An 81,219-nucleotide genomic window follows, 5' to 3' on the forward strand; every position below is an offset into this window, starting at 1 on the left:
CTGGCCGGGCGCGGAGGCTCCGGGCCAGGCACCGGCGGCGGGGGCCGGGGCGGCGGCGGGCGGCGCCACCGGCTCGGGAACGGGAGCGACCGCGGCAGCGGCAGCGGGCTCCGGGGCTCGCACCGGCTCGGGGGCGGGCTCGGGAGCCCGTACGGCGGCACGCGCGGCGGCGACGCCCCCACCGGGCCCGACCGGCGCCATGGCGTGCGCCTCGGGCGCCGGTACGTATCCCATGGCGGGCGCCGCCGCGGCCTGCGGCCCGGCGGCGAAGGCCGCGGCCCCGCTGCGCTCCAGCCGGTCGAGCCGGGCCTGGAAGGACCGCTCGTCGTCGAAGGCGGCGGGCAGCAGCACGCGGGCGCAGATCAGCTCCAGCTGCAGCCGGGGCGAGGTCGCGCCCCGCATCTCGGTGAGCCCGGTGTTGACCAGATCGGCGGCGCGGGACAGCTCGGCGGCCCCGAAGACGGAGGCCTGGGCCTGCATCCGCTCCACGACGTCGGCGGGGGCGTCGATCAGCCCCTTCTCCCCGGCGTCGGGCACGGCGGCCAGGATCACGAGGTCGCGCAGCCGCTCCAGCAGGTCGGCGACGAAGCGCCGGGGATCGTTCCCGCCTTCCACCACCCGGTCCACGACCTCGAAGGCGGCGGCCCCGTCCCCGGCGGCGAAGGCGTCGATGACGGAGTCGAGCAGCGACCCCTCCGTGTACCCGAGCAGGGAGGTGGCCATGGCATACGTCACACCTTCCTCACCCGCACCGGCCAGCAGCTGGTCCATGACGGACATCGAGTCACGCACGGAGCCGGCGCCGGCGCGCACGACGAGCGGCAGCACTCCGTCCTCGACCCGGGCGCCCTCACGGCCGCAGACCTCGCCGAGGTAGTCGCGCAGGGTTCCGGGCGGCACCAGTCGGAAGGGGTAGTGGTGCGTCCTGGACCGGATGGTCCCGATCACCTTCTCCGGCTCCGTCGTGGCGAAGATGAACTTGAGGTGCTCCGGCGGCTCCTCGACCACCTTCAGCAGGGCGTTGAAGCCCGCCGAGGTGACCATGTGGGCCTCGTCGATGATGTAGATCTTGTACCGGCTGGACGCGGGCCCGAAGAAGGCCTTTTCCCGCAGGTCACGGGCATCGTCCACACCACCGTGCGAGGCGGCGTCGATCTCGATGACGTCGATGGACCCCGGCCCGTTCCGGGCGAGGTCGCGGCAGGACTGGCACTCGCCGCAGGGGGTCGGAGTGGGGCCCTGCTCACAGTTCAGACACCTGGCGAGGATGCGCGCGCTGGTCGTCTTTCCACACCCGCGCGGCCCGCTGAACAGGTACGCGTGATTGACCCGGTTGTTCCGCAGGGCCTGCATCAGCGGGGCAGTGACATGCTCCTGCCCGATGACCTCGGCGAACGACTCGGGGCGGTAGCGGCGGTACAGCGCAAGGGACGACACGTCTACGAGGTTATCCGGGCCCACCGACAACGGTGGCCTTCCGACTCCTCCGGGGCCCCCAGGAACGCAAAGCGCCCCCCACGCACCCGCCAGAGCCCACTTACCCTTGCTGCCTTCCGGCCCTGGGGGAGTTGGGTGAGATAGCGCCACGTGAGGGGCTGAGCCCACCCTAGCGGATGCACGCCCCCGGAATCGACCCCGGCCGGGACCCGGTCACCCGCCCGACGATCACGTTCGCGAGCACCCCTCAACGTCTTGTATTGTTTGCGGCGGAGGATTCGCCTAGTGGCCTAGGGCGCACGCTTGGAAAGCGTGTTGGGGGCAACCCCTCACGAGTTCGAATCTCGTATCCTCCGCCAGTGCCTCACCGGGCACTTGAAGGCCCCGACCGGGAAACCGGCCGGGGCCTTCTGCGTTCTCCCCGCCCGCCCGGGCCCGGCCGGCCCGCAGGACGGGCTCGGGCAGGCGGGCGGCGCAGGTCGGAGGGCATCAGGCGTCCAGGTCGGCGGGGGCGTGCCCGCCGCCGGCGCCCCCGCACGCGCCGCCGCCCTGCGTATCGCAGAGGCAGCCGTCGGACGAGGAGTCGCCCAGGAGGCCGGTGCGCGCCGTGAAGTAGGCGAGCTGGGCGCGACTGTTGCTGCCGAGCATGTCCGAGGCCTTCTTCAGGTGGGTCGCCACGGTGCGGGTGCTCATGCCGAGGCGGCTGGCGATCGCGGCGTCGGTGTAGCCGTCGACCATGAGCTGCAGCACCCGCAGCCGCGTCTTGTCGGTGAGCAGCCGGGGGCGCTGCTGGGCCGGTTTGAAGGCGACCGGCTCGGCGCGTTCCCAGGCGTGCTCGAAGACCGACGCGAGGAAGTGCACGATGGCGACGTCTCGGATGACCAGGGCGTGATTGCTCCGGTCGCCCGCCCCCTTGTCGGGGATGAACGCGACGGACCGGTCGAAGACGATCAGCCGGTCGAAGACCTCGTCGAGGGTGCGCACCGCGACTCCCGCCTCGGTGACGGTCCTGATGTAGTCGAGGGTCGGGCCGTGCGCCCGGACCGTGTGCTGGTAGAGGGTGCGCTGGACGACACCCCGCTCCTGGGCCTGCACGACCCGCCGCAGGGACTCGGCGAGGATCCCCTCGGGCCTACTGCCGCCGGGCTGCGCGGTCAGCAGTTCCTCGGTGGTCGCCTGGGTGGCCTCGTCCAGTGCCGCGGCGATCACGGCCGGTCCGACCAGCCGCTCCACGGCCGGGTCCCCGTGCTGCCGCGCCTCCTGGTAGATGCTCTCCACCTCGGACATCGACGCGCGCAGCGCGGCCAGACGCTGCTGCTGCGCGAGGATGGCCTGCTCAACGGGGTACGCCTGGGCCGAGGTCGCGACCGAGGGCGGCACCGGCACGAGGGTGCCCGGGTCCCCCGCCGAGGACGTCAGCAGCCCCAGCTCCGACAGACACGCGGGAGCCTCGGCCTTGTCCACCGACCCGTTTAACAGGGCGACGCGGTAGACCCGTCGCCCCTCCTCGCAGATCTCGGTGTGGTTCCCGGCCTCACGGTTTTCCGGTCTGGTGCACATGAGCTCCCCCTTCAGGTTTCCGCAATGCATGATCCTGATGCCTGTGGGTGCTTCCCGCAACCTCGCCCCCTGGGTCATTCTCTTCACAGAAAGGGCAGCACAGACCGGCTCGATCGAAATATCCCAGGGGGAACGAGAAATGGACCTCAGTCACTTTCTGCGCAAAGTTCTGGGCACTCTCGCAGTGGCCGCCGCAGTACTGATCGGAGTCACCGCCATTCCGGGCGGCGCCGATCAGGTGACCGCCGCCGCCAAGACGACCACGCCGGACCCGGGCTGGGGCTGAGCCCCGGCATCGCACGCGATGAACTGCGGATTCCGACAGTTCACCCCGGGCGGACGCCTCCGCCGACGGATCCGAAGGGTCCGACGGATCTGCTGGATCGCGGTCGTCGCTCTGACCCCGGAACGGTTGGGGTGATTTTCGGCCACGAATCTCGCCACACCCTCGGACCAAGCAGGCAAAGACTCATCGTCCGGATATTTCGGCATGCCAATTTACAGAAGGAGTTTTCGTAATGACCACCGCAATTGCGGCCCCGAAGTGCCTCGTATGCGACTCGGAATTCGAAATTCAGGAGGACTGGGAGAAGGGTGAAATCACCGAGTGCACGGCCTGCGGCCAGGAGCACGAGGTGGTCGAGAAGTCCGACGCCGCCGTGCGCCTGGACCTGGCCCCCGAGGTGGAAGAGGACTGGGGCGAGTGATGACAGACGCCCAGGTCCTGCTCTCGGTCACCATGCTGCGGCCCGACGAGAAACTCATTCTCGGAGCGCTGCGTGACGAGGGCCTGACGGCACAGCCGTTGCTCATGGAGGATCTGGCCGGGGTCGTGGCGGGCCACACGGGCCCGCCCGGTCTCGTCCTCGTCAGGAACCTCTCCCACCGTGAAGCGATCAGCGTCTCCCGCAGGCTGGAGCACGCCGCGATCCCCACCTTCAACCGCGCCGCGGCCATCGAGACGTGCAACGACAAGGGACTGCAGTCCCTGATCTTCGCCCGGCACCACATCCCCCACCCGGCCACGCGGCACGCCTTCAGCTACGACCAGGTCCGCTCGACCGTCACGGAGTTCGGCCTGCCCTCGGTCGTCAAGCCCGTCAGCGGGTCCTGGGGACGCGGGGTCACCAAGATGACCAACGTCGAGTGCGTCGAGGCCTGGGCCGGCGGCCGTGAGTCCGCCGACGCCGCGGGCAAGCTGTTCCCCGTCGTCGTCCAGGAGTACATCGACAAGCCGGGCCACGACCTGCGCGTGGTGGTCGTCGGGCGCACTCCCGTGGTCGCGATCCAGCGCGTCTCGGACAACTGGCGCACCAACACCCACCTCGGAGCCGAGGTCCAGCGCGTCGAGATCACCGCGGAGATCGAAAAGCTCTGCGGTCAGGTCGTCGACGCCCTCGGCGAGGGCTTCTACGGAGTGGACCTCGTCGAGAACCGCGCCACCGGCGAGCTCCTCGTGCTCGAAGTGAACGCCAACCCTGAATTCGCCCGCTCCTCCGCCGTGCACGGAGTGAACGTGGCCGGCCACCTCGCCGCCTACGTCGCGCAGCAGCTCGCGGCCGTGGCCGCGTGAGACGGAGACCAACCATGGAACTGTTCGATACCGCTACGGTGCTCACCCGCGTCCTCACCTCGGGCGTGGTCATGAGCATCGAGAAGAGCGACCGGGAACTGCCCGGTCTTGAACGGCTGCTCACGAAGCAGACCGGACGTGCCAAGGCCGTCCTGCTCAACAGCCGTACGGGTGCCGTCCACGCGGCCCTCGCCGGCCAGCGCATCGGCCACGGGGACACCATCTCCGTGGCCGGTGCGGACGCGGCCACCGTGGCGTTCCTGAACTGGCTGGGCGTCACCGTCGCCGTCGGCGACGGCCCGGCCGCGTACGACTACCTGGCGCTGGACTCCACCAACGCGGACCGGCTGGCCGAGCTGGCCGCCGGGTCCACCGCCCCCGCGCTGGTCGTGGACCTGACCGGGCTCGGCTTCGGGCCGGCCGCGGCCGTCCTGACCGACGACCCCGACGTCTGGAACCGCGCCGAGCGACTGAAGATCTTCGGCGCCTACGACCTGCGCACGATGTGGACGCAGGAAGAGGCGGACCCCGACCTGGTCCCCGGCGTCCAGTTCAACTACCGCCTGAGCCCCCTGGTGGCCGCCTGCGCGCGGATGGCCCTGACCCAAGCGGCGCGACCCGCCGCCACATCCGGAGCACGCTCATGATCACTGACTTCCCGGCAGCCCCGCTGCCCCTGCCCGCCGCCGCGGACATCGAGGAGGAGCTCGCCGCCCTCGGCGGCGGGGCGATGATCCCCAAGGCCCTGCGCCGCACCCTCTTCCCCGTCATCACGAAGGAAGACGTCTTCAACCTGATGCTCGCGCAGCGTCAGGCGCCCGAGAAGGTCGTCGCCGACTTCGCCGAGGCCTACCGCGGTTACGTAGGCGCCGAGTACGCCCTGCCGACCGCCAGCGGCACCTCCAGCCTGCACATGGCCCTGGTCGGCGCCGGCGTGCAGCCCGGCGACGAGGTGATCGTCCCCGCGTTCACCTTCATCGCCACCGCCCAGGCCGTCGTCGCGGCGCACGCCATCCCGGTGTTCGTCGACATCGACCCGCTCACCTACTGCATGGACCCGCAGGCCGCGGCCGCCGCGATCACCAGCCGGACCCGCGCGCTCATGCCGGTGCACGTCCACGGCCTGCCGGCCGACGTGACCGCGCTGCGCGCCCTGGCGGACCGGCACGGCCTCGCCCTCGTCGAGGACGCCTCGCACGCCCACTCCGCCAAGATCGACGGCCGGGTCGCCAGCTCCTTCGGCGACGCCGCCGGCCAGAGCCTGATGGCCGACAAGAACTTCCCGCTCGGCGGCGAGGGCGGCATCGCCTTCTTCTCCACGCAGGAGGCGTACGACCGGGCCGTCGGCTACCTGGAGCGGCACGGCATCGACTACGGCATGTCCTGGGTCGCCGCGGCGTTCGGCAGCAGCCAGCTCAAGCGCCTGCCGTACTACGACGAGATCCGCGCCCGCAACGCCACCCTGCTCGGCGAAGCCCTCGCGCAGACCGGCCTGTTCACCCCGCCGCACGTCCCGGACGGGCACGTGCACGCGTACAACATGTACCGGATCACCCTGCACCCCGAGGCCGTCGGCCTGGGCGACCTGCCCGTGCACGCGGTCAAGGAAGCGGTGCACGAGCTGCTCGTCGCCGAGGGCGTCCCCGCCCGCGAGTGGCAGAACACCCCCATCCCCTGCCACCTGCCCTTCCGGCACCGGGACGGCTTCGGCAACGGCTACCCCTTCTCGCTCAACCCGGGCGCCGTGCGCGACCACCGCCCGGAGGACTTCCCGGTCACCCTCGGGATGCTCGACAGCACCCTCGTCCTCTGCCGCGAGCTGCGCTCGCCGGTCGAGTGGGAGCGCGCCCGGCGCTACGCCGACGCCTTCACGAAGGTCGCGCGGCGCCCGGACGCCATCCGCAAGCTCGTCGAGGCCGGCGACTACCTCCGCCCGTACGAGAAGGCGGCCCGCCTTGGCTGACATCGGGAACCCCAAGATCCGCGTCGCCGTCATCGGCGGCAGCGGGTACACCGGCGGAGAAGTGATCCGCCTGCTGCTCGAACACCCAGACGTGGAGCTCGCCTTCCTCTCAGCGGAACGCAACGCCGGCGCCACCATCGGCAGCGTCCACCCCTGGATCCGCAACCACCCCAAGGCGGGCGGCCTCAAGTTCCGCCCGCTCTCGGAGCTCGCGGACACCGACGGCGTCGACATCGCCTTCGGGTGCCTGCCCACCGGCGCGCTGCCCGAGCGGCTGCCGCTGATCGCCGCGCACGCGAAGCGCGTCCTCAACCTGGGCGGCGACTTCCGGCTGCGGGACGCCCAGGACATCGGCACCCACTACCCGAAGACCTCGGCCCATCCCCCACTGGAGGACTTCGCGTACTTCGTGCCGGAGCTGAGCCCGGCCGTCCCCGAGAGCCGGTTCATCAGTCTCCCCGGCTGCATGGCCGTCACCAGCATCTACGCCCTCTACCCGCTCTTCGCCGAGTCCCTCGTGGAGGAGCACGTCATCGTCGACGCCAAGACCGGTTCCACCGGCGGCGGACGCGGCAGCGACGAACCGCCGGCCGAGCGCACCGGGAACTTCCGGGTGCACAAGCTGTACGGGCACCGGCACGCGCCGGAGATCCACCAGGCCATCGCGGAGTTCACCGGCGCGGCCCTGGACCTCCAGTTCTCCACCCACAGCCTCGACGTGGCGCGGGGGATCATGGTCACCGCGTACACGAGGCTGCGCCCCGGCGTCACGGCGCTGGACGTCAAGCGCGCCTACGCCAAGGCGTACGTCGGCAAGCCCTTCGTCCGGGTCCGCCCGGCGCCGAAGGCCCCGCAGGACTTCCCGATGCTCAAGGCCGTCGTCGGCTCGAACGTCGCCGAGGTGGCGATCGCGGTCCGCGACGGGCAGTGCATCGCCGTGGCCGCCCTCGACAACCTGATCAAGGGCGCGGCGGGCCAGGCCATCCAGGCGATGAACCTGCTCTGCGGCTTCGACGAGAAGGCCGGGCTGCCCACCACGGCGGTGTCGCCGTGACCAGGCCCCTGTACGTGATCAAGGCGGGCAGCGCGACCCTCGACCGGGGGACCATCCACCAGGAGGTCGCGGCCCTCGTGGCCCGCGGCGCCCGGGTGCTGCTGGTCACCGGCGGCGCGACCGGCATCGAGCGCCACTACCGGGCGATCGGCCGCCCGATGCCGCAGCTGCGGCTGGCCAACGGCGACACGGTGCGCTACTGCCCGCCCGAGGAGATGGCGCACCTGGTCGACGCCTACGAGCGGGTCACCCTGCCCGCCGCCGAGGCGGAACTGCGGGCCCTCGGCCTGAGCGTGTTCACCGCCGTCGCCGCACGCGGCGGCCTGGTGACCGGCCGGGCGAACCGGCCGCTCAAGGCGCTGTCGGCCGAGGACCGGCCGCTGGTGGTCCGCGACCACCGCGTCGGGGTCCCCACCGAGGTCGACACCGTGCGGCTGAACGCCCTGCTGGACGCGTACGACGTGGTCTGCGTGTCCCCGCCGGTCGCCGACGAGGGCGGCGGCTCGCCGCTGAACGTCGACGCCGACGTGCTGGCCGCCGTCCTCAGCAACGCGCTGGACGCCGACCACCTGCGCCTGGTCACCGGCACGGCCGGGCTGCTGACCGACCCTTCCGACGCCGGCTCCACCCTGGAGAACGCCTACCCCGGCGACGGCGCCCGGTACGCCGGCGGCCGCATGCGCCAGAAGGTGCGCGCGGCCGAAATGGCCCTGGAGGGCAGCGCGGACGTGGCGGTCACCGGACCGCACACCATGTCCGACCCCTCGGGCTGGACCCGGTTCTGGCGCACCCGGGAGCCCTCCGCCGACCTCGCCCTGCTCACCAAACTGGTCTCCGTTCCCTCGGTCTCGGGTGACGAGGCGGAACTCGCCACGTTCCTCGCCGACTGGTGCCGCGAGCGCGGCATGAGCGCCGAGGTCGACAAGGCGGGCAATCTCGTCGCCACCCGCGGCACCGGGCCCCGGCGCCTGCTCCTCCTCGGCCACCTCGACACGGTCCCCCACCACTGGCCCGTCGAATGGCGCGAGGACGAGCTGTGGGGCCGCGGCAGCGTCGACGCCAAGGGCAGCCTGGCCAACTTCCTGGAGGTGCTCGCCCACGCGGACATCCCCGAGGACGGCCAGCTGCGCGTGGTCGGCGCGGTCGAGGAGGAGATCTCCTCCTCCAAGGGCGCCTTCCACGTCCGTGACCACTACCCCGCCGACGCCGTCGTCATCGGGGAGCCCAGCGGCTCGCAGAAGCTGACCCTCGGCTACTTCGGGCTCTTCAAGCTCAAGGTGACCGCGTCGGTGGCCAGCGGCCACTCGGCCGGCATGGACGCGGTGTCCGCCCCGGACCAGCTGATCCGGTCCCTCGACGCGATCCGCGAGGCGGTCCTCGCGAAGGCGCCGGACGCGTTGAGCGCGGTCATCGACATCACCTGCGACACCGGCCGCGAGGAGCACCTGGCCACCGGAATCCTCAACTTCCGCGTGCCGCCCACGGCGGACCTCCCGGCCCTGCGCGGAGCCGCGCTCGGCCTCGCCCGCGAGGGCGTGACCATCGAGGTGCTGCGGGCGACCCCGGGCTACTCCGGGAGCCGTGCGAGCTCGCTGGTCAAGGTCTTCACCCGGGCCTTCGCCGACGCCGGCATCCGGCCGCGCTTCGTGGTCAAGAAGGGCACCTCCGACATGAACACCCTGGCCACCACGTGGAGCGACGTGCCGATGGTGGCGTACGGGCCGGGCGACTCGGCCCTCGACCACACCGACGAGGAGCGGATCGGCGGCATGGAGTACCGCACGGCGCGCTCGCTGCTGGCCGACGCGGTGAACCGCTGGTTCGCACTGCCCGAGGGGAGCCGCTGATGACCGTCCTGCTCGACGCACCGGCCGACGTACCGGCCCAGGTGGTCCCGACCGAAGACGACGCGCAGGCCGCGCTGTTCGCCACCCTGTCCGAACGCGCGGCGGCGGCCCGGCGGCTCATCGTCGACATGGCGGCCAGTACGCGCGGCTGCCACCTCGGCGGCAGCCTCTCCGTGCTCGACATCCTGATCGCGGCCCTGCACCGGGCCTCGGCGGGGGACGGTACCGAAGTCGTCCTGAGCAAGGGACACGCGGCGGCGGGCCTGTACGCGGCCCTGCACGTCAGCGGTGTCCTGCCGGAGAACCCCGCCCCGCTGTACGGGCTGGCCGGCCACCCCTACACCGGGCACCCGGGCCCCAAGGTGCCGGGCGTGCGGTTCCCCACCGGGAGCCTCGGCCACGGCGTCCCGTACGCCGCCGGGTGGGCGCTGGCCCGCCGCATCGGCGGGCAGGGCGGCCTCGGCATCGCCGTGGCCGGTGACGGCGAGCTCCAGGAGGGGCTCGTCTGGGAGACCTGCCAGGTCGCGGCGGCCCAGCGGCTGGGCAACTTCGTCCTCGTGGTGGACCGCAACGGCGGCCAGAACGACGGGTACGTCGAGGACATCTCGCCGCTGCACCGGCTCTCCGAGCGGTTCGCCGCCTTCGGGTTCGAGGTGGCCGAGACCGACGGGCACGACCTGCGGGCGCTCACCGCGATCCTGTCCGCCGACCGCTCGGAGGCCCACCGGCCGCTCGCGGTCATCGCCGACACCGTCAAGGGCAAGGGCGTGGCCGCCGTACAGGGCAAGGCCGGCTCCCACTACGTATCCATCGACGCCACCCGCGCCGCCAAGTGGAAGCGAGCGATCCGATGAGCCTTTCGGGACGTGACGCCTATCGGGACGAACTCACGAGGATCGCCGCCGAAGACGCCTCCGTGGTCTGCCTGGAGGCCGACCTGGGTGGCAAGGGCCACCCGTTCGAGGCGGCCCACCCGGACCGCTTCTTCAACCTCGGCATCGCCGAGGGCGCCATGGTCGACATGGCGACGGGGCTGGCCGTGGCCGGCTACAAGCCCTTCGTCAGCACCTTCGCGCCGTTCGCGGCGCTGCGGGCGGCGGAGAGCCTGAAGCTGACCCTCGGCTACCTCGCCGCCGGCGTGACCGTGGTCGCGCCGTACGCGGGGGTCTCCGGGGCCTGGTTCGGCACCACCCACCACTGCCTGGAGGACCTCGCGATCCTGCGGAGCATTCCGGGCGTGACCATCGCCGCCCCGTACGGCGAGGCCGAGATGCGGGCGGTGGTCAGGGAGGCCGCGCGAACCGGCCGGCCGCACTACATCCGTACGGGCCGCAACGCCGCGTACACCTCGCTCGACCGGGACGGCGACGTCCCCCCGCCGGTCAACTGGGAGTCCCGGGACGACTCCGACGAGGTGTGCCTGGTCTCGGTGGGCGAGGAGGGCACCCGCCTCGCCCTCGAAGCCCGCCAGGCCTCCCCGGGCACGTCCCACGCGCACCTGGTCTACCTGGACCACGAGCACCTGACCTCGGCCGCCGCCGAACTGGCCCGCCACCACCGGCGGTTCGTGGTCGTCGAGGAGCACCGCGGGCAGGGCGGAGTCGCCGAGGCCCTGGCCCTGCTGATGCCCGAGTGCGAGGTCACCTCGGTGGCCGCCGGGCAGAACTGGCCCACGCAGGGCGGTGACCACCAAGAGGTCATGGCCGCCCTCGGCCTCGACCTGCCCGCCGTGCTCTCGGCCGTGTCCCGGGCCCGGGGCGGCCACCGCCCGACCCACGACGCCGCCTGATCCCGGCCGCCGCCTGATCCCGCCGCACCGTCGGCAGGCCCGGTCACCGGGCCCAACCAACAGAATTCAGGAGACCCCCGTGCACATCCTCATGATCGAATGCAACCCGAACGGCATCGCCGGCATCGCCAACGCCCTGGAGCTGGGGCACGACGTCACCCTCGTGTCGGTCGACCCCGACTTCTACCTCGGCGCCTCCCCGCTGGCCGAGGCGGCCTACGCCCACCCGAACTGCCGTGTCGTCAAGAGCGAGCAGGCGTTCTCCATCGACGAGCTCATCGCGCTGGCGACGGAGCTGCACGCCGAGCGGCCCATCCACGGCGTCACCACCTACAGCGAGTACCACACCGTCCACACCGCCTCGGTGGCGAAGGCGCTCGGCCTCCCGGGCATGAGCGTCGAGGGCGCCCGCAACGCCCGGCACAAGCACCTGACCCGCCTCACCCTGGACGGCACCGGCATCCGCCAGCCGCGCTTCGCCCACGTCGCCGACGTGAACGACGTCGAGGCCGCCGTACGGGAGGTCGGGTTCCCCTGCGTCGTCAAGCCCTCGGACGGCACGGCCAGCCTCCACGTCCTGCACCTCAAGGACGAGGACGACCTGACCGCCTACCTGGCCGAGCTCGCGGACGTCGTCGACTACGGCCGCGGCGTCGTGCGCATCCCGGACATCCTGATCGAGGAGTTCGTCACCGGCGAGCTGATCTCGGTGGAGTCCTGCGTGCTGGGCAAGGGCGAGGTCGTCAACCTCGGCCTGACCGACCGCCCGCTCAGCGGCTTCCCGCACTTCATCGAGATGGGCGCCACCTACTTCACCGGCCACCCCCTCCAGGACGAGCTGTTCGCCATGACCACCGGCATCCTGGACGAGCTGGGCGTGGACTTCGGCTTCATCCACACCGAGTTCCTGCTCGGTCCGGACGGTCCGGTGCTGTGCGAGGTCAACGGCCGTCTGATCGGCGGGATCGTGCCGACGCTGATGGAGATCTCCTCCGGTGTCGACGCCTACCTGCAGGTCATCCGCCAGGCCCTGGGCGAGACCCCCGAGCTGCCGTTCCCGGGTGAAACCACCGCGGGCGGCCACTGGTTCGGCGCCCCGATCGCCGGCACCGTGGACTCCATCGGCTTCGACGGTCTGGCGGAACTGCCCGGTTTCCACGGCGCCCAGGCGTACAAGAAGCCCGGCAACGAGGTCAGCCGGCTCTCCAAGAGCAACTTCGACTGGATCGGCCACATCATCTTCACCGGCGAGGGCCGCGACGAGGTCAACAAGCGTTGCGAGGAGGGCCTGGACCGCATCGACCTGCGGATGCGGGTCGAGGTCGCCCGATGAGCGGGGCCTCCGCCGAGCAGCCCGGCCCGCTCGTCCTGCGGGGCGTCGCCATCCCGGCCATCGACGCCGAGGCCCTGTTCGACGTGACCGTAGCGGACGGCGTCTTCACCGCCATCGAGCGCACCGGTCGGCCGCGCCGCGGCGACGAGAACGAGCTGTGGCCCGGCTACACCGAGACCCACGCCCATGTCTCCCTGCCCCCCAACTGGGACGACTCGGTCGACGACCCGCGGATCACCGCCCTGCAGTACCTCTACCACGGGGTCACCCACGTGGTGGACATGTTCGGGTTCCCGCTGCTGGCCGAAGCCTGGGAGGCCGGCAAGGCCTCCTCGCCGTGGCCCTACCCGGAGCTCGTGCACTGCGGTTACGCGGTCACCGCGATGACCAACGGCGCCGGACTCACCGGTCACGGCGTGGAGTTCCCGGCCCCGGTCCACATGCTCGCCGTGGAGGCCGACCTGGAGCACGCGCTGCGGACCAACCTGGAACGCGGCGGCACCTTCCTGAAGGTCATGTTCACGGACGGCACCGAGCAGCCGGGCAGTCCGGTGAAGTTCTCCCGGCTCTCCGAGCACGTGATGCGCTTCACCGCCCGGATGGCCGCCGAGCGCGGCGTCACGGCGGTCATCGACTGCAACACCCTCGAGGAGACGCTCTTCGCGTACGAGTGCGGCTTCCGCCTCTTCGCCCACTCCGTCCGCGACCGGACCCTCACCGAGTCGGAGTGGAAGGGGCTCGCCGGCGCCCGGTTCGTCTCCACCCTCGCCGGGCTGCGCTCGATGATCATGACCCGGGAGGAGTTCCTGACCGAGTACGGCCGGGAGGGCTTCCGCGAGACGCAGGACGGCTACAACCTGGAGTTCGTCCACGGCATCGAGAAGCCCTTCGGGATCGAGTACGGCTGCCAGGAGACCCGCACCGCCGCGCTGGCCGACATGCGCCGCAACGCCCTCACCGCGCTGCGCGACGGGAACCTGCTGGTCGGAACGGACTCCGGCAACCTCGGCGCGTACCACGGCTACTCCTTCCTCGGAGAGCTCGACGCCCTGCGCGGGGACGACCCCGCCCTGGAGACCCCCCTGCGCCACCAGGCCACCGTCGGCGGCCGGCGCTACTTCGACGAGCTGCGCGGGGAGCCCGCCGTCCCGCACCACCTCACCGTCGGGGAGAGCGCGACCTACAACCTGCACGCTCCCGGCCGGCCCCTGTCCGCCCTCCCGCTGGCCACCGTCGTGCGGGGGGTCCCCGTCAACCGGCCCGCCCTGGCGCGCGCCATCGCCGAGATCCGCTCCAACGAGACGAAAGGCAAGGCCGCACTGTGACCACCGAACGCAGGCGCGCCCTCATCGGCGTCAACGCCGGGATCCTGCTCGCCAACACCGGCAGCTTCATCTGGTTCCCCGTCCTCGTCGCCGCGCTCGGCGGCACCGGCAGCGGCTTCTGGGCCGGCGTGGTCATGTGCATGACCTACATCGGCCGGCTGCTCGCGACCTTCGTCTACGAAGGGCTCGCGGCCCGCCTCCGGGTCCGCGGGGCGGTGTTCCTCGGCACCTCCGTGGAAGCGGTGGCGCTGGGCCTGATGGGATTCACCGACGGGCTGCTGCTCTACGGCGTCCTGGCGTTCTTCATCGGGTTCGGTTCCGGGGCCTCGTTCCCCGGCCTGAAGAACATCCTGGTGTCCTTCCCGGACGATGAGCGCCCCAAGGCCTTCTCGACCTTCCAGATGTGCGGCCAGGTCGGCCTGTTCGGTGGCGCGCTGCTCGGCGGCCTGATGGCCGGAGTGGACCTGCGCACCCTCTTCTCCCTGGTCTTCGCGATCTTCCTCGTCTACTGCCTGGTCGCCTCGGCGCTCATCCCCCGGGACGGCTTCACCGACCCGGCCCGCACCGAAGGGCCCGGGAAGCCGGCCGGGCGGAGCCGGGCGCCACTGTTCAGCACCGCGGTGCTGAAGGGGATCGACGTGCGGGGCGCCACCCGCTACTTCCTCCTGTCGGCCGTGTTCTGGTTCCTGTCCATCAGCTTCGTGGTGGGCATCCCGCTCCACATGCAGGAGTTCGCGGCCCAGTGGGCCCCGTCCGCCCCGTTCTGGATCACCGGACTGAGCGTGCTGGTCCTGCAGTACCCGGTGTTCAAGTTCCTGATCAGGCACCTGCGCCCCGGCGCCGTCATGGCCGTCGGACTGACCGGCATGACCGCGGCGTTCCTCGCCTTCGGCGCCGGCCGCACCGCCCCGTGGGTCGTCGTGGGCTGCCTCGTCGTGGTGCTCGGGGAGATCCTCTTCGTGCCGTCCTTCGACATCTGGGTGGCGCGCAAGGTGCCCGAGGACCGGCTAGCCAAGGCCATGGGCGCCATGCACTTCTTCCGCAGCGCCGGAAACATGATCGGGTCGCTGATGGCCGGAGCCCTGTTCGACCTGTCGCGGAACGCGGGCGTGCCGGGAGGGAACTGGTACGTCACGGCGGCGGTGGCCGCGGTGTGCGCCGTCATCTGCCTGCTCAGCCGCGACGAGGACGGCACGGCCGGCGCCACTGCGGACGCCGCTTCCGCCGCCGCTCCCGCCGCTTCTCCCGACGCCGCCGGGGAGCCCGTGCCTCAGCCGGCGACCGCGGCCTCCGCCTAGTCACGGAAACACGAACGGATTCAGGAAAGATTGAGGAGGACGACAGATGGCCGACATCTGCGTTGTGGGTGGAACCCGGTTCTTCGGCAAGATCCTCGTGCGGGAACTGCTCGACCGGGGGCACCGCGTCACCGTGATCACCCGCGGCCGGACGGCGGACCCGTTCGGGGACTCGGTACGACGGCTGCGCGCCGACGTCAACGAGCCGGGGCAGCTGGCCGAAGCCGTGGCCGGAGAGCGGTTCGACGCCGTGATCCACCAGATGTGCTACACCCCGAACGCCGCCCTGGAGGCCTCCCGGGCCTTCGGCGACCGGGCCGGGAGGATCATCCTCACCAGCACCGTCGAGGTGTACAACACCGACACCTTCCGGTGGCGGATCCCGGCGCCGGCCATCAGCGCCTTCGCCCACGAGGACGAACTCGACCCGGCGAAGTACGAGTACGACACCGACCTCCCGTGGGGCGACCTCTCCTACCTGGAGGCCAACTACGGCGAGGGCAAGCGCCAGGCCGAGGCCGCGATGGTGCACAGCGCCCAGGTGCCCGTGCTGATCGCCCGGGTCGCCCACGTGCTGGCCGCCGAGGGCGACTTCACCGGCCGGTTCCGGTTCCACCACGACCGGATCGTGGCCGGGGAGCCCGTGGTGGTGCACGCCCGGCACGGCCGGACCTCCCTGGTCCACGCCCCGGACGCCGCCCGGTTCCTCGCCTGGGCGGCCACCGCCGAGGTCACGGGCACGGTCAACGTGGCCTCGCCCGACAGCGCCGGCCCCCTCGACATGTGCGCCGCCGTCGAGCGGGCCACGGGGCTCGAGGCGACCGTGGTGGAGAAGGACGATCCGGCCGGCGACCCCGCGCTGTCCCCGTTCTCCTTCCCCGTCGACTTCGGGGTCACGACCACCAGGCTGGCCTCGCTCGGCCACGCGTTCGCCCCCGTGGCCGAATGGCTCCCCGAACTCGCCCGTACGACAGCCCAGGAGCAGTGAATGTTCGACCTCATCGTCATCGTCCGCGTACCGAAGCCGGACGACATCGCCCCGGTCGCCGACGCGCTGGCCCGGATGCGCCCGGTCTGCCTCGCCGAGGACGGCTGCGTGAGCTGGGAGGCGTACCACTCACAGGAGGACGCCGGCCGGTTCGTGCTCGTCGAACGCTGGGCGAGCCGTGCCCACTGGGAGGCGCACGGCGACCAGTCCGCCATCCAGGACATCTACCTCCCCGACATCCTCCCGCGCGTCGAGCGCGAAGTTCACCCGAGCGTCCCCGTGGGGACCACGTCCGAAGGAGCCACCGCATGACCAGCCCGCACCGCATCGCCGTAATCGGTGGCCGTCCCGCCCCCGTTCACGGAGCCAGGGAACTCGGCATCGACGTCACCCTGATCCACACGGAAGGCCAGTTCGACCGGGCCGAGGCCGAGCCGCACTGCTCCACGATCCTCACCGGCGACATCACGGACGCCGGCGAGCTGCTCGCCCTGCTCCAGCCTCTGCACGAGGCGAACCCGTTCGAGTTCATCCTGACGACCACCGAGCTCGCGGCGGTGTCGGTGGGCGAGGTCAACGCCAAGCTCGGCCTGCCCGGCACCAGCCCGGAGGTCTCCCTGACCATCCAGGACAAGGCGCTGACCCGGCAGGCACTGGACCGGCACGGGCTGAGCCCGGTGCTCTACCGGCAGATCGACAGTGAGGCCGAGGCGGTCGAGTTCCTGGCGGAGGTGGGCGGTCCCATCGTCCTGAAGCCGGGCAAGGGCGCGGGAAGCCTGCACATCCACAAGGTGGACAACGCCGAGGACGCCGTCCGCGCGGTACGGGAAGTGGCCGCCTTCGGCTACGGCGGCGTACTGGCCGAGGAGTTCCTGGAGGGGCCGGTCATCAGCGTCGAGGCGTTCTCCCACCGGGGACACCACGTGGTGCTGGGGATCTGCGAGTACCGGGTCAACGAGCACTTCGTCGAGTGGGAGTGCAGCGTCTCCAGCGACCAGGCGGCGCCGCACCTGGCGACCCTCCACGAGCTCACCGCCGGCGTCCTCGACGCCGTCGGCCTGACGGACGGCCCCTCGCACAGCGAATTCGTCCTCACCCCCAAGGGGCCGCGCCTGCTGGAGACGCACAACCGGCTGTCCGGCTCCGGCATCCCCGAGATGGTCAACCGGTCGACCGGCTGGGACCCGGCACGGCTCTTCATGACCGTCCCCCTGGGCATCGACCGCCTCCCGGACGTCGCGCCGCGGCCCGAGCGCGGCGCCGCCATCCGCTTCCTGGACGCGGAGGCGGGGCGGATCACCGCCATCACCGGGGTGGACGACCTCCCCGTGCCGGTCCGCTGGGTCCCCGCGGGGACCACGCCTCCGCACATGATCCCCTTCCTCAAGAGCTTCACCGGCTCCGAGGCGGGGGCAGTGATCAGCAAGCACGTCGGCGACCGGGTGGCGGCCATGGACTCGCTCCTGGCCTGCGACAAGGGCTACGTGTTCGCCACCGCGCCCACCCGCGCCGAAGCCGTCCGCCGTTGCGAGGAACTCGCGGCGCGCATCCGCTTCCACGTCTCCGCCGAGGAAGATGGTCGGTAACGAGGCAGGGAGAGCGGCGATGGGGACTTACGTTCAGCTCGGTGCGGTGAAGACCTGGTACGACGAGCACGGCGCGGGCGAGCCGCTGGTGCTGATGCACGGCGGGCTGGTGGACGCGCGGTTCTTCGAGCCGAACCTTCCGGCGCTGGCCGAGCACTTCCGCGTGTACACGCCGGAGCGCCGCGGGCACGGACACACGCCGGACGTGGAAGGGCCGATCGGCTACGAGCTGATGGCGCAGGACACGATCGCCTTCCTGGAGGCGGTGGTCGGCGAGCCGGCCGACCTGGTCGGGCACAGCGACGGCGCGTTCACCGCGATGCTGGTCGCGATGAAACGGCCGGATCTGGTGAAGCGGCTGGTGCTGATCAGCGGCGGCTTCAACAAGTCCGGTGAGGCCGCGCCGGACATGGAGTGGGACGTGGACGCCATCGCGCGGTTCCTCGGCCCGGCCTACGGCGAGGTCTCACCGGACGGCGAGGAGCACTTCCGGGTGATCGCCACCAAGATCGGCGAGATGGCGGCCAAGGAACCCGACCTGCGGGCCGAGCAGTTGGGTGCGGTCACCGCCCACACCCTGGTGATGTTCGCGGACGACGACCTGATGACGCTGAGCCACGCGGTCGAGATGTTCGAGGCGTTGCCGAGTGCGGAGCTGGCCGTCGTGCCGGGCACCTCGCACTTCCTCACGCAGGAGAAGCCGGAGCTGGTCAACCGGCTGGTCCTCGACTTCCTCACCAAGGAGCCGGTGCCCACCATCGCCGCCGTCAGGCGGGCACCGGCTGCCTGAAGCGGCCGACGCGTACGCGCCGGCCGCTTCACCGGCCTCGGAGGAGGTCGGTGAAGAGCCGGTGGCCAGTGCGGTCACCGGGCATCTGCCAGTGAACCGGCGGGACGCTTCCACCCTCCGGCAGGGGGTCGTGCGCCGGTGGCGGCGTCCGGCCGATGGGTCCATGGACCGGTTCTATGACCCGCCGGGGACGCGTCGCGGCAGGTCAGGCCGCTGCGGGAGCGTCCCCGCGAGCAGTGCGCGCAGCGTGCACCAGGCCGTCACCGCCCAGGCCGCGAGGAGGAGGGCGTACAGGGCCACGGCCAGCCATTCGTAGAAGTGCAGTCCCGTGTGCCGGGCGAGACCCGCGGCTCCGGTCACGCAGGTGCCGACGGGGAAGGTGAAGGCCCACCAGGTCATCGAGAAGCCCATCCCCTCCCGCCGGGCGCGTACGACCGCCGCGGTGGCGAGTGCGAGCCACAGCAGGGCGAATCCCATGACCGGCACCCCGTAGAGCACCGCGAGCATCCCAAAGCCCTGCGCGTACTGCTCCTGCACCACGTGCGGCGCGACGTCGGCGAACTGGTTGGCCGCGGTAACGGACTGGCCGAGCGGGCCGAGCACGAGGAAGAGCGTCGGCGTCAGGAACAGCGGGAGGCGCGGCCCGGTCAACAGCCGGGCGAAGACGACGGGGAGCATCACGAGGGTGGCCATCATGCTCAGCCCGAACATCCCGTAGCAGCCGAGCAGCAGCAGCTCCCGCCACTGGCCGGTCGGCAGGTGCGGCAGGAGCACCGGGCCGAGCGCGGCGGAGACCAGCGGTGCGACGACGGGAAGCAGCCAAACGGGTGAGGCGCTGCCGGGTTTGAGGCCGTGCCGGGCGGCCATCAGGTACGGGATGGCCACGGCGGACACCAGGGCGACGGCCGTGCCGGTGGTGTACAGGACGGTGTCGACGGCCACGGCCGCGCGGGTGCCGAGCCAGTCCTCGCCGACCAGCATGGTGCCCCCGCCGACGGCGAGCAGCGCCATGGCGAGGCAGCCGTAGAAGGGGGCCATCGCCGGGTCGAGGAGGTGGGCGCGCGCCCGGTCGCGGTGGTGTCGCCAGTGCAGCGCCCGGGCGGTGAGCAGTACGGCGAGCATGACGACGGCCAGCGCCCAGAAGACCCGACTGAACACGCGCAGGCCCGGGATGCCGAGCGGCAGGGCGACGCCCGCGTTGGCGATGATGGCGGTGCCCATGACCGAGGCGTACCAGTTCGGCCCGAGCTCGCGCACCGCGCCGGCCCGCCGCTGGATGACCGTGACCCTGACCGTGACCATGCCTCCAAGCTCGCGCGGATCTTGGAGGCACGCCACCGCTCGGTCAGCGCCGGCGGAGCGCTTCCTGCGAGGCGACGTACTTCAGCATGAGGCGGGCGAGGTCGAGGCGATCCCGCTCCGACCAGTCCGCGGTGATGTAGTCGTAGGCCGCGCGCTGGTGGCGGCGGAAGCGTGCCATCAGCTCCTTGCCCTCGGGGCTGAGGTGGAGGACCGTGCGGCGGCCGTCCTGCTGGGAGGCGGCGCGGATCAGGTAGCCGGCGGAGATGCAGTCGGAGACCATGCGGCTGGCGACGGAGGGGTCCGTGCCCAGGTGCTCGGCCACCGCGCCGACGGTGACCTCGCGGGCGTCGTCGCCGGCTTCGGCCTCCAGGATCACGTTGAGGACCAGGGTGCGGCTGAGGTCCTTCTGGGAGATCGGGTTCTCGACCTCCAGGAGTGAGGAGCGCCGCAGCTTCCCGAACGCCGGGCCGACGGCGTCCAGCAGCTCTTCTGCCGTTTCCGGCTCGTGCTTCGTCATGCCCCTCAGATTACCTATGTGACCCCACGAAGACATGTGTTGACATGAAAACGTGTGCATGTCAGCATGCATATGTACGCAGACAGCGAAACGCACGCGACGAACATCCCGAAAGACGAAGGAGATTCCCGTGACCATCCTCATCACCGGCGCCCGCGGCAAGGTCGGCCAGGCCGTCATCGCCCGCCTGCACTCCGCCGGCCTCACCGTCCGCGCCGCCAGCGCCGACCCCGCCGAGCTGACCGTCCCGGACGGCGTCGAGGCCGTCGAACTCGTCCTCGACCGCCCGGAGACCTTCAAAGCCGCCCTGCGCGGTGTCCGCCAGCTCTTCCTCTACCCGCAGCCCGCCGGCATCCACGAGCTGGTCAAGGCCGCCGAAGCCGCAGGCGTCGAGCACGTCGTCCTGCTCTCCTCGTCCTCCGTGAACGGCCCCGACGCCGAGAACGACCCGCTCGCGAGCCACAGCCTCAAGGTCGAGCGCGCCCTCGCCGACTCCGACCTCACCTGCACCTTCCTGCGCCCGGACGCCTTCGCCAGCAACTCCCTCGGCTGGGCCTGGTTCATCGGCCAGGACCAGCCGGTCCAGCTCGCCTACCCCGACGCGCACATCGCGCCCATCCACCCCGAGGACATCGCCGACATCGCCGTCGAAGCGCTGACCGGCGACTCCCTCACCGGCCGCACCGTCACCCTCACCGGCGCCGAGTCGCTCACCTTCCGCGAGCAGCTCGCCGTCCTCTCCGAGGCGATCGGCCGCGAAATCCCCGTCGAGCACATCACCCGCGCCGAGGCCGAGCAGCAGATGGGCGGCCACATGCCCGCGCACATGGTCGCCTCGCTCCTCGACCTGTGGGAGGCCGCGAACCACGGCCCCGCCGCCATCGGCGACACCACCTCCAGCCTCCTCGGCCGCCCCGCGCGCACCTTCCGCCAGTGGGCCGGCGAGAACTCCGCCGCCTTCACCGGGCACTGACCCCAAGGGATCCCATGTCCAGGGCCTCAGCCCCTGCCACCTCCACCGCGACCGCGACCGCCACGACCAACACGACCGACCGCCGCCGCCGCTGGGCCGTCCTCGCCGTCGTCCTCTTCGCCGCGGTCCTCGATCTCCTCGACGCGACGATCACCAACATCGCCGCCCCGACCATCGCCGCCGACCTGAACGGCGGCGAGGCCCTCGTCCAGTGGCTCGGCGCCGCCTACGCCCTGGCCATGGGCGTCCTGCTGGTGGTCGGCGGCCGGCTCGGCGACAAATACGGACGCCGCCGACTCTTCCTGACCGGCCTCACCGGTTTCACCCTCGCCTCCGTCGCCTGCGGCCTGGCCACCGGCCCCGCCTCCCTCATCTGCTTCCGGCTCCTCCAAGGGGCCTTCGGCGCCCTGGTGATCCCGCAGGGCTTCGGCATCCTCGGCGCCGTCTTCCCCCGCGAGGAGATCGGCAAGGCCTTCGGGGTATTCGCCCCCTGCCTCGGCCTGTCGGCCATCAGCGGCCCGGTCCTCGCCGGGTTCCTGGTCGACAACTTCGGCTGGCGCTCGATGTTCCTGATCAACATCGCGCTCGGCGGCCTCGCGATCGTCCTCGCCCTGCGCCTGCTGCCCGCGACACCGGCGACCGCACGGTCACCGTCGACGGCCCCGGCTCCGCGCTGCTCGCCGCGACGATGCTCGGACTGGTCCACGGGCTGATCGACGGCTCCGCCCACGGCTGGACGGCGCTCCCCCTCCTCTGCCTCGCCGCCGGAGCCGCGTTCTTCGCCCTGTTCTGCCTGCGCCAGCGCAGCGCCGCCGCCCCGCTCGTCGAACCGTCGCTGCTGCGCAGCCGTGCCTTCACCTCCGGCCTGCTCCTCGGCCTCGTCTTCTACGCGGCGGTCGCGGGGCTGCTCTTCGTCCTGTCCCTCTTCCTCCAGGACGGGCTGCGCCGCACCCCGACCGGGGCCTCCCTCGCCCTCGCCCCGATCGCCGCCGGCATCATCGTCGCCTCGATCGCCGCGCACCGCTTCAAGGAACGTCTCGGCCGCACCCTCGTCCTCGTCGGCCTGCTGCTCACCCTGGCCGGCGCCCTCGCGCTGATCGCGCTGATCCACGCCGGCACCCCGACCGCGTGGACGCTCGCCCTCCCGGTCCTCGTCACCGGCCTCGGCCTCGGCACCTGCTTCGGCACCGTCTACGAGGTCACCCTCGGCGGCATCGACCCGAAGGAGTCGGGCAGCGCGAGCGGTTCGCTGTCCGCCGTCACCCAACTCGCCAACAGCATCGGCGCCGCCGCCATCACCACGGTGTACTTCCACACCTCCGGCGGCAGCGGTTCCGCGGCCGTCCACAGCCTGGCCGTCGTGGCCGCGGCCCTGCTCGTCTGCTGCACCCTCGTCCGCCTGCTGCCCGCCGACTCCCTGAACAGGAGCAACCCGTGAAGCCCATCGGTTACTGGCTCAACCGCACCGACAAGGCCCTCACCGACCACATGAACTCGATGCTGGCCGAGTTCGGCCTCACCCGGCTCGCCTGGCAGGTCCTCAACGTCGTCGAGGACGACCCGGGGGTCACCGACCGCGCGGTGCTGGACCACCTCGCCGCCAACGCCGACGCCGACGCCCTGACCGCCGCCATCGAGGCGGTCGTGGCCGACGGCTGGGCGGCCCGCCCCGAGCCGGGCCGGCTCACCCTCACCGACGACGGCCACGCCCGCCTCGCGGAGGTCGGCGAACGGGTCGACGCCTTCCGTGCCCTGTCGACGGCCGGGATCCCCGACGAGGACTACCGCACCGCCGTCACCGTCCTGGAGCGGATGACCCGCAACCTGGAGACCGGTCAGACCGCTTCGGACCCCGGCAGCGCGTCGGCGATCAGCTGAGCGAGATGCGTGCCGCCGCGGCCCGTTCCCTGCCGGATCTGGGTCCGGCAACTGAACCCGTCGGCGAGAACCCGGGTTTCGACCGAGGCCGCGCGCACGGCGGGCAGCAGCACCTCTTCGCCGGCCGCCACGGACACCTCGTAATGCGCCCGCTCGAAGCCGAAGTTGCCCGCCAGTCCGCAACATCCGGACTTCAGCACCGTGTTGTCGATCCCCATCCGCGCCAGCAGCTCCGCGTCGGCCCCGAATCCGGAGCTCGCGTGCTGGTGGCAGTGGGTCTGGCTGATCGACGTCCCCCCGATCCGCGGCGGCCGCCAGTCGGCCGCCCGGCCGCCGAGGAGCTCCGCGAGGGTGACCGTGGCCGCGGCCACCGCCCTCACCTCCGCGTCCCCGCCGAGGAGTTCGGGCAGGTCCGTGCGGAGCGCCGCCGTGCAGCTGGGCTCCAGTCCGACGACGGGCACCCCCGCCCGGACCGCCGGTGCCAGCGCCGCGACGCCGCGCCGGGCGACGCGTCGGGCGGTGCCGAGCTGCCCGGTGGTGATCCAGGTCAGCCCGCAGCACTGCGTGCCGTCCGGGACCCGCACCGCGAATCCGGCGGCCTCCAGGACGGCCACCCCGGCCTTGAGCACCTCGGGCGTGAAGTGGTTGTTGAACGAGTCCACCCACAGCATCACCGGCCCGCGGTGCCCATCGCCCCCGGGCTCCCGCTCCCGGAACCACGCGAGGAAGGTCTGCTCCGCGAACCGCGGCAGCTCCCGCTGCTCCGCGATCCCGCCGACCCGTTTGACCAGCGGCGCCAGCCGCGAGGAGGTCACCGCGTTGACCACCCCCCGAAGGCGCAGCCGGGCCGTCCACCGCGACAGCGCCGGCAGCCAACCCATCGTGTAGTGGGAGACGGGCCGCAGCCTCCCCTTGTAGTGGTGGTGCAGGAACTCCGACTTGTACGTGGCCACGTCCACCCCCACCGGGCAGTCCACGCTGCACCCCTTGCACGACAGGCACAGGTCGAGGACGTCCCGGACCTCCTTCGAGCGCCACCCGTCGGCGATCACCTCGCCCTGCGTCATCTCGTACAGCAGCCGCGCCCGCCCCCGGGTGGAGTCCTTCTCGTCCCGCGTGACCCGGTAGCTGGGACACATGACCGCCCCGCCGGGCTCGGCGTCGCGGCACTTGCCCACGCCCACGCAGCGGCGGGTGGCCTTGGCGAAGTCGCCGCCGTCCGCGGCGTAGGCGAAGACCGTCGACAGCGGCAGCTCCTTGCGCAGCGGGCTCACCCGCAGGTTCCCGTCGACGGGCACCGGCCGCACGATGATCCCCGGGTTCAGCCCGTTGTCCGGGTCCCACGCGTCCTTGTACGCGGCGAACAGGGCCATCACCTCGGGCCCGTACATGAGCGGCAGCAGCTCGGAGCGGGCCCGCCCGTCACCGTGCTCGCCCGACAGGGAGCCGCCGTGCTCGGCGACCAGCCGGGCCGCGTCGGTCGTGAAGGCCCGGAAGACCGCGGTGCCCTCGGCCGTCGCGAAGTCGAAGTCGATCCGTACGTGCAGGCAGCCCTCCCCGAAGTGCCCGTACAGGGCCCCCGTCAGCCCGTGCCGCTCCATCAGCGGCCCCAGCTCGCGCAGGTACGAACCCAGGCGCGCGGGCGGGACCGCCGAGTCCTCCCATCCCGGCCAGGCCTCCGACCCGTCGGGCCGCCGGGTCGCCAGCCCCGCCCCGTCCTCCCGGATCCGCCACAGCCGGCGGGCCCGCCCCGGGTCGCCGACGACCTGGCTGCCCGTGAACCCCGCCGCCCCGGCCGCGGCCCCGGCCAGCGCCCGGGCCCGCTCGGGCAGACCCTCGGGGTCGCCACCGAGCTCGGCGAAGAGCCAGGCCCGCCCGGCGGGCAGGCTGTCGACGGCTTCCCGCGTCTCGGGCCGGGTGATCACGTCGGTCAGCGCCTGGTCGAGCCCCTCCAGCGCCAGCGGCCGGTGCTCCAGCAGCGGCACCACCGCGTCGGCGGCGGCGTACGCGTCCTCGAAGCCGAGGACGACCAGGGCCCGTGCGGGCGGCGGGGTGACCAGGCGGACGGTCGCCGAGAGCACCACGGCCAGGGTGCCCTCGCTGCCGACGAAGGCCTTCGCGAGGTCGAAGCGGTGCTCGGGCAGCAGGTGCTCCAGCCCGTAGCCCGACACCTGCCGCGGGAAACGCCCCAGTTCGGTGCGGAGCGTCTCCAGGTTGGCCCGCGCGAGCCGGTGCAGCGCCCCGATCAGCCGGCCGCGGTCGTCGTCCGCGAGGACGGCCGCCTCGACCTCCTCCGGGGTCATCGCGCCGAGGCGGACGACGGTGCCCCGGTAGGTGACCACTTCGAGCTCGACCACGTTGTCGGCGGTACGGCCCCACGCGAGGGAATGCGTACCGCACGCGTTGTTGCCGATCATCCCGCCGAGCGTGCAGCGGCTGTGCGTGGACGGGTCCGCGCCGAAGAGCAGGCCGTGCCCGGCGGCGGCCCGCTGGAGGTCGTCGAGGACGATGCCCGGCTCCACGGTGGCGGTCCGCGCGGCCGGGTCCAGCGCGACCAGCCGGTTGAAGTGGCGGGAGAAGTCGAGCACCACCCCGGCGCCGACCGCCTGCCCCGACGTGCTGGTGCCCGCGCCGCGCGCGGTGATCGGCACCTTCAGCCGACGGCACACGGCGATGGCGTTGAGGACGTGCCGCCGCTCGCGCGGGAAGACCACGCACAGCGGGACCTGCCGGTAATTGGACGCGTCGGCCGAGTACTGGGCCCGGCGGCCCGCGTCCCCGGCGACCTCCCCGCAGTCCCCTTCGGCCAGGGCCCGGGTCACGGCTGCCGCGTCATGGCCCGCGGGGGCCTGGAACCTCGTCGTCACGGTGCTCTTCGCTCCTGTGCGCGCTGTCGATCGGGGGGTGCGCCCCCATGGTCGCCAATCCCGTCCCCCGACATGCGCCCCACCTCCACCGCGCCAGGCGTGTCTTGGCACGGCGGTGATCGCCGGCGGGCCACTCGTCCGGGTGATCACGCTCCGCCGGTCTCGATCCACGCTGCGACATGTCGCTATAAAAGGGCCCGTCACGTTGATCAACTGATGGGCACTCACCATGCTGAAGGCCGCTCTGCAGGTCCTCGCCGCCGCCTCGCTCGCCTCCGCCGCCGCCATCGCCCCCGCCTCGGCCGCGTCCGCGCGGCCGGCGCCCGCCCCCGACACCGGCCCCTGCGGCCCCGTCGCCGAGTTCGACGCGTGGGACTGGTTCAGCACCACCACCAACCCGTTCATCGCCTACGCCGTCGAGGCCGCCGCGAAGTCCGAGAACTGGCACTGGCGCGCGGACGACAACACCCTGTGGCGCGGCGACACCCGGGAGAACGTCGAGGAGCTCTTCCAGACCGGATTCACGCCGCGCGGCGACCAGTTGACCCCGCTCGCCGAGTACATCGTCAAGGGCGGCGGCCAGACCAGCGCGCACCTCAGCACCAGCTGCGAGAAGTGGGTGGCCGAGAAGTTCGCCACCTACGGCAGCGCCAAGACGGGCTGGGTCTACGAGATCGAGGCCCCGGGCGGCATCGACGTGAACTCCACCGCCTGGGCCAACCACTACGAGTCGCCGTACCTGTGGAACAAGGAGATCGACTTCCCCGGCGGGGTCGAGGGCCGCTTCATCAAGCAGGCCTGCAAGATCCACCTGATCGGCACCGACCCGGTCACCAAGGTCAACACGTACGAAAACCTCGGCTGCAAGGACAACCGAGGTTTCGCACCCTTCCGCGACGAGGACGAACCGGCGGCGCTCAGCCGCTGAACCCGAGCGCCAGGGCGACGACCGCGGGGGCCGCGTACACGATCGGGAAGACGGCGTGCGCGTACGCCTTCGCCCGGAAGGTCGTGATCACGGCCCCCGCGAAGTAGAGGGCGATCCCGATGGCCGCGGCGACGCCGATGACCGGCACGAACAGCCCGACCACGAGGCCCACCGCCCCGGCCGCCTTGGCGACCCCCAGCCAGGTCCACCACGCGCGCGGGACCCCGTACTCGGCCAGCGGCCCGACGACGAACTCGGCCTTGGCGAACACCGAGTAGGCCGAGAAACCGACCATCAGCGCGCCGACCAGAGCGAAAACAACGGCGGTGGTGGACATCTGAGCTCCCCTGGAGACGGGCGCCGGCGCGATGCTCGCTCCGGTCAGGTTTCCCGCCTGCTTCACTCCTCTGACCCGCCGCACGACGCGTGTGTGACAGGCCGCCGAAATTTCTTTTCGGGACCTCGAACGCGGCCGGGATCCGACCTACATCCCGCCTACGGTCCGCGTATGACGATTCTGGTGACGGGTGCGACGGGAACGCTGGGGCGCCACGTGGTCGACCGACTCCTGCGGGACGGCCGGCAGGTCCGCGCACTGACCCGTACCCCGGCCGCGGCGGCCGCGATGCCCGCCGGTGTCGAGCCGGCCGTCGGGGACCTGACCGAGCCGCGGACCCTGGCGGCGGCCCTGGCCGGCGTCCACGCCGTGCACCTGATCGGTGCGACCGGGCAGGACCACGCCCCGCTGCGGACCGGGCCGGAGATCACCGCCATGGCCGAGGCGGCGGGGGTACGTCGGATCACGGTCCTCGCGGAAGGCGACGAAGGCTCCGATGACGGCCTGGGCCGAGCGGTCCGCGACAGCGCCCTGGAATGGACCTTCATCTGGCCGATCGACTACATGGCCAACACCCTCGGTTGGGCCGACGCCATCCGTGCCACGGCCGAGGTCCGCGAGCCGTACGCGAGCCGTCGGACGGCTTCGACCGACGAGCGCGACGTCGCCGACGTCATCGCGACCGTACTGACCAGGGGCGGCCATGCCGGCCGGCGCCACGTCGTCACGGGCCCGGAGGCGCTCACCCCGGCGGACAAGGTCGCGGCCATCGCGCGGGCCACCGGCCGGGACCTCCGCTTCACCGCGCTGACCGACGATCAGGCGCGCAGCCAGTGGCGGGCCGACGGTTGGCCGGAGGAGGGCATCGCCTTCATGTTGGACATGTGGGCGACGGTCCCCGCCACGGTGGCCGAGGTGACCCCGACCGTCGAGCGCGTCCTCGGCCGCCCGCCGCGCACCTTCGCCCAGTGGGCCGCCGCGCACGCCGACCTCTTCTTCACCGACTCACAACAGAAGATGCCAGGCGAGAACACACAATAGAACGCGATCTGCAACCCATACCATTGCACAAACCTTGCAGATGAGGTTCTGATCCAACCCGTTCCGGGCATGACGGACCCATGGCCAAACTGATCCTGCACGGAGACCTGGACCACCCGGCGACCCTCGGCGTCGCGGACCTGCACGCATGGGAGCAGCACCGCTCGGCGGTCACGTTCGACTGCGCGACGAACGGGCCGCAACACCACGTGTTCGAGGGCGCGTTGCTCCGCGACGTGATCCTGGACGCGGGCCCGGCGTTCGACGTCGGGAGACGCAAGGACCGCAGCCGCTTCATGCTCGCCATCAGCGGCGGCGACGGCCACCACACCGTCCTGTCCTGGGCGGAACTCGACGGCGACTTCGCGGGCAACCCGGTCCTGCTGGCCACCCGACTCGACGGGGCGGACCTCGACGAGTCGGGCTCCCAACTGGTGGTCCCCACGGACCGCTGCGGGGCGCGGTACGTCAGCGCGGTCACCCACGTGTGGTTCGGCGCCCTGTCCCCGCCGAGCCTGGGCTCGTAGGGGCGGACTCAGGCAGTGGCGAGCGAGATCTCGGTCGACTTGATCAGCGCGACCACGGAGGACCCGGCGGCCAGGCCGAGCGCCTCGACGGCGTCGGCGGTGATCGCGGCGGTCAGCCCGCCACCGTTCACGTCGACCTTGACGGAGGCCATCGCGGGGCCGACGGCCACGTCGGCGACGGTGCCGGCGATCTGGTTGCGAATGGAGATGCCGTCCACCGGCCCGGTGGCCAGGGCGACCTCGGTGGCCTTGACGAGCGCCTTGACGGCGACCCCCTCGGCCAGGCCCAGGTCCTTGACGGCGTCGGCGGTGATGGCGGCGGTGATGTCCTGGCCGCCATCCAGCCGGACCTTGACCGTCGCCATGGCCTCACCTGCGGTGACGGCGGTGACGGTGCCGGCGATCTGGTTGCGGATGCTCAGGCTCATGAGAAGTTCGACCTCTTACCTATCGGCTTCGTGCGGGACCGGTGGGAACCGCACGTGATGGACCGTAATGACCCCCGAGTTGACTTGCGTTCAACCCGTCGCATCCGCCAACAGGAACCACCCGCTCGGCTGGTAACCGCCGTTTATTAACCTCGCAGGCATGAAACGGGCTTGGGTACTGGTCGCAGCGCTGGCATTGCCGCTGGCTTGGCTGTCCTGGAAGGCCGTCACCGATCTGGGGAACAGCGCCGACCCCCTCTCGACCCGGAAGCCCGCCTCCTGCACGGAGGCCATGCGCTACGCGGACCAGAGCGGGCTGCCGCCCGGCGCGCGTGACGCGACGTGCGAGGTCATGACCTGGCTGGACACGAGCTACGACGTCGAATTCCGCATCGCCCGCCCCGACCTCGACGCCTGGCTGGCCACCGCCTACCCCGGCACCACCCTCGGGTCGGACTTCTGCCACCCCGACACCGTCGACGCCTGCGCCCACATCGAGTTGGAGCCGTCGGCGGCCGGCGGCGCGGAGGCGATCGACATCGACGTGCGGTACGAGGAGGACGGGAACACCGCCCTGGTGAACTTTCGACCTTTCGACGTATGACAGGAGCCTTCCCGTGATCCCACCCCGCCTTGCCCCCCTGCTGGCACAGTTCGACTTCGCCCACCGGCGCCTCGCCGACCGTATGACCGGACCCGTCATGGACAGCGGCGACGGCTCGGACACCGAGGTCGGCCCCATGACGGACGAGGAGTACTTCTGGGAGCCGGTCGCCGACTGCTGGTCCGTACGACGGCGCGCGGACGGCCCCGGCCCCCGGGCCACCCTCCTCGCCGGCGCGGGCGACTGGGGGCGCGACGCGGCGACGTACCCGCACCCCTGGCCGCCGCCGTTCACCACCATCGCGTGGCGCCTGAGCCACCTCACCGAGATGATGACCCTGCGCGCCAACCACACGGCCGGCACGCGCACCCGAACCCGGAACGACTACCGGGTCGAGGGCGACGTCGCGGGCGCGGTAACCGGCTTCGACACCGCCGCGAAGGCCTGGCGCGAGGCGCTGCTGAGCGTCGACGAGGCCGCGCTGGACACCGTCGGGTACTGCACGTACCCGCACGGCAGCGACGCGGAGGAGCCCTTCATCGACATCGCCTGGTGGGTCAACCAGGAACTGCTGCACCACGGTTCGGAGATCGCCCTCCTGCGCGACCTGCACCGCTCCGGCGCGGGACGGCACTGAGCCCCGGCCTCCGCGCGTGTGCGGAGGCCGGGGCTCGGACGGACATCAGCCCTGGGTGAAGTAACCGAGCAGGTCGGTGATCACGTGGTTGGGGCCGTTCACGCTGTTGAAGATGCTGAGCTTGCCCTGCCCGACCGGAGTCATGACGTGGTTGGGCACGTTCAGCCCCGGGTGGGTGTTGAGGCTGGACGCCCACGGGCGCTCGCCCCCGTACCCGTAGACGGTGAGGAAACCGGGGCTGGTGCTCTCGGTCGCCGTCACGTTCAGCACGGCGCCCACCGCGCCCGCCGGCACCCCGGCCACGGTCGACGTCGCACCGGGCGCGAGCTTGACCGTGTTCCGCGTGTCGGCGAGGCGCTTCGGGACGACCGGCGTGAAGAGGGCCTTGCCCTCCTTGCCGTAGAAGCCCACGGCATCCACCACCAGGTCCGTGGAACCCCAGTGGTTGTACAGGGTGATCGTGCCGTTCGGGCCGACCGGGACGATGACCTGGTTGGCCTTGTTCTTGCCGGGCTCGGGGTTCAGGTTCGAGGCCAGGGGCCGCTTCGCCGGGTCCGGGTAGGCGACGACGTAGGTGTCGGACGTCGTCCCGGTGCTGGTCAGGTTCAGCGCGACGGCGCTCGCGTCGGCCGGGATCCCGGCCACCCCCGCGACCTTGACCGTACGGGTCTGCCCGCCGCCGAGGGCACCGCCGGCCTCACGGGTGTCGGCGAGCCGGCTCGGGTTGATCGGGCTGAACTTCTGCCCGACGTTGGGCTGGTAGTAGCCGACGAAGTCGACGATGAGCGAAGCCTGGCCGGCGTTCAGTTGGGCGTTGACCCTGCCGTCGGGGCCTACGGGGACGGTGATCGTGTTGGACGAGGTGCCGCCCGCACGGATGTTGAGGTTCGAGGTGGCCGGTCGCGGCTGCCCGGAGGGCCAGACGTTGAGGTAGGCGTCCTGAGTGGCGTCGGTGACGGTCACGTTGAGGACGACCGAGGCCATACCGCCCGAGAGTTCGTGACCCCGAATGCGGGTGCCGACCGGCAGGTCCACGGACCGGGCGTAGTTGCCCTGGACAGGGGTGTTGTTGGTGCGGGTGTCCAGCAGGCGGAAGGGCTCACTGGCGATGTATCCGGACGGCGCGTAGTCCACGCGCACGGTTCGGGTGGCCGTGGACGTCGCTCCCTTCACGTCCTTGAGGGTGAGGGTCACCTTGTACTCGCCGGGCAGGCTGTAGACGTGGGCGAAGTAGCCCATGCCACCCTCGTGCGACGCGGACTTGCCGTCACCGAAGTCCACGGCCGAGCTCGCCAGGGGCCACGGCGCCGCAGTACTTGCGGCGTCGATGTCCACGGTCAGCGGAGAGGGGCCTCCTATGGGGCTCGTGGAGGTCGGCAGCGCCAGCGTGGCGGTGAAGCTCGCCGTCAGCGGACCGGGTGCGGTGACCTTGGTCGACCGGCTGTCGGAGACCGTCTCCCCGATCCCGTTGACCGCCGTCACCGTGACCGCGCAGTCGCACGGCGCGCTGTAGACGTGCTCGGCGGTGAGCGCCTTGGTGACGACCGGGGCCGTCCCGTCGCCGAAGTCGAACCGGTAGGTGAGCGCGGCCGGCCAGAGGTCGTCCGGAGTCGCCTTCGCCTTCACCGGCGTACCGACCGGCGCCCAGGCCTGGTCGAGATCCAGCCGGACGGACTTCAGCACATCCTGGGTTTCCCAGGCACCTCGGTCGACGTAACCGCCGTCCTTGCCGGTGTTGGGAACCCGCGGGTCATCTGCGGTCGGCTTGCCGCGCTTGTCGGTGGGCAACACTCCGGGCGCCGTCGGGTCGCCGGAGTCGATGGTCGGGGAACCGTCCTTCGGTCCGACGTCATCGAACGCGGCCAGGATGTCGTGTGCGCCCTGGCCCGTGGCGGCCTTGAATGCCGCCGGCGTCTGGTAATCGGCGCCGGCCCACGAGTACAGCGTCAGCTCGGTCTCGGGGCCGGTGATCAGGTTGTAGTCGGCGCGGGTGCCCTCCGTCGCGCTCGCCGACACCGCGATTCCCTGGCGGGGTGCGGCCGGCTCGCAGCGGTTGTTGGGCCAGGTGGAGAGCACATTGTTGAACAGTGCGGAGCCGGACGAGCCACCGCTGACCGAGATGGCCGCCGCACAGCTGCTGGTGAAGGTGTTGTTGGTAATGACGGTGCCAGGGGCGTCCAGCACCTTGGAGGCCGACCCGGATCCGTTGTTGATCTCATTCCGGCTCAGCACGGTGCCTTGGGCACCGCCCTCGATCCGGGCACCGATCAAGCCGCTCCGGGTGACTCGCACGTTCGCGCTTCCGTCACCGACCACGAGGCCGTCGAAGCCGGGATTCGAGGCGTGGATCCGATCCAGTTCGACACCGTTCGAGCGGTTGACCTTGATGCCGCCGTGGCTCTGCAGCCCGCGGACCACCACGTGGGAGGCTCCGCTGATGGTCAGGCCCTTGCCGCGCCCCAGGTACGCCGCGGAGGAGAAGTCCTCCGTGTCGGCAGTGAGGGTGATCGGCTTGCCCGGCTCCCCGGAGCGGTCGATGGTGACGTTCTCGTCATACGTCGCCCATGTCTTGATCCGCACGGTCTGGCCGGGTTTGACGACCTTCGCCGCCGCCGAGATCGTGCAGAACGGCACCGCAGGTGAACCGGATCCGCCGTCGGAGCAGTTGGAATCTTCGGCGTTGTTCACGTAGAGGTTGGCCGGGGTCTCGGCGGCGGCCGCGGCACCGGCCGGCACACCGAGAAGGGCGACGAGACCTGCGGTCAGCAGGACCGTCGCGCGTGTGGGACGCACCAGAAGGGTTTCCTTCACGAAGAGGCGGAGTGGAGTCCCACGAGGTGCGGCGCCGCACGACTGGTAAACGTCTTGTTCCCCCAGCGACAGTCGGGCGCACGCGAAACCCGCAGAAACGTTCACTCATCATCCACCGCCCCCGTACACCGGGTCAACGGACGGGGAGATTCACAGTCGTGCATTCGCCGGCGATTTCGAGCACGCCGACACAGATCGGACATTCGACATTCTCGAAAAAGGAGCGCAATTCCCGGGAACCCATCGAGACGGTCGCCGGGGCCCGCGAAATGGGGCCCCGGCATACGGGAACGGAAGGCGGCCCGGTCAGCCGAACTGGCCCGGCTGGTACTCGCCGGCCGGCATCTGGAGCATGACGTTCAGCCGGTTGAAGGTGTTCATGAGGGCTATCAGGGTCATCAGCGCGACCAGCTGATCCTCGTCGAAGTGCTTGGCGGCATTCGCCCACACCTCGTCCGGGACACCTCCGGCGCCGTCCGCGATGCGGGTGCCCTGCTCCGCCAGCTCCAGCGCGGCCCGCTCGGCCTCGGTGAACACCGTGGCCTCGCGCCATGCCGCGACCATGTGGAGGCGTACGGAGGTCTCACCGCGGGCGATCGCGTCCTTGCTGTGCATGTCCACACAGAATCCACAGCCGTTGACCTGGCTCACGCGCAGCGCCACCAGTTCCTGCGTCGCGATCGGAAGCGGCGACTCCTTGATGTCCTTGCCCGCCGCGGCGAAGTGCTTCATCAGCTTGCCCGCGGTCTCGTTACCGAAGACGTTCAGTCGGGGTCCCATGGTCTTCTCCTCTGCCGTTGATCGGTGGCTACAACATCCAAGACACCGCAGCTTCCCAGGATGTGACAGGACGGAATGTGATGGCAGCCACCGGATCGCGGTTCGTCACGTTGCGGCGATCCACGATCTTTCTTTTTGCTCCGCAGTACGGATGAGAAAGAACCCAGCCCTACCCCTCCAGCGTCTCTGATCAACTTAGTGATCCCATGTCAGACACAGGCCCTGGCAGGGGAGCTTCCCATCGTGGAGGGGTGGCGTGGGCGTGGCGGTGGAATCCCGCGCCCAGTGCTGCTCCTCGTGGCCGGTGTCGGCCGCTGCTGGGTGTGCTGATCGCCGTCACGTCCTGGTGCCGGTGGGCTGCGCGGGGCAGCCGTCTCCGGTCCGTGTGAGCGTGTCCCTCCGGACGCTGTCCCGCCAGTCCTTGCGGACTGGTGGGGGAGGGTGCCCTACGTCGCCTGGGCGCGGGGCGTGCTGTCTGTCGCCGTGTCGAGCCGGTCTTGGACCGATCCGTCTGGCTGGTCTTCGGCGGAATCGGTGTGATTACCGCGCCTGCTTCAAGGGTGTCGACGATCGTGCGGATGGTCATGACTCCGCTGGTGCGGTCGCACCCCGTTTTGCCCTGGTGGGTCAGGCCGCGTGCTGCGATGCGCTGCCAGGCACCCTGGTCACGGTCTCCCTGCCAGGAGCAGTTCGGGCAGATGGCCCATTTCCAGCCGGGGACAGTGGGCCGGTCGGGGGCTTTGCGGTGCCGTAGCGGTGTGAGGCAGCGGGGGCAATGCTTGGAGGTGTTGCGCGCCGGGACGGTGACCACGGCGATACCCGTCTCTGCGGCCAGATGCCGCATTCGGTCGACGATCCGCCCACGTACCTGCTGGGAGAGTCGCGTGTTCATGGTGCGGCCCATGCCGCATGCTTCCATCGAACGGAGGTCCTCGACGTAGATGACGCTCGCCCCGGCCTCGATGGCTTGATCCACTGCCCACCTGGCGGCGGCCCACGCCAAAGCATCATTCAGATTCGACCGGCGCGCGGACACGTACGCGCATTCGTCACTCAGCACGGCGAGCTTGCCGGCCAGCGCGTGCTGCTCGTCACCACCGACAAGCAGTTGGTAGTGGTGGGCCTTGGCATGCAGGTGCTCGCCCTGGCGGCGCAGCCGGTGCTGCTTGGCGAGGACTCCGGCCGTCCGGAACATGGCCCCGGCCCCGAGGGTGCTGATCCGCCCGTCGTCGTGCAGCCGGGCCGCACCCGCGCTGAGCAGGGTGTTCAGCCCCCAGTCCACACCCAAAGCGACCGTGTGCCCGGTGCGGGCAGTCTTCGGCCCTGTGTGGGTGTAGGCGAGCTCGGCACGGACGCGGCCTTGGTGCGTGCGGAGGGTGGGCAGGTGCAGCACGGCGCCTGCGGGGATGGTGGGCGGGAGATTGATGGGGCAGGACACCCACGTCCAGTCCCGGTAGGACCGCGGGTCGGACCGGGTGGGGAGCTGCAAGCGCAAGAGCGCACGGCCCGGCTCATCAGTCCGTTCGATGGTGGCCTGCTGCGCGTCGCAGGCCGACAGCAGCAGCATCCGCGCTACCGTCGGCGCGCTCTCCAACTCGAACACACCGACGGGCATCCGGTCGTGCTTCTTGATGAACGCGGCGATCTGGCGGGTACGGGAGTTGACGACGCTGGACGGCAGATGCTGCCCGCTCGGCACCGCCGCCCGAACTGCGTCCCACTCCAGGCCCGTACGTCTGGCCGGCTCGGCCGGCAAGGCTGCGAGTACTCCGACGGTCACGTCATGACGCCACTTCGCCGACCGCAGCAAACGCCCGGCCTGCTCCTGCGCCATGCGGACGATCCGGTCATTGATGCGAACACCCTCCGGCGGCGCAACACTCCAGCCCAGACGGCGCAGCGCCATCCACGCGTTCGACGGCAGCTTCCGCCTGGTCGCGTCCTCCCCGGATGCCAGCCTTTCCACATCGGCGGCGTTCCAGTGCGCGGTCAGCAAGTCGGCAGCCATGGCAGACGCCAAGTCGGCTGCCCAGCCGACTCGCTCCGCCAGCAGGGAGACAGTGAGCAATTCACCGGTCTTCTCATCCACGCCCGTCCGAAGCAGGCCACGGGCGCAAGCGGTTCGTGTGGTCTGCCCCTCAGTGAGGAGCAGCTTCCGACTCAAGACTCGCCCTCCCTGTCGCCGGTGCTGTCATCCGATCAACGACACCCTGCCTGAAAGGTCACTCATTCGATCCACGAACCCATGCCCGGCACCCACGCTGGACGATTCACGACCGCTTCTGCTCCCGCCGACACCGCCCCCGCAATCCGGCCGGGCTGATCGCCCACCGCCTCGCCGTCCAACTCCCGCCGGCGCTCGGGCCGGCCTACCGCGGGCAGGCCCACGTGCCGCCGGACCCGTTCCAGACCTGCGACACGTGCGACCGCGCCTTCCGCAGCCCGACCCGGGGCAGATGCGGGAACTGCGGGGACCACGGGGAGGACGATCGCGCCGATGCCGCTTGACCCCGCGACGTCGCCCGTCGAAGTAGGGTGCGGCGTGATCAACTCATATGCGGATCTTGACGATGCCGGGGTCGCGATAGCGGCGGCCCGGGCCGGAGCGGACGTCGTGCGCGGCATGTACGGCGAGCGGCTCGACCGTATCGAGAAGGGCGCCGGGGACTTCGCCACCGCCGCCGACGTCGAGGCCGAGAAGGCGATCCTCGGCGTCATCCGGGCCGCGCGCCCCGATGACGCGGTGCTCGGCGAGGAGGGCGGGCAGCAGGGCGCCGCCGAGGCTGCGCGGCAGTGGTTGGTGGATCCCCTGTGCGGCACGCTGAACTACGCCGTCGGCAACATGCTGGTGGCCGTCAACGTGGCGCTGCGCGACGGGGCGGCGGCCGTGGCCGACCCGTTCAGCGGCGAGGTCTTCTTCACCGACGGCGAGAGCACCTGGGTACGGCACGAGGGGGCCGCCGATGCGCGGACGGCGCCCACCTCCGCCACGCGGCTGGTGGACGTCAACCTGGATCCGCCGTTCCCCGGCGCCCCCGGTTTCCGGGCCGTCGACCTGCTGGCCCACCCCGTGTTCGTCGAGCGCTTCCGGCCGCGCGTCGTGTCCACGACGCTGGCGTTGGCGTGGGTCGCCGCAGGCAAGCGGGCCGCGTACGTCACCGACGGCGGCGACCTCTCCGGGAGCGTGCACTTCGCCGCGGGCATCGCGCTGTGCCGGGCCGCCGGCTGCGTGGTCACCGGGATCGACGGCGTGCCCGTCGGGGAGGCCGGGCCAGCCGGCCGCGGACTCGTCGCGGCCGCCGACGCCGAGACCCACGAGCTGCTGATGTCGATGGTCCGCGGCTGAAGCTTCGTTTCTGCGGTGAAACGGCTCCTGCATACGGGTGAAGACGGGCTCAGAAACCTGTTCGGCGCAGCCCCCCGGCCGATATTCCTCCACCCGTGATCAAGAACATCGCCGCCGCCGCGGCACTCGCCTTCAGCTCCGCCCTCATCACCTGCGCCCCCGCGCAGGCCGCAGCTCCGCAGAGCAGCTCCTATCCGCTGCCCCCGTACGGGTACGTCCTGCTCGCCCCGTCCCCGTTCTGGCCGGCTCCGCTGCTGGTCCATCCCGCGCACCCTGCGGCCTGGTTCGCCTACGGGCCGGCCGTCGCGCGCCCCGTCGACCGCTGACGCAGGCCCCCCACACCCCCGTGCCCCTGGCGTGTATCACCGGCAGGGGCACGGGCACTCGTCTGCACGGGCACTCGTCTGCACGGGCACTTGTCCGCACGGGCACTTGTCCGCACGGGCACTCGTCCGTGCGGGCACCTTGGCGGTCAGTCGAACTTCGGCATCTCACCGACCGTCGTCGCCGTGTCGATCACCGCGAAGGCCGCCCCCTGCGGGTCACCCACGGCCGCGAACCGCCCGAAGGGGCTGTCCATCGGGCCGAAGTGCAGCTTCCCGCCGAGCGCCTGGACCTTCGCGACCGCGTCGTCGCAGTTCGGGACGGAGAAGTAGATCTGGATGTAGGACGGGATCTCCGGCGGGAACTCGTCGCCCATCGGCATCCGGCCCAGTACCGGGTTCTCGGGGCCGCCGACGCTGAAGACCTTGTAGTCCATGCCCTCGTCGCCCGGTTCCATCTGCTGGGAGCCGTACGGGAAGACCTTCGGCAGGAACGCGTCCGACTTGGCCGCGTCCCGGGTGAAGACCTCCGCCCAGGCGTACGAGCCGTTCTCGCCCTGCTTCTCGAAGCCCTTGTGGTCACCCGGCTGCCAGACCCCGAAGACCGCCCCGCTCGGCTCCTTCGCGATCAGCATGGTGCCGAACGTGCCGACCTGCATCGGGCCCATCAGCACCTCGCCGCCGGCCGACGTGACCTTCTGGGCGGTGGCCGCCGCGTCGGGCGAGGCGAAGTACAGACACCACTGCGAGGGCGCTTCGACCCCCGGCATCGGCGGGACGACGGCGGCGACGGCCTTGCCGTCGGAGTAGGCCTGCGTGTAATTGCCGTACTCGCTGCTGGCCTCGCCGAAGGTCCAGCCCAGTACATCGCCGTAGAAGGACTTGGCGCCCTCCACATCGGCGAACATCGCGTCCACCCAGCACGGTGCGCCTTCGGTGAACTCAACCATGATCGATCGACTCCTTGGCTCTACGACTGCACGACTGCACGACTGTTCTGTTGCTCTGTTCTGTTGCTCTGCGACTGGTTCGACTGCACGAACCACGCTAGGCGCGAGGTCTGACAACCGCGCGGGAAGCGCCTCCGCGCGGGACCCTGGAGCCATGGACAACCACATCACCATCCGGCTCGCCCAGCAGCCGGAGGCCGACGCGCTGCTCGGCCGGAGCCCGCTCGCCGCGCTCGTCGGGATGCTGCTGGACCAGCAGGTGCCGATGGAGTGGGCGTTCTCGGGGCCCTGGACGATCGCCCAGCGGCTCGGCGCCGACGATCTGGACGCGCACGCGATCGCCGCGTACGACCCCGAGGCGTTCGCCGCGCTGCTCTCCGAGAAGCCGGCCGTGCACCGCTACCCGGGGTCGATGGCGAAGCGCATCCAGCAGCTGTGCGCGTACCTGGTCGAGCACTACGAGGGGGACGCGGCGGCCGTCTGGGCCGACGCGGGGACGGGCGTGGAGCTGCTGAAGCGGCTCAAGGCGCTGCCGGGTTTCGGGGAGCAGAAGGCGCAGATCTTCCTCGCCCTGCTCGGCAAGCGGCTGGGGGTGCGGCCGAAGGGCTGGCGGGAGGCCGCGGGCGGGTACGGGCAGGCGAACGTCTACCGCTCGGCGGCGGACATCACCGGCCCGGAGTCGCTCGCCAAGGTGCGGGCGCACAAGCAGGAGATGAAGGCCGCGGCCAAGGCCGCCAAGGCCTCCCCCTAAGGTCCGGGGGCCCGGCGAATTGACCGGTCTGACACGCCCTCGATTGACCCCTGATATCGGTCTATCCCGGCCGTAGATTGGGGGACATGACAGAGATCCCGACCCGCGCCGCCACCGCCGAAGCCGTCCAGGACGCCCCCGGCAGCCTCATCACGCTGCTCACGGACACCGCCGAGCTCACCTGCAACACCGCCACCTTCGACGAGGGCGCCGCCGGGGCCCCTGTGCACTTCCACACCAAGGCCACCGAGTTCTTCCACGTCACCGCGGGCCGGCTCGACCTGCTCGTCGGCGATGAGGTCCACACCCTCGCCGCCGGCGACTTCATCGCGGTCCCGCCGGGCGTCAAGCACGCCTTCGCCCCCGCCCCCGGCCACACGGCGAGCGTCTTCGTCGGCTTCACCCCCGGCATGGGCCGCTTCGACTACTACCGGCTCCTCGGCCGGGTCCACGCGGGCGAGGCCACCGTCCAGGACATCAAGGACAGCTCGTCGACCTACGACAACCACTACGCGGAGAGCGCCGCCTGGAGCGGCCGCCGCCGCAGCGCGGAGCCGTAGACCACGTCGGCGTCGAGGCGGCGCAGCTCCTCCGAGATGAGCTCGGCGTTGCTGCGGATCTTCAGGGCCACCTTGCGGTCGACGCTCCCCGGCAGGACCAGGGTGGCCAGCGCGCCCGCGGGGCGGTCCACCCGGATCTCGCCGCCCGTGGTCCGCAGGCTGACCCGGGTGATCACCGGGCCGGGGCTCTCCACCCGGTCCACCGGGACCCCGAGCCGGTCCTCCAGCCAGCGCGCCAGCAGCTCGGCGCTCACGTTGTCGGCCTCGCTCTCCACCGTCGCGCCCGTCACCGGCAGCGGCTTCTGGTCGAGGGCGGCGGCCAGCAGCGCCCGCCACTGGGTCAGTCGGGTCCAGGCCAGGTCGGTGTCGCCGGGGTGGTAGCCGGCGGCCCGCTCGTCGAGCACGGCCACCGGGTCCGTGGCGGCCGCCGCGTCGGTGATCCGGCGCTGCGCGAGCGCGCCCAGCGGGTCCGCGGCCAGGTCGGCGGGGGCGTCGGCCGGCCACCACGCCACCACGGGCGCGTCCGGCACGAGCAGCGGCAGCACGACCGAAGCGGTGTGCTCGGTGAGCGCGCCGAGCAGGCGCAGCAGCACGATCTCCCCGGTCCCGGCGTCGGTGCCGACGCGCAGCTCGGCGTCCATCCTGGTCGCCCGGAGCGTGAGCGGGCCGCGCGAGACCCGCTTGATCACCGCGATGATTCGGCACGGGTGCTCCCGGGAGGCCTCCGAGGCCGCGCGCACGGCGTCGTACGCGTTCTCCTCGTCGGTGACGACCACGAGGGTCAGCACCAACCCCATGGTGGGGCTGCCTATGGCCCGGCGGGCTTCGAGCAGGGCCCGGTTGACCTTGCTGGAGGTGGTGTCGATCAGTTCGGTCCGCATACGACGAGTCTGTCAGCGCGGACCGGGGGAGCGGCAATCGGTTCGCTCGACTCCGCCTCGAAGATGTCACTCCGACGGTCACCGCCGCCGGCGGGCCGTCCCGAAGATCGAGCGGGAGATCTCCCGGCCGAGTTGGGTCCCGATCGACCGGGCCAGCGAGCGGAACAGCCCGCTGCCCACCACCTGTTCGGCCAGCGAGGGGTCCGGCTTCGGGGCGCTGCGCGCGGCCCGCGCCGCCTCCTTCTCGGCGTCCTTGGCCTGCTTCTCCGCCGCGGCGGCCGCCGCGGCCGCCTCCGCTTCCGCCTCGGCGGCGGCCTGCTCGGCGCTGATCTTCTCGTACGCCGACTCGCGGTCGACCGGCTCCGCGTAGCGCGAGTACAGCAGTGAGGACTTCACGGCCTGCTCCAGCGCGCCTGCTTCGATCGGCCCCATCAGCGACTGCGGGGCGCGCAGCCGGGTCGCGGCGACCGGGGTGGGGGCGCCCTTCTCGCTGAGCACGGTGATGACGGCCTCGCCGGTGCCCAGCCCGGTGAGCAGCTCCTCCAGGTCGTACTGGGAGTGGGGGAAGGTCTTCACGGTCGCCTTCAGCGCCTTCGCGTCGTCGGGGGTGAAGGCGCGCAGCGCGTGCTGCACCCGGTTGCCGAGCTGGGCGAGCACGTCGGCCGGTACGTCCTTGGGGGTCTGGGTCACGAAGAAGACGCCGACGCCCTTGGAGCGGATGAGGCGGACCGTCTGGGTGATGGATTCGAGGAAGGCCTTGGAGGCACCGTTGAAGAGCAGGTGGGCCTCGTCGAGGAAGAAGACGAGCTTGGGCTTCTCCAGGTCGCCGACCTCCGGCAGGTCGTTGTAGAGGTCGGCGAGCAGCCACATCAGGAAGGTGGAGAAGAGCTGCGGCTTGTCCTGGACGGCCGCAAGCTCCAGTACGGAGACCGTTCCGCGCCCGTCGGCGGCCGTGCGGAGGAATTCGCCGGTGTCGAACTCGGGCTCGCCGAAGAACTCCGACGCGCCCTGCTGCTCGAAGGCCGTCAATGCCCGCAGGATCACTCCGGCGGTCACGGTGGACAGTCCGCCGATGCCCTTGAGTTCGGCTTTTCCCTTGTCGGAGACGAGGAAGGCGACGACCGCGCGCAGGTCCTTGAGGTCGATCAGCTCCAGGCCCTTGGCGTCGGCGTAGTGGAAGATCAGGCCGAGCGACTGCTCCTGCGTCTGGTTGAGCTGGAGCACCTTCGACATCAGGACCGGGCCGAAGCTGGTGACGGTGGAGCGGATCGGGATTCCGGGGCCGATGCCGCCGAGCGAGTAGAACTCGCTCGGGTATCCGGTGGGCTCCCACCGCTGGGCCACGTCCCGGGCCCGTTCCGCGACCTTCTCGCCCGGCGTGCCCGGCGCGGAGATCCCCGAAACGTCTCCCTTGATGTCCGCGAGGAAGACGGGGACACCGGCCGCCGACAGCTGTTCGGCGATCAGCTGGAGCGTCTTGGTCTTGCCGGTGCCGGTGGCGCCCGCGACGAGGCCGTGCCGGCCCAGCATCGACAGGGGGATGCGGACCTGCCGTTCGGGCAGGCAGGCGCCGTCCCAGAGGAGTGCCCCCAGGTCGAGCGCGGGGCCCCAGAAGGCGTACCCGGCGGCGATCTCTGCGGCCGGGCCCGCCTGCTCGGCCCGGTCCGTCGAGACGGCGGCGTCGGTGCTCTCGCTCATGCATCACTCCAGAAATAGGCCTGTTTGCCACTTTTGCACCAACGCAGCGAGGCTGCGCCCGCAGGCACCGGCCCGGTAGGCTTTCCGTGTGATCTTCAAGCGCATCGGAAGCGGACGGCCGTACCCCGACCACGGCAGGGAAACCACCCGGCAGTGGGCGGACGTCGCGCCGCGCCCGGTCCGGCTCGACCAGCTGGTGACGACCAAGGGCCAGCTGGACCTGGAAACCCTGCTCGCCGAGGACTCCACCTTCTACGGCGACCTCTTCGCCCACGTCGTGAAGTGGCGGGGCGACCTCTACCTGGAGGACGGACTGCACCGCGCCGTGCGCGCGGCCCTCCAGCAGCGCCAGGTACTGCACGCGCGCGTCCTCGAAATGGACTGACGCCGGTCCTGAAACGGATCGGCGCCGCCTGACACGCTTCGGGCGGATTGCGCCTTTCGGGTCTCGATTGACCTATCAGCAGATCATTTAGTGGGCATCGCCCCCGGGCGGCACTACGCTGCGCCCATGAGCATGCTCACTCCCCCCGGCATGGGCGGAAAGTACCGCGTCACGGGAGCCGCTTACCCTCGCATGAGCCGTAAGCGGAGCCCTCGTCGGATCGTCCTCGCCGTGCTCGGCTCGGTCCTCGCGCTCGCCCTGCTCGGCTACGGGGCCCTGCAGCTCATCGACGTGTTCCAGGGCGACGGCCCCAAACGGAATACGGCTGCGGGCGCCAAGGACTGTCCGACGAAGGGCGCCGACGCCGCGGCCAAGGGCGCCCCCGCCGCCGCCTCCCCGAGCCCCGCGGTCGTCCTCCCGCTGCCGGGCGACATCACCGTCAACGTCTACAACGCGACCCCGCGGGCCGGCCTCGCCAAGGCCGTCGGCGACGAACTGCAAAAACGCGGCTTCGTCATCGGCAAGGTCGGCAACGCCCCGGCGGACTTCGACAAGAAGGTGCCCGGCACCGGGATACTGCTGAGCTCCCCGGCCACCGACAAGGCCGCCGTCTCCGTACTCGGCACCCAGCTCGCCGGCACCACCCAGCAGACCGACGCCCGCGAGACCGCGGACATCGACCTGATCCTGGGCGACGCCTTCAAGGAGCTGAACACGAAGGAGGACGCGGACAAGGCGCTGGCCCTGCTGGCCAACCCCGCGCCCGCGCCCGCCAAGTGCTGAACTGAACCCGGTCCGGGGGGGCCGGGGCGGAGCCCCGGCAACCGGGTCACCGGGCGCTGCCGCCGAAACCGCCGGACGGCTACTCCGCGGAGCCGTACATGCGGTCGCCCGCGTCGCCCAGCCCCGGCACGATGTAGCCGTGCTCGTTGAGCCGCTCGTCCACCGCGGCCGTCACCACCGTCACCGGCGTGCCCGCCAGCTCGCGCTCCATGATCTCCACGCCCTCCGGCGCGGCCAGCAGCACCACGGCCGTCACGTCGTCGGCGCCGCGCTTGATCAGCTCCTGGATCGCCGCGACCAGCGTGCCGCCGGTGGCGAGCATCGGGTCGACCACGTAGACCTGGCGGCCCGAGAGGTCCTCCGGCATGCGCGTCGCGTACGTGGAGGCCTCCAGGGTCTCCTCGTTGCGGACCATGCCCAGGAAGCCCACCTCGGCCGTCGGCAGCAGCCGCACCATGCCGTCGAGCATGCCGAGACCGGCGCGCAGGATCGGCACGACCAGCGGACGCGGGTGGGAGAGCTTCACGCCGGTGGTCGGACCCACCGGGGTCTCGATGTCGGCCTGCTCGGTCCGCACGTCGCGCGTGGCCTCGTACGCCAGCAGGGTCACCAGCTCGTCGGCGAGCCGACGGAACGTGGCGGAGTCGGTGCGCTTGTCGCGCAGGGTCGTGAGCTTGTGCGCCACCAAGGGGTGATCGACTACCTGCAAACGCACAACATCCTCCAAAACTCGGCCTGCGACCAGCAAAAACGGCCGCGAGACGCGACCTGCACCCAAAAGGCTACGCGCTGACACGGCCCCTTCGCGCCCTCGCGCCCCCGCCGCCGGCCGCGCCCCGACCGGCCCCCGGATGCGGACCGCCCGCAGGCCCAGCACGCTGGACTGATGACCAACGCACCGGTGATCGCAGCCGTCGACGGATCCGAACACAGCCTGCGGGCCCTGGAGTGGGCACGGGCCGCGGCCATCCGGCACGGGACGGGGCTGCTGATCGCACATGTCCTGCCCGACCACGCCCAGTTGTATGCGGGTCGGCGTTCCGCACTTCACTCCGCCTCGGAGCCGGAGGAGTACACCGACCTCGTGACCGAGCGGATACGCACCCTGCTGGACAGCGGCGGCGCCGAGCTCCCGCGGGAAGTCCGGTACGAGTCCCTGGAGGGCTCCGTCCCCGAGGCGCTGCGGGTGATCGGCGCGGAGGGCCTGATGCTGGTCATGGGCTCCCGGGGGCGCGGCGGCTTCGCCAGCCTGCTGCTCGGCTCGAACAGCCGCGCCGTGGCGACGACGGCCCCCTGCCCGGTCGTGGTGGTCCCGCACGCGGAGCGCTCCGCCGAGGCCGACTCGGAGGCCTCGGCCGGGCGGGTGGTGCTCGGGCTGCACGCCGCCGAGACCCCCGACGACGTACCGGCCTTCGCCTTCGCCGAGGCCGCCGCGCGGGGGACCGCCGTACAGGTGGTCTCCGCGTACGTCGTCCCGCCCGCGCCGACCATGGTGGTGGACAGCCCGTTCCTGGTGATCCCGCCCGAGGGCCTGGCCGACGACGGGGACGCCGTACCGGCCGAGCGGGAGATGCTGCGGTCCCAGACGGAGCGGCTGGCACCCTTCCGGGCCCGGTACCCGGACGTCCCGGTCGAGCAGGCAGCCGTCCCCGGCGACGCGGCGGGCCGCCTGGTCACGGCCTCCCGGTCGGCGGCCCTTGTCGTGGTCGGCCGCCACCACCCGCGGCGCACCGCCATGTCCCTGCTGATCGGCTCGGTGGCGAACGCCGTCCTGCAGCACGCGCACGGCCCGGTGGCGATCGTCCCGGCCCTGTCGGACGACGCCTGACCTGCGCTTGACCTGCGCAGGGGTGGCATCAAACGGGCTGTTCGGGGGAAAGTGGGTGCGAGGGGGACGACCGACCAGCCCGGGGTGGTGGCCGATGCCCGACACGCAGCCGATCGACGAGATGCCGGAACCGCCGGAGACCGCCGCGCAGCGCCGCGCGCGCCGCGCGCAGTTCCTGCGCGACCTGATGGAGGCCCGCGCCCTCCGCGACCGCGTCCAACCCCGCCGCGCCCGCGCCGCCCGCATGCGCCAACAGATGCGCATGCGCACTTTCCGCTGGTAGAAGCACCTGCTCAGCCTCGCAGCGGCACATCCGGCCTCGCCGGCGTTCGAGGCGCGGGGTCCGGGGCGGAGCCCCGGCAGCGGCGCCGCACCGGAAAGCCCGACACGCCCCGGCACGGAACCCCGTACCACCCCAGCCGGGAGGCGCCACGGCACGACGCAAGCGCCGAAGACCTCTCGCAAAGCCGCCGTTTCTGCCACGATGCCGATTGGGCGGGGTACGAACGGCAAAGCAGCACCGCACGCACACGGCCGTTCCGCCCCAACCTCCGGCCGGGGGGACCTCCAACCGGCACGCCTAAGACCAGTGGGAGAGTCACGGTGTACTTCGCCGCACTGCTCGCGCGCACCGAAGACGGGTGGGAAGCGAGCGACATGGAACTCGACGACGTCGAGTCCCTCAGTGATCTGATCGATCTCGCCCGTTCCGCCGCTGTCGACGACGACACGGTGGTCGCCCTCATCGAGCAGGAGGACGCCTGGTTCGGCGTCGTCCGCGTGGACGGCGAGGAGGACCCGCGGTACTTCGTATCGAACGCCGCTGCGGCCGCCCGCAGCTCCTACGGCTCGATGCTGACCAAAGAGCTGCTGGGCAACGACGAGGAGGACGACGAACTCGACGAGCTCGACCTGGACGGCACCGAGGACGGCGAGGAGGACGCCGTGGCCGCCTACACGGACGAGGACGCCGACGAGGACGAGGCGGGCGGGAGCGGCGCGGAGCCGGTTCCGGCCGGTCCGCTCGGTGATCCCCGGCTGCTGGACGACCTCGGGGTGACCAACAAGCAACTGATGACCCTCGACGGGGACGCCCTCTCGGAGATCGCCGAATCCCTCGGCGCCACCGAGGTCCTGGAGGCCGTCCGCTAGTGATCCACACGCAAGACGCGCACGCTCCCGATCCCGTACGGGATCCCTGGCGGGACTCCATGCGCCTCGCGCTCCAGGAGGCCGCCCGGGCGGTGCCGGCCGGCGACGTGCCGGTCGGCGCCGTCGTGCTCGGCCCGGCCGGCGAACTGCTCGCCACCGGTCACAACGAGCGGGAGGCGACCGGCGACCCGACCGCGCACGCCGAGGTGCTGGCGCTGCGCCGGGCCTCGGCCGCGGTCGGGGAATGGCGGCTTCCGGGGTGCACCCTCGTGGTGACCCTGGAGCCGTGCGTGATGTGCGCGGGCGCGCTCGTGCAGTCGCGCGTCGCCCGGGTCGTCTACGGCGCGGACGACGACAAGGCGGGCGCCGCGGGGTCGCTCTGGGACCTCGTACGGGACCGCAGGCTCAACCACCGGCCGGAAGTGGTCCGGGGCGTCCTCGCAGACGAGTGCGCCCGGCAGCTGACGGACTTCTTCCGCGACCTCTGAAGCGGGCTTCCGCGCGGTCGGGCGATACCGATTTCAGAGGATGCCGCTCCGTAGGCTAGGATCCATCTCGGTAGTGTGTCCGAGTGGCCGAAGGAGCTCGCCTCGAAAGCGAGTATGGGGCAACCCATCGGGGGTTCAAATCCCTCCACTACCGCTCCGATCGAGAGCCCCACCCGCAAGGGTGGGGCTCTCGGCGTATACCCGAGAGCCGAGTCCACCCCAGCCGGGGAACAGTCCCCCGCCGGGGAACAATCCAGCCCCGCCGGCGTTTGAGGCGCGGGGTCCGGGGCGGAGCCCCGGAAGCCCGGGCGCAGCCCGGGGCCGCTCGCGCAACGGCGCCGCACCCGCCCACGGCCCGCACCCCCGGAGGAACCCGCCCCCCCGGGAGGGAGCCGGCGTCTGTCCGGAGGACACCGCCGTGACCGCCCGCCCCCTCGGCCGTTGTCACGGCATGACCAAGACCCAGCGCATGCTCGCCGCCATCGCCCTCGCGGGGGCCGCCGCGGGCCTCGCCGCTCCCGCCGCCTCCGCCGCCGGCTCCCCGCTCTCGCCCCTCACCCTCCCCGACCTGCCGACGGCGGCCCCGGGGATGCCGGCCGGCACCCAGCCCGCCTCGGTCCAGGAGATCGGCGGGAAGCTCAGCGAGGGCGCGAACCAGCTCAACCAGCTGATGGAGCTGCCGAACCAGCTGGCGCCCGTCATCGCCCCCGTACAGCCCATCACGGACCTGGCCGGCGCCGTCCAATAGGGGCACACGCGAAGAAGGCCCCGACCGGGTGGGTCGGGACCTTCGACGTATGGGACGGGGGAAGTGGCATCGGGGGGACAAGCCACTTCCCCCGTTGAGGACGGAACCCGCCAGCCCGAGCCGCAGTCAGGGGGGAAGCTTGCGGCTCGGACCCCGCAGTGAGGTCCTGTCCCTCACCCACCGATTTCCTGCCAGAACCGGTGGGCTCACAACAAGCATGCGCCCGGCGCGGTGGCCGACCCAGCGGCAAAGGACCCGTCCCACCGGGTCATTGGTCCTTAAAGGACAGGTGAGTGCCCAATCCTGACCGGTTAGACTCACCCGACTCACAAGGACCGGTTGGGGAGGCCGCGCGCCCGTGGACACCAAGAAGCTCATCACGAGCGCCCTGACCGTGTTCGTCCTCTTCGTCATCATCACCCAGCCGAAGAGGGCGGCCGAGATCGTGGAAATCGGCTTCCAAGGGATATCGGACGCCGCCTCCGGTATCGGCGAGTTCATGACCGAACTGGTGCGCTGAACCCGTACGCTGAAGCGGTTCCCGGACTTCCGGCCCCCCACTCCGACGGGTGGGGGGTTTTTTGTGTACCCACCGCCGGATGGAATATGCCGATATGCCCAACTTGCCCTCAACACGGCTATATACGGTGCTTGCACACAGTGCACATCTCTTGTGATGCTATGACCGCTTTTGACGGATGAGTTGACTGAAGTTGACTGAAGGGGTGGCGTGACCGTGCCGGCCAGTACAGCGCCTCAGGTGCCACCCCAGCAGGACCCCCAGCAGGAGGCCCCGCAGCCCGCCCCACACACCGCCCCGCAGGACCCCCAGGTCCCTCCACAGCACGACGAGCCCCCGGCGGCCGCCACGGCGGCAGGAAACCCGCCCACGGCCCCGCCCGGCACCCCGCCTTCGCCCGCCCCCGGGGCCCAGCGGACGCAGAGCACCCGGGGCGCGGACACCCGGGCCCTCACCCAGGTCCTCTTCGGGCAGCTGAAGGGCCTGGAACCGGGCACCAGCGAGCACAACCGGGTGCGGGGGGCCCTCATCGAGGCCAACCTCCCCCTCGTCCGGTACGCGGCCGCCCGCTTCCGCAGCCGCAACGAGCCGATGGAGGACGTCGTCCAGGTCGGCACCATCGGGCTGATCAACGCCATCGACCGCTTCGACCCGGACCGCGGCGTGCAGTTCCCGACCTTCGCGATGCCGACCGTCGTCGGCGAGATCAAGCGGTACTTCCGCGACAACGTCCGCACCGTGCACGTGCCGCGGCGCCTCCACGAGCTGTGGGTGCAGGTCAACGCCGCCACCGAGGACCTCACCACGCTCCACGGCCGCACCCCGACCACCCCCGAGATCGCCGAACGGCTGCGCATCACCGAGGACGAGGTGCTGTCCTGCATCGAGGCCGGGCGGAGCTACCACGCGACCTCCCTGGAGGCCGCCCAGGAGGGCGACGGGATGCCGGGGTTGCTGGACCGCCTCGGGTACGAGGACCCCGAGCTGGCCGGCGTCGAGCACCGTGACCTCGTACGCCATCTCCTCGTACAACTGCCCGAGCGGGAGCAGCGGATCCTGCTCCTGCGGTACTACAACAATCTGACGCAGTCCCAGATCAGCGCCGAGCTGGGCGTTTCCCAGATGCACGTCTCCCGGCTGCTCGCCCGCAGCTTCGCCCGACTGCGATCCGCAAACAGGATCGAGGCGTAACCGGAACGAGTGGAGATCATCCACCCGTTTTCCCGACAGAACGGGCCGATCCCCTTCTGACCTGTTCTGTCGCTGGAGACATATGTCGATATGGCGCTACAGCGCGTTGCCGACATGTGACATTCTGCTGGAACCGCGTTTGCCGCAGCCCCGCCTCCGGTATTCAGGTGGAGGCTGCGTTCCTCCGACGGGCGCGCAGTACGCGACCGTCCGCGACCTCAAGGGGGTGGCATGTCCGTAGACCAGGGCAGCTCCAAGGTGCTCACGCTCGTCAAGAGCGTGACGCCGCCGGCAGTGTCCAACCGCTCGGAAGCCATCGACACCCGCACTCTCTCCCGCTCCCTCTTCCAGCGACTTGCCACCCTGGACGCGGACAGCCCCGACCGGGCGTACGTACGTGACACCCTGATCGAGCTGAACCTGCCGCTCGTGCGCTACGCGGCCGCCCGCTTCCGCAGCCGCAACGAGCCGATGGAGGACATCGTCCAGGTCGGCACCATCGGCCTGATCAAGGCGATCGACCGCTTCGACTGCGAACGCGGCGTGGAGTTCCCGACGTTCGCCATGCCGACCGTCGTCGGCGAGATCAAACGATTCTTTAGGGACACCTCCTGGTCCGTCCGCGTCCCGCGCCGGCTCCAGGAGCTGCGCCTCGCGCTGACCAAGGCCAGCGACGAACTCGCGCAGAAGCTGGACCGGTCGCCGACCGTGCCGGAACTCGCCGCCGTGCTCGGGGTCTCGGAGGAGGACGTCGTCGACGGCCTCGCCGTCGGCAACGCGTACACCGCCTCCTCGCTCGACTCGCCCTCACCCGAGGACGAAGGCGGCGAGGGCTCGCTCGCGGACCGCCTCGGGTACGAGGACACCGCGCTCGAAGGCGTCGAGTACCGCGAGTCGCTGAAGCCGCTGCTCGCCAAACTCCCGCCCCGGGAACGGCAGATCATCATGCTGAGGTTCTTCGCGAACATGACGCAGTCGCAGATCGGCGAGGAGGTCGGCATCTCCCAGATGCACGTCTCCCGGCTGCTGACCCGCACGCTCGCGCAGCTGCGCGTGGGCCTCATCGGGGAGTGACCCCCCGTACGGGGTTCCCATTTGACGGAGCGTCAGGAAAACTGGCGCGATGCGAACGGGATCCCGTACGGCCGCCCCGGCCGTCTTCCTCGCCCTGTGCTGCACGGCCGTCGCCGCCCTCACCGGCTGCGGGGGCCCGGCGCGGGACGGCTACGTCGCCGTGGGCGCCGCCGCCCCGGGCCCCGAACGGGGGGCCGGGGAAAACGTGGCGCCGCAGGGCGGTGTGGAGTTCCAGCAGCTCGGCGGCCCGTCCGCTGCGGGCGGCTCCTCGGTTTCAGCCAGCACGTCGGCCAGCACGTCGGCCAGTACGTCGACCAGTCCTCCGGGGGACCGACCCCCCGGCGGCTCCGCACCGGGCGGAGCGACGTCCACCGCCCCCGGCGGCTCCGGGAACACCCCCGGCGGCACGCCCGGGCCGGGTTCGGCCACCACCGCCCCCGGTACTCCGTCCGCGCCGGCCGCCCCCTCGGGCACGCCGTCGAAGCCCGGCACGACGACGCCGCCGCCACCCACGACTCCCGCGAAGCTGACGCTGTCGACGCCGACACGGTCGGCCGCGGGCGACCGCTGGTGCGAGCGGGTCACCGTCACCTTCACCAACACCGGTACCACCGCGGCCCGTTCGGGCACGGTCAGCTTCGCGACCCACATCATCGGCGCCCTCGGCATCGACTGGGCCACGATCACCACGACCCAGGCGCTGCCCGCACCCATCGCGGGCGGCAGCTCGAAGACGCAGGGCTACACGGTGTGCGTGGAGGCCTGGCGGGTGCCGCTCGGCATGCACGTGGAGACCCGGAAGGTCACGGCCACCTGGAACTGAGCCGCCTGGAGCCGAGCCGCCGCCCCGGGCACCCCGTCAGTGCAGTACGACCCACGCCGCCGCGCCGATCACCAGCACGAGCGCGATGATCAGCGCCAGCTTGGCGGTCGGGTTCGAGGATCCGGCCTGCGCCTGCTCGGCGCGGCGCTGCTGACGGGAGCCCGCCCCCGCCTGGCGGGCCGGAGCGGCCTCCTCGACGAACGCGCGGAACATCTGGGTGCTGCCCGCGGGGTCGTAGGCGCCCTCGGGGGGCATCGAGTTGTGGTTCGAGTGCTGGTTCGAGTCCTGGTTCGCAGCCATGGGTCAGGACCCTAGCGGGTTTTCCGATTCCTTTACCGCCCCACCCCGTCCATTCATTTGCCTGTAGCAACCATCCGCTTCTATGGTTGCTTGAAGCAACAAGATGGGGAGGGTGTCCGGTGACCGCCACCACTCGGTACGAGGAGCTGGCCCGCGGGCTCACCGGGATCGGCGCGGTCAAGCGCGACCTCGCCCGCGTACTGCCCCCGGACTGCCCGCCGGGCGCCGCCACCGTCCTCACCGTGCTCGACCGGCACGGCGAGATGCGGCTGAGCCGGCTGTCCGAGCTCATGGCCATCGACATCTCGGTGACCAGCCGGCACGTCGCGCACGTCGCCGAGCGTGGCTGGATCGAGCGCGAGACCGACCCGGGGGACGGGCGCTGCCGGATCCTGCGGCTCACCCCTGCCGGGCACGCGCTCCTCACCGAGCTCGGAGCCCGGTACACGGCCGCGCTGGAAAGAGCCCTGGCCGACTGGTCCGCCGAGGACATCGACGTACTCAACACCCTGCTGGCCCGACTCCGATCGAGCTTCTAGACCAAAGGAAAGACATGGCCACGACGGAGACGCCGACAGACGGCACGTCCACCTCCGCGCCCACCAACCCGTCCACCGCCCCGTCCATGACCCACCCGCAGATCATGAAGGCGCTGTCCGGGCTGATGCTCGGCATGTTCGTGGCGATCCTGTCCTCGACGATCGTCTCCAACGCCCTTCCCCAGATCATCAGCGACCTCGGCGGCACCCAGTCCTCGTACACCTGGGTGGTCACCGCGGCCCTGCTGTCGATGACGGCGGCCACTCCGCTGTGGGGCAAGCTGTCGGACCTCTTCAGCAAGAAGCTGCTGGTCCAGATCTCCCTGGTGATCTACGTGCTGGGCTCCGTGGTCGCCGGCCTGTCCCAGAACACCGGCATGCTCATCGCCTGCCGCGTGGTCCAGGGCATCGGCGTCGGCGGCCTGTCCGCGCTCGCCCAGATCGTCATGGCCGCGATGATCTCCCCGCGCGAGCGCGGCCGGTACAGCGGCTACCTCGGCGCGGTCTTCGCCGTCGCCACCGTCGGCGGCCCGCTGCTGGGCGGGGTGATCACCGACACCGAGTGGCTGGGCTGGCGCTGGTGCTTCTACGTCGGCGTGCCGTTCGCGGTCATCGCGCTGATCGTGCTCCAGCGGACGCTGCACCTCCCGGTGGTCCGCCGCGACGTCAAGGTCGACTGGCTGGGCGCCTTCCTGATCAGCGGCGCCGTCTCGCTGCTGCTGATCTGGGTCACTCAGGCCGGTGACTCGTACGCGTGGATCTCCTGGACGACCCTGGCGATGACGGGCGGGGCGGTGGCGTTGGGCCTGCTCTTCGTCCTCGTCGAATCCCGTGCGAGCGACCCGATCATCCCGCTGCGGCTGTTCCGCAACAAGACCATCAGCCTCGCCTCGGCGGCCTCCCTCTTCGTGGGCATCGCGATGTTCTCGGGGACCGTGTTTTTCAGCCAGTTCTTCCAGTTGGCCCGCGGCGAGTCCCCCACGATGTCCGGAATCCTCACCATTCCGATGATCGGCGGGCTCTTCGTCTCCTCCACTCTTTCCGGTCAGGTGATCACCAAGACCGGCAAGTGGAAGGCCTGGCTCGTTTCCGGCGGTGTGCTGCTGACGGCCGGACTGGGCCTGCTCGGGACCCTGCGGTACGACACCCCGTACTGGCACATCGCGATCTACATGGCGCTGACCGGCCTCGGCCTCGGCATGATGATGCAGAACCTGGTCCTCGCCACCCAGAACCAGGTGGCTCCCGAGGACCTGGGCGCGGCCAGCTCGGTCGTGACCTTCTTCCGCTCGCTCGGCGGCGCGATGGGCGTCTCGGCGCTGGGGGCGGTCATGGCCAACCGGGTCACGCACTACGTCCAGGACGGGCTCGCCGCGCTGGGGCCGAAGGCGGCGGCCATGGGCCACGGCGGCACCGCCGGGGGCGGGATCCCCGACCTCGACAAGCTGCCCGCGCCGATCCGCGAGGTCGTCGAGTCCGCGTACGGGCACGGCGTCGGTGACGTCTTCCTCTACGCCGCCCCGTTCGCGCTGCTCTCGCTGGTGCTGGTGGTGTTCATCAAGGAAGTCGCGCTGAAGTCGAAGCCCGCGGCCCACGCCCCGGCGGCGGCTTCGGAGGACCCGGCGGCGAGCGGGGCAACTCCGGCCGAGGCTCCCGCACTGCGGGCCTGACCCGGTCTCCTAGTCGGCGACCTCGTCCGTGGCCTTCGCCTTGATGCCCGCGATCAGGACGTCGAGCGCGAGGCAGAAGTCGCCTTCGGGCGCCCGCCGGACCGTGCACCCGCAGCCGTGCAGGAACTGCGAGACGGCCAGGTGGGCGCCGGTCCGGGCGGCGTCCACCAGGCCGGTGGCGTCCAGCAGGCGCTGGAGGTCGGCGTCGAAGGCCCGGGCGTGCGGGCCGATGTTCGGGTAGGCGGCGGTGAGCGGAGTCACCCAGGGGTGGTCCGCCAGGACCCGCCGGTAGCCGCGGGCCAGCTCCCGCAGCCGCCCCGGCCAGCCGTCGGGCTCGCCGGGGCCGGCCGGGGGCGCGAGTTCGCCCAGCGCACTGTCCAGGGCGAGTTCGAGCAGGTCGTGCTTGGTGTCCACGTACCAGTACAGGGACATCGCGGTGACCCCGAGCCCGGCGGCGAGCCGCCGCATCGAGAACCGGGCCAGCCCCTCGGCGTCGAGCAGCCGCACGGTGGCGGCGGTGATCCGCTCCCGGTCGAGCCCGGAGGGTGCCTCGCTGCGGCGTCTCGCGGGTGTGGCCGGCCTGGCGGCCAGCCACACACTGGCCCGGATCTCACCGGAATCAGCCGCGGTCACCATGGAGGCACCCTCCTCATGACAGGTGGATCAGCCCGGAATGCCCGGTCCGCCCTCTTGATGCTAGGGGGTGTCCTTCGGATGAGGCCGGATCAGGAGGTTCCGGACATCGGCTCGGTCAGGTCGTAGAAGGTGGCACCGCCGACCGTGGAGGTCTTGAAGGTGGCCTGGACCCAGCTCTCGATCTCGCTGCTCGTACCGCCGCCCGGGCCGCCGCGACGGACGCCGTCCTCGGCCGTTCCGCCATTTCCGCTGCTCTGCCCGATGAAGTAGTGGATCTTGCCTTCCGCCACGTACTTCTTGAACTGCTCCAGGGTCGGCGAGGGGTCGCTGCCGTTGAAGCCGCCGAGCGCCATCACGGGCTCGCCCGAGGCCAGCTGGTAGCTCGCCGCGTTCTGCGAGCCGACCGCTGCCGCCGCCCAGGTGTACTTGTCGGCGTCGGCCTGCAGGGCCGCCTTCGCCTCGGCTCCGACCCGAGCGCCGTTCAGCAGGCCGCCGACACCGCCCTGCCCACCGACGCCTCGCTCGAAGCCGCGTCCGTCCATCCCGCCCTGGCCCTGGCCCTGGGGCGTGCCGCCCTGGCCGCCCTGGCCCTGCGGCATTCCGCCCTGGCCCTGCGGCATTCCGCCCTGGCCACCCTGCGGCATTCCACCCGGCGGGGTCCCGCCCGGCTGGCCGCCCTGGCCGCCCGGACCGCCCTGGAGCAGCTCACCGGCACCCATCGGACCGCCCATCATCCCGCCCGGCCCACCCCGGCCGCCCGCCACCGCCGGTCCGGCGGTCACGATCGACCCGGTGTGCCCGGTGCTCACGGTCGTCATGCAGTACGCGAACGGCCCGGCCAGCGCCGCGCCCAGGCCCACCGCGGCCACCACCTGCAAGCCCCTGCGCCCCAGCAACGCGGCGAACGGCAGCGCGGCCGCCACGAGCACACCGGCCACCAGTACCGCCCAGCGCAGCCACGGCAGGTATCCGGTGGCCCGGCCCAACAGCACCCACGACCAGACCACGGTCAGCACCAGCACCCCGGACAGGGTGAACACGGCGGCCCGGCTGCCCCGTTCCTCCCACAGCACTGCCACGCCCATGCCGACCAGCGCGGCCACGAACGGTGCCAGCGCCACGGTGTAGTACTCGTGGAAGATGCCCTGCATGAAGCTGAACACCACCGCGGTGATCAGCAGCGCGCCGCCCCAGGCCAGGAACGCCGCCCGGGCCATGCCCTCCAGGGAATCGGTGGCCCTGCGGGCCCGCCAGGTCACCCCGAGCCCGACCACCAGCAGCACGAGCGCGGCCGGCAGCAGCCAGGAGATCTGACCGCCGATGTTGCCCGCGAACAGCCGGTCGATGCCGGTCTCTCCCCAGCCTCCGCCACCTCCGGCCCGCATGCCGGGCCCGCCCTCGGGCAGGCCGTACGCTCCGACACCACCGGCCCCGCCCGTCCGCGTACCACCGCCGACGCTGCCGGTCTCGTTGCCGTTGATCCGGCCCAGGCCGTTGTAGCCGAGGGTCAGTTCCAGGAAGGAGTTGGTCTGCGAACCGCCGATGTACGGGCGGGAGGAAGCGGGCCACAGCTCCACGATGGCCACCCACCAGCCGCCGGCCGCCACCATCGCGAGCCCGGAAAGCAGCAACTGGCCCAGCCGCTTGCGCAGCCGCGTCGGCGCGCAGACCGCGTACAGCAGGGCGAGCGGCGGCAGGATGACGAAGGCCTGCAGGGTCTTGGTGAGGAACGCGAAGCCGACGGCGACGCCCGCCCAGACCAGCCACTTGGTGCGGGCTCCGTCGAGGGCGCGCAGCACGCAGTAGACGGTGACGGTCAGCAGCAGGGTCAGCAGCGCGTCGGGGTTGTTGAAGCGGAACATCAGCGCCGCGACGGGCGTCAGCGCGAAGGCGGCGCCACTGATCAGGGCCGCCCCGGGCCCGAACTGGCGGCGTACGGCGGCGTACAGCACGGCCGTCGTACCTACGCCCATCAGGGCCTGCGGGACCAGGATCTGCCAGGCGCCCAGCCCGAAGAGCCGGACCGACAGCATCATCGGCCACAGCGCGGCCGGGGGCTTGTCGACGGTGATGGAGTTGCCTGCGTCGGAGGAGCCGAAGAAGAAGGCCTTCCAGCTCTCGCTGCCGGCCTGCACGGCGGCGGAGTAGAAGGAGTTGGCGTAGCCGGAGGAGCCCAGGTCCCACAGCAGCAGCGCGGCGGTGGCGATCAGGAGCCCGGCAAGGGCGGGCCGCTCCCAACGGGGGCGGTCGACCGCGTGCCTGCCGGCACGCGACCGGGCCTCGGGGACGGGGAAGAGCGGAGGTGCGGCCGTGGTCATCGGTTGTCGTCCTTCGAGGAGGTGTCGCGCCGCTCGGGGAAGACCCAGGCGCGGAAGAGCAGGAACCGCAGCACGGTGGCGGCGAGGTTGGCGGTGATCAGCACGGCCAGTTCGGTGCTGTGCGCGGGATCGGCAGTGGCCGCTCCGAGGGCGGCGAGGGAGCCGCTGGTCAGCGCGAGCCCGATGGCGAACACCACCAGGCCTTGTGCCTGGTGGCGCACGGCCCGGTCGCGGCCGCGCACTCCGAAGGTGAGCCGCCGGTTGGCGGCGGTGTTCGCGACGGCGGAGAGCAGCAGCGCGGCACCGTTGGCGAGCTGCGGGCCGGTACCGGCGCGGAAGGCGGAGTACAGCACCAGGTAGAGCAGGGTGGACAGGGCCCCGACGGCGCAGAAGCCGAGGAGCTGGCGGGCCAGCCCGCCGTCCACCCCGGGCAGGGCCGCGCGGTCGCGCGGGTCGTCGCCGAAGGGCCGGGCGAGCCGGTCCAGCGGGAGCGCGCCGACGGCCAGTGCCCTGCCGACCCGCCAGACGCCCTTGAGGTCCTCGGTGGCGGTCTTGACGATGTGGACGGTGGAGTCGGGGTCGTCGACCCAGTCCACCGGCACCTCGTGGATCCGCAGCCCGGCCCGCTCGGCGAGTACCAGCATCTCGGTGTCGAAGAACCAGCCCGAGTCCTCCACCAGCGGCAGCAGCCGCTCGGCGACCTCCCGCCGGATGGCCTTGAAGCCGCACTGGGCGTCGCTGAAGCGGGCGGCGAGGGAGGAGCGCAGGAGGAGGTTGTAGGCACGGGAGACGAACTCCCGCTTCGCGCCCCGCACCACCCGCGAGGAGCGGGCGAGGCGGGTGCCGATCGCGAGGTCGGAGTGGCCGGAGATCAGCGGGGCGACCAGCGGAAGCAGCGCGTTGAGGTCGGTTGAGAGGTCCACGTCCATGTACGCGAGCACGGGCGCGTCGGAGCCGGACCAGACGGTGCGCAGGGCCCTGCCCCGGCCCTTCTCCTCCAGCCGGGTGCTCCGCACGCCGTCCAGGCTTCCTGCCAGCGCCGCCGCGACCTCGGGGGTGCGGTCGGTGCTCGCGTTGTCGGCGACCGTGATCCGGAACGGGTAGGGGAAGGTTCGGCTGAGGTGCTCGTGCAGCCTGCGCACGCAGGGGCCGAGGTCGTTCTCCTCGTTGAAGACCGGGATCACCACGTCGAGGACGGGCTGGCCGGGCACGGGCGCGAGGGGCGCCCGTGCCGGGAGGGCTCCGAGAGAGGTGTCGGTTCGCATGGTCCGACACTCGCCGGACGCCCTGTCACCGCAGTGTGCTGAGCCTGTGCCCCGACTGTGAGTCCTCGACCGCCCCGTCACAGGGGTGCGGCAGCAGGACCTCGAAGCAGGTCCGCCCGGGCTCGCTCCGTACGTCGACCCGCCCGCCGTGCGCGCTGACGACGGCCTGGACGATGGCAAGGCCGAGTCCGGTGGAGCCCGCCGCGCGGGAACGCGAGGCGTCGCCGCGGGCGAAGCGCTCGAAGACGTGGGGGAGCAGCGCGGGCGCGATACCGGGCCCGTCGTCCTCGATCCGCAGCCGGACGGCGGATGTTTCACGTGAAACATGCGCCGTGACGGTGGTGCCGGGTGGGGTGTGCGTACGGGCATTGGCGAGCAGATTGACCAGCACCTGCTGGATCCGCGCCGGGTCGCCGCGCACGGGCGCCGGCTCCTCGGGCAGCCTCAGGCGCCAGTGGTGCTCGGGACCCGCCGCGCGGGCGTCGCTGACGGCGTCGACCACGAGCGGGGCCAGGTCGGTGGCGGTGTCCCCGGTGTCGAGCGGGCGGCCGGCGTCGAGCCGGGCCAGCAACAGCAGGTCCTCGACCAGGCCGGTCATCCGGGTGGCCTCGGACTCGATCCGGCCCAGGGCGTGCCGGGTGTCGGGGCCCGGCTCCTCCCGTCCCCGACGGGTCAGTTCGGCGTAGCCGCGGATGGAGGCGAGCGGTGTGCGCAGCTCGTGGCTGGCGTCGGCGACGAACTGCCGGACCCGCATCTCGCTCTGCTGGCGGGCCGTGAGCGCGGAGGAGACGTGCCCCAGCATCCGGTTGAGGGCCGCGCCGACCTGGCCCACCTCCGTACGGGGATCGGCGTCGGGCACCCGCTCGTCCAGGGCGGGTTCGCCGCTGTGCAGGGGAAGTTCGGAGACCCGGGTGGCGGTGGCGGCGACCCGCCGCAGCGGACGCAGGGCCACCCCGACCAGGACCTGCCCGGCGAGGGACGCGGCGATCAGCCCCGCGAGCGTGACGCAGACCTCCACCGCGATCAGCGTCCGCACGGTGCGGTCGGTGTCGGCGAGCGGTACCCCGACGGCGAGGCTCCCGTCGGGAGCGGTCAGCACCCGGTAGTCGCCGAGTCCGGGCAGCTCCACCTCCACCGGCTCGGCCACGCCCTTCCCTCCCTGGGCGCCCTGCACGGCCTTGCGTGCGATTTTGGCGAGGGCCGCGCCCTGCGCCTCGGTCAAGGGCTGGGGACGGTCGTACGAAGGGCCCTCGCCGGGGGTGTTGCGGTCGCTCATCGAGACCTTGCCGTCGGAGTCGATGAGGATCCCGGCAGCCCCCAGCGGGGTACCGGGCGCCCAGGGGAAGAGGACCTGATTGTCACGGACCTTCCGGAAAGGCCCCCGCAGGGTCATCTCCACGGAGGTCCTCAGCTGCTTGTCGACCTGGTCGACCAGGTGCGAGCGCAGGGCGAGGGTGGTGACGGTCCCGATGGCCGCGCCCACCACGGCGATCAGCGCGACCGCCGAGACGACGAGCCGGGTCCGCAGCGACCAGGGACGGCGGCGCGGCCGCTTCGGACGGACCGCCACTACTCGGCCGGCTTGATCAGGTAACCGGCCCCGCGCCGGGTGTGGATCATCGGCGCGAGCCCCGGGCCGCTCTCCAGCTTCCGGCGCAGGTAGGAGATGTACAGCTCGACCACGTTGGCCTGGCCGCCGAAGTCGTACGACCACACACGGTCCAGTATCTGCGCCTTGCTCAGCACCCGGCGCGGGTTGCGCATCAGGTAGCGCAGCAGCTCGAACTCGGTCGCGGTCAGGTGGATGTCCCGCCCGTCCCGCACCACCTCGTGGCTGTCCTCGTCGAGCCGCAGATCACCGACGGCCAGTACCGAACCGCCGCGCGCCGCCTGCGCCGCGCCCGAGCGCCGGACGAGGCCGCGCAGCCTGGCCACGACCTCCTCCAGGCTGAAGGGCTTGGTGACGTAGTCGTCGCCGCCCGCCGTGAGACCGGCGATGCGGTCCTCGACGGAGTCCTTGGCGGTCAGGAACAGCACGGGGACCTGCGGGATCTCCCGGCGCAGCCGGCCGAGGACGGCGAGCCCGTCCATGTCGGGGAGCATGATGTCGAGGACCACCACGTCCGGCCGGAACTCCTTCGCCGCCCGCACCGCTCCCGCCCCGTCGCCCGCGCTGCGGACCTCGCAGCCCTCGTAGCGCAGGGCCATGGACAGCAGCTCGGAGAGCGAGGCCTCGTCGTCGACGACGAGCACCCGGCAGGGCCCGCCGTCGGGCCGCACCAGGGCCGTGGGGCTGCCGGCGGACATGGACGCGTGGGAGGTGGTCGTCGCAGTCATGTGCCCACACTGTCCCGGGCCTCTGAGAGCGTTCTTGCCCCTTCCTGTGAATCTCCTGAGAATCGGATCAGCGGTCGAGTCCGAACAGCCCGGCGGCGTTGTCATGACAAACGGCCCGCAGCCAGTCGTCGCCCAGGCCGAGCCGTTCCAGCGCGAAGAGCTGGTGCTCATAGGGGTAGGGGATGTTCGGGAAGTCGGTGCCGAGCAGAATCCGGTCGCCGAGGTCCGCCAGCCGCCCGAGGTCACCGGCCGGGAAGCCGTTGAACTGCTCCGAGAAGTCCGTGAAGGCCATGGTGGTGTCCAGGCGCACCTCGGCGTAGCGGTCGGCGAGGTCGAGGAAGTCGACGTACTCGGGCATGCCCATGTGCGCCACGATCAGCGGCAGCCGCGGGTGGCGGGCCAGCAACCGGGCGATCGGCACGGGTCCGGTGTGCTTGCCCGGGACGGGCCCTGAACCGCAGTGGATCACGGTCGGGATCCCGGCCTCGCCCAGCAGCCCCCACACCGGCTCCAGCCGGTCGTCGTTCGGGTCGTACCCGCCGACCTGCAGGTGTGCCTTGAAGATCCGCGCCCCGGCCTCGACGGCCTGCCGGACGTACGAGGCCACGCCCTCCTCGGGGAAGAACGTCGCGGTGTGCAGGCACTCGGGGGTCCGGGCGGCGAAATCGGCGGACCAGGAGTTGAGCCAGGCGGCCATCGCCGGCTTGTGCGGGTACAGCATGGCGGTGAAGGCCCGGACCCCGAACTCCCGTAGCAGCGCGACCCGCTGCTCCTCCTCGTGCCGGTAGGTGATGGGCCACTCGACGCCGGTCAGCGGGCCGACCGCGTCGAAGTAGTCCCACACCTTGTCCAGGACCCGCTCGGGCATGAAGTGCGTGTGGACGTCGACCAGTCCGGGCAGCCCGAGGCGTTCCCGGAAGGCGCGGACCGTCTCAGGCGTGGCGGTCAAAGCCGTGGCTCCGCTCGACGGTCGCGACGTGCAGGGTGTAGCTCTCGTACCAGTCGGCGCGGCCCTGCTTCATGGCCGCCTGGTGCTCCAGGTCCTGCCGCCAGACGCCCAGCGACTCGTGGTCGCGGAAGTACGCCACGGTGATCCCGACTCCTCCCGGGGTACGCGCGGACTCGTATCCGAGGAAGCCGGGATTCGTCCGGACGATCTCGTTCATCCGGGCAAGGGTCTCGGGGTATCCGCTGTCGTCGTCCGTGCGGACATTGCTGAAAACGGCCATGACGTAGGGCGGTTCAAAGGCCGGTACCGGCTGAATGGTCATGTCCACCACCCTCGGCGGAGCCCCCCTGGCATGTCCACCGGAAACGGCCCCGGAAGCCCGAAGGGATCCAAGTTTTGACCATCGCGCCCGCGCCCCGGACACCGCGGCAGCGCCTCTCAGAACAACCCGTCCTGCCCTGCGGTCGGATCAACGGCAGCCGGAATCTCCGCCACCGGCACCACCACCGCCCGATCCTCCGCTTCCGCCTCCGGGACAGCGAGCTCCCAGCCGGCCAGCAGCCGGGTGTCCACCACGAGCCCGTCCGCGAGGTGCAGATCGGGCCCGGCCGCGCCCACCAGCCTCCCCACGACGGCCCCGCCGGGCACCATCTCCGTGACCACCCGAGCCGGAGCGGGCAACCCGGTCCACCCGTCCAGCCCGAACACCCCGGCGTGATCCGCGACTTCACACGCCAACCGCTCCAGTGAATCCGGCCACCCCGCCAGCGCCGCAGCCCTGGCGTGCAACTCCGCTACCTCCAGGGCCCGCTCGGACGCCGGAGGCAGGTGCGCCCGAACGCCCCGCTTGCGCGCGTACGCGATCCGGTCTGGCACCCCGAGAGCCGCCCTCAGCAGCTCCTCGGTGCGCCGGGCAGCCATCAGCGGACCCCGCCCCAGCCAGGCCCAGGCCACCGCCCCCTGCTCCAGCAGCCGGGCCGAGCCCCGCTCCTCGGCGGTGATGCCGACCTTGACCAGCCCGGGCCCGAACCAGGCCAGGTAGACCCGGTAGGCGCGCGGATCGGCCGCATTGGTGTCGGCCGCCACCGAGAACGACCGGTCGAGGCGCGCGCACTCGGGGCACTGCGCGTTCCCCGCGCGCCCCGGCACGGTGGCGGCGGTCGGGCACGCCGTCCGCTTCCCGGCCCTCCGTACACCGAGACAATGCCGTTCCCCGCGTGCGACGAAGGCCAACCGCTGCCCGTAGACGAGCCCGCTCACCCGCTCACCGCGCCCGGCCCCGTACCACCCGATGGCCGGCCGGCCATCGCTCCACCGGATCCCGGTGCACCACCAGGTCACAGCGGGAGAGGCCGCTCGAAGAAGGTCTCCAGAACGACGGTGGCCTGCGTTCCGCTGACCCCCGCGATGCCGTAGAGACGTCGCAGGACGTCCTGCAGCCCCTCGGTCGAGGCCGTGCGCACCTTGACCATCACCGATGCGCTACCCGCGATGATGTGCGCCTCCTGAATCTCGGGGATCGCGGCGAAGTCCGGGCCGGACTCACCCATCCACGCGTTGGAGTCGACCATCACGTAGGCGAGCACCCCGCTGCCCACCGCGGCCGGGTCGACGTCGATGGTGGTCCGCCGGATCACGCCGCGCTCGCGCAGCTTGCGGACCCGCTCGTGCGTCGCCCCCGCCGAGAGCCCGACCGCCGTGCCGAGAGCGGCGTACGACTGCCCCGCGTCCTGCTGGAGGCGCAGGACGAGCGCCCGGTCGATGTCGTCCACGCGATCTTCCTCTCATGGGCCCGTCGGCCCTTGCGAAGACGGTACCTGATCCTGCAATCTCAACATCGCGCCGAACACGATTCGGCAACACCGCCTCAGGGGGAATGATGTCTGCCATAGCCGACCTCGCCTTGTACGAAATCCTGGACGACCGCTTCCGGACCGGTCGCTGCGCCAACGGCGACATGCGACTGGAGCGGCTCTACGACGACTGCCGCTGGGCCGAGGGCCCTCTCTACCTGCCGGCCTGGCGACAGCTGGTGTGGAGCGACATCCCGAACGACCGGATGCTGCGCTGGGACGAGGCCACCGGCGCGGTCTCCGTCTTCCGCTCCCCGGCCGGCCACCCCAACGGCAACACCCTCGACCGCGAAGGCCGCCTGATCACCTGTGAGCAGGGCAACCGGCGCGTCACCCGCACCGAACCGGACGGCAGCCTCACCGTCATCGCCGACCGCTACGACGGCAAGCGGCTCAACAGCCCCAACGACTCGGTCGTCCGCTCCGACGGCTCCATCTGGTTCTCCGACCCGGACTTCGGCATCACCAACGACTACGAGGGCCACCGGGCACCGAGCGAGATCGGCGCCTGCAACCTCTACCGCGCGGACCCCGTGACCGGCTCCGTCAACATGGTGGCCGACGGCTTCCTCGGCCCCAACGGCCTCGTCTTCTCCCCGGACGAGAGCGAGCTGTACGCCGCCGACACCCGCGCGGGCCACATCCGCGCGTTCAAGGTCACCGAGGACGGCACCCTCACCGACGACCGCGTCTTCACCACCTGCCCGCGCCCCGACAACATCCGCTTCGACGACGAGGGCCGGCTGTGGGCAGCCGCGATGGAAGACGGTGTCCACTGCTACGCCCCGGACGGCACCCTGATCGGCCGCGTCCGCGTCCCCGAGCCGGTCTCGAACCTCACCTTCGGCGGTCCCAAGAACAACCGCGTCTTCATCACGGCCACCACCTCGCTCTACTCGATGGTGATGTCCGTGACCGGCCTCCCCCGAGTCCGGTGAGGGCTACCGGGCGACGAACTGCGTGAGGATCGCCTGCACCTCGTAGATGTCGACGCCCTTGGTGAAGGTCTTCTCGATCGGCGTCGAGCTGCCGGATATCCATATCTTCAGCTCGGCGTCGAGATCGAAGTGCCCCGCGGTCTCCACGGCGAAATGCGTGATGCTCCGGTAGGGGATGGAGTGGTACTCCACCTTCTTCCCCGTGAGCCCCTGCTTGTCGATGAGCACCAGCCGCCGGTCGGTGAACAGGATGGTGTCCCGAATCAGCAGGTAGGCGGCATGCACCTGCTCCCCATGCCCCAGCAGCCGCGCGTAGTCCCGCTGCGCCGACACGGGGTCGACCGTGTGCGCGTTCCCGAACAGTCCCATGAGAGCCCCCCACTTCCAGCTTCGAACGATCTCCAAAACCGTATCGAGCCCGGGGCGTAGCCCGCGTCACCCTTCAGAGCCATCCCGCCCCTGACTACCTCCGGGGGACCCGTCCCCACCAAGGAGGAGACCGCCGGCCGGCGCGCACCGTTCAGGGCTGCTTCTTCAGCACACACACCCTGCCGTCGTCCGGGTCCCCGATCTGTGCCCACAGCACCTGCGCTGCGACGCTCCCCCGAGCCTCGTACCGCGCCGTCGCCCCGCCGTCACCGAACCCGACGCGCACCACGGTCACCCGCCCGTCGTCTTCCTGCGAGTCGGAGGCGTCCCACGTCCCGGTTCCCGTCCTGGCCGGCCACGGACGCCGCCCTGCCGGCCTACCCACGCCCTTGCCCTCGCCCGAGAAGTCACCACAGACATCCGTCGCGGTGAACGTGCCGTCGGCCGCCAGCACCAGCGTGCCGCCCCCCTCCTGGTCCCAGTTGCCCACCAGGGCTTCCTTGGCCAGCACGAGCGGCTCCCCCTCCGGTGCCCCCGGAGCCATGGCGCGGCCGCCCAGAAGCATGGCGACCAATGCCGGCGGCGCCAGAACCATGCCGAGAACGCCGATCGCGCAGCCGATCCCACGCTTCGTTGAGCGCGACATCGGCGGCTTCTGCCACTCCCGCTCATCCAGCGGCCACGGCTCCGGCTGCCACCTGGGCCCCTCACCGACCTCGTTCACCCTCGACTCCCCCTGGAGGTGGGTACAACGACGGAGGCCCCGGACTTTCGTCCGGGGCCTCCGTCTTGCTGTGCACTCGGCAGGATTCGAACCTGCAACCTTCTGATCCGTAGTCAGATGCTCTATCCGTTAAGCTACGAGTGCTTGGGCTTCCCGGGGTTTTTCGCCCCGTTGGCCTTGCGAGAACAACAATACATGGACCTCGCCGGGACGCGAAATCCATTACCCAAACCCCACCTGACCTGCGGAAACGAGCCGGATGAAGATCGTCCGGATGGTTGACGCAGGAGGTCGAGCGGAACGGGATTGACCCGGAACGCATCGAGGCCCCGGTCCGTCAGGACCGGGGCTTCGATGAGGTGCGGAGGCGGAGGGATTTGAACCCTCGATGGACCGTAAAGCCCAAACCGCATTAGCAGTGCGGCGCCATAGACCGGACTAGGCGACGCCTCCAGCACACCCCCGCGTAGGAGGGTGCGTGCAGATGATGACACAGGCGCGGGGCCCCTCACCAATCCGCTCCCACGGTACTAGGACGGGCGGCCGAAGGGCAAAGGCTTAAGACAGCGCGGCACACCTCTGTCGGCAGGGGCATCGGCACGCAACGTAGGAGCGCCCCGGTCGTTGGTCAGGCGTACGACGTACGGACGACCTGGAGTGCCCCATGCTGCGTCTCGCCGCCTTCGCCGTCACCTCCGCCTTCGCCGCCGCTGCCGCCGGACCGCTGCCGCCGCTGCCCCTCGGGCGGCTGCTGACCGGCCCCGACCACCTCACGATCGCCATGGCCGACACCGGCAACCGCCGGCTGGACCGGGAGTACCTGCTCGAATGCGACCCCGTGGGCGGCGACCACCCCTGGCGGGAGCAGGCCTGCGCGAAGCTGCACAAGCTCGCCGCCGAGGGCAGGAACCCCTTCGCCCCCGTCTCCAAGCGACAGATCTGCAGCATGAAGTACGGGGGCCCGGCCACCGCCCGGATCACCGGGACCTGGCAGGGGCACAAAGTGGACGCGACGTTCCGGCGGACGGACGGCTGCGAAATCAGCCGTTGGGCCGAGTTGGAACCTCTGCTTCCGAGTGGGCGTTCCTGACCTGGGAGGATGCGCGGGCCGGGAGGTATGCACCACACTTCGTCCATCCCGCCGCGGGGCTGTGGCCTTAGACTCCTCCCGTGACATGCCGGTAGTTGTGGTCAGGGAGGAAGCTCGTCGTGAGCAGCAGGCCATCCCGAGGCGCTGCTCGCCTCGCAGCAATACTCGACGCTCTTCCGGACGCGCTGTTGCTCGTCAACGCCAACGGCACGGTCGTCAACGCCAATTCGATCGCCCTTGAGGTCATGGAGAGCCCCGGAACCGGGCTCGTCGGCCGGGGCGTGCTCGACCTCCTGCCCGAGTTCGACTCCAAGCTGATCCCCGGCTCCATGCGCCGGCCCGGCGAGGACGACGGCGGCCGCGCCACACCCAAGCGGATGATCGCGCGCCGTACCGACGGCTCCGAGTTCCCCGTCGAGGTCACCAGCGCCCACCTCGACGGACGTGACGCCTACCGCGAGCCGCAACCCGGCTACACGGGCGACGAGCTGCTGATGCTCGTCGTACGGGACCTCTCGCAGACCGTGGACACCGAGGCCGAGCTGGCCCGCTCCCAGCGGCAGACCGAGATGATCCTGCGCGCGGCCGCCGAGGGCGTCGTCGGAACCGACACCGACGGACGGGTGGTGCTGGTCAATCCCGCCGCCGCCCAGATCCTCGGTTACCGGGCCACCGACCTCGGCAACCGCGAACTGCACGGCCTGGTCCAGCACTCGCGCGCCGACGGCTCGCCCTTCCCCTTCGACGAGTCCCCGCTCGCCGACACGCTGCGCAGCGGCCGAAAGCACCGCGTGCGCGGGCAGGTGCTGTGGAACAAGGCCGGCCAGCCGGTTGCCGTCGACCTGACCACCTCGCCCGTTCGGGACGGGGAGCAGCTCGTCGGCGCCGTCATGACCTTCACCGACCGCCGTCCCTACGACGCCCTCGCCGCGCGGCACGCGCAGCTGCTGGCCGTCCTCGGCGAATCGCTGCGCGGGCCGCTGGACGAGCTCCGCGGGGAGCTGGCCACGCTGGCCGCCGACGACGCGGGACAGCTCTGGCCCGAGGCCAACCAGCTGCTGCACCACCTGGCCGCCGGATACTCGCGGATGACCACGCTCGTGGACAACGTGCTCGGCTTCCAGCGCCTGGACTCCGGCAACGACAAGCTCAACAAGAAGAAGGTCCTGATCAACGGCGTCGTCACGGCCGGCGTCGACGGCGCTGTCGAGCTGATCGGACCGGGCCGCGCGCAGTTCGCCGTCCACGCGCCGACGATCGAGGCCGAAGTGGACGCGGAGCGGGTCGCGACCGCGCTCGCCCACCTGGTCGCGGACGTCGCCGGGGTGGACGCCACCGGCAAGACCCGCCAGGGCAGCGGGTACAGCGACTCGACGATCGTGGTGGCCGCCGCGCAACGCGGTGACGTCGTACGGATCGAGGTGCGCGGGCCGTACGAGGGCGGGAACCCCGTCCACGAGCCGATCGTGCGGGGCATCGTGGCCGCACACGGCGGCGTGCTGCAGACCGTGGAGGTGCCGGGCGCGCCCGGCGGGGCGTACGTGCTGGAGCTGCCGCTGGGCGCGGGAGCCGGAACGGTGACGCTGCCGGAGCCCGCCGAGGAGCCCGCGGCCGGTCCGGCCGGGGACGGCTCCGCGGCGGCCGGGGATGCGGCCCCCGGCAAGGTCTCCGGCGGGCGCCGGGGCCGACGCGGAGTGGACGCCTTCCTGGAAGACGAGTCAGCCGGCCCCGAAGCCGCGCAGGCCGAGCGGGGCGGGGGCGCGCTGGCGCTGCCGTCCGGGCGGCGCCGCGCGGGCGAGGCCGCCGTCCCCGGAGCGGGGCCGGAGCTCGCGCAGTCCCCGGTGAACCCGGCGGGACTGGGCACGGGACGCAGGCGAGGCCGGGCCGGCGACGGCAGTGGTGAGATCGGCAGCGGTCCGGCCGGCCTCGGAGGACCCGACGGTTTCGGGGGCCAGAACGGCCCCGGCGCCATCGCAGGCCCCGGCGGCATCGGCGTTCAAGGCGGCATCGATGGCCCCGGGGGACCCGGGCAGCCTGTGCCGCCGCAGGGCACCGGCGGTATGCCCGCGCTGCCCGCCGTGCCCGCCGTGCCCCCGGTCCCGGTGACCGAGCACCCCGCGGGGCGGCGCCGCGCGCTGGGTCCGGCCGGGCCGCCGCAGCCCGGCGGTCCGGTGCCCGCGACCGGGCTCGGCCCGACGCCCGCACCCGCGCGTCCCATCGCCCCCGAGGGCGGCTTCGCACTGCCCGCCGGACCGACTCCGGCCCCCTCCGCCCCGCAGACCCCCGTGATGGCCGGCCCGGCCCCCGCTCCCGCCGAGGCCGACGCCGAGGCCCCGGGCGGGCGGCGTGGACGCCGGGTGCTGGGCGCGCCCTCCGCCGACCCCGAAGCCGCTGCCGCGCAGGCCCCCACGGGCGCGGGGGAACCCGTACCCCCGACCGGGCGGCGGCGTGCGCTGTCCGGCACCCCGGCATGGCCGGTTCCGGCGGCACGCACCGCCCCCGAGGACGACGAGTCGGGCCAGGTCGCGCTCCCCGGGGCCCGGCAGCCGCAGGACACCCCCGGGGACGGCCAGTCCGGGCAGCCGATCAACGTGCGCGCCCTCGGCACCCTCGGCCAGGGCATCTCCGTCGACCCCACCGCCACCGGCACCGGCTCGGGTTCCGGCCGCCGGCGCCGGCTCGCCGAGCCCGCGCCGCAGGGACGGGCCTTCGCCATAGGTGCACCCGAGGCGGGCGCCGCCGAAGGTCCCGAGCCCCTGGACGGCCCGGGCGGAGCAGTCGAGGTGGTCAACCGTCCCGTGCCCGTGCCGGTGGACGACGAGCTTCCGCCGGAGCCCCTGGACAACCCGCGCCGCCTCCTGGTGTGGCCCGCCCCCGACGTGCAGACGCAGCAGGCGCTCAGCGACCGCGGCTACCGCCCGGTGATCGTGCACTCCCGCGAGGAGGTGGACGCGCAGATCGCCGCGTTCCCCGCCGCGCTCTTCGTGGACCCGCTGACCGGGCCGATCACCCGTACCGCCCTGCAGTCCCTGCGGCAGGCCGCGGTGGCCGCCGAGGTGCCCGTACTGGTCACGGCCGGGCTGGGGCACGCCACGCGCGAGGCGGCGTACGGCGCCGATCCGGCCGTCCTGCTCAAGGCGCTGGCGCCGCGGGACAGCGAGCAGCACCCTTCCCGGGTGTTGCTGATCGAGGAGCGCGACGAGATCGCGGCGGCGCTCACCACCGCTCTGGAGCGGCGGGGCCTCCAGGTCGCCCGGGCGGGCGCCGACACCGACGCGGTGGACCTGGCGACCCGGATGCGTCCCAACCTGGTCGTCATGGACCTGATGCAGGTACGCCGCCGCCGGGCCGGGATCGTGGACTGGCTGCGCGCCAACGGGCAGTTGAACCGCACCCCGCTGGTGGTCTACACGGCGACCGGCATCGATCCGGCGGAGCTGCCGAAGCTGGCCTCCGGGGAGAGCGTGCTCTTCCTCGCCGAGCGGGCCACCACGACGGACGTGCAGGGTCGCATCGTGGACCTACTGGCGAAGATCGGCACCAACTAGTCATCCTGGCCCGATGGCCATCATCGACACGACCGAGCACAGCGTCCCCGCCGACAACGGTGAGGTGAACCTGCTCATCGCGAGGCAGGTGGAGCCGGGCTACGAGGAGACCTTCGAGGCCTGGGCCCACGGGATCCTCGAGACGGCCGCGGGCTTCCCTGACCACCTCGGGTACGGGCTCTTCCGCCCGGCGACCGAGGGCGGCCCGTGGTTCCTGGTCCACCGCTTCCGCAACCAGGCGGCGTTCCAGCGCTGGCAGGACTCGCCCGAGCGGGCCCAGTGGTTCTCCAACTGCCTCGGACACCACCACACGGAAATAGCCCGCCGGGAACTGCACGGCATGGAGACCTGGTTCGCCAAGCCGGGTACGACCCGGCCCGCGCCGCCGCGGTGGAAGATGGCGATCAGCTCGGGGCTGGCCATCTTCCCGATCTCGCTCGTCGGCAACGCGGTGCTCGGGCCGTACCTGGTGGATCTGCATTTCGTGCTGCGCACGGCCGCCTTCGCGGTCGTCTTCAGCACCCTGATGACCTACGTCGCCATGCCCACCGTCAGCAAGCTGCTGCGGCCGTGGCTCACCAAGGGATGACGGCGGTCAGTCGAGCTTGGTGACCTCCAGCTCGCCGTCCGCGTACTGCTTGCGGATCACCTTCTTGTCGAACTTGCCGACGCTGGTCTTGGGGACCTCCGCGATGACCGTCCAGCGCTCCGGCAGCTGCCACTTGGCGATCGACCGGCCGAGGAACTCGCGCAGACCCGCGTAGTCCACGGCCGCGCCCGCCTTGAGCACGACGGTGGCCAGTGGGCGCTCGCCCCACTTGTCGTCGGGGACGGCGACCACGGCGGCCTCGGCGACCTCGGGGTGCGCCATCAGCGCGTTCTCCAGCTCCACGCTGGAGATCCACTCGCCGCCGGACTTGATGACGTCCTTGGCGCGGTCGGTGAGGGTGAGGAAGCCGTCGGGACTGATGACGCCGACGTCCCCGGTCTTGAGCCAGCCGTCCGCGCTGAACTTGTCCTCGGGGCGGAAGGGTTCACCGGCGGCGCCGCCGTAGTAGGCTCCCGCGATCCAGTTTCCGCGCACCTCCAGCTCGCCCGCCGACTCGCCGTCCCAGGGCAGGTGGTCACCGCCGGGGCCGACCAGGCGGGCCTCGACGCCCGCCGGGAAACGGCCCTGGGTGATCCGGTACGGCCACTCCTCCTCGGCGCTCAGACCGGCCGGCGGGTGCGCCATCGTGCCGAGCGGGGAGGTCTCGGTCATGCCCCACGCGTGGCAGAGGCGGACGCCGAGCTTGTCGTAGGCCTCCATCAGGGCGGGCGGACAGGCCGCGCCGCCGATGGTGACCTGCTTCATCGAGGAGAGGTCGCGCGGGTTGGCGGTGACCTCGGCGAGCAGTCCCTGCCAGATGGTGGGGACGGCCGCCGCGTGCGTGGGCTTCTCCCGCTCGATCATCTCGGCGAGCGGGGCGGGCTGGAGGAAGCGGTCCGGCATCAGCATGTTGATGCCGGTCATGAAGGTGGCGTGCGGCAGGCCCCACGCGTTCACGTGGAACTGCGGGACGACGACGAGGGTGGTGTCCCGGTCGTTGAGCCCCATCGACTCGGCCATGTTGACCTGCATGGAGTGCAGGTAGATCGAGCGGTGCGAGTACACGACCCCCTTGGGGTCCCCGGTGGTGCCGGAGGTGTAGCACATCGCCGCCGCCTGGCGCTCGTCCAGCTCGGGCCAGTCGTAGCTGTCCGGGCGGCCCGCGATGAGCTCCTCGTACTCGTGCACCCGGACGTCCAGGCCGTCGAGCGCGGAGCGGTCGCCGACGCCGGCGACCACGACGTGCTCGACGGTCGGCAGGTGCGGCAGCAGCGGCGCGAGAAGGGGCAGCAGGGTGCCGTTGACCAGCACGACCCGGTCCACCGCGTGGTTGACGATGAAGACCAGCTGCTCGGGAGGGAGCCTCAGGTTGAGGGTGTGCAGGACCGCGCCCATGGAAGGGATCGCGAAGTACGCCTCGAGGTGCTCGGCGTTGTTCCACATGAGGGTGGCGACCCGGTCGTCCTGCTGTACGCCGAGCTCGTCGCGCAGGGCGTTGGCGAGGCGGGTGGCGCGGGCACCGATCTCGGCGAAGCTGCGGCGATGCGGCTCGGCCTCCCCGGTCCAGGTGGTGACCTGGGACTTCCCGTGGATCGTCATCCCGTGTCGGAGTATGCGGGTGACGAGGAGCGGTACGTCCTGCATGGTGCTCAGCAAAGCGTCCTCCCGGTGAGCGCTGCGGCGCTGGGGCGGCTACGGATGCTGCGATTCTGCGCACGTACCGGTCGGCATGTCACTACCCGGGAGTAGAAACAGGGCCGTGTTTCACGTGAAACATCCTCCGCGTGCCCTTCGTCCCCAGTGCCCTCTGGTTTCACGTGAAACATCGGCGGGGCCGGGGGCGCCTTCGACGGTCAGCGGACCGGCGTGAGCTCCGGGTCCTCGCGGAGCTTGACCAGCGCGCGGGAGACGGCACTCTTCACGGTGCCGACCGAGACCCCCAGCAGCTCGGCGGTCTGCGCCTCGCTCAGATCCTCGTAGTAGCGCAGCACGACCATGGCTCGCTGCCGGTCGGGCAGCCGCGTCACCGCACGCCACATCGCGTCGCGCAGGGCCTGCGCCTCCGCGGGGTCGGCGGCCGGGGCCTCCTCGGTCTCCGGCAGCTCGTCGCAGCAGAACTCGTCCACCTTGCGCTTGCGCCACTGGGACGTACGCGTGTTGACCAAGGCCCGCCGGACATAGCCGTCCAGGGCGCGGTGGTCCTCGATGCGGTCCCAGGCCATGTAGGTCTTGGCCAGGGCCGTCTGGAGCAGGTCCTCGGCGTCGCACGGGTTGGCGGTGAGGGAGCGCGCCGTGCGCATCAGGACCGTGCCGCGGGTCCGGACGTACGCCGAGAACGACGGGTACGGCGTCGGGTTCGAGGCGAGCGTGCACACAGGCGTGGTCATGTGTCCACGCTAGGAGCGCACGCTCCTCATGGGATCGGCCGCAAGTGCCGAAGGCGGGTCCGTCTCAGGTTGTAGGAGTGGGGAAAGCCCCACCTCCTGAAGGTGGAGGAGGTGGGGCCCAATCGGCACGAATCCCTCAGCCGTCGGTTCCGAGGATCAACCCGGAGGTCGGCACCCCGGTACCGGCCGTGACGAGTACGTGCTCGGCTCCCTCGACCTGGTTGACGGAGGTGCCGCGCAGCTGGCGGACGGCCTCGGCGATGCCGTTCATGCCGTGCAGGTACGCCTCACCGAGCTGGCCGCCGTGGGTGTTGATCGGCAGCGCGTCGCCGGCCACGAAGTCGGCGGCCTCGCCCGGCTTGCAGAAGCCGAACTCCTCCAGCTGCATCAGCACGAAGGGGGTGAAGTGGTCGTAGAGGATGCCGACGTCGATGTCCGAGGGCCGCAGCCCGCTGGTGCGCCACAGCTGGCGCGCGACCACGTCCATCTCGGGCAGCCCCGTGAGGTCGTCCCGGTAGAAGGAGGTCATGCCCTCCTGGCGGCGTCCGGCGCCCTGCGCCGCCGCGGTGATCACGGCGGGCGCATGCCTCAGGTCGCGGGCCCGCTCGGGTGTGGTCACGACGATGGCCTGGCCGCCGTCGGTCTCCTGGCAGCAGTCCAGCAGCCGTAGCGGCTCCACGATCCAGCGCGATGCGGCGTGGTCGGCGAGGGTGATGGGCTTGCCGTGGAAGTAGGCGGCGGGGTTGTTCGCGGCGTGCCGCCGGTCGGTGACGGCGACGTGCCCGAACGCCTCGGGAGTGAGATTGTAGGTGTGCAGGTACCGCTGGGCGGTCACGGCCACCCAGGAGGCGGGGGTCAGCAACCCCCAGGGCAGCGACCAGCCGAGCGCCGCGCCCTCGGCCGAGGGTTCACGCTGCTGGACGCCGGAGCCAAAGCGACGCCCGGAGCGCTCGTTGAAGGCCCGGTAGCAGACCACGACCTCCGCGACCCCGGTGGCGACGGCGAGGGCGGCCTGCTGGATGGTGGCGCAGGCCGCACCGCCGCCGTAGTGGATGCGGGAGAAGAAGGACAGCTCCCCGATACCGGCCGCCTGCGCGACGGTGATCTCGGGGTTGGTGTCCATCGTGAAGGTGACCATGCCGTCGACGTCGGCGGGGGTGAGCCCGGCGTCGTCGAGGGCGGCGTGCACGGCCTCGACGGCGAGCTTGAGCTCACTGCGCCCGGAGTCCTTGGAGAACTCGGTCGCTCCGATGCCGGCGATGGCGGCCCGGCCGCCGAGCTCGTCGCGGGTGCGGACGCTCATGCCGGCACCTCCGCGGTGACCGTCCCCGAGACGTGGTGGCCGATGCCGTTGGCTCCGATCACGCGGATCTCGACGGTGCTCCCCGAAACGGCGGTGACCGTGCCGGTGAGGGTCATCGTGTCGCCCGGGTAGTTGGGGGCGCCGAGGCGGATGGCCACTTTGCGCAGGACGGCGCGCGGCCCGAGCTGGTCGGTGACGTATCGGCCGACCAGGCCGTTGGTGGTCAGGATGTTCATGAAGATGTCCGGGGAGCCCTTCTCCCGGGCGAGCGCCGCATCGTGGTGCACGTCCTGGTAGTCACGGGAGGCGATCGCCCCCGCGACGATCAGGGTGCGGGTGACCGGGATCTCCAGCGGCGGCAGTTCCTCGCCGACTCTCATGGCTCAGCCTTCCTGCGCCAGCGTGGCGCCCAGTTCGGCCAGCAGCTCGCTGCCGCAGCCCAGGTACGCGTCCAGTTGGCGCCCCCACAGGAAGTGCCGGTGGACGGGGTGGTCCAGGTCGGCGCCCATGCCGCCGTGCAGGTGCTGGCCCGCGTGCACGACCCGCTTGCCGGCCTCCGAGGCCCACCAGGCGGCCGTCAGGGCGTGTTCGCGCGCCGGAAGGCCCTGGTCGATGCGCCAGGCCGCCTCGTACGTGGTGACCCGGATCGCCTCGGTGTCCATGTAGGCGTCGGCGGCGCGCAGCAGGACGGCCTGGTTGGTGGAGAGCGGCCGGCCGAACTGCTCACGGGTGGAGGTGTATTCCACCGCCCGGGCGAGCGAGCCCGCGCAGACGCCCGCCTGGAGCCCGGCGAAGGCGGTCCGGGCCGCGGCCAGAGTGGCTTCGTAGGCACTGTCACCCCCGAGGCGTTCGCCCTCGGCTCCGGTCAGGGTCAGTCGGCCTGCCGACCAGGGTGCGGTGGTCTCCACCGGGCAGGTGCTCACGCCGGGCGCGTCGGTCCGTACGAGCCACAGGGCCCGGTCCGAGTCCGGGACCAGTACGTGAGTGGCGTCGCGCAGCCAGGGCACGGCGGGTGCGGTCCCGGTGAGCCGGCCGTCCTCGGCGGTGATCCGACCGCGCACCGGGAAGGCGCCCGTGGCCACCGCCTCGCCCGTACCCAGGGCGGGCAGCAGGCGGTGGCGCTGCTCGGCGCTGCCGTGCGCGGCCACCGGGAGGATCCCGTACGCGCAGGTGGCGGCGTACGGGACCTGTGCGGTGGTGCGGCCCTGTTCCTCGAGGAGCAGGACCAGGCCGAGCAGGCCGATTTCCTCGACGGCGGCGGTCATTCCGGCCGTGGTGAGGGCCTTCCAGAGCTCGGCGTCACTGCCGGTGCCTGCGGCCCCGAGGCGTTCGTGGGTGGCGAGGTCGCCGAATATCCGGGCGGCGAGGCCCGCCGCGGCGGCCTGCTCCTCGGTGGGGTGGAAGTCCATCAGCCTTCACTCCCGCGGAAGACGGGGAGTTCGAGGCCGTCGTCGACGCGCAGGAACTCCAGCTGGACGGGCATGCCGATGCGCACCTTGTCGTACGGGACGCCGGTGATGTTGCTGATCATCCGGACCCCCTCGGCGAGCTCGACGAGCGCGACCGCGTAGGGACCCCCCGCGGCAGCGGGATCTTCGTGCGCCGTGAAGGCCGGGAAGGGCGGGTGGTGCATGACGACGTACGAGAAGACCGTGCCGGAGCCGGAGGCCTCGACCGTGTCCCAGTCCGGGCTCGCGCAGGCGTTGCAGCCGGGCAGCCACGGGAAGCGGAGGGTGGCGCAGGAGGCGCAGCGCTGGATGAGGAGCTTGTGTTCCCGGACCCCGTCCCAGAATCCCTGGTTGTCGCGGTTGATCACCGGGCGGGGGCGCTGGGCCTGGGGCTTCTTCTGTGGCCTGGCTGCGGGCGCGTACTTGAGGATGCGGAAGCGGTGGGTGCCCGCGAGCTCGCCGTCCGCGTGGACGTCCATGCGGGTGGTGACGAAGTGGCCGGTGCCCAGCTTGGTCGTCTTGCGCGGGGACACGGACTCGATGACGGCGTCGAAGGTGATCGTGTCCCCGGGGCGGAGCGGACGCAGGTACTCCTGCTCGCAGTCGGTGGCGACCACCGAGGTGAAGCCGGCGCCGTCGAGGAGAGCGAAGAGATCGTCGTAAGGGGCCGAGCGGTCCGAGTGGCCGGACAGCCCGCCCATGGTCCAGGCCTGGAGCATGGTGGGCGGCGCGATGGCGTCCGGGCCGGTGTAGGCCGGGTTGACGTCGCCCATCGCCTCGCACCAGTGGCGGATCATCGGCTCGTTGACCGGGTCCTTGCCCCGGCCCGCGGTGGCGGCCGGCTGCCCCTCGAAGGCAGCCAGCAGCGCGTGGAACCGGGCCGCCTCCTCGGCCGTGTCGGCCGCCTGCGCCGTCATCGCTTCCTCCCCTTCATGCCGAGCCGCATCATGGCGACGATCTCCCGCTGGACCTCGCTGACCCCGCCGCCGAAGGTGTTGATCTGCGCGGCGCGGTTCATCCGCTCCAGCTCGCCGCCCGCGAAGGCCTCGGGTCCCCGTACGAGCGCCTCCTCGCCCACCACTTCCTGGCACATCCGGTACACCTCGACGGTGGACTCGGTGCCGAGGAACTTCACGCCACTGGCGTCGCCGGGGGCCAGGGTGCCCGCGCCCACGTCCTGGACGAGCCGCCAGTTCAGCAGGCGTACGGCGGCCAGTCGCGCATGTGCCTCGGCGAGCCGGGACTGCAACCAGGGCTGGTCGGCGGGCCTTTCGCCGGTGACCGGATCGGGAGTGCGGGCGTGGTCGAGCGCGCTCTCGTAGAAGTCCTCGGCCTGCATGCCGATGGCGGCGAGGGCCACGCGCTCGTGGTTGAGCTGGTTGGTGATCAGGCCCCAGCCTCCGTGCTCGGGGCCGACGAGGTTGCCGGCGGGCACGCGGATCGAGTCGTAGTACGTCGAGGTGGTGGTGAGCCCGCCGACGGTGTCGATGGGGGTCCAGGAGAAACCGGGGTCGTCGGTGGGCACCAGGATGATCGAGATGCCCTTGTGTTTGGGCGCCTCGGGGTCGGTGCGGCAGGCGAGCCAGATCCAGTCCGCGTTCTGGGCGTTGGAGGTGAAGATCTTCTGCCCGTCGATCACCCAGTCGTCCCCCTCGCGGACGGCCCGGGTGCGCAGCGAGGCGAGGTCGGTGCCGGCTTCCGGTTCGGAGTAGCCGATGGCGAAGACGATCTCGCCCTTGAGGATCCGGGGCAGGAAGTAGTCCTTCTGCTCCTGGGTCCCGTACTTCATCAGGGTCGGGCCGACGGTGTTGAGCGTGACCATGGACACGGGCGCGCCGGCCCGGTAGGCCTCGTCGAAGAAGACGAACTGCTCGTCGGGGCCTCGGCCCTGGCCTCCGTACTCGACGGGCCAGCCGAGGCCGAGCAGGTCGTCGGCGCCGATGCGGCGCAGCAGTTCGCGCTGGCGGGCCGGGTCGTCCGGGACCCCCTCCGGCAGCAGGTCCTGGAAGTACTCCCGCAGTTCGGCGCGGAGCCGCAACTGGCCTTCGGTCGGGGCGAGGTGCACGGCGCTGGCCTCCCGGCATCACAACATCGAGTGGACCTGACTGTCCGTCAGATTCACCTCCGGTGTCAAGGTCGCGAGGGGAGCCCGCGAGGAGACGCACACGCGAGGGCGCCCGCGCTACCGGACCCCAGCCGGTCCGGTCGCACGGGCGCCCTCAAGAGTCGGAGCGGCTCAGGCCGCGGCTACCACCAGGGGTAGAAGTTGACCGCCACATTCGAGTTGGACTGGTGGATCGCGGTGAAGGCGGAGCCGTTGACCTGCGCGGTGTTGTTCTGGTTCGACGCTCCGGAGCCGGTGGCCACCTGCTGCGAGGTGGAGGAGTTGCCGTTGTTGTCGCCACCCACGCCGCTGCCGATGATGCCGGCGACGCTCGCATTCGATCCGTCGTTCGCGAAGGAGCCGTTGTCGGCCGAGGCCACCCCACCGAAGAGGGCGACGGCGAGGGGGAGAGCGGCGACGGCGGCGATGACGCGGGCGGTACGGATGCTTGCCATGTGTGAATCCTCCAGAAAACCGAAGTGGGATTTACTCCAAGGCAGTTGGCCGACCGCCTCGGTCGTTCCGTGTGGTGACGACGTCGCGAGACCAGAGTTGCCCACCGAATCCCCGGCGAACCACCCCGGAGTCTGCGATTCCCCCGCAAGCATGACCAACACCGGATAAACCCAATTCGCGCCCCCGACGCCCCAGGTCAGCACCCTGGAACCCGGCGAAACCCTTGCGGCGCAAGGGCTGAAGCGTTCAGCCAAAACCTTGCGCCCGGACATGCCAAAAAGGGCCGCGTCGTCCGGGAACCCCACCGTCTCCCGGCCCTGCGGCCCTGCGATACCAAGTTTCACGCCCCCTGCGCGCCCCCGGCGTCCGCCGGGGCAACCCATCCGTGCCCCGCTCCGGGGGCACCCACCGCACTACGTTTCGGCGCCGGTCTACGCGGCGAGCGCGAGCACGTCCCGGGCGGCTCCGACGGTGACCGCCGCACCCATGGCGGCCGCTGTGGTCGAGCGGCGGACGGAGGGGGCCTTGCCATGGGCCTCGGCGCGGATCCGCTGCTTGATGGTCGGCGGGAGCGACCCGCCCCGCATCATCGCCCGCCAGGTCCGCCGAGCCGCCACGGCCGTCCGGCGCACGGAGCCGGACGCCGGGACCGCAGTCGCGGGAGCGACGGAGGCGAGGGCCGGGGCCGCCTTGCCGACGAGCCCGACGGAGGCGAGGAGCGCCACGAGGGCAGCGAGGACGGAGGTCCAGATCGACGAGATGACGCTGCGCTGAGCCATGACGGGGTCCCTCATTTCGCGATGTTCCGACGGGCGGATCTGCATACATTCGTCATGATGCGGACGCAACCGCACGGCCCCCACGACCCGCGCCGATCTTCCGACAAACACCACCCGTAAGGTCCAATCGCGCCCTGGGAACGGACATCTACGGCGTGATCGAGCGCCGCTGGGACCGCCGGCCGGACGAGGCGGACCGGGTCTGGTTCGACGGCTGACCTCAACGCGAACAGGAAGGGGTGCCACCGACATCGGTGGCACCCCTTCGAGGCCGGCTTCAAGCCGGTGGTGCGGTGGGTGTGGGATTTGAACCCACGGTGACTCGCGCCACGACGGTTTTCAAGAGGGTCATGGTTGCGGCGCTCTCGCCTCGCTGACCTGTGAGGAACCCCTCCAACGACCCTGATCGCCGGCGGCCGGGGGACGTCTGGGAGACAAGCCTCGGCGTGGGCGCTCCACCGAGCACACTCGGAGCAGGCCAGCAAGCCAGAAAACTCGTCGCACGCCTTACCCCGACGGAGAACAATCCCTGGCATGGGAGCAGACATCCACGGGTTCATCGAGTGTCGCTGGGATCGCTGGCTGGACGAGGACGGCCTCGGGGAACATCGGTACAGCGGTTGGCGCTGAGATTCATCATGGTCGGCTAGCACGCCGGTCGGAGGCTCCGCCGGGGTTCGCGGAAAGATCGCCGAGTGGGTTCCCGGGCTGGCTACGGTCTGCGTCGTGCCGGTGGAGTTTCTGACTGATGAGCAGGCCGAGGCGTAGGACCCGCCCCCGCATCCAGGTTGGCGCCGGGCACCGTGCGCAGCACCTCGGCGGCCTCCCGGGCGGAACACGCTCCCGCCCGGCTGCCCATCCGGCACTCTCCCGTGTGCACGCGGGTGGGCTCTCGCCGTACGCCGATCCCAAGTTCGACGCCGAGACGCTCGAGCCCGGCAGATACGGAGGGCCCCGCCCGATCTGATGATCGGGCGGGGCCTCGCTCGTGCTTTTCTGGTGTCAGGAGGTGAAGTAGCCGTTCAGGTCGGCGATCACGTCGACGGAGCCGGCATGGTTGTAGAACGTCACGCGTCCGTCCACCACCGGCACCACCACCAGATTGGCGACGGTCTGACCAGCGGTGAAGTTGAGGTTCGAGACGTTGGGACGCGCGAGCCCGTGCGGGTGGACCATCAGGAAGCTGTTCCCGGTGGGCGCGGTGACCGTGACGTTCAGGACGACGGCGGTCACACCCTCCGCGGGAACTCCCGCGACCCCGGCCACCCGGAGGTCGACGGATGCGCCTGAACCCACGGCGCCCGCCCGGGCGCCGGTGCCGTCGCGGGTGTCCAGCAGCCGCACCGGGCCCGCCGCGGAAAAGTTCGACCCGGTGGCCGCGTAGTAGCCGGACACGTCGGCGATCAAGTCCACTGAGCCGAAGGCGTTGCGCAGGTCGACCTTTCCGTTGGTCACGGGGACGGTCACCAGGTTGGGCACGATCTGCCCGGCCGTGAAGTTGAGGCTCGACGACTGCGGCACCGGCTGCCCGTTCGGGTAGACCGATACGAAGCCGGCCTGGGTCGGGGACACCGCGGTCACGTTCATCACGACCGCGGTCACCCCGGTGGCCGGAACGCCCTTGACCCCGGCGACCTGCAGCGTCACCACCCCGCCGGGTCCGACCCGCTGCTGCTTCGCGCCGGTACCGTCACGCGTGTCCAGGAACCGCGACGGCGTGATCGAGTTCAGCGCGGAGCCCACCCCGGCCTTGTCGGTGTAGTAGCCCGTGACGTCGGCGATCAAGTCCACCGAGCCGAAGGCGTTGCGCAGGTCGACCTTTCCGTTGGTCACGGGGACGGTCACCAAGTTGGGCACGATCTGCCCGGCCGTGAAGTTGAGGCTCGACGACTGCGGCACCGGCTGCCCGTTCGGGTAGACCGATACGAAGCCGGCCTGGGTCG

At 71.5% G+C, this 81,219-nt stretch carries 80 protein-coding genes, 4 tRNA genes, 1 other RNA gene and 2 pseudogenes; 48 read left to right on the forward strand and 39 right to left on the reverse strand.

Annotated features, from left to right (window positions below; all coding sequences use genetic code 11):
* Positions 1–1,437 (reverse strand): DNA polymerase III subunit gamma and tau (locus ACFV9H_RS06080; protein ID WP_385393960.1); only part of this gene is annotated, 1,437 nt, incomplete at its 3' end.
* 64 nt (positions 1,438–1,501) lie between these two features.
* Positions 1,502–1,600: signal recognition particle sRNA small type (gene ffs / locus ACFV9H_RS06085), an RNA gene on the reverse strand.
* Between the two features lie 108 nt (positions 1,601–1,708).
* Between ffs and ACFV9H_RS06090 the strand changes: the two genes are divergently transcribed.
* A tRNA-Ser gene (locus ACFV9H_RS06090) sits at positions 1,709–1,796 on the forward strand.
* Between the two features lie 130 nt (positions 1,797–1,926).
* Here ACFV9H_RS06090 and ACFV9H_RS06095 read toward each other — a convergent pair.
* Complete coding sequence (locus tag ACFV9H_RS06095; RefSeq protein ID WP_385393963.1) at positions 1,927–2,997, reverse strand: LuxR C-terminal-related transcriptional regulator; 1,071 nt, start codon at positions 2,995–2,997, stop codon at positions 1,927–1,929.
* Between the two features lie 28 nt (positions 2,998–3,025).
* Between ACFV9H_RS06095 and ACFV9H_RS06100 the strand changes: the two genes are divergently transcribed.
* From ACFV9H_RS06100 to ACFV9H_RS06175, 16 genes are all read left to right on the forward strand, one after another.
* The gene (locus ACFV9H_RS06100) at positions 3,026–3,283 is read left to right on the forward strand and encodes a hypothetical protein (RefSeq protein ID WP_385393965.1); all 258 of its coding nucleotides are present in this window, start codon (positions 3,026–3,028) and stop codon (positions 3,281–3,283) included.
* Positions 3,284–3,515: 232 nt separating this feature from the next.
* Complete coding sequence (locus ACFV9H_RS06105) at positions 3,516–3,704, forward strand: lysine biosynthesis protein LysW (RefSeq protein WP_385393968.1); 189 nt, start codon at positions 3,516–3,518, stop codon at positions 3,702–3,704.
* On the forward strand, positions 3,704–4,570 hold the full coding sequence (locus tag ACFV9H_RS06110) for a RimK family alpha-L-glutamate ligase (protein WP_385393970.1): 867 nt from the start codon (positions 3,704–3,706) through the stop codon (positions 4,568–4,570). The genes ACFV9H_RS06105 and ACFV9H_RS06110 overlap by 1 nt, the downstream gene beginning before the upstream one ends.
* A gap of 14 nt (positions 4,571–4,584) precedes the next feature.
* Entirely contained in the window at positions 4,585–5,217 is a 633-nt protein-coding gene (locus ACFV9H_RS06115) for a degT/DnrJ/EryC1/StrS aminotransferase (RefSeq protein ID WP_385393973.1), read from the forward strand.
* The gene (locus ACFV9H_RS06120; RefSeq protein WP_385393975.1) at positions 5,214–6,533 is read left to right on the forward strand and encodes a DegT/DnrJ/EryC1/StrS family aminotransferase; all 1,320 of its coding nucleotides are present in this window, start codon (positions 5,214–5,216) and stop codon (positions 6,531–6,533) included. Before ACFV9H_RS06115 ends, ACFV9H_RS06120 begins: the two co-directional genes overlap by 4 nt.
* The gene (gene argC / locus ACFV9H_RS06125) at positions 6,526–7,587 is read left to right on the forward strand and encodes an N-acetyl-gamma-glutamyl-phosphate reductase (protein WP_385393977.1); all 1,062 of its coding nucleotides are present in this window, start codon (positions 6,526–6,528) and stop codon (positions 7,585–7,587) included. The genes ACFV9H_RS06120 and argC overlap by 8 nt, the downstream gene beginning before the upstream one ends.
* Positions 7,584–9,434 carry a M20/M25/M40 family metallo-hydrolase gene (locus tag ACFV9H_RS06130; protein WP_385393980.1) on the forward strand — a complete coding sequence of 617 codons (1,851 nt, stop codon included), beginning with the start codon at positions 7,584–7,586 and terminating at the stop codon, positions 9,432–9,434. The genes argC and ACFV9H_RS06130 overlap by 4 nt, the downstream gene beginning before the upstream one ends.
* Complete coding sequence (locus tag ACFV9H_RS06135) at positions 9,434–10,288, forward strand: thiamine pyrophosphate-dependent enzyme (RefSeq protein ID WP_385393983.1); 855 nt, start codon at positions 9,434–9,436, stop codon at positions 10,286–10,288. Before ACFV9H_RS06130 ends, ACFV9H_RS06135 begins: the two co-directional genes overlap by 1 nt.
* A complete protein-coding gene (locus tag ACFV9H_RS06140; protein WP_385393985.1) occupies positions 10,285–11,223 on the forward strand; it encodes a transketolase family protein in 939 nt (312 codons plus the stop codon). Before ACFV9H_RS06135 ends, ACFV9H_RS06140 begins: the two co-directional genes overlap by 4 nt.
* A 79-nt stretch (positions 11,224–11,302) precedes the next feature.
* Complete coding sequence (locus tag ACFV9H_RS06145; protein WP_385393987.1) at positions 11,303–12,556, forward strand: ATP-grasp domain-containing protein; 1,254 nt, start codon at positions 11,303–11,305, stop codon at positions 12,554–12,556.
* A complete protein-coding gene (locus tag ACFV9H_RS06150) occupies positions 12,553–13,881 on the forward strand; it encodes a hydrolase (protein ID WP_385393990.1) in 1,329 nt (442 codons plus the stop codon). Before ACFV9H_RS06145 ends, ACFV9H_RS06150 begins: the two co-directional genes overlap by 4 nt.
* A complete protein-coding gene (locus ACFV9H_RS06155; protein WP_385393992.1) occupies positions 13,878–15,179 on the forward strand; it encodes an MFS transporter in 1,302 nt (433 codons plus the stop codon). Before ACFV9H_RS06150 ends, ACFV9H_RS06155 begins: the two co-directional genes overlap by 4 nt.
* A gap of 46 nt (positions 15,180–15,225) precedes the next feature.
* On the forward strand, positions 15,226–16,167 hold the full coding sequence (locus tag ACFV9H_RS06160; RefSeq protein ID WP_385393995.1) for an NAD-dependent epimerase/dehydratase family protein: 942 nt from the start codon (positions 15,226–15,228) through the stop codon (positions 16,165–16,167).
* Positions 16,168–16,479, forward strand: coding sequence for a putative quinol monooxygenase (locus ACFV9H_RS06165; RefSeq protein WP_385393998.1), 312 nt, complete (start codon positions 16,168–16,170; stop codon positions 16,477–16,479). It abuts the gene before it with no gap.
* The gene (locus ACFV9H_RS06170) at positions 16,476–17,753 is read left to right on the forward strand and encodes an ATP-grasp domain-containing protein (protein ID WP_385394001.1); all 1,278 of its coding nucleotides are present in this window, start codon (positions 16,476–16,478) and stop codon (positions 17,751–17,753) included. The genes ACFV9H_RS06165 and ACFV9H_RS06170 overlap by 4 nt, the downstream gene beginning before the upstream one ends.
* A 19-nt stretch (positions 17,754–17,772) precedes the next feature.
* On the forward strand, positions 17,773–18,543 hold the full coding sequence (locus tag ACFV9H_RS06175; protein ID WP_385394003.1) for an alpha/beta fold hydrolase: 771 nt from the start codon (positions 17,773–17,775) through the stop codon (positions 18,541–18,543).
* A gap of 174 nt (positions 18,544–18,717) precedes the next feature.
* Here the strand turns inward: ACFV9H_RS06175 and ACFV9H_RS06180 are convergent, their stop codons facing one another.
* Together ACFV9H_RS06180 and ACFV9H_RS06185 are read right to left on the reverse strand one after the other, a co-directional pair.
* Positions 18,718–19,845 (reverse strand): TDT family transporter, encoded by a 1,128-nt coding sequence (locus tag ACFV9H_RS06180; RefSeq protein WP_385394006.1) that lies wholly within the window; start codon positions 19,843–19,845, stop codon positions 18,718–18,720.
* 43 nt (positions 19,846–19,888) lie between these two features.
* Complete coding sequence (locus tag ACFV9H_RS06185) at positions 19,889–20,362, reverse strand: MarR family winged helix-turn-helix transcriptional regulator (RefSeq protein WP_385394009.1); 474 nt, start codon at positions 20,360–20,362, stop codon at positions 19,889–19,891.
* 130 nt (positions 20,363–20,492) lie between these two features.
* Between ACFV9H_RS06185 and ACFV9H_RS06190 the strand changes: the two genes are divergently transcribed.
* From ACFV9H_RS06190 to ACFV9H_RS06205, 4 genes are read left to right on the forward strand one after another with little or no spacing between them, the layout of a single operon-like run.
* Positions 20,493–21,335 carry an NAD(P)H-binding protein gene (locus ACFV9H_RS06190; RefSeq protein ID WP_385394011.1) on the forward strand — a complete coding sequence of 281 codons (843 nt, stop codon included), beginning with the start codon at positions 20,493–20,495 and terminating at the stop codon, positions 21,333–21,335.
* Positions 21,336–21,349: 14 nt separating this feature from the next.
* Positions 21,350–22,048 carry an MFS transporter gene (locus ACFV9H_RS06195; RefSeq protein WP_385394014.1) on the forward strand — a complete coding sequence of 233 codons (699 nt, stop codon included), beginning with the start codon at positions 21,350–21,352 and terminating at the stop codon, positions 22,046–22,048.
* On the forward strand, positions 22,024–22,773 hold the full coding sequence (locus tag ACFV9H_RS06200) for an MFS transporter (protein ID WP_385394017.1): 750 nt from the start codon (positions 22,024–22,026) through the stop codon (positions 22,771–22,773). Before ACFV9H_RS06195 ends, ACFV9H_RS06200 begins: the two co-directional genes overlap by 25 nt.
* Entirely contained in the window at positions 22,770–23,213 is a 444-nt protein-coding gene (locus tag ACFV9H_RS06205; RefSeq protein WP_385394019.1) for a MarR family winged helix-turn-helix transcriptional regulator, read from the forward strand. The genes ACFV9H_RS06200 and ACFV9H_RS06205 overlap by 4 nt, the downstream gene beginning before the upstream one ends.
* Here ACFV9H_RS06205 and ACFV9H_RS06210 read toward each other — a convergent pair.
* On the reverse strand, positions 23,171–26,080 hold the full coding sequence (locus tag ACFV9H_RS06210; protein ID WP_385394022.1) for an FAD-binding and (Fe-S)-binding domain-containing protein: 2,910 nt from the start codon (positions 26,078–26,080) through the stop codon (positions 23,171–23,173). The two genes, ACFV9H_RS06205 and ACFV9H_RS06210, sit on opposite strands and share 43 nt — an antisense overlap.
* A gap of 229 nt (positions 26,081–26,309) precedes the next feature.
* Here ACFV9H_RS06210 and ACFV9H_RS06215 point away from each other — a divergent pair, with 229 nt between their 5' ends.
* Positions 26,310–27,008 carry a hypothetical protein gene (locus ACFV9H_RS06215; protein ID WP_385394025.1) on the forward strand — a complete coding sequence of 233 codons (699 nt, stop codon included), beginning with the start codon at positions 26,310–26,312 and terminating at the stop codon, positions 27,006–27,008.
* On the opposite strand, the gene ACFV9H_RS06220 is transcribed toward ACFV9H_RS06215, so the two are convergent.
* A complete protein-coding gene (locus ACFV9H_RS06220) occupies positions 26,998–27,345 on the reverse strand; it encodes a DoxX family protein (RefSeq protein ID WP_385394027.1) in 348 nt (115 codons plus the stop codon). The two genes, ACFV9H_RS06215 and ACFV9H_RS06220, sit on opposite strands and share 11 nt — an antisense overlap.
* A 171-nt stretch (positions 27,346–27,516) precedes the next feature.
* On the opposite strand from ACFV9H_RS06220, the gene ACFV9H_RS06225 reads away from it, so the two are divergent.
* A complete protein-coding gene (locus ACFV9H_RS06225) occupies positions 27,517–28,386 on the forward strand; it encodes an NAD(P)H-binding protein (RefSeq protein ID WP_385394030.1) in 870 nt (289 codons plus the stop codon).
* An 80-nt stretch (positions 28,387–28,466) separates the two neighbouring features.
* Positions 28,467–28,913, forward strand: a complete 447-nt coding sequence (locus ACFV9H_RS06230; RefSeq protein WP_385394033.1) for a molybdopterin-dependent oxidoreductase — start codon at positions 28,467–28,469, stop codon at positions 28,911–28,913.
* 8 nt (positions 28,914–28,921) lie between these two features.
* Here the strand turns inward: ACFV9H_RS06230 and ACFV9H_RS06235 are convergent, their stop codons facing one another.
* The gene (locus ACFV9H_RS06235) at positions 28,922–29,341 is read right to left on the reverse strand and encodes a molybdopterin-binding protein (protein WP_385394036.1); all 420 of its coding nucleotides are present in this window, start codon (positions 29,339–29,341) and stop codon (positions 28,922–28,924) included.
* 160 nt (positions 29,342–29,501) lie between these two features.
* Between ACFV9H_RS06235 and ACFV9H_RS06240 the strand changes: the two genes are divergently transcribed.
* Both ACFV9H_RS06240 and ACFV9H_RS06245 read left to right on the forward strand, forming a co-directional pair.
* Positions 29,502–29,945: a hypothetical protein gene (locus tag ACFV9H_RS06240; protein ID WP_385394039.1), complete on the forward strand. Its 444-nt coding sequence runs from the start codon at positions 29,502–29,504 to the stop codon at positions 29,943–29,945.
* Positions 29,946–29,958: 13 nt separating this feature from the next.
* Positions 29,959–30,582, forward strand: a complete 624-nt coding sequence (locus tag ACFV9H_RS06245) for a DinB family protein (RefSeq protein WP_385394041.1) — start codon at positions 29,959–29,961, stop codon at positions 30,580–30,582.
* A 45-nt stretch (positions 30,583–30,627) separates the two neighbouring features.
* Here ACFV9H_RS06245 and ACFV9H_RS06250 read toward each other — a convergent pair whose 3' ends face one another.
* The 3 genes from ACFV9H_RS06250 to ACFV9H_RS06260 all read right to left on the reverse strand — a co-directional run bounded on the left by ACFV9H_RS06250 (position 30,628) and on the right by ACFV9H_RS06260 (position 36,262).
* Complete coding sequence (locus ACFV9H_RS06250; RefSeq protein WP_385394044.1) at positions 30,628–33,375, reverse strand: PKD domain-containing protein; 2,748 nt, start codon at positions 33,373–33,375, stop codon at positions 30,628–30,630.
* Between the two features lie 324 nt (positions 33,376–33,699).
* A complete protein-coding gene (locus tag ACFV9H_RS06255; protein ID WP_385394046.1) occupies positions 33,700–34,173 on the reverse strand; it encodes a carboxymuconolactone decarboxylase family protein in 474 nt (157 codons plus the stop codon).
* A 190-nt stretch (positions 34,174–34,363) separates the two neighbouring features.
* Complete coding sequence (locus tag ACFV9H_RS06260; protein ID WP_385394048.1) at positions 34,364–36,262, reverse strand: zinc ribbon domain-containing protein; 1,899 nt, start codon at positions 36,260–36,262, stop codon at positions 34,364–34,366.
* 453 nt (positions 36,263–36,715) lie between these two features.
* On the opposite strand from ACFV9H_RS06260, the gene ACFV9H_RS06265 reads away from it, so the two are divergent.
* Complete coding sequence (locus tag ACFV9H_RS06265) at positions 36,716–37,519, forward strand: inositol monophosphatase family protein (RefSeq protein WP_385394050.1); 804 nt, start codon at positions 36,716–36,718, stop codon at positions 37,517–37,519.
* A 95-nt stretch (positions 37,520–37,614) separates the two neighbouring features.
* Complete coding sequence (locus ACFV9H_RS06270; protein WP_385394053.1) at positions 37,615–37,845, forward strand: hypothetical protein; 231 nt, start codon at positions 37,615–37,617, stop codon at positions 37,843–37,845.
* 146 nt (positions 37,846–37,991) lie between these two features.
* On the opposite strand, the gene ACFV9H_RS06275 is transcribed toward ACFV9H_RS06270, so the two are convergent.
* Positions 37,992–38,792, reverse strand: coding sequence for a VOC family protein (locus tag ACFV9H_RS06275; RefSeq protein ID WP_385394056.1), 801 nt, complete (start codon positions 38,790–38,792; stop codon positions 37,992–37,994).
* Positions 38,793–38,946: 154 nt separating this feature from the next.
* Here ACFV9H_RS06275 and ACFV9H_RS06280 point away from each other — a divergent pair, with 154 nt between their 5' ends.
* Entirely contained in the window at positions 38,947–39,543 is a 597-nt protein-coding gene (locus tag ACFV9H_RS06280) for an HhH-GPD-type base excision DNA repair protein (RefSeq protein ID WP_385394058.1), read from the forward strand.
* Between the two features lie 86 nt (positions 39,544–39,629).
* A complete protein-coding gene (locus tag ACFV9H_RS06285; RefSeq protein WP_385394061.1) occupies positions 39,630–40,103 on the forward strand; it encodes a cupin domain-containing protein in 474 nt (157 codons plus the stop codon).
* On the opposite strand, the gene opcA is transcribed toward ACFV9H_RS06285, so the two are convergent.
* Entirely contained in the window at positions 40,052–40,984 is a 933-nt protein-coding gene (gene opcA / locus ACFV9H_RS06290) for a glucose-6-phosphate dehydrogenase assembly protein OpcA (protein ID WP_385394064.1), read from the reverse strand. The genes ACFV9H_RS06285 and opcA overlap by 52 nt on opposite strands.
* 78 nt (positions 40,985–41,062) lie before the next feature.
* Positions 41,063–42,682, reverse strand: a complete 1,620-nt coding sequence (locus ACFV9H_RS06295; RefSeq protein WP_385394066.1) for a helicase HerA-like domain-containing protein — start codon at positions 42,680–42,682, stop codon at positions 41,063–41,065.
* A gap of 88 nt (positions 42,683–42,770) precedes the next feature.
* Between ACFV9H_RS06295 and ACFV9H_RS06300 the strand changes: the two genes are divergently transcribed.
* Positions 42,771–43,067 (forward strand): type II toxin-antitoxin system VapB family antitoxin, encoded by a 297-nt coding sequence (locus ACFV9H_RS06300; RefSeq protein ID WP_030010424.1) that lies wholly within the window; start codon positions 42,771–42,773, stop codon positions 43,065–43,067.
* Between the two features lie 126 nt (positions 43,068–43,193).
* Positions 43,194–43,850, forward strand: a complete 657-nt coding sequence (locus ACFV9H_RS06305) for a LytR C-terminal domain-containing protein (RefSeq protein ID WP_385394069.1) — start codon at positions 43,194–43,196, stop codon at positions 43,848–43,850.
* A 79-nt stretch (positions 43,851–43,929) separates the two neighbouring features.
* Here the strand turns inward: ACFV9H_RS06305 and upp are convergent, their stop codons facing one another.
* On the reverse strand, positions 43,930–44,565 hold the full coding sequence (upp, locus tag ACFV9H_RS06310) for a uracil phosphoribosyltransferase (protein WP_329381989.1): 636 nt from the start codon (positions 44,563–44,565) through the stop codon (positions 43,930–43,932).
* Between the two features lie 171 nt (positions 44,566–44,736).
* Between upp and ACFV9H_RS06315 the strand changes: the two genes are divergently transcribed.
* From ACFV9H_RS06315 to ACFV9H_RS06360, 10 genes are all read left to right on the forward strand, one after another.
* Positions 44,737–45,678, forward strand: a complete 942-nt coding sequence (locus tag ACFV9H_RS06315) for a universal stress protein (protein ID WP_385394072.1) — start codon at positions 44,737–44,739, stop codon at positions 45,676–45,678.
* A 94-nt stretch (positions 45,679–45,772) separates the two neighbouring features.
* The gene (locus ACFV9H_RS06320) at positions 45,773–45,961 is read left to right on the forward strand and encodes a hypothetical protein (protein WP_385394074.1); all 189 of its coding nucleotides are present in this window, start codon (positions 45,773–45,775) and stop codon (positions 45,959–45,961) included.
* A gap of 320 nt (positions 45,962–46,281) precedes the next feature.
* Entirely contained in the window at positions 46,282–46,830 is a 549-nt protein-coding gene (locus ACFV9H_RS06325) for a hypothetical protein (protein ID WP_385394077.1), read from the forward strand.
* A gap of 59 nt (positions 46,831–46,889) precedes the next feature.
* The gene (gene tadA / locus ACFV9H_RS06330) at positions 46,890–47,318 is read left to right on the forward strand and encodes a tRNA adenosine(34) deaminase TadA (protein WP_385394310.1); all 429 of its coding nucleotides are present in this window, start codon (positions 46,890–46,892) and stop codon (positions 47,316–47,318) included.
* 69 nt (positions 47,319–47,387) lie between these two features.
* Positions 47,388–47,472: transfer RNA gene (locus tag ACFV9H_RS06335), tRNA-Ser, on the forward strand.
* Positions 47,473–47,769: 297 nt separating this feature from the next.
* Entirely contained in the window at positions 47,770–48,066 is a 297-nt protein-coding gene (locus ACFV9H_RS06340; protein WP_385394079.1) for a hypothetical protein, read from the forward strand.
* Positions 48,067–48,424: 358 nt separating this feature from the next.
* Positions 48,425–48,586: a hypothetical protein gene (locus ACFV9H_RS06345; RefSeq protein WP_365172386.1), complete on the forward strand. Its 162-nt coding sequence runs from the start codon at positions 48,425–48,427 to the stop codon at positions 48,584–48,586.
* Positions 48,587–48,826: 240 nt separating this feature from the next.
* Entirely contained in the window at positions 48,827–49,777 is a 951-nt protein-coding gene (locus ACFV9H_RS06350; RefSeq protein WP_385394081.1) for an RNA polymerase sigma factor SigF, read from the forward strand.
* Between the two features lie 231 nt (positions 49,778–50,008).
* The gene (locus tag ACFV9H_RS06355) at positions 50,009–50,851 is read left to right on the forward strand and encodes an RNA polymerase sigma factor SigF (RefSeq protein WP_385394083.1); all 843 of its coding nucleotides are present in this window, start codon (positions 50,009–50,011) and stop codon (positions 50,849–50,851) included.
* A 49-nt stretch (positions 50,852–50,900) separates the two neighbouring features.
* Complete coding sequence (locus ACFV9H_RS06360) at positions 50,901–51,674, forward strand: hypothetical protein (RefSeq protein ID WP_385394085.1); 774 nt, start codon at positions 50,901–50,903, stop codon at positions 51,672–51,674.
* 36 nt (positions 51,675–51,710) lie between these two features.
* Here the strand turns inward: ACFV9H_RS06360 and ACFV9H_RS06365 are convergent, their stop codons facing one another.
* A complete protein-coding gene (locus tag ACFV9H_RS06365) occupies positions 51,711–51,974 on the reverse strand; it encodes a hypothetical protein (protein WP_385394088.1) in 264 nt (87 codons plus the stop codon).
* 119 nt (positions 51,975–52,093) lie between these two features.
* Here ACFV9H_RS06365 and ACFV9H_RS06370 point away from each other — a divergent pair, with 119 nt between their 5' ends.
* Positions 52,094–52,513: a MarR family winged helix-turn-helix transcriptional regulator gene (locus tag ACFV9H_RS06370; RefSeq protein ID WP_385394090.1), complete on the forward strand. Its 420-nt coding sequence runs from the start codon at positions 52,094–52,096 to the stop codon at positions 52,511–52,513.
* Between the two features lie 86 nt (positions 52,514–52,599).
* Positions 52,600–54,168 (forward strand): annotated as a pseudogene (locus ACFV9H_RS06375) (MDR family MFS transporter); the annotation flags it as partial.
* Positions 54,169–54,192: 24 nt separating this feature from the next.
* Here ACFV9H_RS06375 and ACFV9H_RS06380 read toward each other — a convergent pair.
* The 9 genes from ACFV9H_RS06380 to ACFV9H_RS06420 form a co-directional block, all read right to left on the reverse strand.
* The gene (locus ACFV9H_RS06380) at positions 54,193–54,819 is read right to left on the reverse strand and encodes a TetR/AcrR family transcriptional regulator (RefSeq protein WP_385394093.1); all 627 of its coding nucleotides are present in this window, start codon (positions 54,817–54,819) and stop codon (positions 54,193–54,195) included.
* Between the two features lie 89 nt (positions 54,820–54,908).
* The gene (locus ACFV9H_RS06385) at positions 54,909–57,137 is read right to left on the reverse strand and encodes an ArnT family glycosyltransferase (protein WP_385394095.1); all 2,229 of its coding nucleotides are present in this window, start codon (positions 57,135–57,137) and stop codon (positions 54,909–54,911) included.
* Positions 57,134–58,402 carry a glycosyltransferase gene (locus tag ACFV9H_RS06390; RefSeq protein ID WP_385394097.1) on the reverse strand — a complete coding sequence of 423 codons (1,269 nt, stop codon included), beginning with the start codon at positions 58,400–58,402 and terminating at the stop codon, positions 57,134–57,136. Before ACFV9H_RS06390 ends, ACFV9H_RS06385 begins: the two co-directional genes overlap by 4 nt.
* 25 nt (positions 58,403–58,427) lie before the next feature.
* Positions 58,428–59,972 (reverse strand): ATP-binding protein, encoded by a 1,545-nt coding sequence (locus ACFV9H_RS06395; RefSeq protein ID WP_385394099.1) that lies wholly within the window; start codon positions 59,970–59,972, stop codon positions 58,428–58,430.
* Complete coding sequence (locus ACFV9H_RS06400; RefSeq protein ID WP_385394102.1) at positions 59,972–60,739, reverse strand: response regulator transcription factor; 768 nt, start codon at positions 60,737–60,739, stop codon at positions 59,972–59,974. Before ACFV9H_RS06400 ends, ACFV9H_RS06395 begins: the two co-directional genes overlap by 1 nt.
* A gap of 67 nt (positions 60,740–60,806) precedes the next feature.
* Positions 60,807–61,688: an amidohydrolase family protein gene (locus ACFV9H_RS06405; protein WP_385394104.1), complete on the reverse strand. Its 882-nt coding sequence runs from the start codon at positions 61,686–61,688 to the stop codon at positions 60,807–60,809.
* Positions 61,672–62,010 carry an antibiotic biosynthesis monooxygenase family protein gene (locus ACFV9H_RS06410; protein WP_385394107.1) on the reverse strand — a complete coding sequence of 113 codons (339 nt, stop codon included), beginning with the start codon at positions 62,008–62,010 and terminating at the stop codon, positions 61,672–61,674. The genes ACFV9H_RS06405 and ACFV9H_RS06410 overlap by 17 nt, the downstream gene beginning before the upstream one ends.
* 116 nt (positions 62,011–62,126) lie before the next feature.
* Positions 62,127–63,029: a DUF2797 domain-containing protein gene (locus tag ACFV9H_RS06415; protein ID WP_385394109.1), complete on the reverse strand. Its 903-nt coding sequence runs from the start codon at positions 63,027–63,029 to the stop codon at positions 62,127–62,129.
* The gene (locus tag ACFV9H_RS06420; RefSeq protein ID WP_385394111.1) at positions 63,026–63,460 is read right to left on the reverse strand and encodes an Lrp/AsnC family transcriptional regulator; all 435 of its coding nucleotides are present in this window, start codon (positions 63,458–63,460) and stop codon (positions 63,026–63,028) included. Before ACFV9H_RS06420 ends, ACFV9H_RS06415 begins: the two co-directional genes overlap by 4 nt.
* 107 nt (positions 63,461–63,567) lie before the next feature.
* Here ACFV9H_RS06420 and ACFV9H_RS06425 point away from each other — a divergent pair, with 107 nt between their 5' ends.
* Positions 63,568–64,479 carry an SMP-30/gluconolactonase/LRE family protein gene (locus ACFV9H_RS06425; protein WP_385394313.1) on the forward strand — a complete coding sequence of 304 codons (912 nt, stop codon included), beginning with the start codon at positions 63,568–63,570 and terminating at the stop codon, positions 64,477–64,479.
* A 3-nt stretch (positions 64,480–64,482) separates the two neighbouring features.
* Here the strand turns inward: ACFV9H_RS06425 and ACFV9H_RS06430 are convergent, their stop codons facing one another.
* The 4 genes from ACFV9H_RS06430 to ACFV9H_RS06445 form a co-directional block, all read right to left on the reverse strand.
* The gene (locus ACFV9H_RS06430) at positions 64,483–64,848 is read right to left on the reverse strand and encodes a PH domain-containing protein (RefSeq protein WP_385394114.1); all 366 of its coding nucleotides are present in this window, start codon (positions 64,846–64,848) and stop codon (positions 64,483–64,485) included.
* A gap of 151 nt (positions 64,849–64,999) precedes the next feature.
* Positions 65,000–65,572, reverse strand: a complete 573-nt coding sequence (locus tag ACFV9H_RS06435) for a hypothetical protein (protein ID WP_385394116.1) — start codon at positions 65,570–65,572, stop codon at positions 65,000–65,002.
* A 71-nt stretch (positions 65,573–65,643) separates the two neighbouring features.
* Positions 65,644–65,716: transfer RNA gene (locus ACFV9H_RS06440), tRNA-Arg, on the reverse strand.
* A 218-nt stretch (positions 65,717–65,934) separates the two neighbouring features.
* Positions 65,935–66,025: transfer RNA gene (locus ACFV9H_RS06445), tRNA-Ser, on the reverse strand.
* 211 nt (positions 66,026–66,236) lie between these two features.
* Between ACFV9H_RS06445 and ACFV9H_RS06450 the strand changes: the two genes are divergently transcribed.
* From ACFV9H_RS06450 to ACFV9H_RS06460, 3 genes are all read left to right on the forward strand, one after another.
* Entirely contained in the window at positions 66,237–66,662 is a 426-nt protein-coding gene (locus tag ACFV9H_RS06450; protein ID WP_385394118.1) for an SSI family serine proteinase inhibitor, read from the forward strand.
* A gap of 119 nt (positions 66,663–66,781) precedes the next feature.
* Positions 66,782–70,210 (forward strand): PAS domain-containing protein, encoded by a 3,429-nt coding sequence (locus tag ACFV9H_RS06455; protein WP_385394120.1) that lies wholly within the window; start codon positions 66,782–66,784, stop codon positions 70,208–70,210.
* A gap of 13 nt (positions 70,211–70,223) precedes the next feature.
* Positions 70,224–70,799, forward strand: coding sequence for an antibiotic biosynthesis monooxygenase (locus ACFV9H_RS06460; protein WP_385394122.1), 576 nt, complete (start codon positions 70,224–70,226; stop codon positions 70,797–70,799).
* A 6-nt stretch (positions 70,800–70,805) separates the two neighbouring features.
* Here ACFV9H_RS06460 and ACFV9H_RS06465 read toward each other — a convergent pair whose 3' ends face one another.
* From ACFV9H_RS06465 to ACFV9H_RS06510, 10 genes and pseudogenes are all read right to left on the reverse strand, one after another.
* The gene (locus ACFV9H_RS06465; RefSeq protein ID WP_385394124.1) at positions 70,806–72,455 is read right to left on the reverse strand and encodes a long-chain fatty acid--CoA ligase; all 1,650 of its coding nucleotides are present in this window, start codon (positions 72,453–72,455) and stop codon (positions 70,806–70,808) included.
* 197 nt (positions 72,456–72,652) lie between these two features.
* The gene (locus ACFV9H_RS06470; protein ID WP_385394127.1) at positions 72,653–73,186 is read right to left on the reverse strand and encodes a SigE family RNA polymerase sigma factor; all 534 of its coding nucleotides are present in this window, start codon (positions 73,184–73,186) and stop codon (positions 72,653–72,655) included.
* 136 nt (positions 73,187–73,322) lie between these two features.
* Entirely contained in the window at positions 73,323–74,489 is a 1,167-nt protein-coding gene (locus tag ACFV9H_RS06475) for a lipid-transfer protein (protein WP_385394129.1), read from the reverse strand.
* Positions 74,486–74,869, reverse strand: a complete 384-nt coding sequence (locus tag ACFV9H_RS06480; RefSeq protein ID WP_385394132.1) for a MaoC family dehydratase — start codon at positions 74,867–74,869, stop codon at positions 74,486–74,488. The genes ACFV9H_RS06475 and ACFV9H_RS06480 overlap by 4 nt, the downstream gene beginning before the upstream one ends.
* 3 nt (positions 74,870–74,872) lie before the next feature.
* Positions 74,873–75,898, reverse strand: a complete 1,026-nt coding sequence (locus ACFV9H_RS06485) for an acyl-CoA dehydrogenase family protein (protein ID WP_385394134.1) — start codon at positions 75,896–75,898, stop codon at positions 74,873–74,875.
* Entirely contained in the window at positions 75,898–76,854 is a 957-nt protein-coding gene (locus ACFV9H_RS06490; protein WP_385394137.1) for a bifunctional MaoC family dehydratase N-terminal/OB-fold nucleic acid binding domain-containing protein, read from the reverse strand. Before ACFV9H_RS06490 ends, ACFV9H_RS06485 begins: the two co-directional genes overlap by 1 nt.
* The gene (locus ACFV9H_RS06495; protein ID WP_385394139.1) at positions 76,851–78,002 is read right to left on the reverse strand and encodes an acyl-CoA dehydrogenase family protein; all 1,152 of its coding nucleotides are present in this window, start codon (positions 78,000–78,002) and stop codon (positions 76,851–76,853) included. The genes ACFV9H_RS06490 and ACFV9H_RS06495 overlap by 4 nt, the downstream gene beginning before the upstream one ends.
* 182 nt (positions 78,003–78,184) lie before the next feature.
* Positions 78,185–78,496, reverse strand: a complete 312-nt coding sequence (locus tag ACFV9H_RS06500; RefSeq protein ID WP_385394141.1) for a hypothetical protein — start codon at positions 78,494–78,496, stop codon at positions 78,185–78,187.
* Between the two features lie 432 nt (positions 78,497–78,928).
* Complete coding sequence (locus ACFV9H_RS06505; RefSeq protein ID WP_385394143.1) at positions 78,929–79,276, reverse strand: DUF6344 domain-containing protein; 348 nt, start codon at positions 79,274–79,276, stop codon at positions 78,929–78,931.
* A gap of 1,002 nt (positions 79,277–80,278) precedes the next feature.
* Positions 80,279–81,219, reverse strand: a pseudogene (locus tag ACFV9H_RS06510) (hypothetical protein); the annotation flags it as partial.

It is taken from the genome of Streptomyces sp. NPDC059874 (assembly GCF_042731135.1).
Lineage (GTDB): Bacteria > Actinomycetota > Actinomycetes > Streptomycetales > Streptomycetaceae > Streptomyces.

What these genes read in the sequence shown, in the direction of transcription:
- ACFV9H_RS06165 (WP_385393998.1), top strand. Translation starts at nt 16,168, where the DNA reads ATGTTCGACCTCATCGTCATCGTCCGCGTACCGAAGCCGGACGACATC.
- tadA (WP_385394310.1), top strand. Translation starts at nt 46,890, where the DNA reads ATGCGCCTCGCGCTCCAGGAGGCCGCCCGGGCGGTGCCGGCCGGCGAC.
- ACFV9H_RS06225 (WP_385394030.1), top strand. Translation starts at nt 27,517, where the DNA reads ATGACGATTCTGGTGACGGGTGCGACGGGAACGCTGGGGCGCCACGTG.
- ACFV9H_RS06500 (WP_385394141.1), bottom strand. Translation starts at nt 78,496, where the DNA reads ATGGCAAGCATCCGTACCGCCCGCGTCATCGCCGCCGTCGCCGCTCTC.
- ACFV9H_RS06425 (WP_385394313.1), top strand. Translation starts at nt 63,568, where the DNA reads ATGTCTGCCATAGCCGACCTCGCCTTGTACGAAATCCTGGACGACCGC.
- ACFV9H_RS06470 (WP_385394127.1), bottom strand. Translation starts at nt 73,186, where the DNA reads ATGACCACGCCTGTGTGCACGCTCGCCTCGAACCCGACGCCGTACCCG.
- ACFV9H_RS06170 (WP_385394001.1), top strand. Translation starts at nt 16,476, where the DNA reads ATGACCAGCCCGCACCGCATCGCCGTAATCGGTGGCCGTCCCGCCCCC.
- ACFV9H_RS06505 (WP_385394143.1), bottom strand. Translation starts at nt 79,276, where the DNA reads ATGGCTCAGCGCAGCGTCATCTCGTCGATCTGGACCTCCGTCCTCGCT.
- ACFV9H_RS06315 (WP_385394072.1), top strand. Translation starts at nt 44,737, where the DNA reads ATGACCAACGCACCGGTGATCGCAGCCGTCGACGGATCCGAACACAGC.
- opcA (WP_385394064.1), bottom strand. Translation starts at nt 40,984, where the DNA reads ATGCGGACCGAACTGATCGACACCACCTCCAGCAAGGTCAACCGGGCC.
- ACFV9H_RS06295 (WP_385394066.1), bottom strand. Translation starts at nt 42,682, where the DNA reads ATGAGCGAGAGCACCGACGCCGCCGTCTCGACGGACCGGGCCGAGCAG.
- ACFV9H_RS06215 (WP_385394025.1), top strand. Translation starts at nt 26,310, where the DNA reads ATGCTGAAGGCCGCTCTGCAGGTCCTCGCCGCCGCCTCGCTCGCCTCC.
- ACFV9H_RS06200 (WP_385394017.1), top strand. Translation starts at nt 22,024, where the DNA reads ATGCTCGGACTGGTCCACGGGCTGATCGACGGCTCCGCCCACGGCTGG.
- ACFV9H_RS06160 (WP_385393995.1), top strand. Translation starts at nt 15,226, where the DNA reads ATGGCCGACATCTGCGTTGTGGGTGGAACCCGGTTCTTCGGCAAGATC.
- ACFV9H_RS06100 (WP_385393965.1), top strand. Translation starts at nt 3,026, where the DNA reads ATGATCCTGATGCCTGTGGGTGCTTCCCGCAACCTCGCCCCCTGGGTC.
- ACFV9H_RS06355 (WP_385394083.1), top strand. Translation starts at nt 50,009, where the DNA reads ATGTCCGTAGACCAGGGCAGCTCCAAGGTGCTCACGCTCGTCAAGAGC.
- ACFV9H_RS06140 (WP_385393985.1), top strand. Translation starts at nt 10,285, where the DNA reads ATGAGCCTTTCGGGACGTGACGCCTATCGGGACGAACTCACGAGGATC.
- ACFV9H_RS06460 (WP_385394122.1), top strand. Translation starts at nt 70,224, where the DNA reads ATGGCCATCATCGACACGACCGAGCACAGCGTCCCCGCCGACAACGGT.
- ACFV9H_RS06195 (WP_385394014.1), top strand. Translation starts at nt 21,350, where the DNA reads ATGTCCAGGGCCTCAGCCCCTGCCACCTCCACCGCGACCGCGACCGCC.
- ACFV9H_RS06485 (WP_385394134.1), bottom strand. Translation starts at nt 75,898, where the DNA reads ATGGACTTCCACCCCACCGAGGAGCAGGCCGCCGCGGCGGGCCTCGCC.
- ACFV9H_RS06380 (WP_385394093.1), bottom strand. Translation starts at nt 54,819, where the DNA reads ATGGTGACCGCGGCTGATTCCGGTGAGATCCGGGCCAGTGTGTGGCTG.
- ACFV9H_RS06175 (WP_385394003.1), top strand. Translation starts at nt 17,773, where the DNA reads ATGGGGACTTACGTTCAGCTCGGTGCGGTGAAGACCTGGTACGACGAG.
- ACFV9H_RS06150 (WP_385393990.1), top strand. Translation starts at nt 12,553, where the DNA reads ATGAGCGGGGCCTCCGCCGAGCAGCCCGGCCCGCTCGTCCTGCGGGGC.
- ACFV9H_RS06135 (WP_385393983.1), top strand. Translation starts at nt 9,434, where the DNA reads ATGACCGTCCTGCTCGACGCACCGGCCGACGTACCGGCCCAGGTGGTC.
- ACFV9H_RS06110 (WP_385393970.1), top strand. Translation starts at nt 3,704, where the DNA reads ATGACAGACGCCCAGGTCCTGCTCTCGGTCACCATGCTGCGGCCCGAC.
- ACFV9H_RS06275 (WP_385394056.1), bottom strand. Translation starts at nt 38,792, where the DNA reads ATGGTTGAGTTCACCGAAGGCGCACCGTGCTGGGTGGACGCGATGTTC.
- ACFV9H_RS06340 (WP_385394079.1), top strand. Translation starts at nt 47,770, where the DNA reads ATGACCAAGACCCAGCGCATGCTCGCCGCCATCGCCCTCGCGGGGGCC.
- ACFV9H_RS06220 (WP_385394027.1), bottom strand. Translation starts at nt 27,345, where the DNA reads ATGTCCACCACCGCCGTTGTTTTCGCTCTGGTCGGCGCGCTGATGGTC.
- ACFV9H_RS06240 (WP_385394039.1), top strand. Translation starts at nt 29,502, where the DNA reads ATGAAACGGGCTTGGGTACTGGTCGCAGCGCTGGCATTGCCGCTGGCT.
- ACFV9H_RS06180 (WP_385394006.1), bottom strand. Translation starts at nt 19,845, where the DNA reads ATGGTCACGGTCAGGGTCACGGTCATCCAGCGGCGGGCCGGCGCGGTG.
- ACFV9H_RS06365 (WP_385394088.1), bottom strand. Translation starts at nt 51,974, where the DNA reads ATGGCTGCGAACCAGGACTCGAACCAGCACTCGAACCACAACTCGATG.
- ACFV9H_RS06255 (WP_385394046.1), bottom strand. Translation starts at nt 34,173, where the DNA reads ATGGGACCCCGACTGAACGTCTTCGGTAACGAGACCGCGGGCAAGCTG.
- ACFV9H_RS06430 (WP_385394114.1), bottom strand. Translation starts at nt 64,848, where the DNA reads ATGGGACTGTTCGGGAACGCGCACACGGTCGACCCCGTGTCGGCGCAG.
- ACFV9H_RS06095 (WP_385393963.1), bottom strand. Translation starts at nt 2,997, where the DNA reads ATGTGCACCAGACCGGAAAACCGTGAGGCCGGGAACCACACCGAGATC.
- ACFV9H_RS06285 (WP_385394061.1), top strand. Translation starts at nt 39,630, where the DNA reads ATGACAGAGATCCCGACCCGCGCCGCCACCGCCGAAGCCGTCCAGGAC.
- ACFV9H_RS06390 (WP_385394097.1), bottom strand. Translation starts at nt 58,402, where the DNA reads ATGCGAACCGACACCTCTCTCGGAGCCCTCCCGGCACGGGCGCCCCTC.
- ACFV9H_RS06450 (WP_385394118.1), top strand. Translation starts at nt 66,237, where the DNA reads ATGCTGCGTCTCGCCGCCTTCGCCGTCACCTCCGCCTTCGCCGCCGCT.
- ACFV9H_RS06305 (WP_385394069.1), top strand. Translation starts at nt 43,194, where the DNA reads ATGAGCATGCTCACTCCCCCCGGCATGGGCGGAAAGTACCGCGTCACG.
- ACFV9H_RS06185 (WP_385394009.1), bottom strand. Translation starts at nt 20,362, where the DNA reads ATGACGAAGCACGAGCCGGAAACGGCAGAAGAGCTGCTGGACGCCGTC.
- ACFV9H_RS06490 (WP_385394137.1), bottom strand. Translation starts at nt 76,854, where the DNA reads ATGACGGCGCAGGCGGCCGACACGGCCGAGGAGGCGGCCCGGTTCCAC.
- ACFV9H_RS06115 (WP_385393973.1), top strand. Translation starts at nt 4,585, where the DNA reads ATGGAACTGTTCGATACCGCTACGGTGCTCACCCGCGTCCTCACCTCG.
- ACFV9H_RS06385 (WP_385394095.1), bottom strand. Translation starts at nt 57,137, where the DNA reads ATGACCACGGCCGCACCTCCGCTCTTCCCCGTCCCCGAGGCCCGGTCG.
- ACFV9H_RS06400 (WP_385394102.1), bottom strand. Translation starts at nt 60,739, where the DNA reads ATGACTGCGACGACCACCTCCCACGCGTCCATGTCCGCCGGCAGCCCC.
- ACFV9H_RS06105 (WP_385393968.1), top strand. Translation starts at nt 3,516, where the DNA reads ATGACCACCGCAATTGCGGCCCCGAAGTGCCTCGTATGCGACTCGGAA.
- ACFV9H_RS06230 (WP_385394033.1), top strand. Translation starts at nt 28,467, where the DNA reads ATGGCCAAACTGATCCTGCACGGAGACCTGGACCACCCGGCGACCCTC.
- ACFV9H_RS06235 (WP_385394036.1), bottom strand. Translation starts at nt 29,341, where the DNA reads ATGAGCCTGAGCATCCGCAACCAGATCGCCGGCACCGTCACCGCCGTC.
- ACFV9H_RS06280 (WP_385394058.1), top strand. Translation starts at nt 38,947, where the DNA reads ATGGACAACCACATCACCATCCGGCTCGCCCAGCAGCCGGAGGCCGAC.
- ACFV9H_RS06410 (WP_385394107.1), bottom strand. Translation starts at nt 62,010, where the DNA reads ATGACCATTCAGCCGGTACCGGCCTTTGAACCGCCCTACGTCATGGCC.
- ACFV9H_RS06120 (WP_385393975.1), top strand. Translation starts at nt 5,214, where the DNA reads ATGATCACTGACTTCCCGGCAGCCCCGCTGCCCCTGCCCGCCGCCGCG.
- ACFV9H_RS06320 (WP_385394074.1), top strand. Translation starts at nt 45,773, where the DNA reads ATGCCCGACACGCAGCCGATCGACGAGATGCCGGAACCGCCGGAGACC.
- ACFV9H_RS06480 (WP_385394132.1), bottom strand. Translation starts at nt 74,869, where the DNA reads ATGAGAGTCGGCGAGGAACTGCCGCCGCTGGAGATCCCGGTCACCCGC.
- ACFV9H_RS06475 (WP_385394129.1), bottom strand. Translation starts at nt 74,489, where the DNA reads ATGAGCGTCCGCACCCGCGACGAGCTCGGCGGCCGGGCCGCCATCGCC.
- ACFV9H_RS06360 (WP_385394085.1), top strand. Translation starts at nt 50,901, where the DNA reads ATGCGAACGGGATCCCGTACGGCCGCCCCGGCCGTCTTCCTCGCCCTG.